The sequence below is a fragment of the Streptomyces sp. NPDC048671 genome, assembly GCF_055587045.1.
The window spans coordinates 282005-395555 of record NZ_JBVJHB010000003.1; the positions used below are offsets into that span (position 1 = coordinate 282005).

Here is a 113551-nt window from a genome sequence, read left to right on the forward strand (position 1 = left end):
GCGGTCGCCGGTGGCGGCGCCGCGATCCGGGCCAACGAGCCGGCGGTCGTCGCCGCGATCGTCGAGGCCGTCGACCTGCCGGTCATCGGTCTGTGGAAGGACGGCGACATCGGGGTCTACATCACGCCGACCGTCCGGCACGCCCTGGCGGTCGCCGAGGCGGGTGCGGCCGTCGTCGCCGCCGACGCCACCGACCGGCCGCGCCCCGACGGCTCGACGTTCGCCGAGCTCGTCGAGGCGGTCCACGCGGCCGGCGCCCTGGTGATGGCCGATGTCTCCACCCTCGAAGAGGGGGTCGCGGCGGCCCGGCTGGGGGCGGACTTCGTCTCCACGACGCTGTCCGGCTACGTTCCCGGCACCCCGAAGCAGACCGGCCCCGACCTCGATCTGGTCGCCGCGCTGTCCGCCGCGATCGACGTCCCGGTCGTCGCCGAAGGCCGTATCAACACCCCCGATGAGGCGGCCGAGGCCCTGCGCCGCGGCGCGCACAGCGTCGTCGTCGGCACCGCCATCACCGCTCCCACGGCCCTGACCGCCCGCTTCGTCGCAGGCATCGCCCGGCCCTGACCCTCCCCACCACGCGGGGCGGCTGTTCAAGGGAGAGCGCCGTCCCGCATCCTGGAGTCACCGTGCAGACCACATCACCCCCCACGCTCCCCTGGTACCGCCAGGTCAGCCGCACCCAGTGGAAGTCGTTCTTCGCCGCCTGGATCGGCTATGTCCTCGACGGCTTCGACTTCGTGCTGATCACCCTCGTGCTGACGGAGATCAGTGACGAGTTCGGCCTGAGCACGGTGCAGGCGGCCAGCCTGATCTCCGGCGCGTTCATCACCCGCTGGCTGGGCGGGGCGGTGCTCGGCGCCATCGGTGACCGGTACGGCCGCAAACTCTCCATGGTGCTGAGCATCCTGCTGTACTCGGTGGGTACGTTCGCCTGCGGGTTCGCGTGGAACTACCACAGTCTGTTCGCCGCCCGGCTGGCCATCGGCATGGGCATGGCCGGTGAGTACAGCGCCAGCTCCACGTACGTCATGGAGAGCTGGCCCGCCGGGATGCGCAGCCGGGCCAGCGGCTTCCTGATCTCCGGCTTCTCGGTCGGTTCGGTGCTCGCCGCCCAGGTCTACAACTGGGTGGTCCCCTCCCTCGGCTGGCGCTGGATGTTCTATCTGGGCCTCGTCCCGATCGTCATCGCGCTGTGGATGCGGCGCGCGCTGCCGGAGGCCGAGGAGTGGACGGAGTCCGTCGCGGAGAAGGGCGCCAGGCCCAATCCGTTCGGGCCGCTGTTCGTCACCCGCGGCCGGGCCACGGCCAACACGGTGCTGGTCGTCGTCGCCACGGTCTCGCTGTTCCTCGTCTTCACGCCCGACGGCGCCGGGATGGTGCCGGTGCTCTCGGTGATCGCCGGTCTCTCGCTCGCCGCGTTCGCCGTGCAACTGGGCGGCAGGCGGAGCTGGGTGCTGTATCTGTCGATGATCGTGACGCTGTTCTTCGCGTTCCTGTACTCGTGGCCGATCCAGGCGCTGCTGCCGACGTATCTGAAGACCGAGCTGGGCTACAGCACGGACCAGGTCACCGACGTCCTGTACTTCGCCGGTTTCGGCACCATGGTCGGCTGCTGGGTCGCGGGCTTCCTGGGCGACCGGATCGGGGCGAAGAAGGCGTACGCGCTGACCCTGCTGGCCTCGCTGGCCTTCGTCTATCCGGTGTTCGCCGTGCAGAACAACCTGCTGGTGCTCGGCATCCTGCTCTTCCTGCTCCAGGCGACGAGCTTCGGCATCTCCGGGCTGCTGCCGCGCTACATCGGCGGGCACTTCCCGACGGCGAGCCGGGGCGCGGCGCTCGGCTTCACGTACAACGTGGGCGCTCTCGGCGGGGCCGTCGCCCCGGTCCTCGGCGCGCGTCTCGCCTCCGGCATGGACCTGGGTCAGGCACTGGCGGTGCTGACGTTCGCGGGCACGGTGATCGTGGTGGTGCTGGTCGGCCTCGACGTACCGGCGCGGCTGAACCGGCTGACGGACCCGGACTCCACGCCGGACCACCTCGCGCCGGCGACGGCGGAGGAACCCGCGCCTGTGGCGCGGCAGGCCACCTGACCCGGCGCAGATGTGCGGCCGCGCCGCAGGGTGTTCCGCGCGGTGGTGGCGTTCTCAGACCGCGATGCGCTCGAAGACCGCGGCGAGGCCCTGGCCGCCGCCGATGCACATCGTCTCCAGGCCGTAGCGCGCCTCGCGGCGGTGCAGTTCCCTGGTCAGCGTGGCGAGGATGCGGGCGCCGGTGGCGCCGACGGGGTGGCCGAGGGAGACTCCGGAGCCGTTCACGTTGATCCGCTCCTCGTGGTCCTTCTCGCCGAGTCCCAGTTCGCGGGTGCAGGCCAGCACCTGGGCGGCGAAGGCCTCGTTGAGCTCGATCAGGTCCAGGTCGGCGAGGGTGAGCCCGGCGCGGGCGAGCGCCGTGCGGGTGGCGGGGACGGGGCCGATGCCCATAGTGGCGGCGGGGACCCCGGCGCGGGCGAAGGAGACGAGCCGGACGAGCGGGGTGAGGCCGAGCCGTTCCGCGGTGGCGGCGCTGGTCACCAGGCAGGCGGCGGCCGCGTCGTTCTGGCCGCTGGCGTTGCCCGCGGTGACGGTGGCCGCCGGGTCGGCCTTGCCCATGACCGGGCGCAGGGCCGCGAGCTGTTCGGCGGTGGTGTCCGGGCGCGGGTGCTCGTCGGCGGTGACCACCGTCTCGCCCTTGCGGGTGCGTACGGTGACGGGGACGGTCTCCGCCTCGTACCGCCCCTCGGCCGCGGCCCGGCCGGCGCGCCGCTGCGAGCGCAGGGCGAGGGCGTCCTGGTCGGCGCGGCTGATGCCGTACTCCCGTCGCAGGTTCTCGGCGGTCTCGATCATGCCGCCGGGCACGGGGTGGTTGATGCCGCCCGCGGTGACCCGGCCCCGGGCGAGCGAGTCGTGCAGCTGGAGGCCGGGGCCCTTGATGCCCCAGCGGCCGTCGTGCGTGTAGTAGGGGGCGGCGCTCATCACGTCGACGCCGCCCGCGATCACCACCTCGCTGAAGCCGGCCCTGATCTGCATCGCCGCGTCGAGGACGGCCTGCAGTCCGGAGCCGCAGCGGCGGTCGATCTGCGTGCCGGTGACGGACTGCGGGAGCCCGGCGTCGAGCGCGGCGACCCGGCCGATGGCGGGGGCGTCGGCGGACGGGTAGGCGCTGCCGAGGATCACCTCGTCGACCCGGTCCGGGTCGATTCCGGTGCGGGCGACGACCTCGGCGATGACGAGCGCGGCGAGGGAGGCCGGCGCCTGCCCCGCGAGCGCTCCGCCGAAGCGGCCGATGGGGGTGCGCAGCGGTTCGCAGATCACGACATCGTTCTGGTCGGGCACGGCGGGACCTTTCCGGGAAGGGGGACGGGGTGGGAGTGGGGGACGGGGAGGGAGTGGGGGCGGAGGGAAGGACGGATTAGAGGACGGAATCGGGGCGGGGTGAAGGCGGCAAGGGTGTGGGGTGACCCTTGCACCCGGCGACTGAGCCGGTCCAATATCCAGTTCCCCCTGATTCGAGACGCAGCGCGTCTCAATCGGGGCGAGCGGTCACGAGGACGGCGTGGGCAGGGCGTCCTCCGCGACGGCGAGCACCGCGCGCAGGGCGGCGGACGGGTTGTCGGCCCGCCAGGCCAGAGCCGCCTGGCGCCGGATGGGCGGGCCGGCGAGCGGGCGGTAGACGAGGCCGTTCTGCTGGATGTGCTGGACGGAGGTGACGGTGAGGGTCACCCCGACGCCCGCGGCGACCAGCGCCAGAATCGTGTACGAGTCGGGGGCCTCCTGCACCACCCGCGGGTTGAACCCGGCGGCCTCGCAGGCCCCGACCATCGCGTCGCGCACGGTCGAGCCGGTGTTGGCGGGGAACACGACGAACGGCTCCTCGGCCAGGACCCCGATGGAGACGCTGTCCCGGTCGGCGAGCGGGTGGTCGGAGGGGAGCGCGCAGACGAGCTCCTCCTCGTCGATCACCCGGTGGGACACGCCCGGCTGGGTCACCGGCAGCCGGACGAACCCCAGGTCAAGCGAGCCGTCCGCGACCCGCGCCAGCGCGACGTTGGCGTAGGTCTGGCCCGTCATGACCAGCTCGATGCCGGGGTGGGCGGCGCGCACCGCCCGGGTCAGCCGGGGCAGCGTCTCGTGGCTGGAGGCGCCCGCGAAGCCGATGCTGACCCGCCCGTACTCGCCGCGGCCCGCGGCCTTCGCGGCCCGTACCGCGATGTCGAGGTCGTCGAGCACGGTCCGTACGGGCTGGAGGAACGACTCCCCCGCGCTGGTGAGCCGCACCGAGCGGGTGTTGCGCTCGAAGAGCTGGACGCCGAGCTCCTTCTCCAGCTGCCGGATCTGCTGGCTCAGCGGCGGCTGGGCCATCTGGAGCCGCTTGGCGGCCCGGCCGAAGTGCAACTCCTCGGCCACGGCGACAAAAGCGGACAGATGACGCAGTTCCATACCCGCCCCTCACCTCGGCGATCATTGATTAATCAGCCGTCTTGATCCGACCTTAATTTGGTATTGGACAGCAATCAATGGCCGCTGGCACGGTAGGGCGACGCGCACGCACCGCGGGGCGCGACGACGCACACGCAGCGGAGGAGCACCGTGGCCAGGACGGGCCGGAAGGACAAGACGATGTCGATGAGGGCGGCGATCGCCGGCTTCGTCCACGACGGTGACACCGTCTGCCTCGAAGGCTTCACCCATCTCATCCCGACCGCCGCGGGTCACGAGATCATCCGCCAGGGCCGCCGGGACCTGACGGTCATCCGGATGACCGCGGACATCGTGGTGGACCAGATGCTCGCCGCGGGGTGCGTGACGCGCCTGGTCTCCTCCTTCGTGGGCAACTCCTCGGCCGGTTCGCTCGGTGAGCTCCGCCGCCGTGTCGAGAGCGCCGACCCGGCACCGCTCGCCTTCGAGGAGTACAGCCACTACGGGATGATCTGCCGCTATCTCGCCGGTTCCCAGCGGCTGCCGTTCTATCCGCTGCGCTCCTACGCGGGCAGCGATCTGCCGTCCGTCAACAGCGATCTGCGCAAGGTCACCTCGCCCTATCCGGGGCCGGACGGCGAACCCGAGCAGATCTATGTCGTACCGCCCGTCAACCCGGACGTGACGATCATCCACGCGCAGCGCGCCGACCGCAGCGGCAACACCCAGATATGGGGCCTGACCGGCATTCAGGCCGAGGCGGTGTACGCGGCGGAGAAGGCGGTCGTCGTCGTGGAGGAGATCGTGGACGACGAGGTGATCCGCTCGGACCCGAACCGCACCCTGGTCCCCGCCCACGCGGTCGACGCGGTCGTCTGCTGCCCGCGCGGCGCGCATCCGTCCTTCGCCCAGGGGTACTACGACCGGGACAACGCCTTCTACCGGGCCTGGTCGCACATCAGCAAGGATCCGCGGCGGCTCCAGGACTGGCTGGACGAGTGGGTGCGCGGAACGGCCGACCACGCGGAGTACGTCGAGAAGCTCGGCGAGGAGTTCTGGGCCGGGCTCGCGGTCGGCGAGGCGCTCAGCGAACCGGTGAACTACGGGCGCCGGCTGTGAGCACCCACGGGCCCCGGACGGATCCGCACACGGGACACGGAAGGAACGGGTCATGACCACCACCGCACCGGGCACCATCACCTCGTCCGAACTGCTCGCCGTCGTCGCCTCCCGCGAACTGGCCGCGCGCCGCACGGTGTTCGCCGGGATCGGCCTGCCGACCCTCGCCACCGAACTGGCCCATCTGACGGTCGCCCCGGACATCGAGGTGGTGTACGAGTCCGGGGTCTGCGGCGCCCACCCCTCGCGGCTGCCGGAGACCATCGCCGACGCCGTCCTGATCACGGGGGCGGAGGCGGTGATCTCGATGCCGATGCTCTTCGGCTGTGTGCTCCAGGGCGGCCATATCGATGTCGGGTTCCTCGGGGCCGCGCAGATCGACCGCTGGGGCAGCCTCAACACCTCGGTGATCGGCGACTGGGAGAGCCCGTCGGTCCGTCTGCCGGGTTCCGGGGGCGGGGTCGAGGTGATGGCCAACTCCCGCGAGGTCTTCGTGGTGATGCGCCGTCACGATCCGCGCTCCTTCACCGCGGAGCTGGACTTCTGCACCACGCCCGGACCGGACCGCGCACTGGCCGAGGGCATCCGGCCACTGGGCGCCGGAGTCACCCGCGTCATCACCGAACTGGGCATCCTGGCCCGTGAGGGGGTGGGCGAGGAGCTGCGGCTGGTCGCCGTCCACCCGGGCGTCACCGTCGAGCAGGTCCGGGCGGCCACCGGCTGGGACCTCCGGGTCGCCGGCACGGTCGAGGAGGTGCCACCCCCGACACGGGACGAGCTGCGGCTGCTGCGCGAGGATGTCGACCCGGACCGTGTGTATCTCCGCTGACCCGCCCGATCCGCACGATCCGCCCGATCCGCCCGATCCGCACGACCCGCCCGATCCGCACGACCCGCCCGATCCGCACGATCGGCCCGTCCACCAACCCGAGAGGCCCCCACTGCCATGCGTATCAGGATCGTCGGAGCCGGAGCCATGGGCCGCGGCATCGCCCAGTGGGCGGCCGCCGCCGGACACACCGTCGAGCTGTGCGACGTACGGCCGGAGGCGGTGACCGAGGCGGCCGGCTTCGTGCGCTCCATGCTGGAGCGGGCCGTGCAGAAGGGCCGGATGTCCGCCGGGGACGCGGCGGCCGCCGTGGACCGGCTGATCCCGCTTGCGGACCCGTGGGCCGAGGGCCCGGAGGTCGAGCTGGTCATCGAGGCCGTACGGGAGGACCTCGCCACCAAGACGGAGGTCTTCGGCCGGCTGGAGCGGGTGCTGCCCGCCTCGGCCGTGTTCGCGACCAACACCTCCTCACTGTCCGTGACCCGGATCGGCGCCGCGCTGAAGGACCCGACGCGGCTGGCCGGGCTGCACTTCTTCAACCCGGTTCCCCTGATGCGGATCGTCGAGGTAGTGCCGGGCGCGGCCACCCGCCCCGGCATCCCGCCGCTGCTGACGGCGCTCGTGGAGAGCTGCGGGCACCGCGCGGTCACGGTCGCCGACACCCCCGGCTTCCTCATCAACCACGCCGGGCGCGGGCTGGTCACGGAGGCGCTCGCGCTGCTGGAGGAGACCGTGAGCGACCCGGCGGGCATCGACCGGATCGCACGGGACGTACTCGGCCTGCGAATGGGCCCGTTCGAGCTGATGGACCTCACCGGGCTCGACGTGACGGCAGCGGTGATCGACTCGATCTGGGAGGGCTTCCGGTATGAGGACCGGCTGCGCCCCTCCTACCTGACCCCGAACCGGGTGGCGGCCGGTCTGCACGGCCGCAAGACCGGACGCGGCTGGTTCGCGTACGGCCCCGAGGCGCCCGCCCCGGCCGCGGAGGCGCCCGTCACGGGTGACCCGGACCGTCCGGTGCACGTCTTCGCCGCCACAGGGGACGAGCGGGACGCCGCCGCCCTGCGCGAGGCGCTGACCGCCGCGGGCGCCACGGTCGAGTCCGGCCCGGAGCCCTCGACCGAGGCCCTGGTGCTGGTCCCGGTCTGGGGCACCACGGTCGCCTCCGCGGTGGCCGCGCACCGGCTGCCGGCCGGGCGCACCTTCGGGGTGGACCCGCTGCCCGCGGCCGGGCGCCGCCGGGTCCTCGCCGTGACACCGGCCGCGGAAGCGGGTGCCGCGCGGGACGCCCGCGCGGTACTGGCACGGGCATCGGACGACGGCGAGCCGTTCGCGGTGTCGGTGGTACGGGACACGGCGGGCTCGGTCGCCCAGCGGCTGCTCGCGTCGATCGTGTCGGTCTCGGCGTCCATCGCGGAACGCGCCCTGGCGACCCCGGCCGATATCGATCTGGCCGTCACGACCGGTCTGGGCTATCCGGTCGGCCCGCTGGCCTGGGGCGACCGGATCGGCGCGGCCCGGCTGCTGGAGCTGCACCGGGCCCTGTACGCGACGACCGGCGACCCGCGCCACCGCCCGACCCGCTGGGTCACCGAACGCGCCGCGCTGGGCCTGGCCCTGACGGACCCCGGCACGTCCCCGGCGGACTGCCTGGTCGGCACGGAGAGCAACAGCACGGTATGAGCGGACAGCTATGTCACGGGGCGGACAGCTATGTCACGGGGCGGACATCGCCCTAGGTGGGCGGGGACATGACCGATTCGTTCAAGACCGCGGGCCGGCTACCGGCCTACCGTCGGACCATGACTCCACGACTCGACGCGATCTCCATCACCACCGCGGATCTGGCCGCCTCGCTCGCCTTCTACCGCCTGCTCGGCCTCGACATCCCCGACGGCGCGGAATCCGCGCCCCATGTCGAAGTCACGCTCCCGGGCGGGCGGCGCCTGCTGTGGGACACCGAGGACGTCGTGCGCTCCTTCGACCCGGAATGGGCGGCGGCGAACGGCGGGGAACGCCTCGGGCTCGCCTTCCTCTGCGACGGTCCGGCGGAGGTCGACTCCGTCTACGCGGAACTGACCGGCGCCGGATACCGGGGGCACCTGAAGCCGTGGGACGCCGTGTGGGGGCAGCGGTACGCGGCGGTGCTGGACCCGGACGGCTGTGCGGTGTCGCTGTTCGCCGCGACACCCTCCTGAGGCGGCGCGGATCAGAGGTCCCCGGCGTCGGCCGTCAGGGCCGGCACCCGGAGCGCGGCGGACTCCTTGCGACGGGGATCACCGTGTCGACTACCACTGAGGTATTCGCGGGAGCGCACGCCGCACCGGCCGCCGGGGAGGGGCGGGCATCCGGCGCGCGCGGCTGCGGCTAGCGCGCGGCGAAGTACCCCGTCAGGGTGGTTCCGGCCAGTTCGCGCATCTCCCGGGCGAGATGCGCCTGGTCGGCGCAGCCCGCCGCGAGCGCGGACTCGGCGTACGGCGTTCCGGACCGTACGAGAGCCAGGGCGCGCTGGAGCCGCAGGATCCGGGCGAGCGTCTTGGGGCCGTATCCGAAGGCCGCCAGCGAGCGGCGGTGCAACTGGCGCGCGCCGAGGCCGACCGCCTGTGCCGTGTCCGCGACGGACCGGCCGCTGCCCAGTTGCCCGGCGACGTACCGCATCGCCGGGTCCGGCGGCGCGGTACCGGCCGCCCTGCGCAGGGCGATCTCCTCCAGGGCCGCCGCCGGGTCGGCTGCCTCGGCGACCCGCTCGGTGAGTTCCCGGACCTCCGCGTCCGGCCACAGCCCGGCCAACGCGATCCTGCGGTCACGCAGTTCGTGCGCGGGCACGCCGAGCAGGGCGGGCGCCGTACCCGGAGCGAAGCGGATGCCCGCGACACCGCCGCCGTCGCTCACGGACGCGGGTGCCGCGCGGGTGTCCGGGCCCGCGACGAGCAGCCGGCCGCCGATCCAGAGCAGGTCCATGCAGCCGTCGGGCAGCACCGGATGGGCCGCACCCCGCGGCACGGTCAGGGACCACACCCGCGCACCGTCCATCCGCGACGCGCGCTCTTCGTACCTGTCGCCCATGGCACCGGTCTCGTCGGCGGACACGGCCGCTCTCACTCGCTGGGCCGGTACGGCTTGTCCGTCTCCTTCTCGCGGCCCGGCTGGAGCCTGGACTTCACGTCGTCGGGCGGCAGGAACCGGGACCACCGCTCCGGGAACTCGGACGGCATGTAGGGGCTGTCACCCTCGTCACCGTCGTCCTCCTCGTCGTCGTCCACGCTGTCGTTCCAGCTCTCCGCCCGGGTGCGGGCCACGAACTCCGCCGCCTGGACCGCGCGCACCCGGTCGTTGGCCGCACGTGCCGCGGCCGTCGCCACCGAGGGCCACACCCGGTCGATGGCCGCGTTGACGGCGGCTCCCACCAACACCGCGAACGCGGAGATGCCGATCCACAGCAGTACGGCGATCGGCGCGGCCAGGGAGCCGTAGATCGTCGGCCCCTCGACCGTACTGGTGAGGTAGATCCGCAGCAGGAAGCTGCCCAGCACCCAGATCGCGAGCGCCATCAGCGCGCCCGGTGTGTCCTCGATCCAGGGCGAGCGGACGGGGACGGACACGTGGTAGAGCGTCGTCAGGAAGGCGATGGACAGGAGTATCACCAGCGGCCAGTACAGGACGCTCAGGACCTCCGTGCCCCAGGGGATGAACTCCACGACCCGGTCGGGGCCGACCACCAGGAGCGGCAGCACGACCGCGCCCAGCAGCAGCGCCACCACGTACAGGAGGAAGGCGAGCATCCGGGTCTTGACGATGCCGCGCTGGCCGTCGAGCCCGTACATCACGGTGATGGTGTCGATGAAGACGTTGACCGCGCGGGAGCCGGACCAGAGCGCGATCGCGAAACCGATCGAGATGACATCGGGCCGGGCCCCGGTGGTGACGTCCTCCAGGAGCGGCTTGGCGAAGTCGTTGACGCCCCGCTCGGAGAGCACGGTCTGCGCGGCACCGAGGATGTTGTGCTCGATGGAGGCGACCGTGGTGGTGCTGGTCCACGCGTCGACGTAGCCGAGCAGGCCGATCAGTCCCAGCAGCAGCGGCGGCAGGGACAGCAGGGTGAAGAACGCCGCCTCGGCGGCGAGTCCCAGAATGCGGTACTCCATGCACGAGTTGACGGTGTCCTTGAGCAATTGCCAGACCATCTGCCGCTTGGAGACGTTGCGGTAGAGGACTCGCGCCCGGTGGAGCCGGCCCGGTGGCCGCTCGGGTGTTTCGTTTGCTGCCTGCACCTCCTTACCGTATCGGCATGGCAGCCACCACCCACACAGTGTCCAACCAGGCCCCTCCCCTGCTCGGCTACGACGTCTTCGCCGCGGACCGGGCCCTCACCGAAGCCGTGGACCGGCATCTCCCGCCGGAGCTGCTCGACGACGCGCGGGCCGGTCTCGTCCGGCTCGGCCGGTCCGCCGGCTCCGCGCAGGCGCAGCGGTGGGGTGCGCGGGCGAACGAGAATCCGCCCCGGCTGCGCACCCATGACCGGTACGGGAACCGCGTCGACGAGGTGGAGTTCCATCCGGCCTGGCACCGGCTGCTCGGCCATGCCGTCTCCGCGGGTCTGACCGACGCCTGGGACCGGCCTGGCGGTCATGTGCGCCGGGCGGCCGGTTTCCTGGTGTGGACGCAGGCCGAGGCGGGCCACGGCTGTCCGCTCTCGATGACCCATGCGGCGGTGCCCGCGCTGCGCACCGATCCGGCGACGGCCGCCGAGTGGGAGCCGCTGCTGACCTCGCACGTGTACGAGGAGGGGCTGCGGCCGGCCGCGGACAAGGCCGGGGTGCTTCTCGGGATGGGCATGACGGAGAAGCAGGGCGGCACGGACGTGCGGTCCAACACGACCCGTGCCGAACCCCTGTCCGGTGCGGGTGAGTATCTGCTCACCGGGCACAAGTGGTTCTGCTCGGCGCCGATGTCCGACGCGTTCCTGGTGCTGGCCCAGGCCCCCGCCGGTCTGACCTGTTTTCTGCTGCCCCGGGTGCTGCCCGACGGCACCCGCAACACGTTCGCGATCCAGCGGCTCAAGGACAAGCTGGGCAACCGGTCCAACGCATCGGCCGAGGTCGAGTTCGACGGTACGTGGGCGCGCCGGGTCGGTGAGGAGGGGCGCGGGGTGCGCACGATCATCGACATGGTGGCGGCGACCCGGCTGGACTGTGTGATCGGTTCGGCCGCGCTGATGCGGCAGGCGGTGGCGCAGGCGGTCCACCACGCCACGTACCGCCGCGCGTTCGGCGGGGTGCTGGTCGACAAGCCGCTGATGCGCAATGTGCTGGCCGATCTGGCGCTGGAGTCGGAGGCGGCGACGGTGCTGGCGATGCGGCTGGCGGCCGCGTACGACGCCGGGACCGCGAGCGAGCTGGCGTTCTTGCGGATCGCGGTGCCGGCGGCCAAGTACTGGGTGACGAAGCGGTGCACGCCGATGGTGGGCGAGGCGCTCGAATGCCTGGGCGGCAACGGCTATGTGGAGGAGTCGGGGATGCCCAGGCTGCTGCGCGAGGCGCCGCTCAACTCGGTCTGGGAGGGATCGGGGAACGTACAGGCGCTGGATGTGCTGCGGGCGCTCCAGCGCGAGCCGATGGCGCTGAACGCGTTCCTCTCCGAGGTCGGCCGGGCGCGCGGCGCCGATCACCGGCTGGACCGGGCGATCAAGGATCTGCTGACCGAGCTCGCGGATCTGGAGGGGATCGAGGCGCGGGCGCGGCGGCTGGTGGAGCGGATGGCGCTGGTGCTCCAGGGTTCGCTGCTGGTGCGCTGGGCGCCGCCGGAGGTCGCCGACGCGTTCTGCGCGTCACGGCTGGGCGGGGACTGGGGCTCGGCGTTCGGGACGCTGCCGCACACTCTCGACCTGGCCTCGGTCGTGGAACGGGCGCGGCCCGTGGAGCGTTGACGTGAGGGGGCCGGTCCGCCGGACGGGCCCGGGGCAGCAACAGGGGGTGGTGCTGCGCCGACACGGCACCACCCCCCATGCTGTACACACCGGGCTGCGAGGCCGAGGCCGCGCCGTCCGGTGTACCGCCACTCTTGTACGGACCGGGGGGCGTCGCCAGAGTTGCAGAGGGTTGCAACCATTGTGTGGAGTTGCGGTACCCGGGACCCCGGCAGCGGCAGGATGGGGCCCGCGGCCTTGACACGGGAAACAAGAGGCTCCAGGGGGGATCCGGCATGGAGGCACGTCCTGTCGATGTGATGCGGCTGGCTGTCCGGGAGTCGGACCGGGCCGTGCGCCTGGTCCGCCGGGCCCGTGAGGCCCGGCTGGCGGGCGAGCGCGTGCCGGTCGCGCCGCGGGCCGAGATCGGGGCCTCGTGGGACCGGGCGCTGCGCAGCGGGGTCGATCCGGAGAAGTCCACCCACAGCGTCCGGCTGGAGCCGGACGAGATCGAGCGCCGGCGCCGCGGTTCGGCGCTGGGTGAGGTGATGCCGCTGCTCGGCGACGCCCTGGCGGCGATCGCGGACGCCTCGCAGCAGATCATGGTGGTCACCGATGTGGAGGGCCGGGTGCTGTGGCGCCAGGGCAACACGGCGGTGCTGCGCCGGGCCGACGACATCTGTCTGGCCGAGGGCGCCGCCTGGTCGGAGGAGAGCACCGGTACCAACGCGATCGGCACGGCGATCGCCGCGCGCGCCCCGGTGCAGGTCCACTCCGCGGAACACTTCGTGCGCAGTCTGCACGGGTGGACGTGCGCGGCGGCCCCGGTGCGCGATCCGCGGGACGGCCGGCTGATGGGGATCGTCGACATCAGCGGGCCCGCGTCCACCTTCCATCCGACGACGCTCGCCCTGGTCGGCTCGGTGGCCCGGCTGGCCGAGAGCGAGATCAGGACCCGGCATCTGGAGTCGATCGACCGGCTGCGCTCGGTGGCGGCGCCGATGCTGTGCCGGCTGGGCGGCCGGGCGATGGCCGTGGACGCCCACGGCTGGCTGGCGGCGGTCACCGGGATGCCGCCGGTGGACCGGCTGCCGCTGCCGAAGTCCCTCCAGCCGGGCCGGGTGTGGCTGCCCTCGCTCGGGATGTGCCGGGTGGAGCCGCTGCCGGGCGGCTGGCTGGTGCAGGTGGCGGACGGCGCGACGGACAGCCCGCCGCGCCGGGTCGTGCTCGATCTGAGCCGGTCGCGCGGCCTCGCGGTGAACGTGGTGAGCCCGGTGGGGACCTGGTCCCAGCGGCTCTCCCCGCGCCACGCCGAGCTGTTGTTCGCGCTGGCGCTGCACCGGGAGGGGCGTACCGCGTCCGAGCTGGCGGAGGACATCTTCGGCGATCCGACCCGGACGGTGACGGTGCGGGCCGAGATCTCCCGGCTGCGGCGTCATCTCGCGGAGGTGCTGGCGCACCGCCCGTACCGCTTCGGTGAGGGCGTCGAGGTGGAGGTGATCCACCCGGAGCACCCGGCCGATCTGCTGCCGCGTTCGAAGGCCCCGGTGGTGACGGCGGCGCGCAGCGCCCGCTGAACGGTGTTCTCGCAGGTCCTGGGCGTCCGCCTGCCGGGACCGGCTTGGGGCGGGGCCGCGGGGCATGGTTTTCTGGCAGTCATGAGCAACCCCACGCGCCCCGCCGAACCGACCGCCGAGGTGACCGTCTGGTCCCTGGAGCAGACCTCCCCCGATGATCTGCGGCCCTCCGCTGTGCCGGAGGGCGACATCCGGATCGTCCGGTCCGGGATACCGCTGCCCGAGTTCAGCCGCTTCCTCTACACGGCGGTCGGCGGCGACATCCGGTGGACGGACCGGCTGACGATGACGTACGCGCAGTGGCAGGAGGCGCTGGACCGGCCCGGCGCGGAGACCTGGGTGGCGTACGCGGACGGCACACCGGCCGGGTACATCGAGCTGGACCCGCAGGAGGACGGCGTGGTCGAGATCATGTACTTCGGTCTCATCCCGGCGTTCCGGGGGCGCCGGATCGGCGGCCATCTGCTCTCGTACGGGGCGGCCCGCGCCTGGGACCTGGCGGAGCGGTGGCCGCGGCGCCCGGCGACGAAGCGGGTGTGGCTGCACACCTGTTCCAAGGACGGGCCGCACGCCATGGACAACTATCTGCGCCGCGGCTTCCGGCTCTTCGACACCAGGACCGAGCTGGAACCCGAGGCGGCCACTCCGGGTCCGTGGCCGGGTTCCGGCCGGGAGCTGCTTCCGTAACCGTTCGCTCATGGGAAATGCACGTGGTTGTCCGGTTATCCGGATGGCCGGGCGCCCGTCACTTCCGTGACGGGCGCCACACTGTCTCACCTGTCGGGACAGTCTCGTCCACATCATGGATAGTGGTGGACTGGTCCGAGATTCGCGTGACACGCTTCCGTCATGTCTGGAACTGGAATTGCCTTGGTGAGTCGACGCCACGTCGACCTCGGCCGCATGTCCAGCGCCATCTGTCCGGCGAGCTGAGAGTCTCCAGCACCGCCGCGATCCCCTTTTCTCTGCAAACCCTGCGCACCGCCGCGCCCAGACGCGAGTGTGCAGTTCAGAGCCGCCCTCCTGCAGTCCCGAAGGACGTACTGTCATGGCCGCTACCCCGGAACAGCCTGCGCCCGCCACCCCTCGCCGCAAGGCGGGACGCCACCGTGGCGAAGGTCAGTGGGCCCTGGGGCACCACACCCCCCTCAACGGCAATGAGCAGTTCAAGAAGGACGACGACAGTCTCAACGTGCGGACACGCATTGAGACGATCTACTCCAAGCGCGGGTTCGACTCGATCGACCCCAACGACCTTCGCGGACGCATGCGTTGGTGGGGCCTGTACACGCAGCGCAAGCCCGGCATCGACGGCGGCAAGACCGCGATCCTGGAGCCGGAGGAGCTGGACGACCGGTACTTCATGCTCCGGGTCCGCATCGACGGCGGCCGGCTGACGGCGGCGCAGCTGCGGGCCATCGGTGAGGTCTCGCGGGATTACGCTCGGGGCACCGCCGATGTCACCGACCGGCAGAACATCCAGCTGCACTGGATCCGCATCGAGGACGTCCCGGCCATCTGGCAGAAGCTGGAGGCCGTCGGCCTGTCCACGACGGAGGCCTGCGGCGACTGCCCCCGTGTGATCATCGGCTCCCCGGTGGCGGGGATCGCCGCCGACGAGATCATCGACGGGACCCCGGCGGTCGACGAGATCCACGACCGCTACATCGGCAGCAAGGAATTCTCCAACCTGCCGCGCAAGTTCAAGACCGCGATCTCCGGCTCGCCCGTGCAGGACGTGGTCCACGAGATCAACGACATCGCCTTCGTCGGTGTCGTTCACCCCGAGCACGGCCCCGGCTTCGACCTCTGGGTCGGCGGCGGTCTCTCGACCAACCCCCGGCTCGCCGAACGCCTGGGCGCCTGGGTGCCGTTGGACGAGGTCTGCGACGTCTGGGCCGCAGTGGTCGGGATCTTCCGGGACTACGGATACCGGCGGCTGCGCACCCGCGCCCGGCTGAAGTTCCTGATGGCCGACTGGGGACCCGTCAAGTTCCGCCAGGTGCTGGAGGACGAGTACCTCAAGCGGCCGCTGCTCGACGGCCCCGCCCCCGAGCAGCCCAGCAGCCGCTGGCGCGACCACGTGGGCGTCCACCAGCAGCAGGACGGGCGCTTCTACGTCGGGTTCGCGCCCCGCGTCGGCCGGGTCGACGGTCCCACCCTGATCAAGATCGCCGATCTGGCCGCCGCGCACGGATCGGACCGGCTGCGCACCACCGTCGAGCAGAAGATGCTGATCCTCGACGTGGAACCGGACCGGATCGAGTCGCTGTCCGCCGGACTCGAGGAGCTCGGCTTCCAGGTGAAGCCGTCCCCCTTCCGCCGCGGCACGATGGCCTGCACCGGCATCGAGTACTGCAAGCTGGCGATCGTCGAGACCAAGGCGCGCGGTGCCTCGCTCATCGACGAACTGGAGCGCCGCCTCCCGGAGTTCGACGAGCCGCTCACCATCAACATCAACGGCTGCCCCAATGCCTGCGCCCGCATCCAGACCGCCGACATCGGCCTCAAGGGCCAGCTCATGCTGGACGGCGAGGGCAACCAGGTGGAGGGCTACCAGGTGCACCTGGGCGGCGCGCTCGGCCTGGAGGCCGGATTCGGGCGCAAGGTCCGCGGTCTGAAGGTCACTTCGGCCGAACTGCCCGACTACGTCGAGCGGGTCCTGGGGAACTTCCAGAAGGAGCGCGAGCACGACGAGCGCTTCGCGACCTGGGCGGCACGCGCCAGTGCGGAGTCGCTGTCATGAGCGAGCGCGCCGCGCCGTTCCACTGCCCCTACTGCGGTGACGAGGACCTGCGCCCGCACGAGACGGGGCACGGGGCCTGGGAATGCGCCTCCTGCAACCGAGCGTTCCAGCTGAAGTTCCTGGGCCTGCTGACCCGGGGACTGGCGCGTAACGACGTTGAAGAGGACGGGATATGACGGACACTCTGAAGATCGAGGAGCTCACGTCGCACGACCTCAGGGACCTGGCCGAGCGGGCCGGCCGCGAGCTGGAGGACGCCTCCGCACCGGAGATCCTGCGGTGGGCCACCCAGACCTTCGGGCCGCGTTTCTGCGTCACCTCATCGATGGAGGACGCGGTCGTCGCGCACCTCGCCTCCCGGGCCCTGCCCGGCGTGGACGTGGTCTTCCTCGACACCGGATACCACTTCCCCGAGACGATCGGCACCCGCGACGCGGTGGAGGCGGTGATGGACGTCAACCTCATCACCCTGACCCCGCGCCAGACCGTGGCCGAGCAGGACGCGCAGTACGGGCCGAGGCTGCACGACCGCGACCCCGACCTCTGCTGCAAGCTGCGCAAGGTCAAGCCGCTGGAGGAGGGCCTGACCTCGTACACGGCCTGGGCGACCGGGCTGCGCCGCGACGAGTCCCCCACCCGGGCGAACACCCCGGTGGTCGGCTGGGACGAGAAGCGGCAGAAGGTCAAGGTCTCGCCGATCGCCCGCTGGACCCAGGACGACGTGGACGCGTACGTCGCGGAACACGGAGTGCTCACCAACCCGCTGCTGATGGACGGTTACGCCTCCGTGGGGTGCGCACCCTGCACCCGCCGGGTGCTGGAGGGCGAGGACGCACGCGCCGGCCGCTGGGCCGGGCGCGGGAAGACCGAGTGCGGGCTGCACGGCTGATGACGACTGATCAGGAGACTTCGATGAGCGTGACGGAGACGGGAGCCACCATCTGGCTGACCGGTCTGCCGAGCGCGGGCAAGACCACCATCGCGTACGAACTCGCCGGGCGGCTGCGCGGCGAGGGCCACCGGGTGGAGGTGCTGGACGGCGACGAGATCCGGGAGTTCCTCTCCGCGGGCCTCGGCTTCTCCCGCGAGGACCGGCACACCAACGTCCAGCGGATCGGCTTCGTCGCCGGACTGCTGGCGGCCAACGGCGTGAAGGTCCTGGTCCCGGTCATCGCACCGTACGCGGACAGCCGGGACGCGGTCCGCAAGCGGCACCAGGCCGAGGGCACCGCGTACCTGGAGGTGCATGTCGCCACTCCGGTCGAGGTGTGCTCGGTGCGCGATGTGAAGGGGCTTTACGCCAAGCAGGCGGCGGGCGAGATCAGCGGGCTGACCGGGGTGGACGACCCCTACGAGGCTCCCGAGTCTCCGGATCTGCGGATCGAGTCGCACCAGCAGACCGTGCAGGAGTCCGCGGCGGAGCTGTACGCGCTGCTGAGCGAGAGGGGTGCAGCGTGACGACCGTCGCGACTGTGTCGGAAGGCACCGACAATCCGTACGCACTCAGCCACCTGGACTCCCTGGAGTCCGAGGCGGTGCACATCTTCCGTGAGGTGGCGGGGGAGTTCGAGCGGCCGGTGATCCTGTTCTCCGGCGGCAAGGACTCGATCCTGATGCTGCACCTGGCGCTCAAGGCGTTCGCGCCCGCGCCGGTGCCGTTCACGCTGCTGCACGTGGACACCGGGCACAACTTCCCCGAGGTCCTGGAGTACCGGGACCGCACGGTCGCCGAGCACGGGCTGCGGCTGCACGTGGCCTCCGTGCAGGAGTACATCGACGCCGGGAAGCTCCGCGAGCGCCCCGACGGCACCCGTAACCCGCTGCAGACCGTGCCGCTGACCGAGGCGATCCAGCAGCACCGCTTCGACGCCGTGTTCGGCGGCGGCCGCCGCGACGAGGAGAAGGCGCGCGCCAAGGAGCGGGTCTTCTCGCTGCGCGACGAGTTCTCCCAGTGGGACCCGCGCCGCCAGCGCCCCGAGCTGTGGCAGCTGTACAACGGCCGGCACGCCGCCGGTGAGCACGTCCGGGTCTTCCCGATCTCCAACTGGACCGAGCTCGACGTGTGGCAGTACATCGAGCGCGAGGGCATCGAGCTCCCGCAGATCTACTTCGCCCATGAGCGCGAGGTCTTCAACCGCTCCGGGATGTGGCTGACCGCGGGCGACTGGGGCGGCCCCAAGGAGCACGAGAGGACGGAGACCCGGCAGGTCCGCTACCGCACGGTCGGCGACATGTCCTGCACCGGCGCCGTCGACTCCGACGCCACCACGCTGGACGCCGTGATCACCGAGATCGCCGCCTCCCGGCTCACCGAGCGGGGCGCGACCCGCGCCGACGACAAGATGTCCGAGGCCGCGATGGAAGACCGTAAGCGCGAGGGGTACTTCTAACATGACCACACCCATCCAGCCGGCCGAGCTGCTGTCGACCACGACCCTGCTGCGGTTCGCCACCGCGGGGTCCGTGGACGACGGCAAGTCCACCCTCGTGGGACGGCTGCTGCACGACTCCAAGTCGGTCCTCACCGACCAGCTGGAGGCGGTCGAGGACGCGTCCCGCAAGCGTGGTCAGGAGGCGCCCGACCTGGCGCTGCTGACCGACGGGCTGCGGGCCGAGCGCGAGCAGGGCATCACCATCGACGTCGCCTACCGCTACTTCGCCACCACCCGGCGCCGGTTCATCCTCGCCGACACCCCGGGCCATGTGCAGTACACCCGCAACATGGTGACGGGCGCCTCCACCGCCGAGCTGGCCGTGGTCCTGGTCGACGCCCGCAACGGGGTCGTCGAGCAGACCCGCCGGCACGCCGCCGTCGCCGCCCTGCTCCGCGTCCCGCACGTGGTGCTGGCCGTGAACAAGATGGACCTGGTCGACTACGCGGAGCCGGTGTTCGCCGCCATAGCCGAGGAGTTCACCGCCTACGCGGCCTCCCTGGGCGTCCCGGAGATCACCGCGATCCCGATCTCCGCCCTGGCCGGCGACAACGTCGTGGAGCCGTCCGCCCACATGGACTGGTACGGCGGCCCGACCGTCCTGGAGCACCTGGAGACGGTCCCGGTCAGCCACGACCTCACCACCTGCCACGCCCGCTTCCCGGTCCAGTACGTCATCCGGCCGCAGACCGCCGAGCACCCCGACTACCGGGGCTACGCGGGCCAGATCGCCGCCGGCGCGTTCCGGGTCGGCGAGCCCGTCACCGTACTGCCCTCCGGCCGTACGTCGACGATCGCCGGGATCGACCTGCTCGGCGACAGCGTCGACATCGCCTGGGCCCCGCAGTCGGTGACCGTACGGCTCACCGACGACATCGACGTCTCGCGCGGCGACCTGATCGCACCGTCGGACGACGCCCCGGCGGTCACCCAGGACATCGAGGCGACGGTCTGCCATGTCGCGGACCAGCCGCTCACCGTGGGCCAGCGGGTGCTGATCAAGCACACCACCCGCACGGTCAAGGCGATCGTCAAGGACATCCCGTCCCGCCTCACCCTGGACGACCTCTCGCAGCACCCGGCCCCGGGGCAGCTCGTCGCCAACGACATCGGCCGGGTCGTGGTGCGTACCGCCGAGCCGCTCGCGCTCGACGCGTACGCCGACTCGCGCCGCACCGGCTCCTTCCTGCTGATCGACCCGGCGGACGGCACCACCCTGTCGGCCGGCATGGCGGGCGCCTCGTTCGCCGCCGTCACGCGGGCCCCGGCCCCGGCGGGCGACGACGCCGAATGGGACTTCTGATGAGCACCGACATCTTCTCGACCTTCGCGAAGGAGGGCGGCCGCGTCGGCAGCGGCGCCCTCGGCAGCGGCCAGGGCGGGGTTGCGCGATGTGCGCGATGACGTACGCGCACCGCCTGCGCGCCCGGCAGCACCAACCGCACCGCCCGCAAGGCCAGTTCAGACGAAGACCTGCCGACCTCCCGGCCGCGTCCCCGGACTTCCGAGGGACGTGAGCGCCGGGCCTCCGAGAGGAAATCCTCCCGTGTCTGCCCCCCGTACCACGCTGCGCCGCAGCATCGCCGCTGCCGCCGCCCTGCCGCTGCTCGCCGTGGCACTCACCGCCTGCGGCTACGGCTCCGACGCCAAGGACGACGACGCCAAGAAGGCGAACGTCTCCGCCGGCGGCAAGAAGCTCTCCGCGGACTCCGTGAAGATCGGCTACTTCCCGAACCTCACGCACGCCACCGCCCTGGTCGGCATCCAGGAAGGCATCATCGCCAAGGAGCTCGGCTCCACCGAGGTCAAGCCCTCGACGTTCAACGCGGGCCCGTCCGAGATCGAGGCGCTCAACGCCGGTTCCATCGACATCGGCTTCATCGGCCCCTCGCCCTCCATCAACGGCTTCACGAAGTCCAAGGGCAAGAGCCTGCGCATCATCGGCGGTTCGGCCTCCGGCGGGGTGAAGCTGGTCGTCGACCCGAAGAAGATCAAGACCCTGGACGACCTCAGGGGCAAGAAGATAGCCACCCCGCAACTCGGCAACACCCAGGACGTGGCGTTCCTCAACTGGGTCTCCGAGAAGGGCTGGAAGGTCGACGCCCGGAGCGGCAAGGGCGACGTCTCCGTGGTCCGCACGGACAACAAGGTGATACCGGACGCCTACAAGTCCGGTTCCATCGACGGCGCCTGGGCGCCGGAGCCGACCGCCTCCAAGCTGGTCGCACAGGGCGCGAAGGTGCTCCTGGACGAGTCGACGCTGTGGCCGGACAACAAGTTCGTCATCACGAACATCATCGTGTCGCAGAAGTTCCTCGACCAGCACCCGGACGTCGTCGAGGCGGTGCTGCGCGGTTCGGTCAACACCAACAAGTGGATCAACGCCGACCCGGACCGGGCGAAGGCCTCCGCCAACGCCGCGCTCAAGACGCTGTCCGGCAAGGAACTGCCGGCGGACGTCATCGACCCGGCGTGGAAGTCGATCCAGTTCACCGACGACCCGCTGGCCGCCACGCTCGACGCGGAGGCCAAGCACGCGGTGAAGGCCGGTCTGCTGGACGAGCCGGACCTGGCGGGCATCTACGACCTGAAGCCGCTGAACAAGATCCTCAAGGCCGCGGGCAAGCCCGAGGTCGCCGACGCCGGTCTCGGCGTCAAGTAAGCACCCGACCGTTCCAGGATCTCCCAGGAGGTGACGACCATGGCCACGACCACGCTCACCAAGGCCGAGGACCGTACGGCGGTCGGGCACGCGGCCCGTATCGACCACGTCTCGAAGTCCTTCGGCGGACCGGAGGGGCAGCAGCTCGTCCTGGACGACATCACACTCGATGTCGCTCCCGGCGAGTTCGTCACCCTCCTGGGGGCCTCCGGGTGCGGCAAGTCGACACTGCTCAATCTGGTGGCCGGACTCGACCGCCCGACCGCGGGGTCCATCGAGACCCCCGGCGGGCGGCCGGCCCTGATGTTCCAGGAGCACGCCCTCTTCCCGTGGCTGACCGCGGGCAAGAACATCGAACTGGCGCTGCGGCTGCGCGGCGTACCGAAGCAGGAGCGCCGCACCGAGGCGGAGCGGCTGCTCGAACTCGTCCGGCTGGGCGGGGCGTACGGCAAGCGGGTGCACGAGCTCTCGGGCGGTATGCGCCAGCGGGTGGCGATGGCCCGCGCGCTCGCCCAGGACAGCCAACTGCTGCTGATGGACGAGCCGTTCGCCGCGCTCGACGCCATCACCCGGGATGTGCTGCACGACGAGCTGACCCGGATCTGGCGCGAGACGAACGTCTCGGTCCTCTTCGTCACGCACAACGTGCGCGAGGCGGTCCGGCTCGCCGAACGGGTCGTCCTGCTCTCCTCGCGGCCGGGCCGGATCGCGCGGGAGTGGACGGTCGACATCGAGCAGCCGCGCCGCATCGAGGACACCGCCGTGGCGGAGCTCTCCGTCGAGATCACCGAACAACTGCGTGGGGAGATCCGCCGACATGGCCAGCACTGAGACCACCGCCAAGGGCAGCGCCGCCGGGGACAGTGCCCCCAAGGACGCCGACCGGGACATGGCCGGCCTCGAAGCGGGGCTCGACGCCCTCGACGCGGTGCGGGTGACCCGGACCCCGGTGCGCCAGATGCTGGTGCAGAAGGTGCTGCCTCCGGTGGTGGCCGTCGCACTGGTGCTCATCATCTGGCAGATCCTGATCTGGGCGAAGGTCACCGACGACTACAAGCTGCCGTCGCCGGCCCACGTCTGGGACGAGGTGTCCAACGCCTGGGCCCAGGGCACCCTGCTCGGCTACATCTGGACCAGCGTCTCGCGCGGTCTGCTCGGCTTCCTCCTCGCACTCGTCATCGGCACCCCGCTGGGGCTGCTGGTCTCGCGGGTCAAGGTGGTGCGCGCGGCGATCGGCCCGGTGCTCTCGGGTCTCCAGTCGCTGCCGTCGGTGGCGTGGGTGCCGCCCGCGGTCATCTGGCTGGGTCTGGACGACCGGATGATGTACGCGGTGATCCTGCTGGGCGCCGTCCCGTCGATCGCCAACGGTCTCGTCGCCGGTGTCGACCAGATCCCGCCGCTGCACCTGCGGGCCGGCCAGACGCTGGGCGCCACCGGGCTGCGCGGCACCTGGCACATCGTGCTCCCGGCTTCCCTGCCCGGCTATCTGGCGGGGCTGAAGCAGGGCTGGGCGTTCTCCTGGCGCTCGCTGATGGCCGCCGAGATCATCGCCTCGTCGCCCGATCTGGGCGTGGGGCTGGGGCAGTTGCTGGAGCAGGGCCGTGAGACCAGCAGCATGTCGATGGTCTTCCTCGCCATCTTCCTGATCCTGATCGTCGGTATCGCCATCGATCTGCTCATCTTCAGTCCGCTGGAGCGGTGGGTGCTTCGCAGCCGCGGTCTCCTGGTCAAGAGCTGAGAGACGCCATGACTCCCGCGGTCCTCCTCGTCATCGCCCACGGCAGCCGCGATCCCCGGCACGCCGCGACCGTGCACGCGCTCACCGCGCGGGTACGGGCGCTACGGCCGGGGCTGCGGGTGGAGACGGGGTTCCTGGACTTCAACGCGCCCTCGGTGCCGCGGGTCCTGGAGCGGCTGGCCGGGCAGGGAGCGGATGAGGTGGTGGCGCTGCCGCTGCTGCTCACCCGGGCCTTCCACGCCAAGTCCGACATCCCGGCGGTACTGCGGGAGGCCCGCGCCGGGCTTCCGCGGCTGCGGGTGCGGCAGGCCGAGGTGCTCGGCCCCTCGCCGCTGCTGAACTCCGCCCTGGAACGGCGGTTGTACGAGGCCGGGGTCCGCCCCGGCGACAGAGGCTCGACCGGGCTCGTCCTGGCCTCGGCGGGCTCCACCGACCCGGAGGCGATCGCAGTGATCGCTGAAATCGCGCGGGAGCTGCGGCACACCGGTTGGTGTTCCGTGCGGCCTGCGTTCGCCTCCGCATCTCTCCCCCGGACCGGGGACGCCGTACGGGCCCTGCGCACCGAGGGGGTGCGCCGGGTGGCGGTCGCCCCGTACGTGATCGCGCCCGGCCGCCTCCCGGACCGCATCGCGGCGGGGGCGGCCGAGGCCGGCGCGGAGGTCCTGGCCGGGGTGCTGGGCCCGTCGCCGGAGCTGGCGCGGCTGCTGCTCGACCGGTACGACGAGTCCCTGGTGCCGGCCGCCCGGATGGCGTCGCTCAGCGCGTAGCCCCGCTCAGCCGACGTCGAGGCCGCCCGTGCGGGTGCGCTTGAGCTCGAAGAAGTCCTCGTGGCCGGCGAGCACCCGGAAGCTGTCGAACAGCAGCGCCGCCTTCTCGCCGCGCGGCACCGCCCGCAGCACCGGGCCGAACCAGACGCTCCCGTCGACATGGATGGTGGGCGTACCCACGTATCCGTCCGCCTCCGGGTCCTTGCCCGCGTCATGGCTGCGCCGCAGTGCCGCGTCGAAGGTGTCCGTGTGCGCGGCGGCCGCCAGCCCGGCGGGCAGACCCAGCTCGTCGAGGGACTGGGCGATCACCTCGTCGAAGTCCTCGTTCTTCCGCTGGTGGATCCGGGTGCCGAACGCCGTGTACAGGTCGCGCAGGACACCGTCGCCGTGCTGCTCGGCCGCCGCGGCGGCGACGCGCACCGGGCCGATCGACTTGTCGACCAGGGTGCGGTACCAGTCGGGGAGTTCGTTGCCGGTGTTGTGCAGGTAGAGGCTCATCACGTGGAAGCGGAGCTCGATGTCGCGCCGCTGCTCCACCTCCAGCATCCAGCGCGAGGTGATCCAGGCGAACGGGCAGGCCGGGTCGAACCAGAAGTCGACGGCGGGCCTGCCCGGGTCCGGGCTGCGGTGAGTGGTCATGACATGAGCGTAGCCAGCCGGTGGCGCAGCTCAACGGGCCATTGGGCGGACGTCCGGCTGGGCCACTTTCAGGCGGCGGTCCACTGCGGACCGCGCCCGCTCAGGGCGAGGGCCCGCTCGAATCCGGACGGCCGGTCCTCGACGGGGATCTCGGCGGCGAAGCCTTCGTACTGCCGGTAGAGCCCGGCGGTCCGGGTTCCGGCCGCGGGCACCTCGCCGGGCCGCACGAAGGCCGCGGTCACCGCAAGGTCGCTCCCCGGAACGGAAGTTGCGTCCGCCATCCAGACTACTGTTTCTCTCATGACCTCCGTACTCCGTTCCCCCGACGACTCCTTCCTCCTCGGCGGCGAGCTGCCCGTGCGCCGTCTCGGCTACGGCACCGCGCAGCTGACCGGCCCCGGGTACTGGGGTCCCCCCGGCGACCGGCAGAAGTCGCTGGCCGTGCTCAGGGCGGCGGTCGACCAGGGCGTGACCCTGATCGACACCGCAGAGAACTACGGCCCCGAGGTGGCCGAGGAGCTGGTCGCCGAGGCGCTGCACCCGTACCGCGACGATCTGGTGATCGCGACCAAGGGCGGCGTCGTACGGACCAGTGACAGCGCCTGGCACGTCGCGGGGCGGCCCGAGGAGCTGCGGGCGATGTGCGAGAGCAGTCTGCGCCGGCTGCGGACCGACCGGATCGACCTCTACCAGCTGCACCGGCTGGATCCGCAGGTGCCGATGGCCGAGCAGCTGGGCGCTCTGGATGCGCTGCGGCAGGAGGGTAAGATCCGGTACATCGGTCTGGACACCCTTACCGCCGACCAGCTGGAGCAGGCGCTCTCCCTGACCGGGATCGTCTCGGTGCAGAACCGCTTCAATCTCCTGGACCGTTCGTCGGACGCGGTACTGAAGGTGTGCGAGGCCCACGGCCTGGCCTTCCTGCCCTGGTTCCCGCTGGCGAACGGCGCGCTGACCGGCGAAGGCGCCGCGGCGCTCGCCGGGGTCGCGGAACGCCACGGTGCCACCCGCGGGCAGATCGCCCTCGCCTGGCTGCTGCACCACTCCCCCGTGCTCTGCCCGACTCCGGGCACCGGTTCGCCCGCCCATCTCGCGGAGAACCTCCGGGCCCGGGAGATCCGGCTGTCGACCGATGACATGAGCCTCCTGGAGGCGCTCGCATCCGCATGAAGGAGTACCGCACGTGACCACCACCGCCGCTGTCGCCCCGTCTTCTCCCACGGCCCCGGTCCCGGTGATCAGGGCCGACGGCGTCACGCTCGTGCGGGACGGCAAGGTCCTGCTCGACTCGGTGTCGCTGACCGTGCGCGGCGGGGAGCACTGGGCGCTGCTCGGCGCCAACGGCGCGGGCAAGAGCACTCTGCTGGGGCTGCTCGGCGCGATCAGGCATCCCACCCGGGGCGCGGTGGAGGTGCTGGGCCGCACCATCGGCCGGGTCGATCTGCGGGAGCTGCGGACGCTGCTGGGGCATGTCGATCCGCGCCATCCGCTGCGTTCCCCGCTGTCGGTGAACGAGGTGGTGCTGACGGGGCTGACCAACTCGGTCGAGCCGGTGCCGCGCTGGTCGGCGAGCCCGGAGCAGCGGGAGCGGGCGGCGCGGCTGCTGAAGATGCTGGGCATGGGCGGCAAGGAGGGGGCGCGCTGGCCCGCGCTGTCGCAGGGCGAGCGGGGCCGTACGCTCATCGCCCGTGCTCTGATGCCGCAGCCCCGGCTGCTGCTGCTGGACGAGCCGGCCACCGGTCTTGACCTGGCCGCCCGGGAGCAGTTGCTGGACAGTCTGGACGCGCTGCGCGTGGAGCACCCGGAGCTGGCGACGGTGCTGGTCACCCACCATCTTGAGGAGCTGCCCGCCTCCACCACCCACGCGATGCTGCTGCGCGGCGGCCGGTGTGTGGCCTCGGGGCCGGCGGACGAGGTGCTGACCACCGATCAGGTCAGCGACTGCTTCGGTCATCCGGTACGGATCTCCCGCACGGACGGCCGGTGGACGGCGCGGGCCCAGCGGGCCGCCCGCCGCTGATCCGGCCGCTCAGTCGTCGGCCGCCGGTCCGGTGACGAAGGGGGTGGCCTGGTGGTAATAGAGCAGCCACCCCGTCTCGGTGAGCCGCCACAGTGAACTGCGGTGGGCGCGGTTGCCCTTGGCCTCGGTGTCGAAGGTGACGTGGACGAACTGGTCGGCGAGCTGGATCCCGCGCATCCGGGAGGCGGTGAGCTGTCCGGGGCGTGAGCCGGTGCCCGTGATCAGCGAGGCGATGACCATGTCGCGGTCCCAGTGGCGGCCGGTGGTGTCGACCTCGTGGAAGTCGGGGTGCAGGACCTGGACGAGGAGTTCGGTGGAGGCCCGGACCAGCGGGTCGAGGAGGCGGAGTTCGCCCTCGACCGCCGCGGCCACGCCGGGGGACGGCTCGCTCACGCGTGGCCTCCGGTCATCTCCACGAGTGTGGTGACGGTGTTCCAGTTGCGTGAGGTCCCCGTCAGGCCCTTGTTGAGTGAGGGTCTGGCCAGCGCCGCACCGAGCTTGGAGCGGCCCAGTCCGTCGGGTGCGTAGAGGTAGAGAGCGCGGTCGCCGAGCCGGAATTCCTCGGGGAGGAAGGCCGCGGCGTCCAGCGGGGCGAAGCGGGCGGCGTCGACCGGCTGGTCGAAGTAGGTGACGTGCAACTGCTTCGCTTCGAGTTCGGCGGCGGGGAACGGGCAGGCCGCGGCCACGGCCGCGAGATAGCCGCCGTCCCGGACCAGACACGGGACGTCGAAGCCGAACTGCTGCGCGATGGCCTGCTCCAGCCCTGCCGCAAGTGCGTTCTCGTCGTCCGATTCGCTGCTGAAGACGGCGTTGCCGCTCTGCAGGTGGGTGCGGACGTCGCCGTGGCCCAGCCCGGTGAGCAGCGTGCGGAGTTCCGCCATCGGGACCTTGCGGTGGCCGCCCACGTTGATCCCGCGCAGCAGCGCCGCATACATCGTCATGGGCACACCATAGGACGATCAGCCCGAGCCGTGCGGCCGCCGCGCCCCGTGGGGGAGAGCGCGGCGGCCGCCGGTCAAGGGGGTGGCGCTGTTACTCAACGACCTTCAGCAGCTTGTTCGCCGTTCCTGCGGTGGCGTTGCTGATGGCGTCCGGGGTGGCTCCGTCGGTCAGCGCCGTGGAGACGTCCTCCGGGGTGGCGTCCGGGTGTCCCGCCAGGTAGAGGGCGGCGGCACCGACGACGTGCGGAGTCGCCATGGACGTACCGGAGATGGTGTCGGAGCCGGTGTCGCTGTCGTTCCACGCCGAGGTGATGTCCGAGCCCGGGGCGTAGATGTCCACGAGCGAGCCGTAGTTGGAGAAGTACGACTGCTCGTCGTCCACCGTGGACGAGGCGACCGTGATGGCCTCCGGGACGCGCGCCGGCGAGCTCTCGCTCGCGTCGCCCGACTCGTTGCCGGCGGCCACTCCGTAGGTGACTCCGGAGGCGATGGACTTCTGGACCGCCGCGTCGAGTGCCTCGTCCGCGCCGCCGCCGAGGCTCATGTTGGCGACGGAGGGGCCCTTGTGGTTCGCGGTGACCCAGTCGATGCCGGCGACGACCTGCTCGGTGGTACCCGAGCCGGAGTCGTCGAGGACCCGGACGGCCACGATCTTGGCCTTCTTGGCGACGCCGTACGTCGCACCGGCGATGGTGCCGGCCACGTGGGTTCCGTGGCCGTAGCCGTCGTCGGCATTGTTGTCGTCGTCCACGGCGTCGTAGCCGTAGCTGGCCCGGCCCTCGAACTCCTCGTGGGTGATGCGTACACCGGTGTCGATGACGTACGCGGTCACGCCCTCACCCGCGCTGTCCGGGTAGGTGTACGCGTTGTCGCCGGCGGTCTCGGTCTGGTCGATGCGGTCCAGACCCCAGGACGGCGGGTTGTTCTGGGTGGCGTCGACGTGGAACTTCTTGTTCTGGACGACCTTGGAGACGGCCGGGTCGGCGGCGAGCCGCTTGGCCTCGGTCCGCGAAAGGCCGCTGGCGGAGAAGCCGTTGATGGCGGAGCTGTAGTTGCGCTTGAGCTTGCCGCCGTACTCCTTGGCGAGCTTCGCCTTGTCGGCCTTGTGGTCCAGCATCACTATGTAGCTGCCGGATACGGCGGTTGCCGCGTCGGCACCGTAGATCTTGCCCATGGCGGGGGCGGGTGCCGCTCCGGCCATGGGGCTGCCCAGCAGGGTGATCCCGGCTGCGGCGGCGACGGCGGTGATCGCGGCGGTGAGCTTGAAGCGGCGTGCGCGCTGGTGAATTGCCATGAAGAGGGGTCTCCTCGTCATTCTTTTGTGGGGGGATTGGCCCTCGGCCGGAAAATCTCCGGGGGCTGCCTCGAAACCCTCACCCATTGACGCGCTCAGATCAAGACCTTCATGCGTCTGTGACTTACTAAACAAGGTTTCGTAACAAGGATCCGGCCAGCCGTGCGCAAGTCGGGCGCACGACCCCCCAATTCCCTTTACATGTGAGGGGAGTACACCCTCCGTCTCGGGGGAAGCGGCCGGCTCGGCGGACCGCGAGAGGGCAATCCGGCTTCGCCCTCCCCGGACGCCGTGGGGAGGGCGGTCGCGTCAGCGCTGGTAGCGGGCCAGCACCCGGTTCCCGTCCTCGACCAGACGCTTCCTCAGTTCGGCCGCGTCGATCGCACCGCTGTAGTACTCCTGCAACGCGGGGGTGGCGACCTTGTCCTTCCACTCGGGGTAGCCGCGCACGGACTGGGCGGGCGCGGAGCGCAGTGCGCCCGCGAGGGCGGCGCCGGTCGCCCAGCCCCGGTCGGCGGTGTGCAGCGAGGGGTCCGCCAGGGCCGCCCTGCCGGTCGGCAGCATCCAGTCCCCCTTGGCGAGGCGCACCATGTTCGCCGGCCGCAGCAGGAAGTCGATGAACTCCACGGCCTCCTTCTTGTGCGGGCTGTCCTCGGCGACGGACAGGGTCTGCGGGCTCACCCCCTGGGCCAGTCCCGCGCTGCCGGCCGGGGCGGGCAGCACCGTCCACTCGAAGCCCTTCGGGGCCTGCTCGACCACCTGCTGGCGGTAGGAGAACCCGAGCGGCACCATGGCGTACTTGCCGCCGAAGAGACCGGGGAGCGTGTCGCCGCCTCCCATGCCGAGCGCCGTGCGGGCGGCGCTGTGATCGGTGTCGACCTGGTCGTGGATGGTCCCGGGGACGACGAGATCGCCCGCGTCCATGGCGAGCGTGACCTTTCCGTCGGCGCCGCGGTGGAACAGCTCGCCGCCGGCCGAGAGGCCGAGGTTGAGGGTGACGGAGACCGGTTCCCTGAGCGGCCAGGCCACCCCGTAACGGCCCTCGCCCGTCAGCTCCTTGGTGACCTGGCGGAACTCCGTCCAGCTCCAGGGGCGCGCCGGGGTCGGGATGCGGACCCCCGAGGCCTTGAGGATCCTGGTGTTGGCGATCAGGACGCGCGGCTCCTGGAGGAAGGGCACCCCGTAGACGCCGCCGTCGAAGGTGCTGGTCCGCCAGCTCTGCCGCGGGATGTCGGCGGTGAGCCGGTCGGGCAGGAGGGTGCGCAGATCGGCGAGGTAGCCGCCGTAGGCGAAGTCCGCGAGGTCGTCGGACGCGTCATGGATGACGTCCGGTGCCTCGTCCCCCTCGAACGAGGTGAGGAGCTGGTCATGGACGCTGTCCCAGCTGCCCTGGACGTACTGGACCCGGACACCGGGATGGCTCGCGTTCCACTCCTTCACCAGCTGCTTGTTGGCGTCGACGGACTCCTTCTGCCAGGCCAGCGACTGGAAGCGGATCGTGATCCTCCCGTCCGCCCGGCCGTCGCCGCCCCCACCGCACCCGGTCAGGAGCAGGGCCAGTGCGGTGGCCGCCGCGGCCGCGGTCCGCAGCACCGCGCGCATCAGCTCTTCACCGCCCCGGCCAGCATGCCGCCCGTGATCCGCCGCTGGATGAGCGCGAAGAGGACGAGCGAGGGGAGGGTGGCCAGGAACGCGGCGGCGGCGAGCGGCCCCAGGTCGCTCGCACCCTCCGCGCCGAGGAAGTGGGTCAGTACGACCGGCAAGGTCTGCTTCTCCGGTGTCTTGAGCAGGACGAGCGCGAAGAAGAACTCGTTCCACGCGGTGATGAAGGCGAAGAGCGCGGTGGCGACGATCCCGGGGGCCAGCAGCGGTGCGGTGACCGAGACGAGGGTACGCAGCCGGCTCGCGCCGTCGACCGCCGCCGCCTCCTCCAGTTCGGGCGGGACGGCCCGTACGTATCCGACCAGCATCCACAGCGCGAACGGCAGCGACCAGACGACGTACACCATGATCAGCCCCCACAGCGTGTTGATCAGATGCAGATACTTGAGGACCAGGAAGAGCGGAATGATCAGCAGGACGAACGGGAACGCCTGGCTGACCACGACCCAGCCGGTGGCGGCGGTGGAGAGCCGCGAGCGGTGGCGGGCCATCACGTACGCCATCGGGGTGGCGATGACGACGGCGATGATCCCGGCCGAGAGCGCGGCGGTCAGCGAGTTGGCGGCGGCCCGGAGCAGCGGCTGTTCGTCGAAGGCGGCCCGGAAGTTGTCGAGCGTCGGGTGCTCGGGGATCCAGGTGGGGTGCAGGGAGCCCAGTTCGGGTGCCGGCTTGAAGGCGGTGGAGATCAGCCACACGAACGGGAACGCCAGGAAGACCAGGTAGCACAGGAGCGCGAGGTACTGTCCGGCGCGCGCGGTCCGGCGGGTACGCGGACTCATCGGTCCTCACCTCCGCCGAGCCGTCCCACGAGGTATACGGCGAGGAGCACGGAGATCACCGCGACCATCACACAGCCCATCGCGGCGGCGTAGCCGAACTGCCCGTACCGGAAGGCCTCTTCGTACGCGAAGAGCATCGGCAGCCGGGTCCGGCCGCCCGGACCTCCGTTGGTCAGCACGTAGACCAGGGCGAAGGAGTTGAAGTTCCAGATGAAGTTGAGGGCGGTGATGGAGAGGGCGACGGGTCTGAGCGCGGGCCAGGTGACGGTACGGAAGCGGCGCCAGGCGCCCGCGCCGTCCAGGGCGGCCGCCTCGTGGAGTTCGTGCGGGGTGTTCTGCAGACCGGCCAGCAGGGCGACCGTGGTCTGCGGCATCCCGGCCCAGACCCCGACCACGATCACCGCCGGCAGCGCGGTGGCGAGGCCGGTCAGCCAGTCCCGGCCGTCACCGAGCCCGAGGTCGCGGATGGTCTCGTTGAGGATTCCGGCGTCCGGGTTGTAGACGAGCCGCCACATGATGCCGACGACCACCTCCGGCATCGCCCACGGGATGATCGCCAGGGCCCGCGCCAGCCACCGCATCCGCAGGTTCTGGTTGAGCAGCAGCGCCAGGCCGAGGGCCAGCACGAACTGCGGGACGGTGACGCCGACCGCCCACACCAGGCCGATCCGGAACGAGTCCCAGAACAGTCCGTCGTGCAACAGGTCCTGGAAGTTCAGCGCGCCGACCCACTGGGTGGACCGGGTACGGCCCGACTGGGCGTCGGTGAAGGCCAGCGCGATGCCGTAGAGCAGCGGGCCGACGCTGAGGACCAGGATCGGGATGAGGGCCGGCAGCACCAGGAACCAGGTACCGGCGTTCCGGTTGATCCGGGCGGGCCCCTTGCCGTGCGGGCCGCCCGGCGGATCGTGCCGCCCGGATCGCACAGTTGCACTCGCCAATGTCACGGATACGGCCCCCTTGCGTCATTCGACCGGCTTTATACCGTTCTGGCCGCTCAGGTGGCCTCCGCCATCGTGCTGAGAGGCCGCCGGTTCGTCAAGGCAACCTGCACGGATGCGAAAATCGGATCCATGAACGAGATGCGAGCGCGCGAGGTACTGACCGCTGCCGGACACCCCGGCGACGCGGAGCTGCTCGCGCTGGGCGAGAACGCGGTGTTCGCCGTGGGCGACCTGGTGGTCAAGATCGGCCGGGACGCCGTACGGAGTCCGGAACTGCGGGTCCGGGCCGAACGCGAGGTGGCCGTCGCACAGTGGCTCGCCGCGTCCGGCGTCCCCGCGGTCCGGGCCGCCGGGCCCTCGGCCCGGCTGGTAGAGGGCCACCCGGTGACGCTGTGGCACCGGCTGCCCGACGCGGTGCGGCCCGCCGTACCGCGGGACCTGGCGCCGCTGCTCACCGCGGTGCACGCGCTGCCGGCCCCGGCGGGCCTCGTCCTGCCCCGCCGGGAGCTGCTGGGCGGCGTCGAACGCTGGCTGGGCCTGGCGGGCGACTCGATCGACCCGGCCGACGCCGCGTATCTGCGCGAGCGCCGCGACGGCTTCGAGACGGCCGCCGCCGCGCTGGTGCCGCATCTGACCCCGGGCCCGATCCACGGCGACGCACTCCCGCGCAATGTCCATGTCGGTCCGGACGGGCCGGTCCTGGTGGACCTGGAGACCTTCTCGACGGATCTGCGCGAACACGACCTGGTGGTGCTGGCCCTGTCCCGCGACCGGTACTCGCTGGCGGCCGACGCCTATGACGCGTTCACCACGGCGTACGGGTGGGACGTCCGGGAGTGGGACGGCTGCGCGGTGCTGCGCGGGGCACGGGAGACCGCGAGCTGCGCGTGGGTCGCACAGCACGCACCGGCCAGCCCGAAGGCACTCGCGGAGTTCCGCAGGCGCGTGGCGTCGCTGCGCGACGGTGACGCGGGGGTGCGGTGGTACCCGTTCTGAGCTCAAGAGCCGTCCTCGATCGCCGGACGGGCCTGATTCGTCCAAGCCCGTCCGGCGATCGAGGACACGGCACGGCCGAAGGCCGGGCAGCGCCCCTCAGCCCGAGACCGGCACCGGCTCCCGGACCGGCCACCGGCCGTCGATGACCGCGTCCGCCTCGCCCTTGCGGCGCAGGAACTTCTGGAAGTCGGCGGCCCACTCCGCGTACCAGCTGATCTGGCGCTCGTGGAGCTCCGCCGCCGACAGCTCGGCCACCGAGCCGTGCCGCGCGGCTATCGCGTACGCCACCCGCACGGCGGCCAGCGCGTCCGCCCCCGCGTCGTGCGCCCCGCCGTGGACCACGCCGTACTCGACGCAGACCGCCTCCAGATTCCGCTTGCCCTTGCGGTAACGGTCCACCGCCCGGTCGATCGTGTACGGGTCGACGACCGGACCGATCCCCGCGCCGCCGAGGCGCTCGCTCAGCGACGGCAGCCCGTGGCGGCGCAACTCCGCCGTCAGCAGCGTCAGGTCGAAGGCTGCGTTGTACGCGACGACCGGCACGCCCTGTTGCCAGTAGCCCGTCAGGGTTTCGGCGATCTCGTCGGCCACCTCGCGCACCGGCCGGCCCTCCGCCGCCGCCCGCTCGCTGCTGATGCCGTGGATCGCGGAGGCCTGTGCCGGGATCCGGATGCCCGGATCCGCCAGCCAGGTGCGCTGCCGCACCGGCTCCCCGTCCCTGTCGCGGACACCGACGACCGCGGCCGTCACGATCCGGGCCTCCAGCGGTTCCGTACCCGTCGTCTCCAGGTCGAAGCCGACCAGCGCATGCCGGTGCCAGCTCATCCCGTACCTCCTTCGTGGTGCTTCCCCCAGGTGACGACCACCTTCGCACGGGCCACTGACAGCGCCCTTTGGAGGACGGCCCCTCAGGAGACCGGCCGGGAGTCGGTCCACACCGACTCGAACTCCTCGCGGTACGTCTCGAACAGTCCGTGCTCGCTGTCCTGCCCGGCCCGGACCACCGCCCGCCCGCCGCCCCGGAGCACCAGCACGGGCGCCTCCATGCCGCGGGCCCGGCGCAGATAGGTCTGGACGACCCCCACCGCGTCGGACCCGTCGCCGTCCACCAGGTAGGCGGTGAAGCGCGGGGTCTCGTCGAAGACGTGGATCTCGAAGGCGTCCGGGTCGCGGAGCTTGGAGCGGACCCGGCGCATGTGGAGGATGTTCATCTCCACCGTCCGGCTCAGCTCGCCCTTCTTGAGGCCGAGCTCCCGCTCCCGGCGCTTGACCGCGCTGCTGGCCGGGTTGATGAAGAGCAGCCGGACCCGGCAGCCCGACTCGGCGAGCCGGATCAGCCGGCGGCCGGAGAAGTTCTGCACCAGCAGATTGAGCCCTATGCCGATCGCGTCCAGCCGGCGCGCTCCCCCGAAGAGGTCCTCGGCGGGCAGCTGGCGCTGGAGCCGCACCCGGTCGGAGTGGACGGAGACCACGTCCGCGTACCGGTCGCCCACCAGCTCCTCGACGGCGTCGACGGGGAGCCGGTCGGCGGACGGGACCGCGGCGCCGCTGCCGAGGATCTCCAGCAGCCGCGCGGAGGCGCGCTCGGCCTGGGCGAGCACCGCCTCGTTGAGCGCGCGGTTGCGGGAGACCACGTTGCGGGCGACCTCCAGCTCGTCGAGGGCCAGCTCCACATCGCGGCGGTCGTCGAAGTAGGGCTCGAAACAGGGCCAGTGCTGGACCATCAGCTCACGCAGCTGAGGCAGCGTGAGGAAGCTCAGGACGTTGTCGTCGGCCGGGTCGAGCAGATAGCCCTTGCGGCGGGAGACCTCGCGCACGGCGACGGCGCGCTGCACCCACTCCTGCCCGGCGGGCCCCGCCGCGGCCACCACCCAGTCCTCGCCGTGGACCGGTTCGTAGATGGGCCGGAGCACCGTGGCGACCACGGCGCGCAGCCGCTGCTCCACGAGATTCAGCCAGATGTAGGCGCGCCCGGCCCGCTGGGCACGTGTGCGCACCTCGCTCCAGGCGTCCGCTCCCCAGTCCAGCTCCGCACCGATCTCCATGGGCCGGGCGAGCGAGACCGCGCCGGGCGGCACATCGGTGGCATCCCCCTCGTGACCAGCGTCACCTGGGGGCAGCTCGAAACCTCCCGAGCTCACCCGCACACCGCCTTCCACTCCCCCACCAACGATCAAGGAAGGGTACTCCGGGAGCGGGAGCCGGTGCAGCCGGATGCGCAGGCTCCTTTCTCAACTCCCCTACGGGACATGCATGTTCCCTGAGACAAGATCTGCCGTAGTGAGCTGATTCATAGTGATTAAACACCCCATCGCAAGCCGCATACCGGGCAGCCGGCCGGATGGGCCCGCCGGATTCCGGTTCCGGGCGACATGGAGGGGCCCGATGTTGACCGGACCGGGCGACGTCTTAGGTAAGGGGCGCTCTTTCGGGGAAGATCTGCCCCAGGGAGCCCGCATTCCCCAGGCAACCGCATCAGAGTGGAAGAGTCGAATCTATGCAGGTCTGGCCGGGACAGGCGTACCCCCTGGGTGCCACGTACGACGGCGCCGGGACCAACTTCGCGGTCTTCTCGGAGGCCGCCCACCGAATCGAGTTGTGCCTGCTGCACGACGACGGCTCCGAGACGGCGGTGGAGCTGCGGGAGACCGACGCCTTCGTCCGCCACGCCTATCTGCCCGGGGTGATGCCCGGTCAGCGGTACGGATTCAGGGTCCACGGACCGTACGAGCCGCAGCGCGGCGCCCGCTGCAACTCCGCGAAGCTGCTCCTCGACCCGTACGCACGGGCGGTCGCCGGACAGATCCAGTGGGGCGAGGCGGTGTACGGCTATCCGTTCGGCCGGCCCGACACGCGCAACGACCTCGACTCGGCCCCGCACACCATGACGTCCGTCGTGGTCAATCCGTACTTCGACTGGGGCGACGACCGGCGGCCCCGTACGGACTACCACCGCACGGTGATCTACGAGGCCCATGTGAAGGGCCTGACGATGCTTCACCCGGGGCTGCCGAAGGAGCTGCGCGGCACCTACGCGGGACTGGCCCATCCGGAGGTCATCGCGCATCTGACGGAGCTCGGGGTGACGGCGATCGAACTGATGCCGGTGCACCAGTTCGTCCAGGACCACCGGCTGGCGGACGCGGGGCTCGCCAACTACTGGGGCTACAACACCATCGGCTTCTTCGCCCCGCACAACGCCTACGCCTCCTGGGGCGACCGGGGCGAGCAGGTGCTCGAGTTCAAGCAGGCCGTACGGGCGCTGCACCAGGCCGGCATCGAGGTGATCCTCGACGTGGTCTACAACCACACGGCCGAGGGCAACCACCTGGGTCCGACGCTCTCCTTCCGGGGCCTGGACAACGCCTCGTACTACCGGCTCGCCGAGGACCAGCGCTACTACATGGACACCACGGGGACCGGGAACTCCCTGCTGATGCGCTCCCCGCACGTGCTCCAGCTGATCATGGACTCGCTGCGGTACTGGGTGACCGAGATGCATGTGGACGGGTTCCGCTTCGATCTGGCGGCCACCCTGGCCCGTCAGTTCCACGAGGTGGACCGGCTGTCGTCGTTCTTCGACCTGGTGCAGCAGGATCCGGTGGTCAGCCAGGTGAAGCTGATCGCGGAGCCGTGGGACGTGGGCGAGGGCGGCTACCAGGTCGGGAACTTCCCGCCGCTGTGGACCGAGTGGAACGGGAAGTACCGGGACACGGTCCGGGACCTGTGGCGCGGTGAGCCCCGGACCCTGGCCGAGTTCGCCGGGCGGCTGACCGGCTCGTCCGACCTGTACCAGGACGACGGCCGGCGGCCGCTCGCCTCGATCAACTTCGCCACCTGCCACGACGGATTCACCCTGCACGACCTGGTCTCGTACAACGACAAGCACAACGACGCCAACGGCGAGGGCAACCGGGACGGCGAGAGCCACAACCGGTCCTGGAACTGCGGCGTGGAGGGCGACACGGACCGGCCCGAGGTGCTGGAGCTGCGCGAGCGCCAGATGCGGAACTTCATCGCCACCCTCATGCTGTCGCAGGGGGTGCCGATGCTCAGTCACGGCGACGAGTTCGGCCGCACCCAGCTGGGCAACAACAACGGGTACTGCCAGGACAGCGAGCTGTCCTGGGTGCACTGGCCCGACCCGGCCGGGGCGGCGGGCGACGACGGCGAGGACGCGGGGCCGCGGGGCGTCGACGGGCTCGGCAGCAGCCTGCTGGAGTTCACCCGGGCCATGGTGTGGCTGCGCCGGGACCATCCGGTCTTCCGGCGCCGCCGGTTCTTCCACGGGCGGCCGGTGGAGGGCACGCACGACGAGCTCTCGGACATCGCCTGGTTCACGCCGAAGGGCGAGGAGATGACCCAGCGGGACTGGCAGGCGGCGCACGCCAAGGCCCTGACGGTCTTTCTGAACGGGCACGCCATCTCCGAGCCCGGACCGCGGGGCGAGCGGATCTCCGACGACTCCTTCCTGCTGATGTTCAACGCGAGCGCCGAGACGCTGGAGTTCGCCGTGCCGGTCCATCACGGGCGGCAGTGGCATGTGGTCGTCGACACGGCGCGCCCGGCCGGCGTGCTGACCGGTGCGGGGCCGAAGGTGGCGGCGGGCGATCGGGTGACGCTGGTGGGGCGGAGCATGACGGTGCTCCAGCGGCCCGCGTAGGGGAAGGACCGCCGTGCACGGGGCCGCCGGTCGGGCCCTTGTGCGCGACGGGGTGACACAGAGGGCCCGGATCTGGGTACGAACGTCCCCATGACGCCTTCCGCCACGTACCGGCTCCAGCTCCAGCCGGACTTCCCGTTCTCGGCCGCCGAGGACGCCGTGCCGTACCTCGCCACGCTCGGCGTCTCCCATCTGCATCTGTCCCCGGTCCTCGAAGCCGCGCCCGGCTCCCGGCACGGCTACGACGTCGTCGACCACGGCCGGGTACGAGCCGAGCTGGGCGGCGAGGAAGGGCTGCGGCGGCTCGCCCGCACCGCCCGGGAGCACGGGCTCGGGCTGGTCCTGGACATCGTGCCCAACCACATGGCGGCCGACCCCCGGCACAATCACGCGCTGCGGGAGGTCCTGCGCGAGGGGCCCGGCTCCCCGTACGCCAAGTGGTTCGACATCGACTGGGCGGCGGGCGACGGGCGGATCCTGCTGCCCGTGCTCGGCGGCCGGCTCGGCGAGGAGATCGGCGCGCTCCGGGTCGACGGGGAGGTGCTGCGCTACGGCGAGCAGGAGTTCCCGCTCCGGGCCGGCACCGCGGGTCTCGACCTGCCCGAGCTGCTGGACGCCCAGCACTACCGGCTCGGCTGGTGGCGGCTGGCCCGGACCGAGCTGAACTACCGGCGGTTCTTCACGATCCCGGAGCTGATCGGGGTGCGGGTGGAGGACCCGGAGGTCTTCGCCGCCACCCACGCCAAGATCCTCGAACTGGTCCGGGACGGGACCGTCGAGGGCCTGCGGATCGACCACCCGGACGGACTCGCCGACCCGGCCGCCTATCTGGAGCGGCTCTCCGGGGCGAGCGGCGGTGTGTGGACCGTGGTGGAGAAGATCCTCACCGGCCCCGAGCCACTGCCGGCCGGCTGGGCGGTGGCCGGGACGACCGGGTACGACGCGCTGCACCGGATCGACGGTCTCTTCGTCGACCCGCAGGGCGCCGCGGAACTGCTCGGCCACTACCGGGAGTCCGCCTCCCCGGCCGGCGACCGGGGAGGCTACTGGAAGGCGACCGTGCGCCGGGCCGCGTACCGCGTCGTCACCCATGAGCTGGCCGCCGAGACCGCCCTGCTGACCCGGCTGGCGTCGCGCGTCTGCGCCGAGGACCCCGCGCTGCGCGACCACGCGCCGTGGGCGCTGCACACCGCGGTGCGTGAACTGCTGGTCCGGGTGCCGGTCTACCGGCCGTACGTGACGGCCGGCGGACCCTGCACGGAGTCGGCCGCGGCGGCGCTCGACGCGACGGCGGTGAGCGACGCCAAGGCGGTGTTCGCCGTGCGGGAGGAGGCGTCGGCCGTCGATGTGGTGCGGAAGCTGGCGCTGGGGCGGCTCGGCCCGGGGGGCGACCGGGCGGCGTTCTGCGACCGGTTCGCGCAGACGGCGTCCGCGCTGCGGGCCAAGTCCGTCGAGGACACCGCGTACTACCGGTACGTGCCGCTGGTCTCGGCCAACGAGGTGGGCGGTGATCCGGGGCAGCCGGCGGTGGCTCCGGAGGACTTCCACGCCTTCTGCACCCGGCTGGCGCGGGACTGGCCCGCCACCGGCACGGCGCTGACCACGCACGACACCAAGCGCAGCGCCGACGTCCGGGCCACCGTCGCGGTGCTCTCGGAGTGTCCGGGGCCGTGGGCGCGGCTGGTGGCGGAACTGGCCCGGACGGCCCCGGCGGCGGCCCCCGATCCGCAGCTGGCCTGGCAGGCGTGGCAGACCGCGTTCGGCTGTGTGGGGTTCCCGGCCGCGGAGCAGGCGGCGCGGCTGGAGCCCGCGCTGCTGAAGGCAGTGCGCGAGTCGGGTCTCTTCACCAGCTGGACCGAACCCGATCCGGGGTACGAGCGGGCGATGTCCGACTTCGTCGCCGCCGGTCCGGCCGCGGGCACCGGTCCGGTGCGCGCGCTGCTGGACCGGTTCGCGGGCACGCTCGCCCCGCAGGTGCGGGCCAATGCGCTCGGCGCGGCGCTGGTGCAGCTGACGATGCCGGGGGTGCCGGATCTCTACCAGGGCACCGAGCGCGAGTATCTGGCGCTGGTCGACCCGGACAACCGGCGGCCGTTCCACAAGCCCCGCGCCGACGCGCCGGCCTCGGAGAAGGAGGAGCTCACCATGGCGGCGCTGCGGCTTCGGCGCGAGCGGCCCGAGGTGTTCGGGGAGTCGGGGACGTACGCCCCGCTGGCGGCCTCCGGTCCGGCGGCCGGGCACTGTCTGGCGTTCTGCCGCTCGGGCGAGGTCGTCACCGCGGTGACCCGGCTGTCGCTCCGGCTGGCGGAGTCGGGCGGCTGGCGCGGGACGGAGCTGACGCTGCCGGACGACGGGGTGTGGCGGGATCTGCTGACGCCGGGCCGGGAGTTCTCCGGCGGCACGGCCGCGGTGGCCGAGCTGTTCGCCGGGCGCCCCGTTGCGTTGCTCAGCCGGGCCGTACCAGCAGGGACCGCGGGCCCCGGGTGAGCAGGCCGGTGGCGGCCGGCCTGAATCCGTCCGCCCAGCGGAGCCGGGGCATGGCCTCCAGCAGGGCGCGCAGGCCCTGTTCGGCCTCCAGCCGTCCGAGCACCACGGCCGGGCAGCCCGCCGGGCCGGTGGTGGTGGTACGGCCCTGGTCGCGGCGGAAGGGGTCGAACAGGTCCGGTGCGGCGAACCGTTCCGGATCGCGTCCCGCCGCGCCGATCAGGCAGGCGACGGGGGCCCGTGCCGGGAGGGTGCCACCGCTGAGGGTGACCTCGGTGAGGGTGCGCCGCAGCACGACCTGGACGGGCGGGTCGCGGCGCATCGACTCCGTCCAGGCCCGGCCGGCGAGTGCCGGTTCGACGCGCAGGGCGGCCAGCAGGTCGGGGTCGTCCAGCAGGTTGGCCAGCAACGAGGCGAGTGCGGTCTCGCGCAGGCCGGTGTGCCGGGTGCAGGGCCCTTCGTCGGCGGCCGCGCCGCCACCGCTGCGCGACGGGGACCGGAACGGCCCGGTGCCGGCGGGCAGCCAGTGGCAGAACTCCTCGACCAGATCGGCCTGCCGGCGCCCGGCGATGCGCCGGGCCAGCACGTACGCGGTCCGCTCGACGCGTTCGGCCAGGTGCGTCGGCGCGGTGCCGGTGACCACCGTGTACCGGTCACGGGGCAGGCAGCGGGCGCTGCCGTGGCAGAGGCCGAGCGGTGCGGGGCCGCCGCGCGGTGCCCCGTCGTGCGGGAAGCCGGTGAAACCCGGGCCGGTGAGTGCGGTGACCACGTCGTCGTACCGGCTGATCAGCCAGGCTCCCAGCGGGGCGTCGTAGCTGAGCGGGTACTCCTCGCGCAGCACCCGGTAGAGCCGGTACGGGTCGCGGGCCGCGCCGGGGGCGAGGAGGCTGGGGCCGGCGGGGCGGTCCGTCCGGCGCGTCCGCGCCGGCTTCGCGGCGCGGTGGTCGGGCGAGGGCGTCGGGGCGGGTATGTCTCCGGGGGCGTCGGCCTGCATCCGTACCCCCGGGCGGTCGGTGCGCCGGTGTGCGGCGCGGTCCCCCTCAGGGGACCACCGGGACGGGCCCGCCGCAGTCGGCACGCGGCCGTCCGGGTGACGGGGGCGCTCACCGCCCGGCCCGGCGGAGGCCGGCGCTCGCCGCCCGGCCCGGCGACGAGGCGGTCCCCGGGTCCGGCGGCCAGGACGCGTCCAGCAGTTCGGTGAACGCGGCGGCGGCGCCGGTCAGCTCGACGCGGGAGAACACCGCGAGCGGGCGGGCCCACGGCGGGTCGACGGCGAGCACCGCGCAGTCCTCGCCGACCGCGCCCCGTACGACATGCGCGGGGGCGGTCGCGATACCGACCCCGGCGGCCGCCATCCGGACCGCGGTCGAGGTGTGCTCGGTCCGCACCGCCGTACGCGGTACGAAGCCGGCCTCGCCGCAGACCCAGTCCAGGAACGGCCGGCCGTGCACGACGGCCTCCATCGCGCAGCGCACCCAGGCGCGGTCGGCGAGCTCCTGGAGGCGGACGCTGGAGCGTCCGGCGAGGCGGTCGTCGAACGGGACGACCAGGACGATCTCCTCCTCGCCGATCGGGACGACCGGCCCGGGCCAGTCAGCGGGCGGCGGGCCGACGGCGAGGTCGGCGGTGCCGCGCTCGATCTGTTCCTCCAGCGCCTCCGTGGTGGCGTACTCGTGGAGCACGAGGCCGACGCCGGGGTGCGTGCCGCGCCAGCGGGCGAAGACCTCGGGAAGGATGCCGACGGCGATCGCGTGCACGGTGGCGATGTGGAGTTCGCCGCCCTCCGCGCCGGCCGCGGCCCGCGCCGCGCGCCGGGCCTGGGCGGCGCTGCGCACGGACCGCTCGGCGTGCGGCAGGAAGGCGCGGCCCATCGGGGTCAGGCGCACGCCGCGCGGCAGCCGTTCGAGCAGGGCGCCGCCGACGGCCCGCTCCAGGGCCTTGATCTGGTGGGACAGCGCCGGCTGGGTGACATGGAGCAGCTCGGCGGCCCGGGTGAAGGAGGACTCCTCGACGACCGTGAGGAAGTACTCCATCTGACGCAGACTCATCGCGCCGCTCCCCGCCCTCAGCCATGAACGTTGTGCATCGGCCCCACACAAACATTGCCTTGGACTCATGGCAAGGGCCGGGCGGAGGGTGGGAGTCATGACACAGACGGAGAAGGTGACCGGGACCGATGTGCTGGTGATCGGCGGGGGGACGGGCGGCTACTCGACCGCGCTGCGGGCCGCGGCGCTCGGCATGCGCGTGGTTCTCGTGGAGCGCGACAAGGTGGGCGGCACCTGTCTGCACCGGGGCTGCGTCCCCAGCAAGGCGATGCTGCACGCGGCCGAGCTCATCGACGGAATCGCGGAGGCCCGTGAGCGGTGGGGGGTGAAGGCGACCCTGGAGTCGGTGGACTGGCCGGCGCTCGTCGCGACCCGTGACGACATCGTGGACCGCAACCACCGCGGCGTGGCCGGCCACCTCGCCCACGCGGCGGTGGAAGTGGTGCACGGAAGCGCGGAGTTGACGGGCCCGCGCAGCGTGCGGATCGGCGGGTACGGGGAGGTCGCCGCCCGGCGCGGCATCGTGCTCGCCACCGGGTCGCGCCCGAGGATGCTGCCGGCTCTCGTGGCCGACGGGCGGCGGGTGGTGACCAGCGACGACGCGCTGTTCGCCCCCGGCCTGCCGGAGTCGGTGCTGGTGCTGGGCGGCGGGGCGATCGGCGTCGAGTACGCCTCGTTGCACCGGTCGATGGGGGCCCGGGTCACCCTGGTGGAGGCCGCCGACCGGCTCGTACCGCTGGAGGACGCCGATGTGTCCCGGCACCTGACCCGTGGCCTGAAGAAGCGCGGGATCGATGTGCGGACGGGTGCGCGGCTGTTGGAGGCGACCGTGCTCGACGACGGAGTGCGGGCCACCGTCCGCACCCCGCGCGGCGAGAGCCGCACGGTGGAGGCGGAGCGGCTGCTCGTCGCGGTGGGCCGGGCCCCGGTGACGGACGGTCTGGGGCTCGCCGCCGCCGGGCTGAGCACCGACGAGCGCGGGCATGTGGCCCCTCGGGACTGGGCCCGGCTGGAGACCGCCGTGCCGGGCATCCACGTGGTGGGCGACCTGCTGCCGCCGCCGTCCCTCGGTCTGGCCCACGCCTCCTTCGCCGAGGGCCTGTTGGTGGCCGAGACGCTGGCCGGGCTGCGACCGGCACCGGTGGACTACGCCGCGGTGCCCCGGGTGACGTACTCCGCCCCGCAGACCGCGTCGGTGGGGCTCTCCGAGGCACAGGCCCGTGACGCCGGGCACGACGTCGCGGTCAACACGATGCCGCTGACGGCGGTCGCCAAGGGCATGGTGCACGGGCAGGGCGGCATGGTGAAGGTGGTCGCGGAGCGGGGCGGCCGGGTCCTGGGCGTCCATCTCGTCGGGCCGCACGTCTCGGAGATGATCGCCGAGAGCCAGCTGATCGTCGGCTGGGACGCGGAGCCGTCCGACGTCGCCCACCACGTGCACCCCCACCCGACGCTCTCGGAGGCGGTCGGCGAGGCCTTCCTCACCCTGGCGGGCCGCGGACTGCACCAACAGGCGTGAGAGCGGGCCGGGCGAGCGGCGACGGCCGGGCTACGCGGGCGGCCTGAGCGCGGGTGCGGAGAGCCGGAACATCATCGTGCCGAAGCTCACCTGGTCCCCCTCGCGTACGGAGACCGTCCCCGTGACGCGCTGTCCGTTGACGCAGGTGCCGTTGGTCGAGCCCAGGTCGCGCAGCAGCCACCGGCCCCCGTGCACGGTGAGTTCGGCGTGCGTCCGGGACACGGTCTCGTGGCTGAGGCGCAGCCCGTTGCCCGGATCGCGGCCGATGAGCAGGGGGTGCGGGCTCGGCGCCGGCAGCAGCAGCTTGGGCAGCCGCTCGGCCCACCAGGCCCTGCGCACCCGCTCGGGGAAGCCGGAGACCCCGCCGACGACCCGCATCAGCTGCCGCGACCAGCGGCCCCCGCTGTCCAGATCGGCGGTGAGCGCCTCCAGCTCCTCGGAGCGGTTCGCGGTCAGGGCCACCTCCATGCGCCGCATGAAGGTGTCGTGGGAGAGCTTTCCCTGCGCCGCGCCTTCTCTGAGCACGCCGAGAACACGGTCGCGCTGGGCGTCGGACAGCCGCGCGGGATACGTGTGGAACTCGAAGGAGGACGTCACGGGGTCAATTGTCGGGCCGACCGCCCCAAGGTGTCCAGAACGGCCGCGTCTTCCTCGCTCCTGACCTGCGCGGGACCAGGTCCCCGCACACGCCTCTCACCCGGATATCCAGGGGCGCCCGGGGCGAGACGTTGCTACCGTCTGCCGCCGTGCCGCCCCGGCGACCGCCGGGCGCCCCGCGTAGTCTCTGGAGACTCTGTGCCTGACGCACCACTCGGACTGACCGTCCGTCCGCTCGCCGGACCGGAGGAGCTCGGTCTCTTCCGCCGGCTGTCGTACGTCCTGGACCACGAACTGGCGGACGACCTCGGCTCCGGCCGCCGCCGCCCGGAGTGGATGTGGGTGGCCCTGCGGGGCGAGCGGGTGGTGGCGCGGATCGCGTGGTGGAGCCCGGACGGCAAGGCGCCGCTCCTTCTCGACTTCTTCGACCTCGACGACACCCTGCCCGAGCCCGAGCGCGGCGAAGCGGGCCTGCGGCTGCTGGAGACGGCGAGCGCGGCGGTCGTGCCCGCGGGCGGCCGGCGTCCCGAGTACGGGCGGTACGTGCCGCCGGACTGGCGCGAGGACCCGGTGGTCCGTGACGCCGTCGAGGCCCGGATCCGGGTCATGGAGCGCACCGGTGCCCGGATGCTCGTCGAGCGGCTGCGCCTGGAGTGGCGCGCGGGCACCCCGGTGCCCGCCGGCAGCGGCCGGCTGCGCTTCCGCCCGGTGGCCGGGCGCGAGGACCTCCTCGCGCTGATGGCGCCCGTGATGGAGGGCACCCTCGACGCCCACGGCCAACAGGACCTGGCCTCCGGGCTGTCGGCGCGCCGGGCCGCGGAGAAGCATTACGACGAGGAGCTGGCCGGCTACACCAGTGCGCGCGAGTGGTGGCGGATCGCGGAACTCCCCGACGGTGAACCGGTCGGCTTCGTGATCCCGGCCCGCAACAGCTACAACCCGATCATCGCGTACATCGGTGTGCTGCCCGCGCGGCGTGGTCACGGCTACATCGACGACCTCCTCACGGAGGGCACCCGGGTGCTCGCCGGGCAGGACGGGGTGGAGCGGATCCGGGCCGCGACGGACGTGGGCAACGTGCCGATGGCGAAGTCCTTCGAGCGTCTGGGGTACGTCAACTTCGAGCGCGCGTTCGACATGGTGTGGGACTGACGGAGCCGCCGCCGAGGCGGGCCGCCGGGCCCTCGCCTCCGCCCGCGTCTAGCCGGCGCTCCCGTCCGGACCGGCGTCCTGCCGCTTCTGTTCGCTGATCATGTCGCGGTACCAGGCGTACGAGTCCTTGGGCGTGCGGCGCAGGGTCTCGTAGTCGATGTGGACCAGGCCGAACCGCTTGCTGACCCCCTCGGTCCACTCGATGTTGTCGGTGAGCGACCAGGTGAAGTAGCCGCGTACGTCGACGCCCGCGTCGATGGCCGACCGCAGGGACCTCAGATGGGCGTCGAGGAAGGCGATCCGGCGGCTGTCCCTGGCGGGTTCGTCGATGGCGCAGCCGTTCTCGGTGATGTAGAGCGGCGGGAGCCGGTCGCCGTAGCGGGTGCTCAGCTGGACGAGGGTCTCGCGCAGTCCGTCGGGGACGACGGGCCAGCCGAAGTCGGTCGTCTCGTATCCCTCGATCTCCCGTATCCCGAAGGGCAGTTCGTCGGGCATGTCGAAGCCGGCGAAGGTGTCGAGGGCCTCGGCCCTGGGCGCGCCGACGAGTGTGGGGTTGTAGTAGTTGACCCCGTACCAGTCGAGCGGGGTGGAGATGGTCCGCAGGTCGTCCTCGACCGGGCCGGGCATCAGCGCGGCGAAGTTCTCGTCGGGGTAGCGGCCGCTGAGGAGCGGGTCGGAGAACAGCCGGTTGGTCAGCGTGTCGTACAGGCCGGCGGCGAAGCGGTCCTCCTCGGACTCCCCCGCGGTCCAGACCGGGGAGTGCGATACGGCGATGCCGATGTTGCCGGCCCCCGCCGCGCGCAGTGCGCGTACGGCCAGGCCGTGGCCGAGGAGCTGGTGGTGGGCGGCGGGCAGCGCGTCGAAGAGGAGGGCGCGGCCGGGGGCGTGCTGACCGAGTGCGTAGCCGAGCATGGTCACTTCGGCGGGTTCGTTGATGGTGATCCACATGGGTACGCGGTCGGCGAGGCGCTCGGCGACGATGCCCGCGTACTCGGCGAAGCGGTAGGCGGTGTCCCGGTTGAGCCAGCCACCGGCCTCGTCCAGGGGGAGCGGGGTGTCCCAGTGGTAGAGGGTCGGGGCGGGGGTGATCCCGCGGGCGCAGAGTTCGTCGACGAGGCGGTCGTAGAAGTCGAGCCCCTGGGGGTTGACCGGCCCGCTGCCGCCGGGGACGACGCGCGGCCAGCTCACCGAGAACCGGAAGGCGTCGGCGCCGAGGCCGGCCAGCAGGGCCACGTCCTCGCGGTAGTGCCGGTGGAAGCCGGTGCCGCGCCCGGTGTCGGTGCCGTCCTTGATCCGTCCGGGCTGCGCGGCGAAGGCGTCCCAGCCGGAGGGGCCCTTGCCGTCGGTGTCGGCGGCCCCCTCGGTCTGGAACGCGGAGGCGGAGGCTCCCCAGAGGAAACCGGGTGGGAACGTCGGCACAGTCATCTCGGCCTCCACAACCGTAAGTAAGAGGGAATGCGTATGGCAGAAGCCGGCAGGGCAGTGATCAGAACCAGACCTTAATCGCCAGTAGCGGGCTGGATCCAGTGTCGCCGGTCGGTGATCGCGGCTTCTGCCGACCATGGGCCGGGACGAGGAGACGAGGAGACGCGCATGCTGTTCGACGTATGGGCACCGGATGCGGGATCGGCCGCTCTGCGGCTGGCGGGTGAGCCGCGGTCCATGGAGCGCGACCCCGTACGGGCGGGCTGGTGGACAGCCGACGCACCGGCCGCGGACGGCGACCGCTACGGGTTCGTCCTCGACGGCGGGCCGGTGCTCCCCGACCCCCGCTCGCGCCGCCAGCCGGACGGGCCGGACGGCGAGAGCGCGGTCGTCGACCACTCCGCGTACCAGTGGCGCGGCGACTGGGCGGGGCGCGGGCTGCCAGGCGCTGTCCTGTACGAGCTGCACATCGGCACGTACACCGCCGAGGGCACCTTCGACGCGGCGGCGGCGCGGCTCGGGCATCTGGCCGAACTGGGCATCACCCATGTCTCGCTGATGCCGGTCTGCCCCTTCCCCGGTGTCCACGGCTGGGGGTACGAGGGGGTGTCGCTGTGGGCGGTGCACGAGCCCTACGGCGGCCCTGAGGGGCTGAAGCGCTTTGTCGACACGGCGCACGGGCTCGGTCTCGCCGTCGTCCTGGACGTGGTCCACAATCACCTGGGCCCCTCCGGAAACCACCTCCCCGCCTTCGGCCCGTACTTCACCGAGACCCACCACACGCCGTGGGGCGCGGCGGTCAATCTGGACGCCCCCGGCTCCGACGAGGTTCGGGCGTTCCTGCTGGGCAGCGCGCTGGCCTGGCTGCGCGACTACCGCCTGGACGGCCTGCGGCTCGACGCGGTCCACGCGCTGGCCGACACCCGGGCGCTGACGTTCCTGGAGGAACTGTCGGCGGCGACCGACGCGCTCCGCGCCGAACTGGGCCGCCCGCTCTCGCTGATCGCGGAGTCCGACCTCTGCGACCCCCGTACGACGACGCCCCGCGAGTCGGGCGGCACCGGTCTGCACGCGCAGTGGAACGACGACTTCCACCACTGTCTGCACACCGCGCTCACCGGCGAGTCCCAGGGCTACTACGCGGACTTCGCCGTCGCCCCGCTGGCCGCGCTCGCCAAGACGGTGACGCATGCCTTCTTCCACGACGGTACGTACTCCGGCTTCCGGGGCCGTACGCACGGCCGCCCCGTCGACGTCACCCGCAGCGCCGCCCACCGCTTCGTCGGCTACGCCCAGACCCATGACCAGATCGGCAACCGGGCGCTCGGCGACCGGCTCGCCGCCTCCCTCTCCCCCGGTCTGCTGGCCTGCGCGGCGGCGCTCGTGCTGACCGGGCCGTTCACGCCGATGCTGTTCATGGGCGAGGAGTGGGGCGCCCGTACGCCCTGGCAGTTCTTCACCGACCACACCGATCCGGAGCTGGCCGAGGCCGTACGTAACGGCAGACGGCGGGAGTTCGGCGCGCACGGCTGGTCCGAGGAGGACATCCCGGACCCGCAGGACCCGGCCACCCGGGACCGCTCCTGCCTGGACTGGAGCGAACCCGAGCGGGAGCCGCACGCCCGGCTGCACGCCTGGTACCGCGAGCTGATCACGCTGCGGCGCGCCATGCCCGACCTCTGCGACCCGGATCTGGCGACGGTGAAACCGGCGTACGACGACGGGGCCCGCTGGCTCGCCTTCCGCAGGGGCGATCTGCGGATCGCGGTGAACCTGGACGAGAAGCCCGCCACGATCCCGCTCGGGGGCGGCCGGCACCGCAGCGGCGGGGGCCGGGTGCTGGCCGCCTGGCTGCCGGTCGAGGCGCCCGGCGCGGACGGGGCGCTGCACCTTCCGCCTCAGTCGTGCGTGGTGCTGGCCGACGACTGAGGCGCTACTCGACGATCGCCAGTTCGCGCGCGGTGGCGTTGAGGCGCCGGCCGCCGTCCTCGGTGACGGTCACGATGTCCTCGATCCGCACACCGAACCGGCCCGGCAGATAGACGCCGGGCTCCACGGAGAAGCACATGCCGGGGACGAGCGGCTGCTCCTCGCCCTCGATCATGTACGGGGGCTCGTGGGTGGTGACGCCGATGCCGTGGCCCGTGCGGTGGATGAACCGGTCGCCGTAGCCGAACTCGGTGATGACGGCGCGGGCGGCCCGGTCGATGTCCTGGCAGGCTGCACCGGGCCGGACCGCGTCGCAGCCGGCCTCCTGCGCCTCGCGCACGATGTCGTGGACCCGCTGCTCCTCGGCGGTGGGTTCGCCGACGTGGACCGTACGGGAGGTGTCGGAGCCGTAGCCGTGCTTGAGGCCGCCGAAGTCGAGCACGACCATGTCGCCCCGCTCGATGGTGCGGCCGCCCGCCTCGTGGTGCGGGTTGGCGCCGTTCGGCCCGGAGCCGACCACGGTGAAGTCGACCTGGGAGTGCCCGTACTCGGTGAGCAGCCGGGCCAGATCGGCGGCTACCTCGGTCTCCGCGCGGCCGGCGAAGCGGACCTTGAGGATCTCCTCGTACGTGGCGTCGGCGGCGGCGCCCGCCGCGGAGATCCGCTCCAGCTCGGCGGCGTCCTTCACGGCGCGCAGCATCGGCAGCGCCTCGGTGAGGGAGGCGTACGAGGTGCCGGGCAGGTGCTGCTGGAGGCCGAGCAGATGCATCGCCCAGGCGTTGTCGCTGATCCCGAACCGCCCCTTCGCGTCGAGCAGCGGCGCGGTGACGGCGTACGGGTCCTTGCCGTCCGTCCAGTCCCGCAGGGTCAGGGCGGGCGCGCCGACGGCGTGCTCGGCGTCCGGCGCCTCCAGCGTCGGTACGACCAGGACGGGGTCCTGCCCGGCGACGAGGACGAGAAGGGTGAGCCGCTCGGTGACCGCGATGGGCCGGTACCCCGTCAGATAGACCAGATCGGGTCCGGGCGCGACCAGCACTCCCGCGAGTCCGGCGGCGGCGGCGCTCTCGGCGGCACGCGTCATCCGGGCCCGGTAGTCGTCGGCGGTGAACGGCACGGGCTGGTTCGGGCTGGGCATGCGGGACCTCCTGGCGGCACGGAACGGCTCCCTGCATCCTGCCGGTACGGGCCGCCGGACGCGAGCGGTCAGGGGCGGTGGCCGTGCGGTTCCTCCCGGGTTCCGGGACCGAGCGGCTGCCCGAGCCGTACGACGAGGTCGGCCCGGTCGCGGCCTCGGGCGACGAGCCGGGCGTTCGCCTCGTCGGAGCCGGCGACCCAGCGCTCCGCGTACGGCCGGGGCTTCCCGAACCGCACATGCCGGTCGACGAGCCTGTGGATCCGTACGTCCTGGTCGAGTTCCAGGTACCACGCCTCGTCGAGCAGCGGGCGCACCGCCGCCCAGCCGCCGTCCCCGTGCAGCAGGTAGTTCCCCTCGGTGATGACCAGCGGAACGTCCGGACCGACCGGGACCGACCCGGCGACCGGCTGCTCCAGGGCCCGGTCGAACGCGGGGGCGTACACGACGGTCCCCGGTTCCGGTGCCCGCAGCCGCCGGAGCAGGGCGGCGTACCCGGCGGCGTCGAAGGTGTCGGGCGCGCCCTTGCGGTCCGCCAGGCCGAGCCGTTCCAGTTCGGCCTGGGCGAGGTGGAAACCGTCCATGGGCACGAGCACGGCGAGCGGCCCGAGGGCGTCGGCCAGTTGCCCGGCGAGGGTGGACTTCCCGGCGCCGGGCGGACCGGCGATTCCGAGGACGCGGCGCTTCCCGGCCAGGGCGAGCCGACGGGCGCGGGCCGTCAGCCCGGTGAGGTCACTGGTGTCCATGGCGGATATTGTCCCGCTACGGGCCCGGCGGCCTCCCCGACCCGGTCCTTGAGCAGGTGGCCGATGCCCTATCGGGCCCGGAGCCCCGCGGCCGGCGCCTCAGCCCGTCCCGCGCCCGAGACCCACGCCTCCCGCCGCGCCCGCCAGCGCGTCCAGCACCGGCGCGATCAGCGGATGCGCCTCCGCTCCACGGCGTACCGCCGCGAACACCCGGCGCGTCGGGGCGCTGCCGTGCACCGGGCGGACCACCACGCCCGTCAGGGCCATTCCGCGCAGCGCGGATCTCGGGACCAGGGCCACTCCGGCATCCGCGCCGGCCAGTGCGACCACCGCGTGGAAGTCGTCCGATGAGTGTTCGAGGCTGGGCTCGAAGCCCGCGTACTGGCAGGCCAGAACCACCACGTCATGGCAGGGGTTGCCCGGGTAGGGGCCGATCCAGGTGTCCTTCGCCAGATCGGCGACCGCCACCTGCTCCTGGTCCGCCAGCCGGTGCCCCACCGGGAGCACCGCGTCGAACGGTTCCGAGTACAGCGGCACCCGGGTCAGCCGGCGGTCGTCCTCGCCCGGTGCGCCCCGGTACTCGACGGCTACGGCCACATCGACCTGGCGGTCCAGCACCATCGGGACGCTCGCGTCGCCCTCCGCGTCCTGGACCCGGACGCGGATGCCGGGTGCGGACACGCCGAGGGCGGTGATCGCGGGGGCGAGGACCAGGCCGATGCCGGTGGCGAACGCGGCGACCGTGACCGTCCCGGCGTCACCCGCGCTGTAGGCGGCGAGCTCCGCCTCCGCCCGCTCCAGCTGGGCCAGCACCGCGTTGGTGTGGGTCAGCAGGATCTCCCCGGCGGCCGTGAGCCTGGCCCCGCGCGCGTTGCGCTCGACCAGCCGGTGCCCGGTCTCCTGCTCCAGCGCGGCCAGCTGCTGGGAGACCGCGGAGGGGGTCAGGTACAGCGCGGCGGCCGCGGCGGTCACCGTGCGGTGATCCGCCACCGCACGCAGAGTGCGCAGCCGCCGTGCATCGATCATGTGCCCTATTGTCCCAGGTCGCGGAGGGAGTCCGGGACGCCCTCCGCGACGGGGGCCTACTCCCCCAGGGCTGCCCGCGCGTCGACGAACGCGTCGACCGCGCGGTTCACGTCCGCCGTGGAGTGCGCGGCGGACAGCTGGACGCGGATACGGGCCGCGCCCTGCGGGACGACCGGGTACGAGAACCCGATCACGTACACACCGCGCTCCAGGAGAAGCTCCGCCATCCGGCCTGCCTTCGCCGCGTCCCCGATCATCACGGGGGCGATGGCGTGGTCGCCGGGCAGGACGTCGAAGCCTTCCTCGGTCATCCGGGTACGGAAGAGCGCGGTGTTGGCGTTGAGCTGCTCGCGCAGGTCACCGGCGGACTCCAGCAGGTCGATGACCTTCAGGGAGGCCGCCGCGATGACCGGGGCGAGCGAGTTGGAGAAGAGGTACGGGCGTGAGCGCTGGCGCAGCAGCGCGACGATCTCGGCGCGGGCGGCCACGTAACCGCCGGAGGCGCCGCCGAGCGCCTTGCCGAGCGTGCCCGTGATGATGTCGACGCGGTCCATCACGTCGTGCAGCTCGGGCGTGCCGCGCCCGCCGGGGCCGACGAAGCCGACGGCGTGCGAGTCGTCGACCATGACCATGGCGTCGTAGCGCTCGGCCAGGTCGCAGATCTCGCGCAGCGGTGCGACGTACCCGTCCATGGAGAAGACGCCGTCGGTGACGACGAGGCGGCGCCGGGCCCCGGACGCCTCCTTGAGCTGCTGCTCCAGGTCGGCCATGTCGCGGTTGGCGTAGCGGAAGCGCTTGGCCTTGCACAGCCGGATGCCGTCGATGATCGAGGCGTGGTTGAGGGCGTCGGAGATGACCGCGTCCTCCGGGCCGAGGACGGTCTCGAAGACACCGCCGTTGGCGTCGAAGCAGGAGGAGTAGAGGACGGTGTCCTCCTGGCCCAGGAAGGAGGAGAGCCGCTGCTCCAGCTCCTTGTGGACCTCCTGGGTGCCGCAGATGAAGCGGACCGAGGCCATGCCGTAGCCCCAGCGGTCCAGCGCCTGGTGCGCGGCGGCGATCACGTCGGGGTGGTCGGCGAGGCCCAGGTAGTTGTTGGCGCAGAAGTTGAGCACCTCACCGGGGCGGCCTCCCGCGGTGACGGCGACGGTCGCGGACTGCGGGGTTCCGATCACGCGCTCGGGCTTGTGCAGCCCGGCGGCCTCGATCTCTTCGAGGGTGGTGCGCATGTCGTCGCGTACGGAGTCGAACATGAAGGAGTCTCCCAGCTGGGTACGGAAGCGGCCGGACGGAGGCGGCAGAGCGGAGGCGGCGGGACGGAGGCGGCCGGACGGAAGCGGCCGGAGGTCAGACGGTCCAGTCGAGGATGACCTTGCCGCCGAGTCCACTCGCCGCGTCGTCGAAGGCCGCCTCGAAGTCGCGGTAGCCGTAGCGGCCGGTGATCACGGGGGCGAGGTCGAGGCCGCCCTCCAGCAGGACGGACATGGCGTACCAGGTCTCGTACATCTCCCGGCCGTAGATGCCCTTGACCGTGATCATGGAGGTGACGATCCGGGACCAGTCGACGGCGAAGTCCTCGGACGGCAGTCCGAGCATCGCGATGCGGCCGCCGTGCGTCATGTTCGCGATCATGTCGCGCATCGCCTCGGGGCGGCCGGACATCTCCAGGCCGATGTCGAAGCCCTCGCGCAGTCCGAGCTCCCGCTGCCCGTCGGCGATGGTCTGCTCACCGACGTTGAGGGCGAGGCTCACACCGACCTTGCGGGCCAGTTCCAGCCGGGCCTCGCTGACGTCGGTGATGACGACGTTACGGGCACCGGCGTGCTTCGCGACGGCCGCGGCCATGATGCCGATCGGGCCGGCGCCGGTGATCAGTACGTCCTCGCCGACCAGGGGGAACGACAGCGCGGTGTGCACGGCGTTGCCGAACGGGTCGAAGATCGCGGCGACGTCCAGGTCGACGGGGACCCGGTGCACCCACACGTTGGACGCGGGCAGTGCCACGTACTCGGCGAACGCCCCGTCGCGGCCGACGCCGAGCCCCACGGTGGAGCGGCAGAGGTGGCGGCGTCCGGCCAGACAGTTGCGGCACTTGCCGCACACCAGGTGGCCCTCGCCGCTGACCAGGTCACCGACGGCGATGTCCACGACGTCGGACCCGATCGCGGCGACCTCGCCGGCGAACTCGTGACCCAGGACGAGCGGCGTCGTGACCGCCTGCTGCGCCCAGCCGTCGTAGTTGCGGATGTGCAGGTCGGTACCGCAGATGCCGGTACGGAGCACCTTGATGAGTACGTCCGAGGGGCCGGTCTCCGGCTCGGGAACGTCCATCAGCCAGAGTCCCGGCTCGGCCTTCTGCTTCACGAGTGCCTTCACGGCTGCGGCTCCCTGTACCTGGTACGGCGTTGATCTCCCCGGGCCGGGGGCATGCCTGAGGAAGCCTGCGGCCCGGGGAAGAATGAGGGGACGGCGTGGCAGCGCGCTTCGACCGGCCGCCGCGCACCATCCTCCGCCGTCACGGAGAAATCTGCCGCACCACGCGCCCCAGGTCCATCGAGGATTTCTTAAGCGCGGCCGCAGCTCCGCTTCACGCCCGCGCCTGAGGCGCTCGATCCGCCCCGGTCAGCGGCGCGGCCGGCCGGCGGCCGTGTTCCGGCGGCATGACTCCGTCCTCCGCCGCCCAGACGACGAGCGCCGGCCGGTCGAAGGTGCGCGAGGCCTCGCAGGAGGTGATGACGGCGGGCCCCGTCACACAGATCCGTAGGGGCCCAGGAAGCGGGCGCGGCCCCTGTCGACCCGGTAGAGGAATATCCCGTCCTCGAGCCGCACCTGGTGGGTGTCGTAGAAGGACAGCCGCCGGGTGATGCCCTGGTAGTCGGTGCGCAGGATCCGCTGGGCCACACCGCCGCGTGCGGCGTCGGTCGCGCTGGTGGCGCGGCCCGCCTGCGCGATGAGGCCCACCGCGTCGTACGCCTCCGCGGACCAGGTGGCGGGCGGCGCACCGAACTTCTCGCGGTACGCGGCGGTGAAGCCCTTCGCGGCGGGCAGCGCCGCCGGGTCGGTGTACGCCTCCGCGAACACCCAGCCCTCGGCGGCCTTGCCCGCCTCCCGGAGGAAGGCGGGGCCGAGGACGGGGCCGGTGGACAGTCCCGTCCCGGTGAATCCGGCGGCGGCCAGGTCGGTGGCACAGCGGGCGCCCCGGGCGGCCGACGACCCCGCGTAGACGACCGCCCCGGCCTTGACGGCGACCGCCGCACGGGCGGCCGGGGCGAAGGTGTGGGCGGTTGCCGCGACGGTGTGCACGGTGAACGTGGTCCCGTTCAGGGCCTTCGGCAGCCGGTCCCTGATGACCCAGCTGCTCTGCGGGTCCGCCCGGTCCTCGATGACGACCTGCTCGACCGGCCGGACGCGGGACAGGTAGTGGGTCAGCCCGATGGCCAGCGACGCGTCGAACAACCGCAGCACGCACAGGGACCTGGCGGTGGACCACTCGGCGGTGGTGGACCGGGCCGCGACCACCACCTGGGCGAGGCCCGCCTTCTCGTACCGGCTGACGATCGCTTCGGCCGCGACCTCCGCGGTCGGGCCGATGACGGCGAGCACCCGCGGGTCGGCGGTGATCCGGTCGGCGACCTGTCGGGCGCGGGTGGCGTCACCTGCGTCGTCCTCGGTGCGCAGGGTCAGCGTGAAGGCCTTGTCCGTACGGGAGTTGTGGTCGTCGACCGCGAGCCGGGCGCCTCGCTGGTGGGCGAGGCCGACGGCTTTCCCCGGTCCTGTCAGGTCCGCGTGCAGGGCGATCCGGTACGCGGGAACCGCGCGGGGAGCGGCTCCCGTGCCGCCGCCCCGGACGACGGTCACCCAGGCGGCGGCTCCCCCGCCGGTGAGGAGGACGGCGCCGGCGGCGCCCGCGGTGAGGACGCGGCGCCGGGACGGGCGCGGCGGTCCGGGGTCCTGGACGACCGTGGGCGGTTCGGGGTCCGGGAGGGCGAGTACGGCGGCGGCGCGCTCGGCGACCACGGTGGCCAGCCCCGGTACCTCCCAGCCGGTGCCGCCGTCCGCCAGCCGCGCCGCGAGCTCCCGCGCCGTCGGCCGACCGCCCGGGTCCTTGGCCAGGCAGGTGGTGACGAGGGACAGCAGTCCGGGCGGGAGCGAACCCAGGTCCGGCTCGCCATGCACGGTACGGAAGAGCACCCCGGCCGCCGCGCCGTGGCCGAACGGCCGCCGTCCGGTCGCCGCGTACACGAGGACGCAGCCGAGCGAGAACACGTCGCAGGCCGGTCCGACCGGTCCCGCCGAGGCCTGCTCGGGTGCCAGGTAGCCGGGCGTGCCGATCACCGCACCGGTCGCGGTGAGCGCGGTGGCACCCTCGTGGCGGGCGATGCCGAAGTCGATGAGCCGGGGGCCGTCGAGCGCGAGGAGGACGTTGCCGGGTTTGACGTCGCGGTGCAGGAGACCCGCCTCGTGCACCGCGACGAGGGCCCCGGCGAGGCGGGCGCCGAGGCCCCGGACCGTGGCCTCGGGCAGGGGTCCCCGTTCCTCGACGGCCTCGCCCAGTGAGGGGCCGGGCACGAACGCGGTGGCCAGCCATGGCTCACGGGCCTCCGTGTCGGCCCCCGTGACCGGGACCACCCACGGACCGGTGATCCGGGCCGCGGCCTCGGCCTCGCGCCGGAACCGGGCCCGGAATCCGGGGTCGGCGGCGTGCTCGGCGCGGATCACCTTCACGGCGGCGAGCGCCCCGCCCGCCGAACGGGCGAGGTAGACCACCCCCATTCCGCCGGCGCCGAGCCGGGCCAGGGTGCGGTACTCGCCGATGGTGCGCGGGTCCTGTGAGCTGAGCGGCCGCACGACGGGTCAGGTCTCGGTCTTCGGCGCGGCGCCGAGGTAGGCGTAGCTCCCGTTCCGCACGCCGTACAGATGGGCGTCCCGGCTCTTGAGCTGGTGGCCCTCGTCGAAGGCGTACGTCCGGGCGATTCCCTTGTACGAGGACGCGGCGATCCTCGCCACGAGCGCGGTACGCGTCGGGCGCTTCGGCCGGCCGGCCGGACCCTTGGCCAGGGCGGTCACGGCGGCGATCACCAGCCCGGCCACGTCGTACGCCTCGGCGGCCCAGTGCGCGGGCGCGGCGCCGTACGCGGTGCGGTGGGCCGCGACGAACTCCTTGGCGGCGGGCGCCGCAGGATCGATGTAGGGCGCGGTGAACTCCCAGCGCTCGGCGGCGTCCCCGGCGTCCCTGAGGAAGCTCGCGTCCATCGCCGTGTGCATGGCCATCCGGGGTCCTTCGAAGGGGGTGGCCGCGAGGGCGCGTGCGGTACGGGCGGCCCCGGCCGCGTCGCCCGCGTAGAAGAAGGCGTCACTGGCGTGCCCGAGCATGTCCTTGACGACGGGGGCCAGGTCCTGTGTGCCGGCCGGGATCACGCGCGGATAGGTGGTCGCGGTGGTGAGCCGGCCGGTCATCAGGTTGGTCAGGTAGCCGACCTGGTAGGCGGACTGGCCGCCTGCCCGGTCGAGCAGCACTCCGAGCCGTTCGACGTCGGGCCGGAGCACCAGCCGGTTGATGATCGGCTGGGCCAGTACGGCTTCGGAGGGGGCCGCCTGGAAGAAGGACTTCCTGGACCGGGCGGCGTAGGTGATCTGGAGCGAGGACACGGTGATGACGGGCAGCATCGCCTCGTCGTACGCGGTGAGGACGGCCTCCGTGGCGGGGTCGCCGGTCGGGCCGACGACGGCGAGCACGTCACGGTCGCGGGCGAACCGGTCGGCGACCTTGACCGCGCGGGTGGTGTCGCCTCCGTCGTCGAGTGCCTTGACGGTCAGCGTGAAGGGTCTGTCCTTGCGGGAGTTGAACCGCGCGACGGCCAGCCGGACCCCGCGCTCCTGCGCCTGTCCGGCGGCCTTCCGCGGTCCCGACAGATCCGCCTGCACCCCGATGGTCCAGGACGGCTCGCCGGATTTCGCCGCGGCGTTGTCCGTGTCGTGGGTCAGCCACTCCCGGACGGCGAAACCGCCGCCCGCCGCCACCACCGCTCCGGCTCCGGCTCCGGCGAGCAGGAGGACCTTGCGTCGCCCGGGTCCGGTGCCGGGCGGCGCGGTCCCTTCCCCGGCGACCGTGGGGTCGATGTCGGGCAGGTCGAGCATGGCGGCGGACCGGTCGGCGATCAGGGCCACCACGTTCTCGGGCAGCCAGGCGATGGAGCCGTTCGGGGCGTCCTCGGCGATCCGCGCGTCGAGTCCGGCGGCGGTGGGCCGTGCGTCGGGCTCCTTGGCCAGCAGGGCGGCGAGCAGCGGGCGGAGCTCCTCGTCGTCGATCCCGTCGAGGTCGGGTTCGTCGTGGACGGTCCGGTAGAGCAGTGCCTCGACGGCGCCGCTGCCGAACGGCGGCCGCCCGGTCGCGGCGTATGCCAGGAGGCAGCCGAGGGAGAAGACGTCGCTCGCGGGACCGGCCGCCGTGCCGCCCCCGGTGGCCTGTTCGGGCGAGAGGAAGCCAGGTGTCCCCACGACGACGCCGGTGGCGGTGAGCGCCGTGGCGTCGGCGGCCCGCGCGATGCCGAAGTCGATCAGGCGCGGCCCTTCGGCCGTGAGCAGGACGTTGCCCGGTTTGACGTCACGGTGCACGAGTCCGGCGGCGTGCACGGCGGTCAGCGCGCGGGCGAGCAGCCGGCCGAGCACCCGGACGCTGCTCGCGGGCAGCGGGCCGCACCGGGCGACGGCCTCGGACAGTGCGGGCCCGGGGAGGAACGCCGTTGCCAGCCAGGGGTGTTCGCCCTCCGTCTCGGCGCCGGTGACCGGAACCGCCCATGGGCTGTCCACCCGGCGGGCGGCCTCGACCTCGCGGCGGAACCGGGCCCGGAAGCCGCCGTCCTCGGCGTACTCCGGCAGGATCACCTTGATCGCGGCCAGTGCCCCGGCGTCCGTGCGGCCGAGATAGACGACGCCCATCCCGCCGGCGCCGAGCCGCCCGAGCAGACGGTGTCCGCCGATCCGTGCGGGGTCGGTGGGACGCAGCTGTTCCATCATGCTCTCCGCTCCCTCAGCTCTGCTTCTCGACAGCGGACTTGAGCCGCAGCAGCATGGTGGACTGAGCCTGGTTCGTGAAGGTGTCGATCTCGTTCTCGCTCCAGCCCTTGGCCCCCTTGCCGGTCGTGGCCACGGTGAACTGGAGGTTCTGCGACTGATACCAGGAGTACGGGTACGGACCGCCGCCGAGCTCCGCGTTCTGGTACTCCCCGGTCTCGGACAGGGAGTCCTCGGAGTTGTTCTGGGTGCTCTCCCCCTGTGCCAGCGAGGCGGCGATCATCGACCCGATCAGCTCCCCCTTCCGCAGCTGCTGCGTGGGGCAGCGCATCGTCTCCTCCACCGATTCGGCCATCTCCCACCGGGCGTCCGCGCGGGCGCGGTGCACGGTGACGACGGCGGAGAGCCGCATGGGCCCCTTGCCGCCCGCCGCGGGCACCTCGAAGGAGCGGCTGAGGGTGGCGAGCACACTGGACATCGGCTTCTTCTGCTGCCAGACGCAGTCGGTGCCGAGGACGGGCCAGGTCGCCGGATCGCTCTCGTACGGGCTGCGCTTGACCACACCCGGCCCGAAGGTGGCGGGGTCCGCGATGACCCGGCCGATGAGGTCGAGCGCCTCCTCGCGGGACGCGGGCAGCCTGGCCGGGTCCGCGTCGATGGCCGAGGTGTCCCCCGGCTCCGACTCGGGTTCCGCACTGGAGCTGCCGCTCGCGGAGGCACTTCTCCCCTGCCCGTCCGGACTCCCGCCACCGCTGGAGCACGCCACCAGCACCAGTGGAACCAGCACCAGCATTCCGTACCTGCGCATCGGCCCGCCACACGCCACGATCAGCCACCCCGTCTCCCCGAAGACCACCCCGATCCTATGATCGCGGGGCCGTACGGAGCAGTGACATACCAAACTGTTGCACCATCAAGACGCGCTCGCAGCACCGCACTTACCGTCTCGCACGGCTGCGGTTCACCATCCCCAACGGCTGCGGCCCACCGTCCCGGACGGCTGCGGCCCACCGTCCCGGACGGCTGCGGCGCGGGGCGCGCACGGCCCGCCGATCGGGTGACGCCACCGATCGGGTGAGGCCCGCGGAACCCGCCGCCACCCCTCGTACCTGATCAGCCCCGTCCGGATGGCCGGTCCCAGGGGCCTGCTGTCCACTGGGGCCGACGGCCCCGCTCGTGCGGCCGCGCGCCGCCCGTGCGGGCGGCCGGATGAACATGAGGAGCCCCGATGAGACGCCACACCAGGACGGCCGCTGCGCTGGCCTCCGCACTGCTGATGGCCGCCGCCGCTGCCGGATGCTCCGACAGCGGATCCGGCAGCGGCAGCTCCAGCGGTACGGATACGGGCAGCCGGAACAGCGGCCAGGTCGACGTGGCCGCCGCCTCCACGTCCCCCAGCCCGTCCAAGTCCCCCGCCCCCACGGTCTCCCTCAGGAAGGGCACGTACGGCAAGACCCTGGTGAACGCCAAGAAGATGACGCTCTACGTGTTCGACAAGGACACCAAGAACAAGTCCGCGTGCACCGGCGCCTGCGCCAAGGCATGGCCGCCGCTGCTCGACACGAAGGCGCCGACCGCGGGCAGCGGGGTCAACGCGAAGCTGCTGAAGACGACGACCCGCAGCGACGGCAAGAAGCAGGTGACCTACAACGGTCACCCGCTGTACCTCTTCGACGAGGACCAGAAGGCGGGCGACACCAAGGGGCAGGGCGTCAACGCCTTCGGCGCCAAGTGGTACGTCATCAACGCCAAGGGCAAGCAGGTCACGACCAAGCCGACGGCCAAGCCCACGGCCAAGCCGACAAGCAGCACCGGCAACGGTTACTGATCCCGGCCGGTCCGGCCCACGCACCCCGGAGACGCCATGCCGTTCTCGTTCCGTACCGGCCGGACGCGGTTCGCCGTGACCGCCGCCGCCTTCTCCGTCTGCCTGACGGCCCTCACGGGCTGCTCGGACAGTGGCGGCGGGGGCGGCGGCAGCTCATCGGCCCCCGCCACACCGCCCTCGCCCCCGTCCGCGTCCTCGTCTCCGTCCGCGTCGCCTCCCTCGTCGTCCGCTTCGTCCCGGCCGCCCGCCGGCCAGGTGAAGGTCAGCATCAAGGACTTCAAGTTCCGGCCCGCCGACCTGACCGTCGCCCCCGGCGCGAAGATCACCGTGACCAACAACGACACGACCACGCACACGATGACGGCGACGAAGGGCAAGGCCTTCGACACCGGCGACATCGCGCCAGGCAAGTCGGCCACGTTCACCGCTCCGTCGAAGGCGGGCGGCTACCCGTACGACTGCACGATCCACCCCTTCATGACGGGGACCCTCACCGTCAAGTGAGCCCCGGTCGCCGCCCCCGGCCCACCGGTGCGAATGGAGCCGAAAATGTCCTCAGAAGTCCCCACCACGCCTGCGACCCCCACCCCCGCGCACGGGGACGGTACCGGCCGCTTCCTGCGCGGTGCGGCCCGGGTGCTCGCCTCGGCCGGTCTCGCCGTGGACGCCTATCTGCACGCACACCTGGCCGGGCAGTACGACGCCGTCTCGGCCGACATCAGCCAGGGCACGCTGTTCCGGATCGAGGCGGGCATGGCAGCGCTGGCCGCGCTCCTCGTCCTGGTCTGGCGACGGTGGCCGTCCGACCTGTTCGCCTGGTCGGTCGCGACCGGCGGAGTCGCGCTCCTGCTCATCTACCGGTACGCGGACATCGGCGCCTGGGGCCCGTTCCCGAACATGTACGAGCCGGTCTGGTTCGGCGAGAAACGGGCCACCGTCGTGGCCCAGGCGGTCGCGATGGTCGCCACGGTGTATCTGCTGCTCTTCCGGCCGCGCCACCGGACCCGCGACGGCCATCGGCACTGACCGGCCGTCGGTCAGTACCTACGGATTTCGGACATCCGAGGAGACCGTGATGAGGATCGGGCCCGAGAGCCCCGTCGCCGCCCGGATCGAGTCCGCGAACACCTCCGTCGTCCACGCGGCCACGTCCGTCGACCACTCGCGCACGTCGCAGCGGAAGGCGAGCGCCCGGCGCAGGCCCTCGGCCTGCACCACTCCGGCGAGGGGAAGCGCAAGGCCCGCGGTCATCGCGCCGGCGGGCCTGAGGAGCTCAACCGCCATGTGCCGGTACGTGCGGTCGAGCGCCGCGTCGCGGATCTCGGCGGCCCGCGCGCCGAGGTTCGCCGATGGCAGGGCGGAGACGGTGACCGTCAGCGAATCCGCACCGGACGGGTCGGCGAGGGCGAACCAGTCCGCCACCTCGGCGAGCTCGACGCGGGCGTCCCCTGCCCGATGCAGCGGCACGAGGGCGTGGGCGCCGGTGAGGCGGACGGTGCCGACGCGGCGCAGCGCGTCCGAGAGGACCGTGACGACGGGCAGTACCGGGAGGCGGCGGGCGCGCTGCCGCTTCCCCGGAGCGTTCACGGGCCGGGGAAGCGACGAGTGCAGCCAGGCCAGCTGACGGATCTGCCCGTCCTGCGTCCAGTCGCCGCCGGCGTCGTTGTGGTCCCAGAGGTTGCCGGCGGGCTTGTCCGTGAGAGCGGTGGAGCTCCAGGCGTAGGCGGACGCCCGCTTCACGGCGAGGCCGAAGACGTCCTCCTCGAGGTCGAACTCGGCGCTCACCCGGTCGATCCAGGGATGCCGGTCCAGCACCCCGTGAAGTCCCACGATGAGGGTGGCGCCCGGACCGGTGTCACTCATGGTCGTACTCCTGGATCAAGCGGGTGGGACGGTAACCAGGGAATCAGACACCGCACTTGACCGTGACCGGCTTCGTGTACGCCTTCTCCGGCGAGTCGGCCACACCGATGAGATCGACGTCGATCTTGGTACGCCACTGACGCTTGTTGTGGTTCGCACACTTCTTGCGCGCGACGACCCGACGGGCACTGCCGCCGTTGCCGGACTTGAGGTTCTTCGGGCATCGTACCGACGCTCATCTCGACCGGTCGGCCTCGTACAGCGCAGAATGCCTGTTACTGGATTCGTGGTCGCCCGTACTGTCTGTGTATGAGCGCCCAACGCCACCCCACGGCCTCCTGGCTGCTGCCAACTGCCGAAATCCGCTCGTCACCGATTGAGGGCAAAGGCCTCTACGCCACAACCGACATCCCCGCCGGCACCGTGGTGATGCGCCTCGGCGGCGCCCTCATCGACGACATGGCTCTCGCGGCTCTTACGCCCCCCTACAGCAGCCTCACCGTCGAACCGGGAGGCCACCTTCTCCTCGATCCCGCCCACCCGGTCCGCTACGGCAACCACTCCTGCGACCCGACCCTGTGGCACGCGGACGCCACCACCCTCACCGCTCGCCGCCCGCTGTCTCCCGGTGAGGAACTCACCGTCGACTACGCCACCCACACCGGCTACGAGCCCTGGACCATGACGTGCCGCTGCGGCACCACCGCCTGCCGCAACACAATCACCGGCGCGGACTGGCGACTGCCCAACCTCCAGCACGCCTACGCAGGCCACTGGTCCCCGCCACTGCGCGACCGGATCCGCGCCCTTGCAAACGGTGACGGACGTTAAAAAAAACAAGCTCAGGGGAGTCGGTGATCGGCGACAACGCCGCAGGTGTGCGCGCCCAGCCCCGCGACGACGCCCCCCCAAAGCGGCCGGTCGGCCTAGGAGTTGTCCCGCGGCCAGGGCCGCCCGTCGAGGCGTTCGATGTCGCGGTTGAGCCGGGCGAGGTTGTCCGCGAGCTGGCTCGCCTCCTCGGGGGTCCAGTCGGCCAGCAGCGTGCCGAGGCCCTCCAGGTTCTCCGACCGGTCACGGTCCAGGCGCCGCGCGCCCTCCTCCGTGATGACGAACTTCCGGGCGATGCCGCCCTCCGGGTCGGGAATGCGCTCGACGACACCGGCCCGCAGCATGGCGGCGGTCTGCCGGTTCAGCGTGGAGGCGTCCAGACCGAAGGCGTCCCGGAGGTCACCGATGGACATCGGGCCCTCGACCTGGATGCGGCTGAGGAGAATGTAGGCGCTCCGGTCGAGCCGGCCGTCTCCCCTGGAAGCGAGCAGATTCATATGGCGGCCGAGAAGCATGGTCTCGAACTCGATCCGGTCCACGGGCATGTCCACGCGAGGCTTCCTTCGACTGCGGGTGCGGGGCCTGCCTCCCTGCCGGGAAGGCCACCTCTCTGTACAGATATACCACGGATTGTATGCATACTGCACTGCGTGTGTATAACACACTGCGAATGCATGGTACACATCGCTTGCCCTCGCCACCCGAACAGGTCGCCCCGTTCCCGCGAGGGCGGAACGATCCGCTTCCGGGTCGGACCACCGCCGCGGCCTTAGACTCGCCGAATGGCGAAGTATTTCGATGTACACCCCGAAAACCCCCAGCCGCGCACCATCACCGGCGTGGCCGAAAGCATCCGCTCGGGCGCGCTCGTCGCGTACCCGACGGACTCCTGTTACGCGCTGGGGTGTCAGCTCGGCAGCCGTGACGGCATCTCCCGCATCCGCTCGATCCGCAACCTCGACGACCGCCACCACTTCACGCTCATGTGTCAGAACTTCGCCCAGCTCGGGCAGTTCGTGCACATCGACAACGACGTGTTCCGCGCGATCAAGGCGGCGACGCCCGGTCAGTACACCTTCATCCTTCCGGCGACGAAGGAGGTGCCGCGTCAGCTGCTGCACCCGAAGAAGAAGACCGTCGGCGTCCGCATCCCCGACCACGCCGTCGTCCAGGCCCTCCTGGAGGAACTCGGCGAGCCGCTGCTCTCCAGCACCCTGCTCCTGCCCGACGAGGAGGAGCCGATGACCCAGGGGTGGGAGATCAAGGAGCGCCTCGACCACGAGGTGGACATCGTGGTCGACTCCGGCGACTGCGGCACGGAGCCGACCACCGTCATCGACTTCTCCAGCGGCGAGATGGAGATCGTACGCCGGGGAGCGGGCGACACCTCCCGCTTCGAGTAAGGACCTGACGGGGCGGCGGCCCGGTTCAGCACAACAGGTCCAGTTCCACGGCGACCGTCTTTCCCGGTAGGCGCTCCAGCACCACCCACCGGTCCGCCAGCGCCTCGACCAGCACCAGTCCATACCCGCCGACGGACCCGGGCGGCGGTTTCACGACCTCCCCGGGGCCCGGCGGGCGGCACTCGCCCCGGGTGTCGGAGACCTCGATCCGGAGGGTGCCGAGCGTCTCCGGACTCCCGGCGGCCATACCCAGCAGCAGTTCGAAGTCTCTTCCCGGTACGCGGCCGTGCGTCGCCGCGTTGGCTGCCAACTCGGACACCAGCAGCGCGGCGGTGTCGGATACGTCCGAGCGGTACGGGATGCCCCAGACGTGCAGCTGATGAACAGCGAGCCTGCGGGCGAGCCGCGCCCCTCGGGGTGTGGAGCTGAACCGCTGCACGAACAGCCTCTCGGTGCGCGGCCGGTGGGGGGTGACGGATGCTTCCATGCGGGACAGCGTGCTCGGCCGGGACTCGTGCGACCAGCCACAGAACCCGTACGGTAAGTCAGCGTACGGGTACGGAGAGTGGACAGTGTGCGTGACGATGCGTGACCATGGACGGGTTGCGGACCGGGGACGAGCGCACGGAAGGTGGCCGCACATGGCCGATGGTACGGGCGGTACGGGTGGTACGGGTGGACTGACGGGGGCCTGCGGTGAGCCCGAGTCCTCGGACAGTCTCAAGGCGTTCGGGGAGGTGCTCAAGGTCCTGCGCAAACGGGCCGGCCTCACCCAGGAGGAGTTCGCCCCACTGGTGAGCTACTCGCTGCCGATGGTCGCCTCGATCGAGCAGGGCCGCCGATTCCCACCGCCGACGTTCGTGGAGCGGGCCGAGGTCGTGCTCGACGCGTTGGGGGTACTGAGGGCGGCGGCAAAGCATCTGTCGCGGCGGCCGGGCCTGGCGAGCTGGTTCCGCCAGTGGGCACGGCTGGAACAGGACGCGATCGCGCTGAACACGTACGAATGCCGGTTGGTGCCAGGTCTGTTGCAGACGGAGGCATACGCGCGGACGCTGTTCGTCGAGCAGCTTCCGCCGCTGGGCGATGACCAGATCGAGGCGCACCTCGCCGCCCGGCTGGAACGGCAGGAACTGCTACGGAAGCGGCCCAACACCGCCTACAGCTTCATCCTGGAGGAACACCTCCTGCTGCGCAGGACGGGCGGCGACGCCGTGGCCGCCGGACTGATCGAGCACCTGTTGGAACTGTCCTCGCTCCGGAACATCGAGATTCAGATCATGCCGCTGGTACGCGAGAGTCACGCGGGGCTGCACGGCCCCATGCAGCTTCTGGAGACACCTGAGAACCGGTGGTTCGGCTACTGCGAAGGGCAGGAGAGCGGCCAGTTCATCTCGGAGTCCAAAGTCGTCAGCATGCTCCAAATGCGATATGCCAGGATGCGTTCGCAGGCTCTCTCACTGAAGGACTCCGTGAGCCTGTTGCGGCGGATGCGAGGAGCATTATGAGCACCACAGAACTGTCCTGGTTCAAGAGCAGCTACAGCAGCGGCTCCGGCGACTCCTGCGTCGAAGTCGCCCTGTCCTGGCACAAGTCCAGCTACAGCGGCGGCTCTGGCGACTCCTGCGTAGAGGTCGCCACCTGCCCCACCACCGTCCACATCCGGGACTCCAAGGTCGAAGAGGGCCCCCAACTCGCCCTCTCCCCCGCCTCCTGGACGAACTTCGTCACGTACGCGGTCCAGGGCTGAGCCTGGTCACGGCGAGCGTCGCGTGTGACCCCGCACGCGGGCGCCGCCGCCGACGAGGCTTCGTCGGCGGCGGCGCGAGGTCGGCGCGGTGCGTGTGTCAGTGGAAGCTCAGCGAGGCGGAGCCGGGTTCGGCGGAGAACGAGCCAGGGCAGAGGAAGCTGCCGGAGCTCTTTGACGCGGTGAACGCCTGGTTCTGGTAGGCGCGGGTGGACCCGTCACGGGTCCACCCGACGTTCGTCGCCTTGTAGCTGCAGGTGACGATGGACTGCTTCACCGTGATGTCGATGAGGTCGGACGTCGCCGTGCCCGCCGCGTCGTCGAAGGTGACGGCCGGGTCGTTGTTGAGGGTGGCGCTCGTGCCGCCGGTGCAGCTCAGGCTGCTGTTGATGGTGGCGTGGTCGATGGTCAGACCGGCGGGCGGGTCCGCGGTGGCGGTCGCGTCGGTCCACGTACAGGTGCTGCCCGCGGCCGCGATGCTGCCGTCGACCCGCTGCGAGGCCGCGGGGCCCGCGCTGGCCGCGGCGGACGCGCCGGTGGTGACCGCGAAGGCCAGGGCGGTGACGCACAAGAGTTTCGGTGTGAGCCTCATGTCACTCCTTCTTGCCACGCATGTGTGGGGGTGTTGAGTGCAGACCCGTCCGCGTCCGTGGTGAGGGGGGATGACACGGCTCCGGGCACGTCATGGAAGGTCCCACAGAAACCGACAACTTGCCATGCACGCGTCAAAGGCTGGCTGGATGGCACCCCCTGTCGACGAGGGGCCGGCAGGGGCGTGACGGCCTCGGCCGACCCCGCGAGGCCCCACACACACGCACCACGCCGTTCCGGCGAGCAGCGCCGTACAGAACGGTGAGCGGCAGCGCCAGGCTACTGAGGGCATGGGCACTCGGGTTGAGCGCTGGTTGAGCAGGTCAGCGTGCGTTCACCTTCGCGGCGCGAAGCGTCGAGGATCAACGATCGGTGCAGGATCGTTGAATACGCCTCCGTCGAGGGGACCCTCTTTGTTGCTGTGATGCCGAATGAGTTGGATCACGTGCTCACGGCCTTGGCCAGGAACGAAGCGGAGTAGACAGCGCCCCTTCAAGGTCGAAGAGGGCCCCCGACTCGCCCTCTCCCCCGCCCCACCTCCTGGACAAACTTCGTCACGTACGCGGTTCAGGGCTGAGCGTCTCCGCCTGCCACTTGTCGAACTCCCAGGCGGGATGGCTGTTGCCGAGGTACGGCAGGTGCTCGTCCCAGTCGGCGGCGGTCAGGGCCGCCGCCGGCCGGACGGTGATGTCGCCCGCGGCATCGATGTCGAAGCCCCAGGAGAAGCCGGTCAGCGGCAGCACGCAGCGCTGTTCACGGTCCAGGGGCGTGTGCGCCAGAAAGCTGTGCGCGAGCCAGGCCAGGGACCGGCGTTCGACCCGTGACGGGGCGTCGAACAGGGTCGGGTTATGGCCGAAGAAGGCGTACGGGGAAGGCGCGTCCTCGAAGAGGATGAACGGGTCCATGTCGAAGCCGGCGCCACCGGTGGTGTTGTCCGTGGACCGGACGAACTGGACCCAGCCGAACATTGCCCGGTATCCCCTGCCGGGATAGGACACGGTGGAGGTGCAGCACGGAAACCCCTGTGAGGCAGGGTGCTTACCGATCGTCAGCGGATCATCGACCTGTTCAAGGGTCACGGTCACGCTGCCGGTCTCACCGTCGTGGGTGAAGGGGAGGATCATTCCCACACTCTGCGAGCGCTCACACCTCGGCGGCAAGGGCGGCTTCTCGCCGCAAGGGCACGCGGGTCCTTGATAGCGTCGCCCCAGCGACTGCGGAACTCTCCCCGCCGGGGTCGTCGCTCTGCCGGGTCGGCTCTGCCACCACGGGACGGCGGGTGCGGGTGGCAGGGGACATTCATGGCAGGGACGAAGAGAGCCAACGCATGAGCCTCGCGCAGTTGCACTACACCTCCGCAACGGCCGGGGACGGACCGGAGAGCGGCGAGGACGCGGAGATACCCGCCCGTTTCAGTGCGGTTGACGCGGCGGTACCCGCGTCGGCGCTGACCGAGGCCGGCCCGCTCCTGGCGTACGAGCCGCCGGCCGGCACCCCTCGGCAGGTCACCGACAACGCGCTGCGCGCACTCCCCGAATCGTTGAGCTTCAGTGTCCTGTCCGACGGCAGCCATCTGCTGGCCCGTACCGTGCCGGTCCGCACCGCGCAGCTGTCGTCCCTGCGCTTCCACGCCCATGCGGTCCATCTCCCCGCCGGCACCCGGCTGCCGGGCGGAATGCTACCGATCACCGCCTGCCGGTCGGCCCGCTGGGCCGCCGCGACACCGGACCGGGTGCCGGCGGTCGATCCGGTCACCATGCTCTCCGTCGCCACGGGACGCACCGGTGAACGTGAGGGGCTCAACGACTTCGCGGTCTCCCGCGGTCCCTGGCTCGCGGGCGTCCTGGCCGATCTGCGCCGGCTGAGCGAGACCGCCGAGCCGTCGAAGGTCGTGCTCGTCGAGCGGCAGAGCGCGGATGTGGCCCGGTGGATCGCGCTGGCCGCGGCCGTGCTGCCCCAGGAGAGCGCCGAGCGGCTGACCTTCACCACGTACACCCGCCACCCGCACCGCGCCCCGCAGGCAATCGTCGGCGTTCTGCCGCAGGACACGCACGAGCTGTCCGGTCCCGGGTTCCGTGTGCACACCTGCACCGGTCCGCGCCCGGAGGGGACGGTGGACGACGCCTGGGCCGTGACCGCGGCCCGGATCTGGCGCAGCCGTACGCCGGAGCTGTTCCGGGAGGCGGCCGAGCTGCCCGGGGAGCCGTTCGCCGCCGGTCCGGTGGCCGTGACCGCCCTGTGCGCGGGCATCGCGCTGGGGCCGAACGAGCGGGCCGCCGCCGCCGGCTGGGCCGCCGAGCGGCCCTACGCACTGGACGCGAAGCGCACCCGGCAGCTGGTCGACGCGCTGACCGCGGCGGGGGTCGACGACCGCACCGGGGCCGAATTCGACGCCGCGGGGCGGCTGTTCGCCGCGCTGGACGGCCGCTCCCCCGCGGCGACCACCGCCCCGCTCGCCGCGATGCTGGTGACCGAGGCGGTTCGCGGCGGGAACGGCTCCGTGGAGCTGCCAGGCCGCACGGCTTTCAGCGGTCCGGAGGGCGCCGCCGTCGCCGCCGTGCTGGGTCCGGAGATCCTGACCGAGCTGAGCGGCGCGGGTGTCGGGCTGGACGTGGCCCGGACCGTGCAGTTGCTGCGGGTGGCCCGGCTGCTCGGCATGGACTGCGCGGAGCTGCTGCCCGGCGTCGTACGGCGGCTGGCGCCCGCCCTCCTCGCGGACGCGCAGGACGCACCGGGCTGGGCGCCCGCGCTGCTGGAGCTGATGGACGAGCAGTTCGACGTCCGTACGGCGCTGCTCGGCGCACTGGACCGGATCGCGCCGGAGGACCCCGCCGGGGCGGAACGGCTGCTGGGCCGGGTGGCGCTGCCGTTCACCGGTACGCAGCTGCTGCCGCACCTGCGGATGTGCGCCGAGGCGCCCGAGGCCAAGGCGGGCTGCGGCGCCGACCGGGTGGGGGCGGTGCAGCGGGTGCTGCGGGCCGCCGGGATGTCGCCGTTCGCTGAGCCGCTGGTGCTGCGGACGGCGGTGGGCCTGGTGTGGGAGGAGAGCGCTCCGACGGTGGGCGAGGCCCGGCTGCTGCTGGAGGCCGCGACATCGGACACGCACCGGACGGCCGGCACCTGGTCGCACCTGGTCGCCGCGGCGCTGAACGCCCCCGCCGACGACGAGCAGGCGCCCCAGCTCGCCCACGACCTGCTGCGCGGCTTCCCGCAGGAGATCGGCGGCCGGGCGCGTGGGGCCCTGCTCCTTCTGGAGTTCGCCCGCGAGCTGCGGTCCGGGTCGGCGGAGCCGGACTGGGCGGAGCGGGTCCGCGCGCTGCGGCCGGGCGCCGAGCCGGTGGAGCCGGGGGTGCTCGGCCACGCGTTCGGCGCCCTGGCCGACCGGCTGCTCGCCCCGGACGGGCCGGAGGCCGAGCTGTACGCCCTCGCGCACAGCGGCGACGCGGATCTCATCGCCGCGTACGACCGGGCCGCGCACGGCCCCGACGTACGGGCCAGGCTGGCGGCCGATCCCGGCTACGCGGCCGGCTGCTTCGCCGTGTGGACGGCCCACCCGCACGCGGGGGCCGAGTGGAGCCGGACCACCGCCGCCCTGCTGGAGGAGGTGCTGCGCCCCGCGGTGCGCGCGCTGTCCGCCGAGGGGGTGGCGGCCGTCGAGGAGGCCGTCGGGCGCTCCGGCAGCAGCGGCCGGGCGGAGGCCTTCCGGGACTGGAACCGACGGAGCCAGGGCACCCTGGGCCGGCTGGGCAGGCGGCTCGCGGGCCGCGTCCGGCGCGGCTGAACCGGCACCCGCCCGCCCCTGTCCGCCCCGTTCCGCGCCCGCGTGTGTCGCGGGTCGTGCGCGCCGCCGGGTACCTTGGTCCTTACCGATCTCGTGGGCCTCCTGGCGGGCTGCGTGAACCCCCAGGAGGAACAACATGACGACGAACCGCGGGCGCAAGGACGTGATCCGGGACCGGATGGCCGCGACCGGTGAGTCGTACAACGTGGCGGCCCGCAATCTCAAGGCGATGAAGGACATGGGCGCCACGCGTGAGGCCGTCCTCGTCCAGCGCTGGCGCCCCGCCGAGTCCCTCGACCTGCCGTGCCCGTGCGGCGGTACGTGCGAGCCCGGCGAGACGTGTGAGCGGTGTCACGCCCAGCACCGGCACGTGGCGCGGTATCCGGGGAGCGCCACGGAGGTGGAGACCTGGGTCGACCGGTACGAGTGCACCGGCTGCCCGGCCTCGTACACGCTGCTCGTCGAACTGCCGGGGCGCCCCTGGGGCGTGGCGGAGACGGTGATCCAGGGCGGTTCGGCCGAGGAGGTCGTGCGGGCCCGGGTCTTCCCCGGTGTGGTGCACCCGCTGCTGAAGCCCGAGACGCCGGAGGAGGACTGACGCGAGCGCGTCGGTCCTCCTCGTGGCGGGGCCCCGGCGTCAGGCGTCGGGGGTCAGCCGCAGTGAGATCGAGTTGATGCAGTAGCGCTGGTCCGTCGGGGTCGGGTAGCCCTCGCCCTCGAAGACGTGGCCCAGGTGCGAGCCGCAGCGGGCGCAGCGGACCTCGGTGCGGACCATGCCGTGGGCGCGGTCCTGGACGAGTTCGACCGCGTCGGTGTCCTTCGGGTCGTAGAAGGACGGCCAGCCGCAGTGCGACTCGAATTTGGTGTCGGAGCGGAACAGCTCCGCGTCACAGGCGCGGCAGGAGTAGACGCCCGTCGTCCTGGTGTCGGTGTACTCGCCGACGAAGGCGGGCTCGGTGCCGGCCTGGCGCAGCACCGCGTACTCGGCGGGGGACAGCTCCGCCCGCCACTCCTCGTCCGGCTTGTCGATGTCGTACGGCACGGTGGCTCCCTCAGCTCGACAGGTGGTCCAGGATCTGCGGGCCGAGGTCGGTGACGTCGCCCGCTCCCATGGTGAGAACGAGATCGCCGGGCTTCGCCATTCCCGCGATGGCCTCGGGGACCGCCGCCTTGTCGTGGACGGCGGTGACATCGGCGCCGGCGGCCCGCGCGGCGTCGATGATCAGGGTGCTGGTGATGCCGGGGATCGGGTCCTCGCGGGCCGGGTAGATGTCCAGCACCACGGAGGCGTCGGCCAGCGCGAGGGCCTGGCCCATCTCGGTGCCGAGCTCCTGGGTGCGGGAGAACAGGTGGGGCTGGAAGACGACCAGGAGGCGGGCTTCGGAGGCGGCACCGCGCATCGCTTCGAGGTCGGCGGTCATCTCGGTGGGGTGGTGCGCGTAGCTGTCGATGACCTGGACGCCGGCCGCCTCGCCCTTGAGCTGGAGGCGGCGCTTGACCCCGGTGTACTTGCCGAGGGCCGAGGCCAGGTTGTGCGCCGGGATGCCGAGGGCGACTCCGGCGGCGAGGGCGGCGACCGCGTTGAGCGCGTAGTGGCGGCCGGGGACGGAGACGGTGAAGGTGAGGTACTTCCCGTTGAGGACGACCGTGACCTCGCTGGTCAGGCCGCGCTGGGTGATCTTGTGGACGCGTACGTCGGCGTCCGCCGCCTCGCCGTAGGTGACGACGTTCAGCGCGGACTGGTCGCGCACCCGGCGGGTCAGCTCGACGGCGCCGGACTGGTCGGCGGAGACGACCAGGGTGCCGTCGGGGACGACCTTGCCGACGAAGGTCTCGAAGGAGTCGTAGATCTCGTCCATCGAGGCGTAGTTCGCGTGGTGGTCCAGCTCGACGTTGAGGACGATCGCGACCTCGGGGTCGTACTTCTGGAAGCTGCGGTCGCTCTCGTCCGCCTCGGCGACGAAGATCGCGCCCTCGCCGTGCGCGGCGTTGGTGCCGGGTCCGGCCAGGTCGCCGCCGATCGCGTACGAGGGGTCGAGGCCCAGCTCGGTCAGGGCGACGGCCAGCATCGATGTGGTGGTCGTCTTGCCGTGGGTGCCCGCGACGGCGATGGCCCGCAGCCCCTCCATCAGCGAGGCGAGCGCGTCGGAGCGGTGCACGACGGGGATCGAGAGATCACCGGCGCGCACCAGCTCCGGGTTGTCGGCGCGGATGGCACTGGAGACGACGACACAGGTGGCGTCGTCCGCCAGGTGCCCGGCGGCGTGCCCGATGTGGACGGTCGCCCCCAGCGTGCGCAGGGCCTCGGCGGTCGCGGACTCCTTGGAGTCGCTGCCCGCGACCTTCGCGCCGCGCCTGGCGAGGATCTTCGCGATGCCCGACATTCCGGCGCCGCCGATGCCGATGAAGTGCGGCCGTTCCATGGCGGCGGGGATGCCGGGTGCCATCTGTGCTCCTGCGTTCGGGTGTGGTTTCGAGTCGCGGCCGAGGGCCAACCCGGACCGCAGGGTCAGCCTATTCGCTGTGCGCGAAGAGCTTGAGCACCGGTACGCCGACCTTGTGCCGGGCGCGGGACGCCCAGTCGCGGTGGAAGAACTCCTCGACGTAGTGCGGCGCGGTCAGCACGATGACCTCGTCCGCGTCCGAGTCCTGGACCACGGACGTGAGCTTGTCCAGGGGGTGGGTCTCGATCACCTGCCCGACGGCTTGTGATCCCGACTGCCGCAGGGCCTCCAGGGACACTTCGAGCGCGAGTTCGGCGGAGGCCCTGGCGTTCTTGCCCTCCGGTTCCTCGCTCTCGCGGGCCGCTTCCTTCAGTTCGCCCATCGCCAGGTCGTCGATGGCCCGCAACAGCACATCCGCCTGGTCGCCACGTGGCTGCATCAGCACGACAAAGGAGATCTGCTCCTCCCCGTGCAGGGTGGTGACGAACTCGACGTCCTCGGAAGTGAGGGGCTTCTCGATCATCAAAACGCTGGTGAACACCACAGGCGCCCTTCTGCTTCAGTGACCGTCGCCGGCCACTGCTGAAACCATCCTTCCCCGTGCTCGCACGGGGTCCGCGTTCCATTCTGCCCACCGAACGCTAACCGGAACGGTATATTCCGCTGATTGTCAGATTCGACGGTATCGAGAGAAGAGGAACCCGGCCTCCTCCAGCACCGCCGCCAGGGCGAATCGTTCCGGCACCGCCACCGAGGGACCGCCCGCGATCCGCTGGGCGTCCCCGGCGGTCAGCATCGGCGCCAGCGTCAGACACATCTCGTCCAGCACACCCGCCGCCACGAACTGACCGAGCAGTCTGGGCCCGCCCTCCGTCAGCAGCCGCTTGAGGCCCCGGTCGGCCAGCTCCCGTACGGCCCTGGCGGGGTCCACCCGCGACCCCTCCCCCGCGATCACCACCTCCGCACCCGCCGCGCGGGCCGCCGCGATCCGGTCCGGGGGCGCCCCCGCGCCGGTCAGCACGAGCGTCGGGACCAGCGGCGAGACGAAGAGCGGCAGCGAGAAGTCCAGATCCAGGCTGCCGCTCACCACGGCGACCGCCGGGGCGGGCCCCTGGCCGGCCGCCGCCCGCCGGACCGCGAAGGCCTCCCGGGCGCGGGCGGGCCGGTACCCCTCCAGCCGTACCGTCTGCGCGCCCGCGATCACCACGTCCGCGAGCCCCCGCAGGGTGCCGAAGATCCGCATGTCGCTCGCGCAGGAGACCGGCTGCGAGCGGCCGTCGTGCTGGGCGGCCCCGTCGAGCGTCGACACCATGTTGGCGCGCAGCCAGGAGCCGTCCGTGTCGGGGTAGGCGTAGGCGTCGGCGAGAGCGTCGAGGCTCCACTCACCTCGGTCGTCGGCCGCTGTCAGGTCGGTCACAGGGAACAGGCGTCGCATGTTCCGCAGTCTGGCACGGCCGTAAGCTAGACAGTTGTGTCCGCCTCTCATGCCGTGCCGGGGCCCAGCCCCATAGCCGAAACGGCCCCGCTGTCCCTGTGCGCCCTCGAACCGCGCGTCCCCGCCGACCGGCTGGTCGCCGAGATGGTGCCGCCGCCGCGCTTCGACTCGGTGCGCTTCGATACGTACGTCCCCGACCCGGACCAGCCGAGCCAGATCGAGGCGGTCAAGGTCCTCGGGGACTTCGCCGCCGGGCTGGGCGGGGCGCACGCCAGCGGTGAGCGCAAGCGCAAGTGGTTCGGCAAGAAGGCCGAGCCGAGCCGCGCGCCGCGCGGGGTCTACCTCGACGGCGGCTACGGGGTCGGCAAGACCCACCTGCTCGCCTCGCTCTGGCACGCCACGCCCGCCGCACCCGCTCTGAAGGCCTTCGGGACCTTCGTCGAGCTGACAAACCTGGTGGGTGCGCTCGGCTTCCAGCAGACCGTGCGGACGCTGAGCGGGCACCGGTTGCTGTGCATCGACGAGTTCGAGCTCGACGACCCGGGTGACACGGTGCTGGTCTCCTCGCTGCTGAGCCGGCTGGTCGAGGCGGGGGTGGCGCTCGCCGCGACCTCCAACACGCTGCCGGGCAAGCTCGGCGAGGGCCGGTTCGCCTCGGCCGACTTCCTGCGGGAGATCCAGGGGCTGTCCGCGCACTTCCGCCCGTTGCGCATCGACGGCCAGGACTACCGGCACCGCGGTCTGCCCGACGCCCCGCCGCCGTTCTCGGAGGAGCAGGTCACCAGGGCCGCGTACGCGACCGAGGGCGCCAGCCTGGACGACTTCCCCGCACTGCTCGACCATCTGGCCCGCGTCCATCCGAGCCGGTACGGCGCGCTGACGGACGGTCTGCGGGCCGTGTGCCTCACCGAGGTGCGGCCGGTGCCCGACCAGTCGACCGCGCTGCGGCTCGTGGTGCTCGCGGACCGGCTGTACGACCGGGAGGTCCCGGTACTCGCCTCCGGGCTGCCGTTCGACCGGCTGTTCAGCGAGGAGATGCTGAACGGCGGGTACCGGAAGAAGTACTTCCGGGCAATCTCCCGGCTGACGGCACTGGCGCGTGACGCAAAGGGACTGGTGGCGCAGTAGGTTCGGGGGCGTGACACCGGCCGGGCACGAAGGAGTGCCCCGCCACTCCCGTACAACCGCGCATTCCGTTTGAAGGGATCCAGCATGGCTACCACGCGTCAGGCGCACACGGTCTGGGAAGGCAACCTGATCGAGGGCAAGGGCGTCGTCACCCTCGATTCCTCGGGGATCGGGGAGTACCCCGTCTCCTGGCCGTCCCGCGCGGAGAAGGCGAACGGCAAGACCAGCCCGGAGGAGCTCATCGCCGCGGCCCACTCCAGCTGCTTCTCCATGGCACTGTCCAACGGTCTGGCCACGGCCGGCACCCCGCCCACCCGGCTGAACACCCAGGCCGAGGTCACCTTCCAGCCGGGTACCGGTATCACCGGTATCCACCTCACCGTCGAGGGCGAGGTGCCCGGTCTCGACGAGGCGGGCTTCGTCAAGGCGGCCGAGGACGCGAAGGCGAACTGCCCGGTCAGCCAGGCTCTGACGGGCACGACGATCACGCTCACCGCGTCGCTCGCCTGAGCCGCTGCCCCGGACGGCGGGTGGACGCGTCCACCCGCCGTCCGGGGGTCGCCGCACGGCGCAGGAGCGCCGCAGGACAATCGGTGACGGTTGATCAGTTATTTTCCGCCAATGACAACTTCTGTACGGAAAATGACGACCATGACCGTTCTGGGAGTGGTAATGGGAGGAGCCCTCGCCGCCTGCGGAAGCTCCGGGGCCTCCGGCGGCACGGGTGGCGCCGGTGGCTCCGAGGCCTCCCCCGGTGACAGACCCGCGGCCGCCCCGGCGACTCCCTCCGGAGCCGCGACGAGCGCGTCCCCCGCCGCGAGCAAGCCGCCCAACATGGCCCCCGGCCCCGGCGGCCTGGCCCGCGTCCTCACACGCGGGCCGAAGAGCACCGACAAGGTCGTCGCGCTCACCTTCGACGCCGACATGACGGCCGACGAGGGGCCGCGCGCGGCCGGGGGCGAGCACTTCGACAACCCGAAGCTGATCGCCCTGCTGCGCCGGCTGAAGGTGCCCGCGACCGTCTTCATGACCGGCAGGTGGGCCGAGGAGTACCCCTCGCAGGCCCGCTCCATCGGCACGGACCCGCTCTTCGAGATCGCCAACCACTCGTACAGCCACTACGCCTTCACGTCGCCCTGCTACGGGCTGCCGACCCTGGGGAAGGAAGCGATCGGCGGCGAGGTACAGCGGGCCTTCGGCGCGATCCGGAAGACCGGCGCCCGCAATGTGGTGCCGTACTTCCGCTTCCCCGGCGGCTGCTACGACGACGCCTCGCTGCGCGCGCTCGGGGCGCAGAAGGTGACGGCGGTGCAGTGGGACGTCGTCAGCGGCGACGCCTTCGCGACGGACGCGGACGCGGTGGCGGAGCAGACGCTCGACGGGGTGAAGCCCGGTTCGCTGGTCGTCATGCACTGCACCCGCAGCGCTGCGCCGGTCACGGATCAGGCGGTCAGCCAGGTGGTGCCGGAGCTGCGCAGGCGCGGCTACCGCTTCGTGAAGGTGTCCGACCTGATGCCCGGCTGAGCACCGCTCGGGCCCGACGCGTCAGCCCGAGCAGGCCGAGCGCTGGGCCTCCTGCCATTCGCAGACCGGGCAGAACGTGATGCCCTTGACCGACTCGGGGTACTCGGTCGGCTTCCGGCACAGCACGCACTCCGCGAACGGGGGCCCGCCGGCCGCCACGGACACGGCCGGCGCCTCGCGGTACGGGGCGTCCGCGCTCTCGTTCACACCTTCATGCGCACCCTGATCCATGGGGACGAGCCTACTCAGCCGCGTACGGAAGTGAGCTTGCAGGCGACCGCGACGGCCGCGGCGCCGACGGGCGGGAGGATCAGTTGGCCGACGCCTTCTCGGGCTTGACCTCGCTGGGACGGACGATCACGAAGCCCTCGCCGTCCAGACGCAGTTGGACGGCCTCGCCCGAACCGCCGCGGAGCATCGAGCCGACACTCTGCGAGCGGTGCAGCGACGTGGTGAGGTGGGCGCTCCAGCCGACGACCGCGTCCGTGTCGACGCACACCGGCTGCTGCGGCGTGACGGGGATCACGATGGGGTTCCCCTCGCACATCAGGCCGAGCTTCCCGTACCCGGTGAAGACGCTGTTGAAGAGGCCGCCGCCGGTCACCCCGGCGCCCTTCACGGTCTTGATCTCGTAGGCGAGCGTGGAGTCGAAGCACAGGACGTTGCGGCCGTTGATGGTGAGGACGTCGCCCTGCTCCATCTCCACGATGAAGCAGTTGGCCGCCTCGTGCGCGAACCACGCCTCGCCCTGGCCGCGCACCGCCATCAGCGGCAGGCCCTCCCCGGTGACGGCACGCTTGAGCAGTCCGCCGAGCCCCTGGCCCTTGCGCTCGAACTGGAGATCACCCCGAAAGGCGATCATCGATCCCTGGCGTGCGTGCATCTCGCCGCTGACCGCGTACTTGATCGATTTGGTGTTCTGCAGGGTCATTCCGGGGGCGGTTGCCTGCTCCGCCATGTGCTCGCTGGAGAATAGATCGCTCTTCATGCGGTGCATCCTCACCCGGAGGGATTCATTCCGCCAAGGGCCGGATTCCGGGCGGCTGGCAGACTGGACGGGTGAGCAGCAACGACACCCCCGCGCCCCCGTCCGAGACCGCCGGCCTGCCTGCGGACAGCCCCTTCCGCCCCGAGCGGACGAACCGGGACGAAGCGCAGCAGTACGTGCTCCCGCTGGTGGTCCATATCGAGAAGACGGCTCCCCCGGCCCGCACCGACGCGCTGCGCACGGCCGCCCGCGCGGTGCTGGTGATGCTCTCCGACGAGCGGTCGCTCGGCGAGGGCGAGTGGGCGCAGGCGATGCGGGACTGGCAGGACGCCCGGATCCGCAAGGTGGTGCGGCGGGCGCGCGGCGCGGAGTGGCGCAAGGCCTGCGCACTGCCCGGGATCACGGTCACGGGCGGGAGCGCCGAGGTGCGGGTCTTCCCGCCGGTGCCGCTGGACCGCTGGCCCAAGGAGCTGGCCAAGCTCCAGGTCTCGGGGACGGAGCTGGACGACCCCGAGCCGCCTGCCGCGCCCGACCTCGCCGGGCCCGTCCTCTGGCTGAACCCGGAGCTCGACATGTCCGCGGGCAAGGAGATGGCACAGGTCGGGCACGGGGCACAGCTCGCCTGGTGGGAGTTGTCGGAGCCGGAGCGCACGGCATGGCGCGAGGCGGGATTCCCGCTCGCCGTCGCCACCGCGGGGGCGGACCGCTGGCGGGAACTCACCGTGAGCGGACTGCCGGTGGTGGAGGATGCCGGATTCACCGAGATCGCCCCCGGGATGACCGTGGTGGCCGAGGGAGCCCACCGCGTCGGCTCCCTCCCGCCCCTGCGACGGCCGTAGGGCGTCTTCCGCCCCCGTCCCGTTCCCCATCGGCTGAGCGGACCGGGGGTTAGCCCCATCCGGAGCGGGCGGCCAGCAGGATCGCGCCGTACGACCTCGAACGGAAATGCTGGGCCCGGCAGATAGCGCTGGTTTCCCCAAGATTCCGTAGGAGTTGGCTCGTGCGTACGCAGGCATGGAAAAGGTCTCGTTCTTCCGGGCGGCAGCGGGGCGGTCCGAGCAGAGCCGTGCCGGCCGCCGCCGCGCTGACCGTGGGCGTCATGACGATGGGTTTCCTGGTGCCGCCCGCGGCCTCCGCCGCCGCCACCGCCACCGCCAGGCCGAACGCCGTCCAGCAGGGGCTGGACGCGCTGGTGCGCGCGGACGGCATGCCCGCCGCACTGGCGAGCGTCAAGGACCGCCAGGGCCGCACCCGTACCTACACAGCGGGGGTCGGCGACCTGGCCACCGGCTCGAAGGTGCCCCGCGACGGGCAGGTGCGGATCGGCAGCAACACCAAGGTGTTCACCGCCGTGGTCGTGCTGCAACTGGTCGGTGAAGGGAAGATCCGCCTCGACGCCCCGGTCGACACCTATCTGCCGGGCCTGGTACGCGGAGAGGGGATCGACGGACGCCGCATCACCGTCCGTCAGCTCCTCCAGCACACCAGCGGACTTCCCAACTACACCGACTACGACCTCCAGCCACGGGACTTCGAACCCCGCGAGCTCGTCGACATCGCGCTCCGGCACGAGGCGCACTTCGCGCCCGGAACGAAGTGGGAGTACAGCAACACGAACTACGTGCTGGCCGGCCTGATCGTCCAGAAGGTCACCGGCCGGCCCCTCGCCGAGGAGCTGAACCGGCGCGTCATCACACGCATCGGGCTGCGCCACACCTACTTCCCCGCCCGCGGTGACACGACCATCCGGGAACCCCACCCCAAGGGCTACGACAGGGACTCGGCAACCGCGCCCCTGAGCGACGTCACGGAGATGGACCCCTCCTGGGCCTGGGCGGCAGGTCAGATGATCTCCACCAACTCCGACCTCAACCGGTTCTTCACCGCGCTCCTGGCCGGCCGCCTCCTCCCGGCGGCCCAGCTCGCCCAGATGCGCACCACCGTCCCCGCCGAGTACTTCGGCCCCGGCGCCCGCTACGGACTGGGGCTCGTGCGCATGCCGCTGTCGTGCGGCGGGGTCTACTGGGGCCACGGCGGCAGCTTCCCGGGATACGAGACACGGGGCGGGGTCGCCGCCGACGGCCGCGCCGCCAATGTCGCGGTGACCATCCAGCCGACCGACCCGGCGGCCATGAAGCATGTCGAGAGTGTCGTGGACACGGCCTTGTGCGCTGACCGCACCGCCTCGCACGGCGCCCGGTGACCCGGCCCTGCCCCTGCCGCTGCCCTTGCCGGGAACCTCAAATCGAGCTCTGAACGTCCCCCTCTTCGGATTCACCGCCGTATGCCGGGGCCATGACCCCTGCACGGAGTGGACGAGGGGGACTCGATGAAGCTGGGTACCGGTATCGGCTGGCGGCCGGAGATCGCCGACGCGGTGGAGGAACTGCCGGGGGTCGACTGGGTGGAGGCGGTCGCGGAGAATCTGTGCGCCGACCATCTGCCCGCCTCCCTCACGCGGCTGAGGGAGCGTGGCGTCACCGTGGTGCCGCACGGCGTCTCGCTCGGGCTCGGCGGAGCCGACCGCCCCGACCCCGGCCGGCTCGCGGGCCTCGCGGCGCGGGCCGCGCTGCTGGGCACGCCGCTGGTGAGCGAGCACATCGCGTTCGTACGGGCGGGAGGGCCGCGCACCGCGTCGCCCGCGCTGGAGGCGGGGCACCTGCTGCCCGTACCGCGCACCTGGGCCGCGCTGGACGTGCTGTGCGAGAACGTGCGGATCGCGCAGGACTCGCTTCCGGTGCCGCTGGCCCTGGAGAACATCGCGGCACTGATCTCCTGGCCGGACGAGGAGCTGACCGAGGGGCAGTTCCTGGCCGAGCTGGTCGAGCGCACCGGGGTCCGGCTGCTCATCGACGTGGCCAACCTGCACACCAACCACGTCAACCAGGGCGAGGACCCCGCCAGGGCCCTCGACGAGCTGCCGGTGGAGGCCATCGCGTACGTGCATGTGGCGGGCGGCGTCGAGAAGGACGGCGTCTGGCACGACACGCACGCCCACCCGGTCACCGAGCCGGTCCTCGCCGTCCTGGCCGAGCTGCGCTCCCGGGTCAGCCCGCCCGGGGTCCTGCTGGAGCGCGACGACGACTTCCCGCCGGCCGCCGAGCTGGCGGGCGAGCTGGACGCGATCCGCGCCACGCTCGACGCGGGCCGGGGCCGTGCGCGGCCGGTGCCCAGGGAGGCGTCCCCGCGCACCGGCTCACCGGCAGGCGCCGAGCGGACCGGAGAACCGGTGGACAGCGACACCGTCCGGGACCGGGTCGCGGTGGCGCAGACCTCGCTGCTCTCCGCCCTGGTCGCCGGCACCCCCGTCCCGGAGGGCTTCGACCACCGCCGGCTCGGCGTCCAGAGCCGGGCGCTGGCCGCCAAGCGCGCCGATGTCGTCGCCAAGGTGGCACCCGAGCTCCCGGAGATCCTCGGGCAGGCCTACCGGGGGGCGTTCCTCGCGTATGCCAAGGCCCGCCCGATGTCGGACGGTTACCGGCGCGACGCGCTGGACTTCGCCGAGCAGCTGCTCGTCGCGGGCCGCCCCGAGGACAGCGCGGCCCGCCGCCGGCTGACCCACTGGTGGCAGGACCGGGCCGCCCCGCGTCCGCCGCGCCGCACCACCCGGCTGGCGCGTGCGGCCCGATCCGTACTCGCGGGAAGGTGACCGGGATGAACACCCTGGCCCTGGTGCTGACCATCGCCGTCGCGGTCTCCTCGACGCTGCTGATCACGGCAGCCCGCCGTGCGGGGCGCGGGCCGGGCGGCCCCGTCCACGACCTCTCCGAGGTGGCCTTCCTGAACGGCGGGCCGGGCCGGGTCGTGGACACGGCGCTCGCCGCGATGCAGGCGGACGGCCGGCTGGTCGTCGGCGGGCCCGGCATCGTCGCGGTCCAACGGCCGGTCGCCCACGACCCGGTGGAGCGGGCCGTGCTCCAGGAGCAGGCGGCGGCCCCGAGCGGTGCGCTGCACACCCTGCGGGCCGCGACGATGCGCCATGCCGCGGTGCAGGAGATCGGCGACGGGCTGGCGTCGCGCGGTCTGCTGGCCCCGCCCGGAGCGAACCGGACCCGAATCCGCTGGGGCATGGCGCAGGGGCTGCTCTGCCTGCTCGGGGTCCCGGCCGCCGTCGCCGTGACCATCCATCAGTTCGTCTCGGACGACTACGGCGCCGCGTCGGCCGTCCCGTTCTTCCCGAAGGTGTTCCCGGCGCTTCTCGCCGGGGCCGTCATCGGCTTCGTCTGTGTGGGCGGCGCCCGGTCCCGGATCACCGGAGCGGGCCGCGGTGCCGCCGCGGAATACCGTGCCGCCTACGCGTCGCGGACCGATCCGGCCCATCTGGTGGCGACCGCCGGGCCGCGGGCCCTGCCCGATCCCGAGCTGCGCAGGCACCTGCTCACGGCGTCCCGGACGAGGCCGGCCGTGCCGTCCACGCCGTCGCACCACTCCTCGGGCTCCTCCGACGCGATGCTCATGGCGGCGGTGTGGTGCGCCGGTACGGCCCCGGGCCGTGGCGGGTGCGGCAGCTCGTCCGGGCACAGCGGCGGGGGTGGCGGGAACGGGTGCGGTGGGGGATCCGGTTCCGGATCGGGGTCCGGTTGCGGATCATCCGGTTCTAGCTGCGGTTCGGGGTCCAGCTGCGGCTCCGGATCGAGTTGCAGCTCCGGATCGAGTTGCGGATCATCCGGATCGAGCTGCGGCAGCAGCTCATGAGCGGTGCCCCGTGCCCGTAAACGACAACGGTGCGGCGCGCAGGCTGCGCGCCGCACCAGGAGCCGAACCCGGTGTCGCTGGAACGGCGGCCGGCACACAGTGCCGCGGTGCCCGCCGTCTGATCTTCCGGGTTGGGGTGGTCTGAACCCGCTCGCTACGCGAGCCCGGCCACCAGGTCTGCGACCGACTTGCGGCGGCCGGTGAAGAAGGGAACCTCCTCGCGGACGTGCATCCGCGCCTCGGAGGCCCGCAGGTGACGCATCAGGTCGACGATGCGGTGCAGTTCGTCGGCCTCGAAGGCGAGCACCCATTCGTAGTCGCCGAGGGAGAAGGAGGCGACGGTGTTGGCGCGCACGTCGGGGTAGCCGCGGGCCATCTTGCCGTGGTCCGCGAGCATCCGGCGACGGTCCTCGTCGGGCAGCAGGTACCAGTCGTAGGAGCGCACGAAGGGGTACACGCTGATGAAGTCGCGCGGCGTCTCGTCGGCGAGGAACGCCGGGACGTGCGACTTGTTGAACTCGGCGGGGCGGTGCAGCGCCATGTTCGACCAGACCGGGTCGAGCCCCCTGCCCAGCCGGGTGCGCCGGAAGAGGTTGTACGCCTCCTGGAGGGCCTCCGCCGTCTCGGCGTGCCACCAGATCATGACGTCGGCGTCGGCGCGCAGCCCGGAGACGTCGTAGGTGCCGCGGACGGTGACGTCCTTGATCGCGAGCTGGTCGAACAGCTCCTGGACCTCGTCGGAGTACAGGACACGGTCCGTGTCGGCGGGCAGCACGTCGCGGAGCTTGAAGACGGACCACAGCGTGTAGCGGACTACGTCGTTGAGGTCCTTCGCCTTCTTGCCGGCGTTGGGACCCTTGCTTGATGTCACAGTCTCAGGAGCGCTCATACGGCTATTGTCCCGCCTCGCTCCCTGTGCCCTGAACCAGGGTGGGGGTGGCGATGATCTCCCCCGCGATCTTCCCCGTGTCCGCGCCGCCGTCCCCCGTGTCCGCGCCGCTCTCCCCGGCGAGGTCGCGGACGATCTCGTCCGCGGCCCGGTGGGCGCTCGCGATGCAGGCGGGGATGCCGACCCCGTCGTAGACCGCGCCGCAGACCCGCAGCGCGGGCAGCTTGGCGACCTCCTCGCGGATCCGGGCGACCCGGCCGAGGTGGCCGACGGGGTACTGGGGCAGTCCGCCGATCCACCGGGTGACCTCGGTGGCGACGGGCTCGGCGGCCAGTCCGGTCGCCGCCGCGAGATCGCGGAGCGAGACGTCGACGAGTTCCGCGTCCTCGCGGTGCAGGTGGTCCTCCTCGCCGTACCGGCCGACCGAGGTCCGCAGGAGGAACAGGCCGGGGGCCGCGTCGGCGACCCACTGCCACTTCTGGCTGGAGAAGGTGGCGGCCTTGATGGTGCGGCCGTCGACCGGGGGCACCAGGAAGCCGGAGCGTCCGTCGAGCGTTTCGGCGGCGGTCACGTCGGAGCGCCGGAAGGCCATGGTGATCAGGGCCATCGACGCGTACTCGACGCCCGCGAGCTCGGCGGAGGCGGCCGGCGACTCGGCGGCGAGCAGGGTGGAGGCGGACCAGGCGGGGGCGGCGAGGACGATGCCGTCGGCGGCGATCACCCGCGTGTCGGTGCGCACGTCCCAGCCGGAGGCGGTACGGGTCAGCCCGAGCACCGGGGTCTCGGTGAGGATCTCGCCGCCTCCGGCGCGTACGGCGGCGGCGACCGCGTCCGGGAGGGTGCCGATGCCGCCCTCGATGCCCTGGAAGACCGGCCCGTTCTGCTGCCGGGCGGCGGCCTGTTCCTGGATGCGGGTCACGCCGTCGAGGAGTGAGCCGCCCTGCCGGGCGACCTCGAAGAGCTGCGGTACGGCGGCGCGCATCGAGATCCGGTAGGCGTCGCCCGCGTACACCCCGCCGAGCAGCGGCTCCACCAGCCGGTCGACGACCTCGCGGCCGAGCCGGTCGGCCACGTACGCGCCGACCGCGACGTCGTCGCCGACCGCGGTCGGGGTGAGGTCGCGCTCCTGGGCGATCCGGGCGAGTCCCTCGGGCGAGAGCACCTCACCGAGCGCCGCCGGGTCGCCCGGTACGCCCATCACATGGCCCTTGGGCATGGGGCGCAGTGCGTCGCGCGTCCACAGGGACGCGGTGGCCGTGGCGGGCGGTTGGAGCCGGTCCCCGAGGCCGACGGCCCGTGCCAGGCCGACCGCCTCCGGGCGGCGGGCCAGCATCGATTCGGCGCCGAGGTCGACCTGTACGCCGGCGACCTCGCCGGTCCTGAGTTTGCCGCCGAGCCGGTCGGTCGCCTCCAGGAGGGTGACCCGCAGCCCGGTGCCGAGAAGCCGGTGGGCGGCCGCGAGTCCGGCGATGCCGCCGCCGATGACGACGACGTGTCCCGTGGCCCTGTCCGCGCGGTTTGCTGAACGCTGCATGCCCCCACTCTCTCAAATCTCTTCCGAGTCCTGACCGTGACCGCTTCGAAACCGGTATCGCGCAACCCGGACCGGCCCCCCGTACGTCGAACCGGAACCAACAATCACCCGTCCTGGGGGGACAGTTATGCAGGCAGCACCAACCACTCGTACCGGCAGACGTCCGGGCCGTCCGGCGGCCCGCCGCACGCACACCGCTCTCGCCGCCGGACTGCTCACCGCGGTGCTGGCGTTGAGCGGCTGCGGCGCGGCCGACGACTCCGGGGCGAGCACCGACAAGCGGGCCGCGGCCCCGGCCCAGCGGAACGAGGCGGGCGCCACCGCCGGGGGCGCCAAGGAGGACGCGGGCGGTTCGGCCGCGGCGAGGAAGCCGAATCCGTCGGCCGCCGCTCATGTCATCCGTACCGCCTCGCTGTCGGTGGAGGTGAAGAGCGCGCCGGAGGCCGCGGCGGCCGCACGGGTGACGGCGGAAGCCGCCGGTGGTCTGATCGCTGACGAGAAGACCGAGCAGGTCGACGCCGCACGGGCCTCCTCGCACGTGGTGCTGCGGGTTCCGCAGGGCGAGTACGACAATGTGCTGCGGGAGCTCTCGGGTACGGGCAAACTGCTCTCCCGCACGTCGACCGCCAAGGACGTCACCGACCAGGTCGTCGACGTGGAGAGCCGGATCGCGAGCCAGCGCACGAGTGTGGCGCGGGTGCGCAAGCTGATGGACCGGGCCGACGAGCTGTCCGATGTGGTGGCGCTGGAGGGCGAGCTGAGCAGCCGTCAGGCGGCGCTCGAATCGATGCTGGCCGAGCAGGCCTCGCTGAAGGACCGCACCGCACTGGCCACGATCACTCTCAACCTCTCGGAGCCGAAAGCGCACGGGAAGGCGGATGCCGCGGACGACAAGGACGGTCCGGGGTTCCTGGACGCCCTGAGCGGTGGCTGGCACGTCTTCGTGACGGTGGTCAAGTGGCTCGCGATGGCGCTGGGCGCCACGGCCCCGTTCCTGGCCGTGGCCGCCGTCGCGCTGGTCCTGTGGCGGCTGCTGCGGCGCCGGGGCGGGAAGGCGGGGCCGGACGGCGGGTGAGTGCGTCCCGGGGGCGCCACGGCGTCCCCGGGAGCCGTGGCGCCGTAGCGTGGGCCTTCGGACGGGGTATCGAATCGAAGGGACTGGCATGACGGCGGAACGACTGGTGGTCATCGGCGGTGACGCGGCGGGCATGTCCGCCGCGTCCCAGGCGCGACGGCTCAAGGGTCCGGACGAACTGAGCATCACCGCCTTCGAGCGGGGCCACTTCACCTCGTACTCCGCCTGCGGCATCCCGTACTGGGTCGGCGGTGACGTCGAGCGGCGGGACGACCTGATCGCGCGCGCCCCCGAGGAGCACCGGGCCCGCGCCATCGATCTGCGGATGCGCACCGAGGTGACGGAGATCGATGTCGCGGGGCAGCGGGTGCGCGCCCTGGACCGGGACTCCGGCGAGACGTCCTGGACCGGTTTCGACAAGCTGGTGATCGCGACGGGGGCCAGGCCGGTGCGCCCGGCGCTGCCCGGCATGGACGCGGCCGGGGTGCACGGTGTGCAGACCCTGGACGACGGGCAGGCGCTGCTGGACTCGCTGGACCGGGCGGCGGGCCACCGCGCGGTCGTCGTCGGCGCCGGGTACATCGGCGTCGAGATGGCGGAGGCGATGCTGAAGCGCGGCTTCGAGGTGACCGTGCTCAACCGCGGCGAGCAGCCGATGGCGACGCTCGACCCCGACATGGGGCGCCTGGTCCATGACGCGATGGACGGTCTCGGCATCACCACGGTGAACCGGGCGGCGGTCACCGCGATCCGTACCGGGCCGGACGGCCGGGTGAGCGCCGTGGAGACGGCCGACTCGTCGTACCCGGCGGATGTGGTGGTGCTCGGCATCGGCGTCGAGCCGGAGACGGCGCTGGCCCGCGCGGTGGGCCTGCCGGTCGGTCCGCACGGCGGGCTGCTCACCGATCTGTCGATGCGGGTCGTCGGCCACGACAACATCTGGGCGGGCGGCGACTGCGTCGAGGTGCTCGATCTGGTGGCGGGCCGCACCCGGCACATCGCGCTGGGCACCCACGCCAACAAGCACGGCCAGATCATCGGGGCCAATGTCGGCGGCGGCTACGGGACGTTCCCCGGGGTGGTGGGCACGGCGGTGAGCAAGGTGTGCGATCTGGAGATCGCCCGCACCGGGCTGCGCGAGAAGGACGCCCGCGCGGTGGGGCTGCGGTTCGTCACGGCGACGATCGAGTCGACGGGCCGGGCGGGCTACTACCCGGGGGCGCGGCCGATGACGGTGAAGATGCTCGCGGAGTTCCGCACGGGGCGGCTGCTGGGCGTGCAGATCGTGGGCCGGGACGGGGCGGCGAAGCGGGTGGACGTCGCGGCGGTGGCGCTCACCGCCGGGATGACGGTCGAGCAGATGACGTCCCTGGACCTCGGTTACGCCCCGCCGTTCTCACCGGTCTGGGACCCGGTCCTGGTGGCGGCCCGCAAGACGGTGACGGCGCTGCGGAAGGCGGGCACCGCCTGAGCGGTGCCCGGCTCCCGGCAGGTCAGCGGGCGGTGCTCGTGTGGACGTACTCGACGAGGCGCGTCAGCGCGTCCGCGGCCATCGTCGGCATCACGCCGTGGCCCAGGTTGAAGATGTGGCCCTCAAGACCGGCGGCCGCGTCCAGCACCTCCTGGGTCTTGGCCTCCACCACCTCGGTCGGGGCGAACAGCACGGCGGGGTCGAGGTTGCCCTGGAGCGCCTTGCCGGGGCCGACGCGGCGCGCGGCCTCGTCCATCGGGACCCGCCAGTCGACGCCGACGACGTCCGCGCCGGCCTCGCCCATGAGGCCGAGCAGCTCGCCGGTGCCGACGCCGAAGTGGATGCGCGGGACTCCGTACGACGCGACGGCGTCGAACACCTTCGCGGAGGCGGGCAGCACCGAGCGGCGGTAGTCGGCGGGGGCCAGCGCGCCCACCCAGGAGTCGAAGAGCTGCACGGCACTGGCGCCGGCCTCGATCTGGACCTTGAGGAAGGCGCCGGTGATCTCGGCGAGGCGGTCGAGCAGGTCGGCCCAGAGCTCCGGGTCGCCGTACATCAGGGCCTTGGTGTGCTCGTGGTTGCGGGACGGGCCGCCCTCCACGAGGTAGCTGGCGAGCGTGAAGGGGGCGCCCGCGAAGCCGATCAGCGGGGTGGGCCCCAGCTCGGCGGTGAGCAGGCCGATGGCCTCGGTGACGTACCAGACGTCCTCGGGGGTGAGGTCGCGCAGCCGGGCCAGGTCGGCGCGGGTGCGGATCGGCTCGGCGATCACCGGTCCGATGCCGGGCTTGATGTCGAGGTCGATGCCGATCGCCTTGAGGGGGACGACGATGTCGCTGTAGTAGACCGCTGCGTCGACCTTGTGGCGGCGGACGGGCTGCATCGTGATCTCGGCGACGAGCTCCGGCATCGTGCAGGAGTCGAGCATCGCGATGCCCTCGCGCACCTTCAGGTACTCGGGCAGCGAGCGCCCCGCCTGGCGCATGAACCAGACCGGCGTGTGCGGTACTGGCTCGCGCCGGCACGCCTTGAGGAACACCGAGTCGTGGGCGGCGGAGGTCTTCGTCTGGTGGCCCGAGGGGCGATCGTTGGCACTCACACACAGAATCTTCGCACGCACGCGGAAGGAGCCCGGCACCGACGGGTGTCCTTCCCTGCGCGAGGCTCCGGTTCCGCCTACTCTTCCCCGCATGGCTCCGGCGCAGGGACACTTCTCCGATCAATCCGATGGCACTGACAGCACGGACAGTGCGGAGGGGGGTTCCGTCCCCCCCGCGTTCCGTTCGGCGGTGGACGCACTGCGCTCGGCGCGGCTCCGCCCCGAACTGGAGGTGGAGCCGACGCGGCCGCCGAAGCGCCTGGCTCCGCACGCGTACGCGCTGGAGGCGGCCGTCGTCGACGGCGAGGACGATCTCGCCGACGGCAGGCTCGTCCTGCTCCACGACCCGGCCGGGCACGAGGCCTGGCAGGGCGCGTTCCGGCTGGTGACCCTCGTCCGCGCCGAGCTGGAGCCGGAGATGGCCTCCGATCCGCTGCTGCCCGAGGTGTGCTGGTCGTGGCTGACCGGGGCGCTGGAGGCGCGCGGCCTCAGTTACGGGGAGGCGGGCGGCACGGTCACCCGGGCCGGTTCGCACTACTTCGGTGCGCTGGGGGCGCGGCGTCCGGCGACCCAGATCGAGATCCGGGCGTCCTGGACGCCCCGCGAGGGGCGCGGCGGCGTGCCGGACACGGGCGCGCATCTGATGGCGTGGGGCGACCTGCTGTGCCAGATCGCCGGGCTGCCGCCCTCGGGCGCGGCCGACGCGTCGGTGGTGACGCTGCCGCAGCGGCGCGGGCCGCAGGTTTCGTAGGCCGTGTCCGCGGGCGGGACCCCGCCTCCACATTTCGTGACACCGCGTCATAAACCTCGCACAGACACCGGCTCTCTTTTCGTACAATCGAGCGCGTGTCCTATTTGCCCGAATTGTTACTCACCAAATCGTGATCTTTCTCTAAAGGAGCGGGCGTCCGGTGCCGAAGAGGTCAGTGACCCTTCAAGCACGGTTCGCCCCGGCTTCATCCCCAAGCCGGCCCGTCCCGCCACTCCCCAGGAGGCCTGGTGTCCGTTCTCCTAGAGCAGCCCGCAAGCCTGGTCGCCTACCGCCCGAACAAGCCGACGGCCATGGTCGTCGTGGCCGACCCGCGCGTCCGTTCCACCGTCACCCGCCATCTGTGGGCACTCGGAGTACGTGACGTCATCGAGGCGTCGTCCATCGCGGAGGCCCGCCCCCGCGTCGGCAACCCGCGCGACATCTGCGTAGCCGACGTCCACCTGCCCGACGGTTCCGGGCTGACCCTGCTGTCCGAAACCCGAGCCGCCGGCTGGCCGAACGGCCTCGCCCTCTCCGCCGCCGATGACATCGGCGCTGTACGCAACGCCCTCGCGGGCGGCGTCAAGGGCTATGTCGTCACCGGCACCCGTACCAACATCGGCCACCCCACCCGTCCCGGCGTCGCTCCCATCGGCGCCAATGCCGCCCGTATGCACCGCCGTCCCCCCGGCACACCGAGCCACCCGGGCGGATACCGCGAACTGTCCGGCCGCGAGGTGGAGGTTCTCCGGCTCGTCGCCGAAGGGCAGTCCAACAAGGCCATCGGCGTCTCCATGGGGCTCTCCGCCCTGACCGTCAAGAGCCACCTCGCCCGAATCGCCCGCAAGCTCGGCACCGGAGACCGCGCAGGAATGGTCGCCGTGGCCCTGCGAACGGGCATCATCCACTGATTCCACACCCCCGCCGGTGTGCAGAAATGCGGATCCGGCTGGTTTACGTGCATCGGCGCCCGTCGACGGAACGTTCCGTCGACGGGCGCCGCACATACACAGATACCCTTGACACGTGACCGACGCCCAAGAGACCGCAGCAGACACTTCACTGCGAACCACCGGGGGCGCCCCCCCGGACGACGTCGCCCCGGCGCCGATCCCCTTGCTCGAACCTCGCGAGGGCATTCCACCGGTGGTGGCCTCCGACGATGCCCTGGCCGGGGTGATCGCGGCCTTCGCCGCGGGCTCCGGCCCGGTGGCCGTCGACGCCGAGCGCGCCTCCGGCTACCGCTACGGGCAGCGCGCCTATCTCGTGCAGCTGCGCCGCGAGGGCGCGGGCAGTGCGCTCATCGACCCGGTCGGCTGTCCCGACCTGTCCGGGCTGGGCGAGGCGCTGCACGGAGCGGAGTGGATCCTGCACGCCGCGACCCAGGACCTGCCCTGTCTGCGCGAGATAGGGATGACGCCGACCGGGCTCTTCGACACCGAGCTGGCCGGCCGCCTCGCGGGCTTCCCGCGGGTCGGCCTCGGCGCGATGGTCGAGAGCGTGCTCGGCTACTCGCTGGAGAAGGGGCACTCCGCCGTCGACTGGTCCACCCGGCCGCTGCCCGATCCCTGGCTGCGCTACGCGGCGCTCGACGTCGAGCTGCTGATCGATCTGCGCGACGCCCTGGAGGAGGAGCTCGACCGGCAGGGCAAGCTGGAGTGGGCGCGGGAGGAGTTCGCCGCCATCGCCGCGGCGCCGCCCGCTCCCCCGCGCCAGGACCCTTGGCGCCGCACCTCCGGGATGCACAAGGTCCGCCGCCGCCGCCAGATGGCGGTCGTACGGGAGCTGTGGAACACCCGCGACCAGGTCGCCCGGCGCCGCGACATCTCGCCCGGCAAGGTGCTCGGCGACGCCGCGATCGTCGAGGCCGCGCTGGCGCTCCCGGCCAGCATCCAGGCGCTGACCGCGCTGCCCGGCTTCGGCCACCGCATGGGGCGGCGGCAGCTGGAGCAGTGGCAGGCCGCCGTCGAGCGGGCGAAGGAGCTGCCCGACACGGAGCTCCCGCAGCCCGGCCAGCCGCTGACGGGCCCGCCGCCGCCGCGCGCCTGGGCGGACAAGGACCCGGTCGCGGCAGCACGGCTGTCGGCCGCCCGCGCCGCGGTGTCCGAGCTCGCGGAGCGGCTGCACATGCCGCAGGAGAACCTGATTACTCCGGACACCGTGCGCCGGGTGTGCTGGGAACCGCCGAAGGACCCGACGCCGGACGCGGTCGAGCACGCCCTCGCCGGATACGGCGCACGGCACTGGCAGATCGAACAGGTGACCCCGCTGTTGGTCGACGCGCTGATTCCGGAGGCCTGAGGGCATCAGCCAGGGGCGTATTCAGGCCAGGTTGCGCGGCCTGCGGGCGCTCACTCTGTGTTCCATGGCTCGGACGGGCCGATTTCAAGGCCGTCCGGGCCATTTCGCGTATGTGACCTTCGCCGCTCCCGGCGCAAGGACTGGGCAGTCTGGTTACCCGCAAGTAGCATGAGGGGTGGCGGCGCGCTTCCGGGCGTGCCCCGCAGCAGTGCCATCCCGCCCCCTGGAGGAGAGCCACCGTGCCTCGTACCATCCGGGACGTCGTCTTCGTCGACGGCGTCCGCACCCCGTTCGGCAAAGCGGGCCCGAAGGGCATCTACCACGAGACCCGCGCCGACGATCTCGTCGTGAAGGCCATCCGGGAGCTGCTGCGCCGCAACCCGGACCTGGACCCCGCCAAGATCGACGAGGTCGCCATCGCCGCGACCACCCAGATCGGCGACCAGGGCCTCACGCTCGGCCGCACCGCCGGAATCCTGGCCGGTCTGCCGCAGTCCGTCCCCGGCTACTCCATCGACCGCATGTGTGCGGGCGCCCTGACCGCCGTCACCTCGACGGCCGGCTCCATCGCCTTCGGCGCGTACGACGTCGTCGTCGCCGGTGGCGTCGAGCACATGGGCCGGCACCCGATGGGCGAGGGCGTGGACCCCAACCCGCGCTTCGTGTCGGAGAAGCTGGTCGACGAGTCCGCCCTGTTCATGGGCATGACCGCGGAGAACCTGCACGACCGGTACCCCACGATCACCAAGCAGCGCGCCGACGAGTACGCGGTGCGTTCGCAGGAGAAGGCCGCCAAGGCGTACGCCAACGGCAGCATCCAGCAGGACCTGGTGCCGGTCTCCGTGCGCCGCACCAACGCAGACGTCGGTGAGACGGGCTGGGGCCTGGTCACCGCCGACGAGCCGATGCGTCCGGGCACCACGATGGAGTCCCTGGCCGGTCTGAAGACCCCGTTCCGCGCCCACGGCCGCGTGACGGCCGGCAACGCCGCGGGGCTCAACGACGGCGCCACCGCCTCGCTGCTCGCCGCCGAGGACGTCGCCCGCGAGCTGGGCCTCCCGGTGCGGATGCGCCTCGTCTCCTACGCCTTCGTGGGCGTCGAGCCGGAGGTCATGGGCTACGGCCCGATCCCGGCGACGGAGAAGGCCCTCGCCAAGGCGGGCCTGTCCATCTCGGACATCGGTCTCTTCGAGATCAACGAGGCGTTCGCCGTACAGGTGCTCGCCTTCCTGGAGCACTACGGCATCGCCGACGACGACGCCCGCGTCAACCAGTACGGCGGCGCGATCGCCTACGGCCACCCGCTGGCCTCCTCCGGCGTCCGGCTGATGACTCAGCTGGCCCGCCAGTTCGAGGAGCAGCCCGAGGTCCGCTACGGCCTGACCACCATGTGCGTCGGCTTCGGCATGGGCGCCACGGTCGTCTGGGAGAACCCGCACTTCGACGCAGCCGGAGGCAGCAAGTGAGTTCCACCACCGAGCTTCTGAAGGGTGCGGCCGAGCTGTTCCCCGGCGAGGTCGTCACCCAGGCCCACGTACGCCACCTCGACCTCCCGTCAGGTGCGGGCAACTTCGCCCTCATCACCCTGGACAACGGCCTGGACCACACCAAGCCGACCACCTTCGGACCGCAGTCGCTGGCGAACCTGAACGCCGCGATCGACCAGGTCGAGAAGGAGGCCGCCGAGGGCACGGTCACCGGCGTCGGCATCACCGGCAAGCCGTTCATCTTCGCGGTCGGCGCCGACCTCAAGGGCGTCGAGCTGCTCAAGGAGCACAAGGACGCGCTGGCCATCGGCAAGGGCGGCCACGACGTGTTCCGCCGGCTCTCCGGCCTCGCGGTCCCGACGTTCGCGTACTACAACGGCGCGGCCATGGGCGGCGGCGTCGAGGTCGGCCTGCACTGCTCGTACCGCACCGTCTCCAAGGCGCTGCCGGCGTTCTCGCTGCCCGAGGTCTTCCTCGGTCTGGTCCCCGGCTGGGGCGGCTGCGCGCTGCTCCCCAACCTGATCGGCGCCGACCGCGCGGTCTCGGTGATCATCGAGAACTCGCTGAACCAGAACCGCCAGCTCAAGGGCAAGCAGGTCTTCGAACTCGGCATCGCCGACGCGCTCTTCGAGGGCGCGGACTTCCTGGAGCAGTCGCTGATCTGGACCGCGAACGTGCTGAACGGCACGGTCGCGGTGGAGCGTCCCGAGGTCGACCGCGGGGACGCCTGGGACCAGGCCGTCGCCCGTGGCAAGGCCATCGCCGACTCCAAGGTGCACGGCGCCGCCCCGGCCGCGTACCGCGCGCTGGACATCATCGCCGCGGCCAAGGACGGCGACCTGAGCGCCGGTTTCGACGCGGAGGACCGGGCCCTCGCGGACCTGATCATGGGCGGCGAACTGCGCTCCGGCATCTACTCGTTCAACCTGGTCCAGAAGCGCTCCAAGCGCCCGGCCGGTGCCCCGAACAAGGCCCTGGCCCGTCCGGTCACCAAGGTCGGCGTGGTGGGCGCGGGCCTGATGGCCTCGCAGCTCGCCCTGCTGTTCCTGCGCCGTCTGGAGGTGCCGGTCGTCCTGACCGACATCGACCAGGCCCGCGTCGACAAGGGTGTGGGCTACGTCCACGCCGAGATCGAGAAGCTGCTCGGCAAGGGCCGCGTCAACCAGGACAAGGCCAACCGCCTGAAGGCCCTGGTCTCCGGTGTGCTGGACAAGGCGGAGGGCTTCTCCGACGCCGACTTCATCATCGAGGCCGTCTTCGAGGAGATCGGCGTCAAGCAGCAGGTGTTCGCGGAGGTCGAGGCGGTCGCCCCGGCGCACGCGATCCTCGCCACCAACACCTCCTCCCTCTCGGTCACCGAGATGGCGTCGAAGCTGAAGAACCCCGAGCGGGTCGTCGGTTTCCACTTCTTCAACCCGGTCGCGATCCTGCCGCTCCTGGAGATCGTCCGCGGCGAGCAGACCGACGACGCCTCGCTGGCCACGGCGTTCGGGGTCGCCCGCAAGCTGAAGAAGACCGCGGTCCTGGTGAAGGACGCCCCGGCGTTCGTCGTCAACCGCATCCTCACCCGCTTCATGGGCGAGATCCAGAACGTCATCGACGAGGGCACCCCGGTCGAGGTCGCGGAGAAGGCCATCGAGCCGCTCGGCCTGCCGATGTCCCCGCTGGTGCTCCTGGAGCTGGTCGGCCCGGCGATCGGGCTGCACGTCTCCGAGACCCTGAACCGCGCCTTCCCGGAGCGCTTCACGGTGTCCGAGAACCTCGCGGCGGTCGTGAAGGCCGGCAAGCGCGGCTTCTACGTCTACGACTCCGGCAAGCCGGAGCTGGACCCGGAGGTCGCGGCCCTCCTGAAGCAGGGCGACTCCGTCCTGTCCGAGGAGCAGGTCCGCGACCGCGTCCTGGACGCGGTCGCGCAGGAGATCGGCCTGATGCTGGACGAGGGCGTCGTCGCCGAGGCCCAGGACATCGACCTCTGCCTGATCACCGGCGCGGGCTGGCCCTTCCACCTGGGCGGCATCACGCCGTACCTGGACCGCGAGGGCGTCTCCGAGCGGGTCAACGGGAAGAAGTTCCTGGCGCGGGGCGTGGCGAGCGTCCCGGCGTAGGCGGACAGTCGACGGCCCGGCACACCATCGGTGTGCCGGGCCGTTGTCGTGCAACAGGCTCCAGCGGGACCCGAGTCGGATGATCCCCGGTCACCCGTGCCAGGAAGTCAGAGCAGGTGCCACGGGTCGAAGCTCAGCCCCGGTGCGTCCAGCTGGCGTGCCACGCGCGGCGCCCCGTCCTCGCCGACGACGGCCATCACCACCCGCCCGAGAGTGTCGTGCGTCAGGGCCGGCGGGCCCTGACAGGGCACGCCGGTGTCGGACCACCACAGCCCGTTGGCCTCGTTCTCGGTCACCCCGGCGCCGACGACCGCCGTGCCGTCGACCCCGCGGTGGGCCAGTACCGTGCAGTCGAGGCCGTCCAGATCCGTGCGGAGCGCCGCGTGTGCGCCGTCGCCCGCGGCGCCGCCGAGGGACACCGGCCCGTCGTCGCCCGGCCGGTAGGCGACAACGGCGCCCTCCGGGTCGGTCCAGTGGTACGTGGCACGGTCGGGGGACGTCTCCAGCACGGCCAGGGACCCGGGGCGCACCGCGAACTGCGAGCGCCGGACCTCGCCCCAGCCGCCACCGGGCTTCTCCTGCTCCCAGTGCAGCACGTCCTTGTTCGTCGCCGCGAGGATCTCGATGCGTCCGGAGCTGAGCACGATCACCGCGGGGACCTCCTTGATGCGCGTGCAGCGCAGGTCCTCCCAGCGGCGCCACTTGCCGTCGGCCCGCTCACGGCGCACCATCATGCCGCCGCGCCCGTTGCGGGCGGCGACGTGCACCTCGCCGGAGCCGTTCACCACGACGACGGGCGCGCCGAACCTGGCACCCACATCGGCTTCCTTGTGCGGATTGCCCAGCGAGTTCCAGGCCGAGACCGGGCGGCCCGTCTGGTACTGGATCGCGTGCACGATGTCGACGGTGACGCCGCCCTCGGCCGCGGGCCGTTCGCGGCGGCCGGCGAAGTGGACGTAGCCCTCGGTGTTCTGAGTCACGGACAGATGTGTCAGCTCCGGCAGCGGCACCACATCCGGGGCGTCCCATTCCGGACCGCCCGGACGCGTCTCCGACCAGCGGCGCAGGCCGCCGTCCCCGGCGACGTACGCGGTGAGCCTGCCGTCCTTGCCCCGGGTGAGCCAGATGCCGCGTAGCGCTTGGGCCTCAGGGGCAACCTTCGAGGTCGCGCGGGCATCCTGTCCGAGCATGAGTCTGCGATTACCTTTCCAGAACTGACATTCGACAACTCGCGCAATATTTCGAATCCGTTACATCCTAAGCCCCGGTACGGAGGGGTATTCCGGGGCTCACCAGCGTACGATTCGCGACCGCTCCCGGCTCCGGTGCGTATCCGAACTGTCACGATCGCGCCGCGGGGCCCGTACGCGCACCGGGCCGACTGTCTATAGTGCTCAGTCCCAGGAAGACGTGGACCGGCTCCGCCCCCACCCGAGTCCCACCCCATCGCCCACGCCCCGACCGGGCCATGAGTTGCGAGGACTCCCTCAGGATGAGCCAGGACGACATAGCCCCAGACCACCCGAGCTCCCCGGAGAACCCCCGCCGGCGCAAGCGCGTACGGACGCGCGGGAGCCGGATACGGCGGGTGGTCCTGCTCTCGGTCCTGGTCATCCTCGTCGGCGCGGGCGGGACGGCGTACTGGCTCTACAGCCGGCTCGACGGGAACATCAAGGGCGTCGACATCGACAGGGCGCTCGGTGACGACCGCCCCGAGAAGCTCCCCACCAGCGGGCAGAATCTGCTCGTCCTCGGCTCCGACTCGCGCGCCGGGGCGGAGAACAAGGCTCTGGGCGGCGGGGGCGCGGTCAGCGGGGCGCGCTCGGACACCGCGATGGTGGTGCACATCCCCGAGGGCCGCAGCAGGGCCGTCGCCGTGTCCATACCCCGTGACACCCTGGTGACCCGGCCCGAGTGCGCCAGGGCGGACGGCTCCTCCGTGGACTCCGCGAACCGCGTGATGTTCAACTCCGTCTACTCCCAGGTCGGTCCGGCCTGCGTGGTCAAGACCGTGGAGAAGATGTCCGGGGTCCGCATCGACCACTATCTGGAGATCAACTTCGCCGGGTTCAAGGACCTCGTCGATGCCATCGGCGGCGTCACCGTCGACGTCCCCCAGGATATCCACGACAAGTCCTCCGGACTCGACCTCACCGCCGGGCCCCACAAGCTCAATGGCACCGAGTCCCTCTCCTACGTCCGCACCCGCCACGGCATCGGCGACGGCAGCGACCTCGGCCGCATCGGACTCCAGCAGCAGTTCCTGCTCGCCCTGCTCAGCGAGGTCAAGTCGCAAAACCTGCTGGGCAGTCCGGCCAACACCTACCGGATCGCCAACTCGGCGACCAAGTCCCTCACGACCGACGAGGGTCTCGCCTCGCTCAAGTCGCTGACGGAATTCGCCCGTTCGATGAACGGGGTGGACCCGGACTCGATGGAGACCATCATGCTGCCGGTGGCGTACGACCGGACCGACCCCAACCGTGTGGTGGCGGCCCAGCCGCAGGCCGGGACGCTCTGGAAGGCGCTCCGCGAGGACGCCGCCATCCCGGAGTCCGCCAAGAAGTCACCCGCGACCGGCGGCTGACCGGGCGGCGGGCAGGCCGCTGCGAGGTCACCCGGCAGCCTCTCAGGCTTTCCGAGGCCATCCGGCAGCCTCTCAGCCGGTGGTGTGGTGCACCCGGCTGTGCTTGCGGCCGTAGGAGAAGTAGATGACCACGCCGATGACCATCCAGATGCCGAACCGCAGCCAGGTCTCGGCCGGCAGGTTGAGCATCAGCCAGACCGACGCGGCCACCGAGACCATCGGGAGCACCGGAACCCACGGGGTGCGGAAGGCGCGGTGCAGCCCGGGGCGGGTGCGGCGCAGGACGATGACGCCCAGGGCGACGACCACGAAGGCGAAGAGCGTGCCGATGTTCACCAGTGTCGCGAGCTCGTCGATGCTGGTGAATCCGGCGACGATCGCGATGATCACGCCGAGCAGGATGGTCGGGCGGTACGGGGTGTGGAAGCGCGGGTGCGTCTTCGAGAAGAACCGCGGGAGCAGGCCGTCGCGGCTCATCGCGAAGAACACCCGGGTCTGGCCGAGCAGCAGGATCATGCACACCACGGTGAGGCCGACAGCGGCGCCGAAACTGATGATCCCGGCGTAGACGGGGTGCCCGACGGCCTTGAAGGCGTCGGCGAGCGGGGCGTCCACCGAGAGCTTGGTGTAATGCTCCATTCCGGTGACCACGATCGATACGGCGACGTAGAGCGTGGTGCAGATGAGGAGCGAGGCCATGATGCCGCGCGGCATGTCGCGCTGCGGGAGCTTGGTCTCCTCGGCGGCCGTGGCCACCACGTCGAAGCCGATGAAGGCGAAGAAGACGACGGAGGCGGCGGTGAAGATCCCCATGACACCGAAGTTGGTGGGGGCGTACCCGAAGATCAGCTGGACGAGCGGGGCCTGCAGACCATCTCCGGCGGACTGCGGCTGAGCCTGCGGGATGAAGGGCGAGTAGTTCGCGGTGTCGATGAAGAAGAGACCCGCGATGATCACGATCAGCACCACGGCCACCTTGATGGCCACCACCACCGTCGTGACCCGGGCGGAGAGCTTCATGCCGAGCACCAGGATGACGGTGAGCACCAGGACCAGGACGAAGGCGAGGATGTCGAAGCCGAATCCTTTCGCCGCGTCGGTTCCGGAGAGCGCGTCCGGCAGGGACCAGCCGATGTTGTCCAGCAGTGAGCGGACGTAGCCGGACCAGCCGACCGCCACCACCGCCGTGCCCAGCGCGAACTCCAGCACCAGGTCCCAGCCGATGATCCAGGCGACCAGTTCGCCGAGCGAGGCGTACGAGAAGGTGTACGCGGAGCCGGCCACCGGGACGGTGGAGGCGAATTCCGCGTAGCAGAGCGCGGCCAGCGCGCAGACGGCGCCCGCGACCACGAAGGCGATGGCGGTGGCGGGTCCCGCGGTCTCCTTGGCCACCTTGCCGGTGAGGACGAAGATCCCGGTGCCGATGATGACGCCCACCCCGAAGACCGTGAGGTCCAGGGCGGAGAGTGACTTCTTGAGGGCGTGCTCCGGCTCCTCGGTGTCGCGGATGGACTGTTCGATCGTCTTGGTGCGGAACAGCCCGTCCCCACTGGGGGGCAGGTCCTGCTGCGTGCTCACCGGCGTACCTCCACGCACTCGTCGTGCACGCCATGATTCGGACCGGGTCGCCCGCGGCACGCCCCGCGGGGCGCGACCTCACGCGAATGGGCCGGTCGGACCACCCGTACAGGGTGGGCGACCGGCCCAATCGTGGTACGTCGTGACGGATCAGTCCCGGACGGGCTCCACCACGGGGCGGCTCTCCGCCTCCGTCTCGTAGCGGCCGTCGAACTTGGCGACCAGGCCGGTGACCTGCCGGGCGATGTCCGGTGCGGTCAGCCCGATCTCGGCCATGACCTCCTTGCGGGAGGCGTGGTCGAGGAAGACCGGCGGGATGCCGAAGTCGCGCAGCGGTACGTCGACGTCGGCGTCGCGCAGCGCCTGGGCGACGGCGGAGCCGACGCCGCCGGCCCGGCTGTTGTCCTCGACGGTGACGACGACGCGGTGCCGCGCGGCGAGCGGGGCCATGGCCTCGTCCACGGGCTTGACCCAGCGCGGGTCGACGACCGTGGTCGAGATGCCCTGGGCGTCGAGCAGATCCGCGATCTCCAGGCACATCGGGGCGAGCGCGCCGATGGAGACGAGCAGGACGTCGGGCCGGGACGTGCCGGGCTCACGGAGCACGTCCATGCCGCCGACCGTGCCGACGGCCCTGACCGACGGGCCGACCGCGCCCTTGGAGAAGCGGACGACCGTCGGGGCGTCGTCGACCGCGACGGCCTCGCGCAGCTGGGCGCGGACCTGGTCGGCGTCGCGCGGGGCTGCGATCCGGAGCGTCGGCACGCACTGCAGGATCGACATGTCCCACATGCCGTTGTGCGAGGCGCCGTCCGTACCGGTGACCCCGGCCCGGTCCAGTACGAAGGTCACACCGCACTTGTGCAGGGCGACGTCCATCAGGACCTGGTCGAAGGCGCGGTTGAGGAAGGTGGCGTACACCGCGAAGACTGGGTGCAGCCCGCCGGTGGCGAGGCCCGCCGCGGAGACCGCGCCGTGCTGCTCGGCGATGCCGACGTCGTAGATCCGGTCCGGGAAGGCCTTCTCGAACTTGGTCAGGCCGACCGGCTGGAGCATGGCCGCGGTGATCGCGACGATGTCCTCGCGCTCCCTGCCGAGCTTGACCATCTCCTCGCCGAAGACGGAGGTCCAGTCGAGGCCGGAGGTGGCGACGGGCAGGCCGGTGTCGGGGTGGATCTTGCCGACGGCGTGGAAGCGGTCCGCCTCGTCCAGCAGGGCCGGGGTGTAGCCGCGGCCCTTCTCGGTGATGCAGTGCACGATGACCGGTCCGCCGAAGCGCTTGGCGCGCTGGAGTGCGGACTCCAGTGCCTCCAGGTCGTGTCCGTCGATGGGGCCGACGTACTTCAGGCCGAGGTCCTCGAACATGCCCTGCGGGGCGATGAAGTCCTTGAGGCCCTTCTTCGCGCCGTGCAGCGTCTCGTACAGCGGCTTCCCCACGACGGGGGTGCGCTCCAGGAGGTCCTTGCCGCGGGCCAGGAAGCGTTCGTAGCCGTCGGTGGTGCGGAGCGTGGCGAGGTGGTTGGCCAGGCCGCCGATCGTCGGCGCGTAGGAGCGCTCGTTGTCGTTGACGACAATGACGAGGGGGCGGTCCTTGGCGGCGGCGATGTTGTTCAGCGCCTCCCAGGCCATGCCGCCGGTGAGTGCTCCGTCACCGATGACCGCGACGACGTGGTCGGGGCGGTCCAGCACCTCGTTGGCCTTGGCGAGGCCGTCGGCCCAGCCGAGCACCGTGGAGGCGTGCGAGTTCTCGATGACGTCGTGCTCGGACTCGGCACGCGAGGGGTAGCCGGAGAGGCCGCCCTTGCTCTTGAGCTTCGTGAAGTCCTGGCGGCCGGTGAGGAGCTTGTGCACATAGCTCTGATGGCCGGTGTCGAAGAGGACCTTGTCCTTCGGCGAGTCGAAGACCCGGTGCAGGGCGATGGTCAGTTCGACCACGCCCAGGTTGGGTCCGAGGTGTCCGCCGGTCTTGGAGACGGCGTCGACGAGGAAGGTCCGGATCTCTTCGGCGAGCTGCTCCAGCTGCTCGGGGGTGAGCCGGTCCAGGTCGCGTGGTCCCCTGATGTCCGTCAGCAACGGCACCCGTGCCTCCTTGCGTATGAGCCGGTCGAACTTCTTGCCGATCAGCAGAGTCTAAATGTTCCGCACGGGACTATGTCTGCCAGGGGGCCCGTTCATGTCCCACACCTTCGATGGAAAACACCGGATTCCCCTTGCTTTTCCCGTGTGCCGACGGACATCTCGCGCCAAGGAGCGGCGACGCCGCTCCCGGCCGGGCGCCTGAGGCCGTCCGGGGTGGGGCGGATGTGTCCCCGGACGGCCGGGCGCACCCCCGTCGCCGGACGCGGCTGCGCCCGGCATCCGTGACGGAATGCCGGGCGCAGCGCCATCCAACGCGGTCAGGCGCGACCGGCGGTCTTCTGGGTCTTGCGGGTGACGGAGTCGATGACCACTGTGGCGAGGAGCACACTGCCGGTGATCATGTACTGGACCGGCGTGGCGATGCCCTCCAGCGACAGGCCGTACTGGATCGACACGATCACCATGACGCCGAGCAGCGCGTTCCACGTGCGGCCCCGGCCGCCGAAGAGGCTGGTGCCGCCGATGACGGCCGCGGCGATGACGTTCATCAGCAGGTCGCCGGTGCCGGAGCCCTGGTTCGCCGCGGCGATCTTGGAGGCCCAGAACAGGCCGCCGATCGCCGCGAACGTACCGGCGATGGCGAAGACCGAGACCCGGATCGCGGTGACGTTGATGCCGGCCCGGCGGGACGCCTCGACGCTGCCGCCGAGCGCGAAGATCTTCCGGCCGTAGGCGGTGCGGCGCAGGATGAAGTCCGTGGCCACCAGGACGACGAGGAAGAGCACCAGCGCGAGCGGCAGGCCGCGGTACTGGTTGAACATGAACGCGGCGGCGAAGCCGAACACCGCGAGCACGACGGTGCGCACCACGATGTCGGTGAGCGGACGCGCCGGAATGCCGGCGGCCTCCCGGCGGCGGCTGTCCAGGAACGCGGAGAGGAAGAAGCCGATCACCGCGATGACGGCCAGACCGTAGGCGGCGGCGACGTCCGTGAAGTAGTACGTGGTCAGCTTGCCGACCACGCCGTCGCTGTCCAGGTTGATCGTGCCCGTGTCACCGAGCAGCTGGAGCATGAGGCCCAGCCAGAACAGCAGCCCGGCCAGCGTGACGGCGAACGCGGGCGCGCCTATCTTCGCGAAGAAGAAGCCGTGCAGGCCACCCATGACGGCGCCGCTGACGATCGCGACGAGGACGGCCAGCCACTCGTTCATGCCGTGCGTCACGCTCAGTACGGCGACGACGGCGCCGGAGACACCGCTGACCGAGCCGACCGAGAGGTCGATCTCGCCGAGCAGCAGCACGAAGATGATGCCGATGGCCATCATGCCGGTGGCCACCATCGCCACGGCGATGTCGCTGATGTTCTTCGCCGAGAGGAACTCGGAGTTCAGGCTCTGGAAGACCACGCAGATGACGATCAGGCCGATGATCACGGGGATCGAGCCGAGGTCACCTCCGCGCATCTTCCGCTTGAACTCGGAGAGGTATCCGCCGAAACCCTGCTCGCGCACGAGGAGCCGGGGATCGATCGCGGTCTCCGCACCCTCGGCGGCCTCCGGGTTGACCACGGGCGCGCCGGCTGCGGTGGGCGTCTTGTCGGTCTTCACTTCTGGACCTCCGCGTTGCGCGCCGCACGACGGGTCACGGCGTTTTCCGTGGCGCCGGTGATGGCGGAGATGATCTCTTCCTGCGAGGTGGTCTTCACATCGAAGACTCCGTTGTTCCGGCCCAGTCGGAGCACGGCGACCTTGTCGGCGACGGCCTTCACATCGGCCATGTTGTGGCTGATGAGGACGACGGCGTGGCCTCGCTCGCGCAGCCGCTCGACGAGGTCGAGGACCTGTGCGGTCTGCTCGACACCGAGCGCGGCGGTGGGCTCGTCGAGGATGACGAGCTTGGGCTCGCCCAGCATCGAGCGGGCGATGGCGACGGTCTGGCGCTGTCCGCCGGAGAGCGAGGCTATCGGGATGCGCACGCTGGGAATGCGGATCGACAGCGTGCTCAGCAGTTCGAGGGAGCGTCGCTCCATCTCGACCTCGTCGAGGATGCCGAACTTGCGGATCTCCCGGCCGAGGTAGAGGTTGCCGACGACATCGATGTTGTCGCAGAGCGCGAGATCCTGGTAGACGGTTGCGATGCCCAGGCTCTGGGCGTCGTGCGGCTTGTTGATCTGGACCGGCCGGCCTTCCCACTCGATGACTCCGTCATCGATGGGGTGCACCCCGGCGATCGTCTTGACCAGCGTTGATTTACCGGCGCCGTTGTCACCCACCAGGGCGACCACCTCGCCGGAGTGGACCTCAAGCTCTACGTCGGTGAGCGCCTGGACGGCACCGAACCGCTTGGAGACCCCTCGCAACGCCAACACGGGCGTAGCGGACACGTGAACCAGCTCCTTCGCCGCCTGACCGGCGGGGATGCCGCGCCCAGGGGAGGCGCGGTGGTCGAGCAGAAGAATTGGGAGAAGCGTTCCGTCCGGCGCCCCGCCCGGTAGCGGGACAGTTGGTGGGCGAGGCACCGGACAGGCTTCTGGAAGCAGCTCACGCGGGCCGCCGATGGGCGGCCCGCGCCGGGGCTACTTCAGACCGGCCGCGTCGCAGGCGGTCTTGTACTTGGTCGTGCAGATCTCGTCGAGCTTCCAGATACCGTCCTTGAGGATGGTCTCCTTGATGTTGTCCTTCGTCAGCGAGACAACCGGGACCAGGACGGTGGGAACGCTCTTCGTGCTCGCGTTGTCGACCTTCGAGGTGGCGATCGAGTCGAGCTTCTCCCCCTTGGCCAGCGCGACAGCCATCTCCGCGGCGATCCGGCCCTCCTGCGGGTAGCTCTTGTAGACGCTCATGAACTGCTCACCGGTGACGATGCGCTGCACACCGGCCAGTTCCGCGTCCTGGCCGGTGACCGGCGGGAGCTTGGAGATACCGGCCGACTTGAGGGCCTGGATGATGCCGCCCGCCATGCCGTCGTTGGCGGAGTAGACACCGGCGATCTTGTCCTTGCCGAGAGCCGTGATCGCCGCTTCCATGTTGGAGTTGGCGTTCTCGGCCTTCCACTCCTTGGTGTCGTACTGCTTGCCGTACGTGACCTTGCCGTCGAGCACCGACTTGGCGCCCTTCTTGAAGAGCGCGGCGTTCGGGTCGGTGATGGCGCCGTTCATCATCACGATGGTGGGCTTGGCGGCATCGCCCAGGGCCTCCAGCAGTGCCTTGCCCTGCACACGGCCGACCTCTTCGTTGTCGAAGGAGGTGTAGGCGTCGATCGGGCCCTCGGCGAGACGGTCGAAGGCGACGACGGGTATGCCCTCGTCCTTGGCCTTCTTGACACCGTTCTCGATGGCCTTGGAGTCGACGGCGTCGATGATCAGCGCGTCGACCTTGTTCGTGATCATCGTGTCGATCTGCTGCGACTGGAGCGTGGCGTCCTGCTTGGCGTTGGCGTAGACGACCTTGCCCTTGCCGCCCGTGAGGTCGCTGACCTTCTTCTCGATGATCGGCTTGTCGAACTTCTCGTAGCGGGCCGTCTGGTTCTCGGGAAGGAGCAGACCGATCTTGATCTCGTCGCCCTTCTTGCCCGAGTCCTTGGCCTTGTCGCCCGAGTCCTTGGCACTGCCGCAGGCCGCGAGCGAGACAGCCATCGTGGTGGCGGCAACGGCAACGGCGGCACGACGCATACGCGTGTTCATTTCGAACCTCCCTGACGAGGCCGCAGCGTTGCGGCCGAGGTGGCTGGAAGTCAACTCGGCCGCGGGGCCAGCGTCAAGGAGTAAATTCTTAACGAGATGACAACGGTGCCATTCGTTATCTAAGTGAAGGCAGGAGTCGCAGCGGGGAGGGTGCTCTCCAAAAGGGTTGAATCCCCCATCTCGCTCAGGACGAGGGCGAGCGCGCCCAGCACCTCCGCCCGGCCGCCGAGGGCCCCGGGGAGCACCGACAGCTGCCGTGCGGCGCTGGGGATGGAGTAGCGCGAGACCGAGTCGCGGATCGGCCCGAGGACCAACTCGCCCGCCTCCGCGAGCGAACCGCCGAGCACCACCCGGCTGGGGTTGAGCAGATTACAGAGGTTGGCCACCCCGCTGCCGATGTGCCGCCCGACGTCGCCGATCACCCGGCGGCAGCCCGGATCGCCCTCACGGGCCAGCTGGACCACCCGCTCCATGGTGAGATCGGGGCCGTGGCTGGGCTGGAGCAGCGGCAGCACGTACCGCGCGGCCGTGAACGTCTCCAGGCACCCCCGGTTGCCGCAGCGGCAGACCGGGCCCGATTCGTCGAGGGTGATGTGGCCGATCTCGCCGGCCGTGCCACCGGGGCCCCGGTAGATGTGCCCGTCGATCACCAGACCGGCACCCACACCGCTCGCGACCTTGATGTACGCCAGGTCCCTGACCCCCCGGCCGCTCCCCCAGACCAGCTCCCCCAGCGCCCCGAGGTTGGCGTCGTTGTCGACGTAGACCGGCACCCCGAGGCGTCCGGCCAGCTCCTCCCTGGGATTGATGCCCGTCCAGCCCGGCAGGATCGACGTGGAGCCCAGCGTGCCGGACTCGACGTCGATCGGGCCGGGTACACCGAGACCGACCCCGATCACCTTGCCGGGACTGATCCCGGTCGTCTCGATCAGCCGGTTGACCAGCTGTTCCGCCCGTCCGAAGCCCTCGGCGGACGAGGCGTCCACGTCCAGCGGCTCGGACTCCTCGGCGAGCACCTGGTGGGCCAGGTTGCCGACCGCCACCCGAAGGTGGGTATGTCCGAAATCGACGCCGATGACGATGCCCGCGTCACCACTGAGCGAGACGCTGCGCGCGCGGCGGCCGCCCGCCGAGGTGGGGGTCACCTCGACCGTGCCGCCCTCCTTCAGTTCGCGAACGATATTGGAGACGGTGGCCGCGGAGAGGCCCGTGCTCCTGGCGATCTCCGCCTGGGTGAGTGAACCCGCCATACGTACGGCGCGCACTACCCGCTCAAGGTTGGCGCGATGCAGAGATGTCTGCGACCCCGGAGTCTCCATCGACTCTCTCACTCCTGCCATATTCTCCAACATGTGAACTCTAAGCTGAGCGTTTTGGGGTACCCCCCGTCAAGACCTTGAGCAGTCGAAGCCTCGGATGAGCACGGGACCCCCGCACGACGACGTCGGCGAACTCCCCCGAACACAGACGAACCGCCCGCCGGCGAGGATGCCGGCGGGCGGTTCGGTCGTTCGGTGCGAGCGTTCGAGGAGTTACTTCACCGCTCCCGCTGTCAGGCCTGCCACCACCTGGCGCTGGAAGATGATGTAGGCCGCGAGGACCGGCAGCATCGCCATCACCAGGCCGGCGAAGAGACCGGACCAGTCGCCCTTGTAGCCCTGCCCGTTGGCCAGTTCGACCAGGCCCTGGGAGAGCACCCGGTACTTCGGATCGGTGTTCAGAACCGTTGGCAGCAGGTACTGGTTCCACTGCCCGAGGAAGTTGAAGATACCGACGCTGATCAGGCCGGGCTTCGCCATCGGCAGCATCACCTGGAAGAACGTCCGGGTGTGCGAGGCCCCGTCGAGCATCGCCGCCTCCGCCACCGAACTCGGCAACGAGCGGAAGAACGAAGTGAGGAAGAAGACGGTGAACGGCAGCGAGTACGCGATGTAGACCATGATCAGTCCGTGCCGCGTGTTCAGCAGGCCCATGTTGTTCATCACGAAGAACAGCGGGACCAGCGCCAGGATGATCGGGAAGCTCATCCCGCCGATGAACAGGTAGTACACGAAGCGGTTCCCGGGGAAGTCGAACCGCGCCAGCACGTACGCCGCCATCGAGCCGAGCAGCAGGGTGCCGATGAGCGAGCCGCCCACCACCAGGATGGTGTTCAAGAAGTAATCGCTCATGTGTGCCTGACTCCAGGCACGCGACCAGTTCTCGAAGTGAAGCTTGTCCGGCAGCGCCCACGGCGTCGACAGGATCGAGTCATCTGTCTTGAACGAGGCCATGATCGCCCAGAGCAGCGGCATGACCACCAGGATCGCCCAGATGACCAGCACGCCGTGCGAGAAGACGTTGAGGACCTTGCCCTCGCCGCTCTTCGCCTTGGCGCTCTTCCCCTTGACGCCCCGCACGGGCTCCTTGGACACGGGGGCCGGTTCCTTCACCGCATCCGCGGGAGGGGTGTCTGTGGCCTTCACGTGTGCTCACCTCGTACTACTGTCGAGCCGGCCGCCGGGGCCGGGCTGTCTTGCCTGCTGGGGATCCGGGTGCCGCGCCCCGGGGAGCGCGGCATCAGAACTCCAGCCGCTCGCGCCGACCCAGTCGCATCACGATGGCGGCGAACGCCATGGTGATGATGAGCAGTCCGACACCGATCGTCGTCGCGTATCCGGCCTGACCGTCACGGAAGGCCGTCTGGTAGACGTACAACGGCAGGACGGTGGTCGAGTAGTCGGGACCACCGGGGCCCACGGTCATGACCTGTACGGCCGTGAACGCCTCGACCCCGAGCGCCAGGATGCCCATGTAGACCCAGCCCGACTGCACGGTGTCCCAGAGCAGCGGCAGGGTGATCTTGAAGAACGTCGTGACGCGGCTGGCCCCGTCCAGGAGCGCCGCCTCGTAGAAGTCCTTCGGGATCGAGGCCATTCCGGCGGAGAAGAGGACGACGAAGAATCCGACGGTCGACCAGATCAGCACCGACATGACACAGATGAGCGCCAGGCTCGGATCGCCCAGCCAGTCCGGCTGAATGGAGCCGAGCCCGACTCCCTTGAGCGCCGCATTCAGCATTCCACTGCGCGGGTTGAACGCGAACTGGAACAGCAGGGCGACGATGACGATCGAAAGCACCTGCGGGAAGAAGTAGGCGATCTTGTAGAACTCCGAGCCCCGCACGCCGGAGACCGCGGCGTTCTTGCGCCGCCGGCCTCCGACATTGAGCATGAAGGCGAAGAAGAGCGCGAGGCCCAGCGTCACCAGCGGCAGCAGCAGCACAAGCAGCAGGCTGTGCTGCAAGGACTTCCAGAAGATGTCGTCCTTCAGCATCCTGGTGTAGTTGTCGAACCCGACCATCTTGAAGTCGGGACTCAGACCGGTCCAGTCCGTGAACGAATAGTAGATGGCCTGGATGAACGGCCAGATGACGAAGACCGCGTACAACACCAGTGGGACTACCAAGAACCCCACAATGAAGCGGTACCTGCCGTGCTGCATCGTTTACCGACCCCGATCTTTCCGCGGGTGCCGCCGCTGGTGACGGTTACTCACTGGTGCTTGTAGTGCTTGATGGACTGGTCCTTGGCCGCGGCGTCCGCGTAGCCCTGGATCTTCTTGATGGCCTCTGCGGGCGTCATACGCCCGGCCATCATCTCGCCGAGGCCGGAACCGATCTGCTCCTTCTGGAGCTTGGCGTACCAGTCCTGCATACGCGGGTTCACCACGTTGTCGCCGGCCTTCTTCAGCACGTCGACGCCGGCCTGCATGGCCGTGGACAGGGTCAGACCGTCGGTGCCGCCGTTGTAGGCGCTCAGCGACTTGACCTGCTTGGTGAAGTTCTTCGAGGACTCCTCGGAGAGCATGATGCGCAGCTGCTCCATGCCGCCCTCGGGGTTCTTCGCCTTGGCCGGGACGATGAACGGCTCGCCGCCGGACGCCCAGACGGTGCCGAAGGGCAGCTTGTCGGACGAGTCCAGGCCGGAGGGCGCCCCGACCATCATCTTGAAGTCCTTGGGCGTGGTCGGCGCCGCCTCGTTCTCCACCCACGAACCGTTCGGGATGAAGAGGGCCTTGCCCTTGGTCCACTCGGTCTGCGACTGGATGTGGGTCAGGCCGGCGGTGCCCTTGAGGATGTACCCCTTCTGCTGCAGCTCGTAGTACGCCTCGAACGCGGCCTTGACGGCCGGGTCCTTCCAGGCGTTCGGCTCCAGGTTGTCGATCTTGTCGAGAACCTCCCGGCCACCGATCTTGGCGATGAACGGGTAGAGCGAGAACGGAAGGTAGTAGGGGTACTTACCGGCGTACGTCCAGCCGGCGATGCCCTTCTTCTTCGCCTTCGCACACAGGGCGAGCATGTCGTCCCAGTTCTCGGGGTACTGGGCATCCAGACCCTCGAGCGCGGTCTGCGAGTACCAGACGCCGTACACCGTGTACGCGTAGTACATGATCCAGACCGGGTCGCCGTCGAACTGACCCATCTCCAGAACACCCGGGCGCAGGGTGTCGCGGACCTTCTTGGCCGGGTCGTCGAAGGACGGGGCGTCCATCAGCGGCGTCAGGTCGAGCAGCTGCTTCTTGCCGACGAGGACACCCATGTCCATCTGCTCGGCGCCCGAGTTGTCGATCAGGTCCGGCGGGGTGCCACCGTTGAAGCGCGGCTGCAGCTGCGACTGGATCTTCTGCGTCGCGGTGTGCTTGACCTTGGCCTTGGGGAAGCCCTTGGTGTACTGCTTCTCGGCGTCGATCGCGTACTGCTCGCCGAAGCCGCCGTTGAAGATGACCACGTCGAGACCGGCCGTGTCATTGACGCCCAGCGGGTTCTTCGCGCTGGTCTTGCCCTTCTTGACCGTGTCGTCACTGCTGCTGTCGCTACTCGCACACGCCGACAGGAAGCTCATCGTCGGAACGGTGATCAGACCGAGTGCGGCAGACCGCTTGATCACGTCGCGACGGCCGAGGCCCTCATTCTTGTGGGCGGAGGTGGATCGCATGCTCAAGTCCTCGCCTTCTACAGGACTCAGGCGGTGTTGTACCGGTCGCCCATCGATATTCGCCTCAGGCGAAGGGCCCCGCCACCGCGGTCAGTTGCGCTTGGGTGGTGCAGATTTCAGGCTAGCCATTGCAGTGGGGGGCGCAGGGGGACCGGCCAGCCGACGCACCTGTGGCGCGTCGAGTTGCCATGCCCCCGTTGTCCCCCCTGTTCGCACAGTTGAAAAAATGCTGTGCAGATGCCGACAGGTATAGTCCACTTGCAGCCAACTGAGCAAGATCGAATGCAGGTTTGAGCGGCAGTCTTTCCCGAGTTGAGACCTCGCGGATACTTCGGCACCGCGCGGCCTCCTCCGGGTGTAACGATTTCCGCAATACGGTCGATTCGACCGCGCGCTTCCATCCAACACCCTTGACACCACCAGCCACTTCACTTCCTACTGGTTCCTGCGCACGCTTCTGACAACGTTGTCCAAGCGCACTTCCTCGGGAGGAATGGCTCGGCATGCAGCCCCGACACAGTTCTCGCAAGAGACAAAACAGTACGGCCGCGCTGATCGCGGCTTCACTGGTCCTGGTCGTGACAGCCCCCACCGCGGCCGCCGCTCAGTCGGCCGGGTCAGGAGAAAAGGGTCATAAGCCTTCGGGCGACCGGGTATTCAGTTCATCCTTCGAGGCTGACGAGAAGCAGCCGGACTGGCGCAATACCGTCGAAGAAGGCCCTGACGGAAAGAAGCGGACATCCGGTATCGATGGCGGCTTCTCCGCCGGAATACCGGGCAATGTCACCGACAAGGTCACAGACGTCCGCGCGAGCGATGAGAACACCGGCGGCGGCGAGGTGAAGGAAAACCTCGTAGACGGTGAATCCGGTACGAAGTGGCTGTCGTTCAGCCCCACCGCCTGGGCCGAGTTCAACCTCGCCGAGCCGGTCAAGGTCGTCACGTACGCGCTGACCTCGGCCGACGACCACGACGAGCGGGACCCGAAGGACTGGACGCTCCAGGGCTCCGAGGACGGCAAGAGCTGGACGGACCTGGACTCCCGGACCGGCCAGACCTTCTCCGAGCGCTTCCAGACCAAGTCGTACGACTTCACGACGGACAAGGCCTACCAGCACTTCCGCCTGGACATCACCAAGAACAACGGCGCCGGTGACGCGACCCAGCTCGCCGACGTCCAGTTCTCCGACGGGGACACCTCGTCCCCGGCCCCCGACGACATGCGCAGCCAGATCGACCGCGGCCCCTCCGGCTCCCCCACCGCCAAGGCCGGCGCGGGCTTCACCGGGAAGAAGGCGCTGCGCTACGCGGGTACGCACAAGGCGGACGGCCGGGCCTACTCGTACAACAAGGTCTTCGACGTCAACACGGCCGTCACCCGGGACACCGAGCTGTCCTACCTGGTCTACCCCCAGATGGGCGAGACGGACCTGTCGTACCCCGCCACGCACGTCGCGGTGGACCTGGCGTTCACCGACGGCACGTACCTGAGCGAGCTGCACGCCACCGACTCCAACGGCGGTCCGCTGACCCCGCAGGGCCAGGCCGACGCCAAGCGGCTGTACGTCAACCAGTGGAACAAGGTCGACGCGCGCATCGGCACGGTCGCGGCGGGCAAGACGGTCGACCGGATCCTCGTCGCGTACGACTCCCCCAAGGGACCGTCGAAGTTCCAGGGCTGGATCGACGACGTCAAGATCGCCCCGAAGGCGCCGGAGAAGCGCAAGGCGCACCTCTCGGACTACGCCTCGACCGTCCGCGGCACCAACTCCAGCGGCAGCTTCTCCCGGGGCAACAACTTCCCCGCCACCGCGGTCCCCAACGGTTTCAACTTCTGGACCCCGGTGACCAACGCCGGATCGACGAGTTGGCTGTACGACTACGCGAAGGGCAACAACGAGGACAACCTGCCCACCCTCCAGGCCTTCAGCGCCAGCCATGAGCCGAGCCCCTGGATGGGCGACCGGCAGACCTTCCAGCTGATGCCGTCGGCGGCCTCCGGCACCCCGGACGCCTCCCGCGAGGCACGCGCCCTGCCGTTCAAGCACGAGAACGAGACGGCGAGGCCCCACTACTACGGGGTCACGTTCGAGAACGGCCTCAAGGCCGAGATGACGCCGACCGACCACGCGGCGCGGATGCGGTTCACGTATCCGGGCAAGGACGCGAGCATGGTCTTCGACAACGTCTCCAACGACGGCGGGCTCACCCTCGACCCGAAGACCAGCTCCTTCACCGGGTTCTCCGACGTGAAGAGCGGCGGCTCGACCGGTGCCACCCGGCTCTTCGTGTACGGCGTCTTCGACGCCCCCGTCACCAGCAGCGGGAAGCTCTCCGGCGGCGGTGGCGACGACGTGACCGGCTACCTCCGCTTCGACGCGGGCAAGGACCGCACCGTCAACCTGCGCCTCGCCACCTCGCTGATCAGCATCGACCAGGCGAAGCA

104 protein-coding genes (2 of these 104 cut by a window edge) are annotated in these 113551 nt (G+C 71.4%); 53 read left to right on the top strand and 51 right to left on the bottom strand.

Features of this window, described 5'->3' with window-relative positions:
• Together ACZ6S6_RS08180 and ACZ6S6_RS08185 are read left to right on the top strand one after the other, a co-directional pair.
• Window positions 1-567, top strand: the 3' portion of a protein-coding gene (locus ACZ6S6_RS08180; protein ID WP_362954739.1) for an N-acetylmannosamine-6-phosphate 2-epimerase. 114 nt of this gene lie to the left of the window's left edge; only the last 567 of its 681 coding nucleotides appear in the window; its start codon lies off the left edge, out of view; the stop codon is at window positions 565-567.
• A 62-nt stretch (window positions 568-629) separates the two neighbouring features.
• Window positions 630-2093 (top strand): sialate:H+ symport family MFS transporter, encoded by a 1464-nt coding sequence (locus ACZ6S6_RS08185; protein ID WP_469704390.1) that lies wholly within the window; start codon window positions 630-632, stop codon window positions 2091-2093.
• A gap of 54 nt (window positions 2094-2147) precedes the next feature.
• Here the strand turns inward: ACZ6S6_RS08185 and ACZ6S6_RS08190 are convergent, their stop codons facing one another.
• Window positions 2148-3374, bottom strand: a complete 1227-nt coding sequence (locus ACZ6S6_RS08190; protein ID WP_362954742.1) for an acetyl-CoA C-acetyltransferase — start codon at window positions 3372-3374, stop codon at window positions 2148-2150.
• Between the two features lie 207 nt (window positions 3375-3581).
• On the bottom strand, window positions 3582-4478 hold the full coding sequence (locus ACZ6S6_RS08195) for a LysR family transcriptional regulator (protein ID WP_469704391.1): 897 nt from the start codon (window positions 4476-4478) through the stop codon (window positions 3582-3584).
• A gap of 180 nt (window positions 4479-4658) precedes the next feature.
• Here ACZ6S6_RS08195 and ACZ6S6_RS08200 point away from each other — a divergent pair, with 180 nt between their 5' ends.
• The 4 genes from ACZ6S6_RS08200 (at window position 4659) to ACZ6S6_RS08215 (ending at window position 8606) form a co-directional block, all read left to right on the top strand.
• Complete coding sequence (locus ACZ6S6_RS08200; RefSeq protein WP_469704512.1) at window positions 4659-5576, top strand: CoA transferase subunit A; 918 nt, start codon at window positions 4659-4661, stop codon at window positions 5574-5576.
• A gap of 52 nt (window positions 5577-5628) precedes the next feature.
• Window positions 5629-6405 (top strand): CoA-transferase subunit beta, encoded by a 777-nt coding sequence (locus ACZ6S6_RS08205; RefSeq protein WP_469704392.1) that lies wholly within the window; start codon window positions 5629-5631, stop codon window positions 6403-6405.
• A 117-nt stretch (window positions 6406-6522) separates the two neighbouring features.
• Window positions 6523-8091: a 3-hydroxyacyl-CoA dehydrogenase gene (locus tag ACZ6S6_RS08210; protein WP_469704393.1), complete on the top strand. Its 1569-nt coding sequence runs from the start codon at window positions 6523-6525 to the stop codon at window positions 8089-8091.
• Between the two features lie 68 nt (window positions 8092-8159).
• A complete protein-coding gene (locus ACZ6S6_RS08215) occupies window positions 8160-8606 on the top strand; it encodes a VOC family protein (protein ID WP_362954750.1) in 447 nt (148 codons plus the stop codon).
• A gap of 169 nt (window positions 8607-8775) precedes the next feature.
• Here the strand turns inward: ACZ6S6_RS08215 and ACZ6S6_RS08220 are convergent, their stop codons facing one another.
• Window positions 8776-9474 carry a DUF6597 domain-containing transcriptional factor gene (locus tag ACZ6S6_RS08220; RefSeq protein WP_362954887.1) on the bottom strand — a complete coding sequence of 233 codons (699 nt, stop codon included), beginning with the start codon at window positions 9472-9474 and terminating at the stop codon, window positions 8776-8778.
• Between the two features lie 32 nt (window positions 9475-9506).
• Window positions 9507-10679: a YihY/virulence factor BrkB family protein gene (locus ACZ6S6_RS08225; protein ID WP_469704394.1), complete on the bottom strand. Its 1173-nt coding sequence runs from the start codon at window positions 10677-10679 to the stop codon at window positions 9507-9509.
• A 17-nt stretch (window positions 10680-10696) separates the two neighbouring features.
• Between ACZ6S6_RS08225 and ACZ6S6_RS08230 the strand changes: the two genes are divergently transcribed.
• The 14 genes from ACZ6S6_RS08230 to ACZ6S6_RS08295 all read left to right on the top strand — a co-directional run bounded on the left by ACZ6S6_RS08230 (window position 10697) and on the right by ACZ6S6_RS08295 (window position 24235).
• Window positions 10697-12334: an acyl-CoA dehydrogenase family protein gene (locus tag ACZ6S6_RS08230; protein WP_469704395.1), complete on the top strand. Its 1638-nt coding sequence runs from the start codon at window positions 10697-10699 to the stop codon at window positions 12332-12334.
• Window positions 12335-12609: 275 nt separating this feature from the next.
• Window positions 12610-13890: a helix-turn-helix domain-containing protein gene (locus ACZ6S6_RS08235; RefSeq protein ID WP_362954754.1), complete on the top strand. Its 1281-nt coding sequence runs from the start codon at window positions 12610-12612 to the stop codon at window positions 13888-13890.
• Between the two features lie 81 nt (window positions 13891-13971).
• Window positions 13972-14577 carry a GNAT family N-acetyltransferase gene (locus ACZ6S6_RS08240; RefSeq protein ID WP_469704396.1) on the top strand — a complete coding sequence of 202 codons (606 nt, stop codon included), beginning with the start codon at window positions 13972-13974 and terminating at the stop codon, window positions 14575-14577.
• Window positions 14578-14739: 162 nt separating this feature from the next.
• Window positions 14740-14823 (top strand): putative leader peptide, encoded by an 84-nt coding sequence (locus tag ACZ6S6_RS08245; RefSeq protein WP_309486338.1) that lies wholly within the window; start codon window positions 14740-14742, stop codon window positions 14821-14823.
• Between the two features lie 115 nt (window positions 14824-14938).
• Complete coding sequence (locus tag ACZ6S6_RS08250; RefSeq protein WP_362954758.1) at window positions 14939-16636, top strand: nitrite/sulfite reductase; 1698 nt, start codon at window positions 14939-14941, stop codon at window positions 16634-16636.
• Complete coding sequence (locus tag ACZ6S6_RS08255; protein WP_362954760.1) at window positions 16633-16812, top strand: hypothetical protein; 180 nt, start codon at window positions 16633-16635, stop codon at window positions 16810-16812. Before ACZ6S6_RS08250 ends, ACZ6S6_RS08255 begins: the two co-directional genes overlap by 4 nt.
• Window positions 16809-17525, top strand: coding sequence for a phosphoadenylyl-sulfate reductase (locus ACZ6S6_RS08260; RefSeq protein WP_469704397.1), 717 nt, complete (start codon window positions 16809-16811; stop codon window positions 17523-17525). Before ACZ6S6_RS08255 ends, ACZ6S6_RS08260 begins: the two co-directional genes overlap by 4 nt.
• A 23-nt stretch (window positions 17526-17548) precedes the next feature.
• Window positions 17549-18094 carry an adenylyl-sulfate kinase gene (gene cysC / locus ACZ6S6_RS08265; RefSeq protein ID WP_385026274.1) on the top strand — a complete coding sequence of 182 codons (546 nt, stop codon included), beginning with the start codon at window positions 17549-17551 and terminating at the stop codon, window positions 18092-18094.
• Window positions 18091-19026: a sulfate adenylyltransferase subunit CysD gene (gene cysD, locus ACZ6S6_RS08270; RefSeq protein ID WP_362954764.1), complete on the top strand. Its 936-nt coding sequence runs from the start codon at window positions 18091-18093 to the stop codon at window positions 19024-19026. Before cysC ends, cysD begins: the two co-directional genes overlap by 4 nt.
• A gap of 1 nt (window position 19027) precedes the next feature.
• A complete protein-coding gene (locus ACZ6S6_RS08275) occupies window positions 19028-20371 on the top strand; it encodes a sulfate adenylyltransferase subunit 1 (RefSeq protein WP_362954766.1) in 1344 nt (447 codons plus the stop codon).
• A gap of 243 nt (window positions 20372-20614) precedes the next feature.
• A complete protein-coding gene (locus ACZ6S6_RS08280) occupies window positions 20615-21730 on the top strand; it encodes an aliphatic sulfonate ABC transporter substrate-binding protein (protein ID WP_362954768.1) in 1116 nt (371 codons plus the stop codon).
• 39 nt (window positions 21731-21769) lie between these two features.
• Window positions 21770-22561: an ABC transporter ATP-binding protein gene (locus ACZ6S6_RS08285; protein WP_362954770.1), complete on the top strand. Its 792-nt coding sequence runs from the start codon at window positions 21770-21772 to the stop codon at window positions 22559-22561.
• A complete protein-coding gene (locus ACZ6S6_RS08290; protein WP_469704398.1) occupies window positions 22548-23468 on the top strand; it encodes an ABC transporter permease in 921 nt (306 codons plus the stop codon). The genes ACZ6S6_RS08285 and ACZ6S6_RS08290 overlap by 14 nt, the downstream gene beginning before the upstream one ends.
• Before the next feature lie 8 nt (window positions 23469-23476).
• Entirely contained in the window at window positions 23477-24235 is a 759-nt protein-coding gene (locus ACZ6S6_RS08295) for a sirohydrochlorin chelatase (RefSeq protein ID WP_469704399.1), read from the top strand.
• 6 nt (window positions 24236-24241) lie between these two features.
• On the opposite strand, the gene ACZ6S6_RS08300 is transcribed toward ACZ6S6_RS08295, so the two are convergent.
• Entirely contained in the window at window positions 24242-24874 is a 633-nt protein-coding gene (locus ACZ6S6_RS08300) for a mycothiol-dependent nitroreductase Rv2466c family protein (protein WP_469704400.1), read from the bottom strand.
• A gap of 68 nt (window positions 24875-24942) precedes the next feature.
• Window positions 24943-25155 carry a hypothetical protein gene (locus tag ACZ6S6_RS08305; protein WP_469704401.1) on the bottom strand — a complete coding sequence of 71 codons (213 nt, stop codon included), beginning with the start codon at window positions 25153-25155 and terminating at the stop codon, window positions 24943-24945.
• 19 nt (window positions 25156-25174) lie between these two features.
• Here ACZ6S6_RS08305 and ACZ6S6_RS08310 point away from each other — a divergent pair, with 19 nt between their 5' ends.
• Together ACZ6S6_RS08310 and ACZ6S6_RS08315 are read left to right on the top strand one after the other, a co-directional pair.
• Complete coding sequence (locus ACZ6S6_RS08310) at window positions 25175-26044, top strand: aldo/keto reductase (RefSeq protein ID WP_469704402.1); 870 nt, start codon at window positions 25175-25177, stop codon at window positions 26042-26044.
• Between the two features lie 13 nt (window positions 26045-26057).
• Window positions 26058-26894, top strand: coding sequence for an ABC transporter ATP-binding protein (locus tag ACZ6S6_RS08315; protein WP_469704403.1), 837 nt, complete (start codon window positions 26058-26060; stop codon window positions 26892-26894).
• 9 nt (window positions 26895-26903) lie between these two features.
• Here the strand turns inward: ACZ6S6_RS08315 and ACZ6S6_RS08320 are convergent, their stop codons facing one another.
• From ACZ6S6_RS08320 to ACZ6S6_RS08345, 6 genes are all read right to left on the bottom strand, one after another.
• Window positions 26904-27287 (bottom strand): nuclear transport factor 2 family protein, encoded by a 384-nt coding sequence (locus tag ACZ6S6_RS08320; RefSeq protein ID WP_362954780.1) that lies wholly within the window; start codon window positions 27285-27287, stop codon window positions 26904-26906.
• Window positions 27284-27835: a DUF1697 domain-containing protein gene (locus ACZ6S6_RS08325; RefSeq protein ID WP_469704404.1), complete on the bottom strand. Its 552-nt coding sequence runs from the start codon at window positions 27833-27835 to the stop codon at window positions 27284-27286. Before ACZ6S6_RS08325 ends, ACZ6S6_RS08320 begins: the two co-directional genes overlap by 4 nt.
• Window positions 27836-27926: 91 nt before the next feature.
• Complete coding sequence (locus ACZ6S6_RS08330; RefSeq protein ID WP_362954783.1) at window positions 27927-29129, bottom strand: S8 family peptidase; 1203 nt, start codon at window positions 29127-29129, stop codon at window positions 27927-27929.
• A gap of 309 nt (window positions 29130-29438) precedes the next feature.
• Window positions 29439-30731 carry an extracellular solute-binding protein gene (locus ACZ6S6_RS08335; RefSeq protein ID WP_469704405.1) on the bottom strand — a complete coding sequence of 431 codons (1293 nt, stop codon included), beginning with the start codon at window positions 30729-30731 and terminating at the stop codon, window positions 29439-29441.
• Window positions 30731-31570, bottom strand: a complete 840-nt coding sequence (locus ACZ6S6_RS08340; protein ID WP_469704406.1) for a carbohydrate ABC transporter permease — start codon at window positions 31568-31570, stop codon at window positions 30731-30733. Before ACZ6S6_RS08340 ends, ACZ6S6_RS08335 begins: the two co-directional genes overlap by 1 nt.
• Window positions 31567-32511 carry a carbohydrate ABC transporter permease gene (locus ACZ6S6_RS08345; protein WP_469704513.1) on the bottom strand — a complete coding sequence of 315 codons (945 nt, stop codon included), beginning with the start codon at window positions 32509-32511 and terminating at the stop codon, window positions 31567-31569. The genes ACZ6S6_RS08340 and ACZ6S6_RS08345 overlap by 4 nt, the downstream gene beginning before the upstream one ends.
• Window positions 32512-32643: 132 nt before the next feature.
• On the opposite strand from ACZ6S6_RS08345, the gene ACZ6S6_RS08350 reads away from it, so the two are divergent.
• Window positions 32644-33510 (top strand): phosphotransferase enzyme family protein, encoded by an 867-nt coding sequence (locus tag ACZ6S6_RS08350; protein WP_362954791.1) that lies wholly within the window; start codon window positions 32644-32646, stop codon window positions 33508-33510.
• Between the two features lie 96 nt (window positions 33511-33606).
• Here the strand turns inward: ACZ6S6_RS08350 and ACZ6S6_RS08355 are convergent, their stop codons facing one another.
• Window positions 33607-34335, bottom strand: coding sequence for a 3'-5' exonuclease (locus tag ACZ6S6_RS08355; protein WP_362954793.1), 729 nt, complete (start codon window positions 34333-34335; stop codon window positions 33607-33609).
• An 83-nt stretch (window positions 34336-34418) separates the two neighbouring features.
• Complete coding sequence (locus ACZ6S6_RS08360) at window positions 34419-35651, bottom strand: SAV2148 family HEPN domain-containing protein (RefSeq protein WP_469704407.1); 1233 nt, start codon at window positions 35649-35651, stop codon at window positions 34419-34421.
• A 356-nt stretch (window positions 35652-36007) separates the two neighbouring features.
• Here ACZ6S6_RS08360 and glgX point away from each other — a divergent pair, with 356 nt between their 5' ends.
• Together glgX and treY are read left to right on the top strand one after the other, a co-directional pair.
• Entirely contained in the window at window positions 36008-38173 is a 2166-nt protein-coding gene (glgX, locus tag ACZ6S6_RS08365; protein ID WP_362954797.1) for a glycogen debranching protein GlgX, read from the top strand.
• Window positions 38174-38263: 90 nt separating this feature from the next.
• Window positions 38264-40660: a malto-oligosyltrehalose synthase gene (treY, locus tag ACZ6S6_RS08370; protein WP_469704408.1), complete on the top strand. Its 2397-nt coding sequence runs from the start codon at window positions 38264-38266 to the stop codon at window positions 40658-40660.
• Here the strand turns inward: treY and ACZ6S6_RS08375 are convergent.
• On the bottom strand, window positions 40620-41651 hold the full coding sequence (locus ACZ6S6_RS08375) for a cytochrome P450 (protein ID WP_469704409.1): 1032 nt from the start codon (window positions 41649-41651) through the stop codon (window positions 40620-40622). The two genes, treY and ACZ6S6_RS08375, sit on opposite strands and share 41 nt — an antisense overlap.
• A gap of 109 nt (window positions 41652-41760) precedes the next feature.
• Complete coding sequence (locus tag ACZ6S6_RS08380; protein WP_469704410.1) at window positions 41761-42705, bottom strand: LysR family transcriptional regulator; 945 nt, start codon at window positions 42703-42705, stop codon at window positions 41761-41763.
• Between the two features lie 97 nt (window positions 42706-42802).
• Here ACZ6S6_RS08380 and lpdA point away from each other — a divergent pair, with 97 nt between their 5' ends.
• Entirely contained in the window at window positions 42803-44224 is a 1422-nt protein-coding gene (lpdA, locus tag ACZ6S6_RS08385; RefSeq protein ID WP_469704411.1) for a dihydrolipoyl dehydrogenase, read from the top strand.
• A gap of 30 nt (window positions 44225-44254) precedes the next feature.
• Here the strand turns inward: lpdA and ACZ6S6_RS08390 are convergent, their stop codons facing one another.
• Window positions 44255-44821: an FHA domain-containing protein gene (locus ACZ6S6_RS08390; protein ID WP_469704412.1), complete on the bottom strand. Its 567-nt coding sequence runs from the start codon at window positions 44819-44821 to the stop codon at window positions 44255-44257.
• Between the two features lie 198 nt (window positions 44822-45019).
• Between ACZ6S6_RS08390 and ACZ6S6_RS08395 the strand changes: the two genes are divergently transcribed.
• Entirely contained in the window at window positions 45020-45973 is a 954-nt protein-coding gene (locus ACZ6S6_RS08395) for a GNAT family N-acetyltransferase (protein WP_362954807.1), read from the top strand.
• 48 nt (window positions 45974-46021) lie between these two features.
• Here ACZ6S6_RS08395 and ACZ6S6_RS08400 read toward each other — a convergent pair whose 3' ends face one another.
• A complete protein-coding gene (locus tag ACZ6S6_RS08400; RefSeq protein ID WP_469704413.1) occupies window positions 46022-47398 on the bottom strand; it encodes a GH1 family beta-glucosidase in 1377 nt (458 codons plus the stop codon).
• Window positions 47399-47566: 168 nt separating this feature from the next.
• Between ACZ6S6_RS08400 and treZ the strand changes: the two genes are divergently transcribed.
• On the top strand, window positions 47567-49327 hold the full coding sequence (gene treZ / locus ACZ6S6_RS08405) for a malto-oligosyltrehalose trehalohydrolase (protein WP_469704414.1): 1761 nt from the start codon (window positions 47567-47569) through the stop codon (window positions 49325-49327).
• A 4-nt stretch (window positions 49328-49331) separates the two neighbouring features.
• On the opposite strand, the gene ACZ6S6_RS08410 is transcribed toward treZ, so the two are convergent.
• From ACZ6S6_RS08410 to ACZ6S6_RS08450, 9 genes are all read right to left on the bottom strand, one after another.
• The gene (locus ACZ6S6_RS08410; protein WP_362954813.1) at window positions 49332-50462 is read right to left on the bottom strand and encodes an aminopeptidase P family protein; all 1131 of its coding nucleotides are present in this window, start codon (window positions 50460-50462) and stop codon (window positions 49332-49334) included.
• 68 nt (window positions 50463-50530) lie between these two features.
• Window positions 50531-51205, bottom strand: coding sequence for a nucleoside/nucleotide kinase family protein (locus ACZ6S6_RS08415; protein ID WP_469704415.1), 675 nt, complete (start codon window positions 51203-51205; stop codon window positions 50531-50533).
• A 99-nt stretch (window positions 51206-51304) separates the two neighbouring features.
• Window positions 51305-52231 (bottom strand): LysR family transcriptional regulator, encoded by a 927-nt coding sequence (locus ACZ6S6_RS08420; protein WP_362954817.1) that lies wholly within the window; start codon window positions 52229-52231, stop codon window positions 51305-51307.
• Between the two features lie 56 nt (window positions 52232-52287).
• Window positions 52288-53481, bottom strand: coding sequence for a glycine C-acetyltransferase (locus ACZ6S6_RS08425; RefSeq protein ID WP_362954819.1), 1194 nt, complete (start codon window positions 53479-53481; stop codon window positions 52288-52290).
• Window positions 53482-53575: 94 nt separating this feature from the next.
• On the bottom strand, window positions 53576-54604 hold the full coding sequence (gene tdh / locus ACZ6S6_RS08430) for an L-threonine 3-dehydrogenase (RefSeq protein ID WP_469704416.1): 1029 nt from the start codon (window positions 54602-54604) through the stop codon (window positions 53576-53578).
• 211 nt (window positions 54605-54815) lie between these two features.
• Window positions 54816-54980 (bottom strand): hypothetical protein, encoded by a 165-nt coding sequence (locus tag ACZ6S6_RS08435; protein WP_362954823.1) that lies wholly within the window; start codon window positions 54978-54980, stop codon window positions 54816-54818.
• The gene (locus ACZ6S6_RS08440) at window positions 54977-57076 is read right to left on the bottom strand and encodes a bifunctional serine/threonine-protein kinase/ABC transporter substrate-binding protein (RefSeq protein WP_469704417.1); all 2100 of its coding nucleotides are present in this window, start codon (window positions 57074-57076) and stop codon (window positions 54977-54979) included. The genes ACZ6S6_RS08435 and ACZ6S6_RS08440 overlap by 4 nt, the downstream gene beginning before the upstream one ends.
• 6 nt (window positions 57077-57082) lie before the next feature.
• Complete coding sequence (locus ACZ6S6_RS08445; RefSeq protein WP_469704515.1) at window positions 57083-59242, bottom strand: bifunctional serine/threonine-protein kinase/ABC transporter substrate-binding protein; 2160 nt, start codon at window positions 59240-59242, stop codon at window positions 57083-57085.
• A 16-nt stretch (window positions 59243-59258) separates the two neighbouring features.
• Window positions 59259-60035, bottom strand: coding sequence for a hypothetical protein (locus ACZ6S6_RS08450; protein ID WP_469704517.1), 777 nt, complete (start codon window positions 60033-60035; stop codon window positions 59259-59261).
• Between the two features lie 435 nt (window positions 60036-60470).
• Here ACZ6S6_RS08450 and ACZ6S6_RS08455 point away from each other — a divergent pair, with 435 nt between their 5' ends.
• Genes ACZ6S6_RS08455 through ACZ6S6_RS08465 form a run of 3 tightly spaced genes read left to right on the top strand, consistent with a single transcriptional unit; the run spans window position 60471 to window position 62096 of the window.
• Entirely contained in the window at window positions 60471-61070 is a 600-nt protein-coding gene (locus tag ACZ6S6_RS08455) for a COG4315 family predicted lipoprotein (RefSeq protein WP_469704418.1), read from the top strand.
• Between the two features lie 36 nt (window positions 61071-61106).
• On the top strand, window positions 61107-61574 hold the full coding sequence (locus ACZ6S6_RS08460) for a cupredoxin domain-containing protein (protein ID WP_469704419.1): 468 nt from the start codon (window positions 61107-61109) through the stop codon (window positions 61572-61574).
• A 45-nt stretch (window positions 61575-61619) separates the two neighbouring features.
• Window positions 61620-62096, top strand: coding sequence for a hypothetical protein (locus ACZ6S6_RS08465; RefSeq protein WP_469704420.1), 477 nt, complete (start codon window positions 61620-61622; stop codon window positions 62094-62096).
• An 18-nt stretch (window positions 62097-62114) separates the two neighbouring features.
• On the opposite strand, the gene ACZ6S6_RS08470 is transcribed toward ACZ6S6_RS08465, so the two are convergent.
• Window positions 62115-62933, bottom strand: a complete 819-nt coding sequence (locus ACZ6S6_RS08470) for a hypothetical protein (RefSeq protein ID WP_469704421.1) — start codon at window positions 62931-62933, stop codon at window positions 62115-62117.
• A 309-nt stretch (window positions 62934-63242) separates the two neighbouring features.
• Here ACZ6S6_RS08470 and ACZ6S6_RS08475 point away from each other — a divergent pair, with 309 nt between their 5' ends.
• Entirely contained in the window at window positions 63243-63764 is a 522-nt protein-coding gene (locus ACZ6S6_RS08475; protein ID WP_469704422.1) for an SET domain-containing protein, read from the top strand.
• A 95-nt stretch (window positions 63765-63859) separates the two neighbouring features.
• Here the strand turns inward: ACZ6S6_RS08475 and ACZ6S6_RS08480 are convergent, their stop codons facing one another.
• A complete protein-coding gene (locus ACZ6S6_RS08480) occupies window positions 63860-64312 on the bottom strand; it encodes a MarR family winged helix-turn-helix transcriptional regulator (protein ID WP_362954838.1) in 453 nt (150 codons plus the stop codon).
• Window positions 64313-64543: 231 nt separating this feature from the next.
• On the opposite strand from ACZ6S6_RS08480, the gene ACZ6S6_RS08485 reads away from it, so the two are divergent.
• Entirely contained in the window at window positions 64544-65164 is a 621-nt protein-coding gene (locus ACZ6S6_RS08485; RefSeq protein ID WP_469704423.1) for an L-threonylcarbamoyladenylate synthase, read from the top strand.
• Window positions 65165-65189: 25 nt separating this feature from the next.
• Here ACZ6S6_RS08485 and ACZ6S6_RS08490 read toward each other — a convergent pair whose 3' ends face one another.
• On the bottom strand, window positions 65190-65651 hold the full coding sequence (locus ACZ6S6_RS08490; RefSeq protein WP_362954842.1) for an ATP-binding protein: 462 nt from the start codon (window positions 65649-65651) through the stop codon (window positions 65190-65192).
• A 154-nt stretch (window positions 65652-65805) separates the two neighbouring features.
• On the opposite strand from ACZ6S6_RS08490, the gene ACZ6S6_RS08495 reads away from it, so the two are divergent.
• Both ACZ6S6_RS08495 and ACZ6S6_RS08500 read left to right on the top strand, forming a co-directional pair.
• A complete protein-coding gene (locus ACZ6S6_RS08495) occupies window positions 65806-66669 on the top strand; it encodes a helix-turn-helix domain-containing protein (RefSeq protein WP_362954843.1) in 864 nt (287 codons plus the stop codon).
• Window positions 66666-66911 carry a DUF397 domain-containing protein gene (locus ACZ6S6_RS08500; RefSeq protein ID WP_362954845.1) on the top strand — a complete coding sequence of 82 codons (246 nt, stop codon included), beginning with the start codon at window positions 66666-66668 and terminating at the stop codon, window positions 66909-66911. The genes ACZ6S6_RS08495 and ACZ6S6_RS08500 overlap by 4 nt, the downstream gene beginning before the upstream one ends.
• A gap of 97 nt (window positions 66912-67008) precedes the next feature.
• On the opposite strand, the gene ACZ6S6_RS08505 is transcribed toward ACZ6S6_RS08500, so the two are convergent.
• Entirely contained in the window at window positions 67009-67500 is a 492-nt protein-coding gene (locus ACZ6S6_RS08505) for a hypothetical protein (RefSeq protein WP_362954847.1), read from the bottom strand.
• 553 nt (window positions 67501-68053) lie between these two features.
• Complete coding sequence (locus tag ACZ6S6_RS08510) at window positions 68054-68623, bottom strand: hypothetical protein (RefSeq protein ID WP_469704424.1); 570 nt, start codon at window positions 68621-68623, stop codon at window positions 68054-68056.
• A 203-nt stretch (window positions 68624-68826) separates the two neighbouring features.
• Here ACZ6S6_RS08510 and ACZ6S6_RS08515 point away from each other — a divergent pair, with 203 nt between their 5' ends.
• Both ACZ6S6_RS08515 and ACZ6S6_RS08520 read left to right on the top strand, forming a co-directional pair.
• On the top strand, window positions 68827-71280 hold the full coding sequence (locus ACZ6S6_RS08515; RefSeq protein ID WP_469704425.1) for a GTPase-associated protein 1-related protein: 2454 nt from the start codon (window positions 68827-68829) through the stop codon (window positions 71278-71280).
• 136 nt (window positions 71281-71416) lie between these two features.
• The gene (locus ACZ6S6_RS08520) at window positions 71417-71878 is read left to right on the top strand and encodes a hypothetical protein (RefSeq protein WP_362954852.1); all 462 of its coding nucleotides are present in this window, start codon (window positions 71417-71419) and stop codon (window positions 71876-71878) included.
• 39 nt (window positions 71879-71917) lie between these two features.
• Here the strand turns inward: ACZ6S6_RS08520 and msrB are convergent, their stop codons facing one another.
• From msrB to ACZ6S6_RS08540, 4 genes are all read right to left on the bottom strand, one after another.
• A complete protein-coding gene (gene msrB, locus ACZ6S6_RS08525) occupies window positions 71918-72322 on the bottom strand; it encodes a peptide-methionine (R)-S-oxide reductase MsrB (protein WP_362954854.1) in 405 nt (134 codons plus the stop codon).
• A 10-nt stretch (window positions 72323-72332) separates the two neighbouring features.
• Window positions 72333-73727: a UDP-N-acetylmuramate--L-alanine ligase gene (gene murC / locus ACZ6S6_RS08530; RefSeq protein ID WP_362954855.1), complete on the bottom strand. Its 1395-nt coding sequence runs from the start codon at window positions 73725-73727 to the stop codon at window positions 72333-72335.
• Window positions 73728-73794: 67 nt separating this feature from the next.
• Entirely contained in the window at window positions 73795-74247 is a 453-nt protein-coding gene (locus tag ACZ6S6_RS08535; RefSeq protein ID WP_362954857.1) for an indole-3-glycerol phosphate synthase, read from the bottom strand.
• Window positions 74248-74394: 147 nt separating this feature from the next.
• The gene (locus tag ACZ6S6_RS08540; RefSeq protein WP_469704426.1) at window positions 74395-75159 is read right to left on the bottom strand and encodes a pyrimidine reductase family protein; all 765 of its coding nucleotides are present in this window, start codon (window positions 75157-75159) and stop codon (window positions 74395-74397) included.
• Between the two features lie 36 nt (window positions 75160-75195).
• Between ACZ6S6_RS08540 and zapE the strand changes: the two genes are divergently transcribed.
• The 3 genes from zapE (at window position 75196) to ACZ6S6_RS08555 (ending at window position 77811) form a co-directional block, all read left to right on the top strand.
• Window positions 75196-76287: a cell division protein ZapE gene (gene zapE, locus ACZ6S6_RS08545; RefSeq protein ID WP_362954860.1), complete on the top strand. Its 1092-nt coding sequence runs from the start codon at window positions 75196-75198 to the stop codon at window positions 76285-76287.
• Between the two features lie 84 nt (window positions 76288-76371).
• A complete protein-coding gene (locus ACZ6S6_RS08550; protein ID WP_124285482.1) occupies window positions 76372-76797 on the top strand; it encodes an OsmC family protein in 426 nt (141 codons plus the stop codon).
• A 132-nt stretch (window positions 76798-76929) separates the two neighbouring features.
• On the top strand, window positions 76930-77811 hold the full coding sequence (locus ACZ6S6_RS08555; RefSeq protein WP_469704427.1) for a polysaccharide deacetylase family protein: 882 nt from the start codon (window positions 76930-76932) through the stop codon (window positions 77809-77811).
• 21 nt (window positions 77812-77832) lie between these two features.
• On the opposite strand, the gene ACZ6S6_RS08560 is transcribed toward ACZ6S6_RS08555, so the two are convergent.
• Both ACZ6S6_RS08560 and ACZ6S6_RS08565 read right to left on the bottom strand, forming a co-directional pair.
• Window positions 77833-78042 (bottom strand): hypothetical protein, encoded by a 210-nt coding sequence (locus ACZ6S6_RS08560; protein ID WP_362954864.1) that lies wholly within the window; start codon window positions 78040-78042, stop codon window positions 77833-77835.
• A 79-nt stretch (window positions 78043-78121) separates the two neighbouring features.
• Window positions 78122-78799 (bottom strand): AIM24 family protein, encoded by a 678-nt coding sequence (locus ACZ6S6_RS08565; RefSeq protein ID WP_469704428.1) that lies wholly within the window; start codon window positions 78797-78799, stop codon window positions 78122-78124.
• A gap of 71 nt (window positions 78800-78870) precedes the next feature.
• Between ACZ6S6_RS08565 and ACZ6S6_RS08570 the strand changes: the two genes are divergently transcribed.
• From ACZ6S6_RS08570 to ACZ6S6_RS08585, 4 genes are all read left to right on the top strand, one after another.
• Window positions 78871-79638 (top strand): peptidyl-tRNA hydrolase, encoded by a 768-nt coding sequence (locus ACZ6S6_RS08570; protein ID WP_469704429.1) that lies wholly within the window; start codon window positions 78871-78873, stop codon window positions 79636-79638.
• Between the two features lie 227 nt (window positions 79639-79865).
• Window positions 79866-81002 (top strand): serine hydrolase domain-containing protein, encoded by a 1137-nt coding sequence (locus tag ACZ6S6_RS08575; RefSeq protein WP_469704430.1) that lies wholly within the window; start codon window positions 79866-79868, stop codon window positions 81000-81002.
• Window positions 81003-81128: 126 nt separating this feature from the next.
• The gene (locus ACZ6S6_RS08580; RefSeq protein ID WP_469704431.1) at window positions 81129-82448 is read left to right on the top strand and encodes an MbnB/TglH/ChrH family RiPP precursor modification enzyme; all 1320 of its coding nucleotides are present in this window, start codon (window positions 81129-81131) and stop codon (window positions 82446-82448) included.
• Window positions 82449-82453: 5 nt separating this feature from the next.
• Window positions 82454-83494 carry a TIGR04222 domain-containing membrane protein gene (locus ACZ6S6_RS08585; protein ID WP_469704432.1) on the top strand — a complete coding sequence of 347 codons (1041 nt, stop codon included), beginning with the start codon at window positions 82454-82456 and terminating at the stop codon, window positions 83492-83494.
• Window positions 83495-83648: 154 nt separating this feature from the next.
• Here the strand turns inward: ACZ6S6_RS08585 and hemQ are convergent, their stop codons facing one another.
• Complete coding sequence (gene hemQ, locus ACZ6S6_RS08590; protein WP_362954873.1) at window positions 83649-84383, bottom strand: hydrogen peroxide-dependent heme synthase; 735 nt, start codon at window positions 84381-84383, stop codon at window positions 83649-83651.
• Between the two features lie 4 nt (window positions 84384-84387).
• Window positions 84388-85917, bottom strand: a complete 1530-nt coding sequence (hemG, locus tag ACZ6S6_RS08595; protein WP_469704433.1) for a protoporphyrinogen oxidase — start codon at window positions 85915-85917, stop codon at window positions 84388-84390.
• Window positions 85918-86044: 127 nt separating this feature from the next.
• On the opposite strand from hemG, the gene ACZ6S6_RS08600 reads away from it, so the two are divergent.
• Entirely contained in the window at window positions 86045-86992 is a 948-nt protein-coding gene (locus ACZ6S6_RS08600) for a DUF4349 domain-containing protein (protein WP_469704434.1), read from the top strand.
• Between the two features lie 88 nt (window positions 86993-87080).
• Window positions 87081-88463, top strand: coding sequence for an FAD-dependent oxidoreductase (locus tag ACZ6S6_RS08605; RefSeq protein WP_362954878.1), 1383 nt, complete (start codon window positions 87081-87083; stop codon window positions 88461-88463).
• A 22-nt stretch (window positions 88464-88485) separates the two neighbouring features.
• Here the strand turns inward: ACZ6S6_RS08605 and hemE are convergent, their stop codons facing one another.
• Window positions 88486-89559, bottom strand: coding sequence for a uroporphyrinogen decarboxylase (gene hemE / locus ACZ6S6_RS08610; RefSeq protein WP_362954880.1), 1074 nt, complete (start codon window positions 89557-89559; stop codon window positions 88486-88488).
• Between the two features lie 91 nt (window positions 89560-89650).
• Between hemE and ACZ6S6_RS08615 the strand changes: the two genes are divergently transcribed.
• The 5 genes from ACZ6S6_RS08615 to ACZ6S6_RS08635 all read left to right on the top strand — a co-directional run bounded on the left by ACZ6S6_RS08615 (window position 89651) and on the right by ACZ6S6_RS08635 (window position 96203).
• Window positions 89651-90310 carry a DUF3000 domain-containing protein gene (locus ACZ6S6_RS08615; protein WP_362954881.1) on the top strand — a complete coding sequence of 220 codons (660 nt, stop codon included), beginning with the start codon at window positions 89651-89653 and terminating at the stop codon, window positions 90308-90310.
• A gap of 248 nt (window positions 90311-90558) precedes the next feature.
• Window positions 90559-91221 carry a helix-turn-helix transcriptional regulator gene (locus ACZ6S6_RS08620; RefSeq protein WP_024488613.1) on the top strand — a complete coding sequence of 221 codons (663 nt, stop codon included), beginning with the start codon at window positions 90559-90561 and terminating at the stop codon, window positions 91219-91221.
• A 115-nt stretch (window positions 91222-91336) separates the two neighbouring features.
• Window positions 91337-92611: an HRDC domain-containing protein gene (locus ACZ6S6_RS08625; RefSeq protein ID WP_469704435.1), complete on the top strand. Its 1275-nt coding sequence runs from the start codon at window positions 91337-91339 to the stop codon at window positions 92609-92611.
• 239 nt (window positions 92612-92850) lie between these two features.
• The gene (locus tag ACZ6S6_RS08630) at window positions 92851-94077 is read left to right on the top strand and encodes a thiolase family protein (protein WP_362965924.1); all 1227 of its coding nucleotides are present in this window, start codon (window positions 92851-92853) and stop codon (window positions 94075-94077) included.
• Window positions 94074-96203: a 3-hydroxyacyl-CoA dehydrogenase NAD-binding domain-containing protein gene (locus ACZ6S6_RS08635; protein ID WP_469704436.1), complete on the top strand. Its 2130-nt coding sequence runs from the start codon at window positions 94074-94076 to the stop codon at window positions 96201-96203. Before ACZ6S6_RS08630 ends, ACZ6S6_RS08635 begins: the two co-directional genes overlap by 4 nt.
• 107 nt (window positions 96204-96310) lie before the next feature.
• Here the strand turns inward: ACZ6S6_RS08635 and ACZ6S6_RS08640 are convergent, their stop codons facing one another.
• Window positions 96311-97393, bottom strand: a complete 1083-nt coding sequence (locus ACZ6S6_RS08640; protein WP_469704437.1) for a PLL family lectin — start codon at window positions 97391-97393, stop codon at window positions 96311-96313.
• 302 nt (window positions 97394-97695) lie between these two features.
• On the opposite strand from ACZ6S6_RS08640, the gene ACZ6S6_RS08645 reads away from it, so the two are divergent.
• On the top strand, window positions 97696-98790 hold the full coding sequence (locus ACZ6S6_RS08645) for an LCP family protein (RefSeq protein WP_469704438.1): 1095 nt from the start codon (window positions 97696-97698) through the stop codon (window positions 98788-98790).
• A gap of 72 nt (window positions 98791-98862) precedes the next feature.
• On the opposite strand, the gene ACZ6S6_RS08650 is transcribed toward ACZ6S6_RS08645, so the two are convergent.
• The 9 genes from ACZ6S6_RS08650 to ngcE all read right to left on the bottom strand — a co-directional run bounded on the left by ACZ6S6_RS08650 (window position 98863) and on the right by ngcE (window position 111105).
• A complete protein-coding gene (locus ACZ6S6_RS08650; RefSeq protein WP_362965916.1) occupies window positions 98863-100368 on the bottom strand; it encodes an amino acid permease in 1506 nt (501 codons plus the stop codon).
• Between the two features lie 150 nt (window positions 100369-100518).
• Window positions 100519-102447: a 1-deoxy-D-xylulose-5-phosphate synthase gene (gene dxs / locus ACZ6S6_RS08655; RefSeq protein WP_469704439.1), complete on the bottom strand. Its 1929-nt coding sequence runs from the start codon at window positions 102445-102447 to the stop codon at window positions 100519-100521.
• A gap of 317 nt (window positions 102448-102764) precedes the next feature.
• Window positions 102765-104054, bottom strand: a complete 1290-nt coding sequence (locus ACZ6S6_RS08660) for a sugar ABC transporter permease (RefSeq protein WP_362965912.1) — start codon at window positions 104052-104054, stop codon at window positions 102765-102767.
• A complete protein-coding gene (locus ACZ6S6_RS08665; protein WP_362965930.1) occupies window positions 104051-104839 on the bottom strand; it encodes an ATP-binding cassette domain-containing protein in 789 nt (262 codons plus the stop codon). Before ACZ6S6_RS08665 ends, ACZ6S6_RS08660 begins: the two co-directional genes overlap by 4 nt.
• Window positions 104840-105022: 183 nt before the next feature.
• Window positions 105023-106129, bottom strand: coding sequence for a sugar ABC transporter substrate-binding protein (locus ACZ6S6_RS08670; protein ID WP_362965910.1), 1107 nt, complete (start codon window positions 106127-106129; stop codon window positions 105023-105025).
• Between the two features lie 119 nt (window positions 106130-106248).
• Window positions 106249-107448: an ROK family transcriptional regulator gene (locus tag ACZ6S6_RS08675; protein WP_123463186.1), complete on the bottom strand. Its 1200-nt coding sequence runs from the start codon at window positions 107446-107448 to the stop codon at window positions 106249-106251.
• A 213-nt stretch (window positions 107449-107661) separates the two neighbouring features.
• Window positions 107662-108543, bottom strand: a complete 882-nt coding sequence (locus ACZ6S6_RS08680) for a carbohydrate ABC transporter permease (RefSeq protein ID WP_362965908.1) — start codon at window positions 108541-108543, stop codon at window positions 107662-107664.
• A 145-nt stretch (window positions 108544-108688) separates the two neighbouring features.
• A complete protein-coding gene (locus ACZ6S6_RS08685) occupies window positions 108689-109612 on the bottom strand; it encodes a carbohydrate ABC transporter permease (protein ID WP_362965906.1) in 924 nt (307 codons plus the stop codon).
• A gap of 50 nt (window positions 109613-109662) precedes the next feature.
• Window positions 109663-111105, bottom strand: a complete 1443-nt coding sequence (ngcE, locus tag ACZ6S6_RS08690; protein WP_362965904.1) for an N-acetylglucosamine/diacetylchitobiose ABC transporter substrate-binding protein — start codon at window positions 111103-111105, stop codon at window positions 109663-109665.
• Window positions 111106-111608: 503 nt separating this feature from the next.
• On the opposite strand from ngcE, the gene ACZ6S6_RS08695 reads away from it, so the two are divergent.
• Window positions 111609-113551, top strand: partial view of a GH92 family glycosyl hydrolase gene (locus ACZ6S6_RS08695; RefSeq protein ID WP_469704440.1) — the 5' portion only. The gene runs 1903 nt beyond the window's last position; the window shows 1943 of its 3846 coding nt (coding positions 1-1943); the start codon lies at window positions 111609-111611; the stop codon falls past the right edge of the window.

Coding starts and splice junctions, on each gene's coding strand:
- ACZ6S6_RS08340 (WP_469704406.1), bottom strand. CDS start 31,570: ATGAGTCCGCGTACCCGCCGGACCGCGCGCGCCGGACAGTACCTCGCG.
- ACZ6S6_RS08645 (WP_469704438.1), top strand. CDS start 97,696: ATGAGCCAGGACGACATAGCCCCAGACCACCCGAGCTCCCCGGAGAAC.
- ACZ6S6_RS08460 (WP_469704419.1), top strand. CDS start 61,107: ATGCCGTTCTCGTTCCGTACCGGCCGGACGCGGTTCGCCGTGACCGCC.
- ACZ6S6_RS08290 (WP_469704398.1), top strand. CDS start 22,548: ATGGCCAGCACTGAGACCACCGCCAAGGGCAGCGCCGCCGGGGACAGT.
- ACZ6S6_RS08215 (WP_362954750.1), top strand. CDS start 8,160: ATGACCGATTCGTTCAAGACCGCGGGCCGGCTACCGGCCTACCGTCGG.
- treY (WP_469704408.1), top strand. CDS start 38,264: ATGACGCCTTCCGCCACGTACCGGCTCCAGCTCCAGCCGGACTTCCCG.
- ACZ6S6_RS08670 (WP_362965910.1), bottom strand. CDS start 106,129: ATGAACACGCGTATGCGTCGTGCCGCCGTTGCCGTTGCCGCCACCACG.
- ACZ6S6_RS08220 (WP_362954887.1), bottom strand. CDS start 9,474: ATGGGCGACAGGTACGAAGAGCGCGCGTCGCGGATGGACGGTGCGCGG.
- ACZ6S6_RS08490 (WP_362954842.1), bottom strand. CDS start 65,651: ATGGAAGCATCCGTCACCCCCCACCGGCCGCGCACCGAGAGGCTGTTC.
- ACZ6S6_RS08195 (WP_469704391.1), bottom strand. CDS start 4,478: ATGGAACTGCGTCATCTGTCCGCTTTTGTCGCCGTGGCCGAGGAGTTG.
- ACZ6S6_RS08205 (WP_469704392.1), top strand. CDS start 5,629: ATGACCACCACCGCACCGGGCACCATCACCTCGTCCGAACTGCTCGCC.
- ACZ6S6_RS08355 (WP_362954793.1), bottom strand. CDS start 34,335: ATGAGCTGGCACCGGCATGCGCTGGTCGGCTTCGACCTGGAGACGACG.
- ACZ6S6_RS08305 (WP_469704401.1), bottom strand. CDS start 25,155: ATGGCGGACGCAACTTCCGTTCCGGGGAGCGACCTTGCGGTGACCGCG.
- ACZ6S6_RS08350 (WP_362954791.1), top strand. CDS start 32,644: ATGAACGAGATGCGAGCGCGCGAGGTACTGACCGCTGCCGGACACCCC.
- ACZ6S6_RS08310 (WP_469704402.1), top strand. CDS start 25,175: ATGACCTCCGTACTCCGTTCCCCCGACGACTCCTTCCTCCTCGGCGGC.
- ACZ6S6_RS08250 (WP_362954758.1), top strand. CDS start 14,939: ATGGCCGCTACCCCGGAACAGCCTGCGCCCGCCACCCCTCGCCGCAAG.
- ACZ6S6_RS08415 (WP_469704415.1), bottom strand. CDS start 51,205: ATGGACACCAGTGACCTCACCGGGCTGACGGCCCGCGCCCGTCGGCTC.
- ACZ6S6_RS08230 (WP_469704395.1), top strand. CDS start 10,697: ATGGCAGCCACCACCCACACAGTGTCCAACCAGGCCCCTCCCCTGCTC.
- ACZ6S6_RS08235 (WP_362954754.1), top strand. CDS start 12,610: ATGGAGGCACGTCCTGTCGATGTGATGCGGCTGGCTGTCCGGGAGTCG.
- treZ (WP_469704414.1), top strand. CDS start 47,567: ATGCTGTTCGACGTATGGGCACCGGATGCGGGATCGGCCGCTCTGCGG.
- ACZ6S6_RS08550 (WP_124285482.1), top strand. CDS start 76,372: ATGGCTACCACGCGTCAGGCGCACACGGTCTGGGAAGGCAACCTGATC.
- ACZ6S6_RS08675 (WP_123463186.1), bottom strand. CDS start 107,448: ATGGAGACTCCGGGGTCGCAGACATCTCTGCATCGCGCCAACCTTGAG.
- ACZ6S6_RS08565 (WP_469704428.1), bottom strand. CDS start 78,799: ATGAAGAGCGATCTATTCTCCAGCGAGCACATGGCGGAGCAGGCAACC.
- ACZ6S6_RS08330 (WP_362954783.1), bottom strand. CDS start 29,129: ATGGCAATTCACCAGCGCGCACGCCGCTTCAAGCTCACCGCCGCGATC.
- ACZ6S6_RS08400 (WP_469704413.1), bottom strand. CDS start 47,398: ATGACTGTGCCGACGTTCCCACCCGGTTTCCTCTGGGGAGCCTCCGCC.
- ACZ6S6_RS08465 (WP_469704420.1), top strand. CDS start 61,620: ATGTCCTCAGAAGTCCCCACCACGCCTGCGACCCCCACCCCCGCGCAC.
- ACZ6S6_RS08200 (WP_469704512.1), top strand. CDS start 4,659: ATGTCGATGAGGGCGGCGATCGCCGGCTTCGTCCACGACGGTGACACC.
- ACZ6S6_RS08260 (WP_469704397.1), top strand. CDS start 16,809: ATGACGGACACTCTGAAGATCGAGGAGCTCACGTCGCACGACCTCAGG.
- ACZ6S6_RS08685 (WP_362965906.1), bottom strand. CDS start 109,612: ATGCAGCACGGCAGGTACCGCTTCATTGTGGGGTTCTTGGTAGTCCCA.
- ACZ6S6_RS08515 (WP_469704425.1), top strand. CDS start 68,827: ATGAGCCTCGCGCAGTTGCACTACACCTCCGCAACGGCCGGGGACGGA.
- ACZ6S6_RS08255 (WP_362954760.1), top strand. CDS start 16,633: ATGAGCGAGCGCGCCGCGCCGTTCCACTGCCCCTACTGCGGTGACGAG.
- ACZ6S6_RS08410 (WP_362954813.1), bottom strand. CDS start 50,462: ATGCCCAGCCCGAACCAGCCCGTGCCGTTCACCGCCGACGACTACCGG.
- glgX (WP_362954797.1), top strand. CDS start 36,008: ATGCAGGTCTGGCCGGGACAGGCGTACCCCCTGGGTGCCACGTACGAC.
- hemQ (WP_362954873.1), bottom strand. CDS start 84,383: ATGAGCGCTCCTGAGACTGTGACATCAAGCAAGGGTCCCAACGCCGGC.
- ACZ6S6_RS08445 (WP_469704515.1), bottom strand. CDS start 59,242: ATGGAACAGCTGCGTCCCACCGACCCCGCACGGATCGGCGGACACCGT.
- ACZ6S6_RS08535 (WP_362954857.1), bottom strand. CDS start 74,247: ATGATCGAGAAGCCCCTCACTTCCGAGGACGTCGAGTTCGTCACCACC.
- ACZ6S6_RS08585 (WP_469704432.1), top strand. CDS start 82,454: ATGAACACCCTGGCCCTGGTGCTGACCATCGCCGTCGCGGTCTCCTCG.
- ACZ6S6_RS08285 (WP_362954770.1), top strand. CDS start 21,770: ATGGCCACGACCACGCTCACCAAGGCCGAGGACCGTACGGCGGTCGGG.
- hemG (WP_469704433.1), bottom strand. CDS start 85,917: ATGCAGCGTTCAGCAAACCGCGCGGACAGGGCCACGGGACACGTCGTC.
- ACZ6S6_RS08420 (WP_362954817.1), bottom strand. CDS start 52,231: ATGATCGATGCACGGCGGCTGCGCACTCTGCGTGCGGTGGCGGATCAC.
- ACZ6S6_RS08300 (WP_469704400.1), bottom strand. CDS start 24,874: ATGACCACTCACCGCAGCCCGGACCCGGGCAGGCCCGCCGTCGACTTC.
- ACZ6S6_RS08580 (WP_469704431.1), top strand. CDS start 81,129: ATGAAGCTGGGTACCGGTATCGGCTGGCGGCCGGAGATCGCCGACGCG.
- ACZ6S6_RS08560 (WP_362954864.1), bottom strand. CDS start 78,042: ATGGATCAGGGTGCGCATGAAGGTGTGAACGAGAGCGCGGACGCCCCG.
- ACZ6S6_RS08450 (WP_469704517.1), bottom strand. CDS start 60,035: ATGCTGGTGCTGGTTCCACTGGTGCTGGTGGCGTGCTCCAGCGGTGGC.
- ACZ6S6_RS08600 (WP_469704434.1), top strand. CDS start 86,045: ATGCAGGCAGCACCAACCACTCGTACCGGCAGACGTCCGGGCCGTCCG.
- lpdA (WP_469704411.1), top strand. CDS start 42,803: ATGACACAGACGGAGAAGGTGACCGGGACCGATGTGCTGGTGATCGGC.
- cysC (WP_385026274.1), top strand. CDS start 17,549: ATGAGCGTGACGGAGACGGGAGCCACCATCTGGCTGACCGGTCTGCCG.
- ACZ6S6_RS08505 (WP_362954847.1), bottom strand. CDS start 67,500: ATGAGGCTCACACCGAAACTCTTGTGCGTCACCGCCCTGGCCTTCGCG.
- ACZ6S6_RS08475 (WP_469704422.1), top strand. CDS start 63,243: ATGAGCGCCCAACGCCACCCCACGGCCTCCTGGCTGCTGCCAACTGCC.
- ACZ6S6_RS08245 (WP_309486338.1), top strand. CDS start 14,740: ATGTCTGGAACTGGAATTGCCTTGGTGAGTCGACGCCACGTCGACCTC.
- ACZ6S6_RS08615 (WP_362954881.1), top strand. CDS start 89,651: ATGGCTCCGGCGCAGGGACACTTCTCCGATCAATCCGATGGCACTGAC.
- ACZ6S6_RS08335 (WP_469704405.1), bottom strand. CDS start 30,731: ATGCGCGCGGTGCTGCGGACCGCGGCCGCGGCGGCCACCGCACTGGCC.
- ACZ6S6_RS08380 (WP_469704410.1), bottom strand. CDS start 42,705: ATGAGTCTGCGTCAGATGGAGTACTTCCTCACGGTCGTCGAGGAGTCC.
- murC (WP_362954855.1), bottom strand. CDS start 73,727: ATGGCACCCGGCATCCCCGCCGCCATGGAACGGCCGCACTTCATCGGC.
- ACZ6S6_RS08555 (WP_469704427.1), top strand. CDS start 76,930: ATGACGACCATGACCGTTCTGGGAGTGGTAATGGGAGGAGCCCTCGCC.
- ACZ6S6_RS08275 (WP_362954766.1), top strand. CDS start 19,028: ATGACCACACCCATCCAGCCGGCCGAGCTGCTGTCGACCACGACCCTG.
- ACZ6S6_RS08520 (WP_362954852.1), top strand. CDS start 71,417: ATGACGACGAACCGCGGGCGCAAGGACGTGATCCGGGACCGGATGGCC.
- ACZ6S6_RS08425 (WP_362954819.1), bottom strand. CDS start 53,481: ATGTTCGACTCCGTACGCGACGACATGCGCACCACCCTCGAAGAGATC.
- ACZ6S6_RS08605 (WP_362954878.1), top strand. CDS start 87,081: ATGACGGCGGAACGACTGGTGGTCATCGGCGGTGACGCGGCGGGCATG.
- ACZ6S6_RS08455 (WP_469704418.1), top strand. CDS start 60,471: ATGAGACGCCACACCAGGACGGCCGCTGCGCTGGCCTCCGCACTGCTG.
- ACZ6S6_RS08540 (WP_469704426.1), bottom strand. CDS start 75,159: ATGCGACGCCTGTTCCCTGTGACCGACCTGACAGCGGCCGACGACCGA.
- ACZ6S6_RS08495 (WP_362954843.1), top strand. CDS start 65,806: ATGGCCGATGGTACGGGCGGTACGGGTGGTACGGGTGGACTGACGGGG.
- ACZ6S6_RS08375 (WP_469704409.1), bottom strand. CDS start 41,651: ATGCAGGCCGACGCCCCCGGAGACATACCCGCCCCGACGCCCTCGCCC.
- ACZ6S6_RS08295 (WP_469704399.1), top strand. CDS start 23,477: ATGACTCCCGCGGTCCTCCTCGTCATCGCCCACGGCAGCCGCGATCCC.
- ACZ6S6_RS08510 (WP_469704424.1), bottom strand. CDS start 68,623: ATGATCCTCCCCTTCACCCACGACGGTGAGACCGGCAGCGTGACCGTG.
- ACZ6S6_RS08640 (WP_469704437.1), bottom strand. CDS start 97,393: ATGCTCGGACAGGATGCCCGCGCGACCTCGAAGGTTGCCCCTGAGGCC.
- ACZ6S6_RS08325 (WP_469704404.1), bottom strand. CDS start 27,835: ATGACGATGTATGCGGCGCTGCTGCGCGGGATCAACGTGGGCGGCCAC.
- ACZ6S6_RS08470 (WP_469704421.1), bottom strand. CDS start 62,933: ATGAGTGACACCGGTCCGGGCGCCACCCTCATCGTGGGACTTCACGGG.
- ACZ6S6_RS08500 (WP_362954845.1), top strand. CDS start 66,666: ATGAGCACCACAGAACTGTCCTGGTTCAAGAGCAGCTACAGCAGCGGC.
- ACZ6S6_RS08210 (WP_469704393.1), top strand. CDS start 6,523: ATGCGTATCAGGATCGTCGGAGCCGGAGCCATGGGCCGCGGCATCGCC.
- ngcE (WP_362965904.1), bottom strand. CDS start 111,105: ATGCGATCCACCTCCGCCCACAAGAATGAGGGCCTCGGCCGTCGCGAC.
- ACZ6S6_RS08485 (WP_469704423.1), top strand. CDS start 64,544: ATGGCGAAGTATTTCGATGTACACCCCGAAAACCCCCAGCCGCGCACC.
- ACZ6S6_RS08240 (WP_469704396.1), top strand. CDS start 13,972: ATGAGCAACCCCACGCGCCCCGCCGAACCGACCGCCGAGGTGACCGTC.